The 115,088-nt window shown below is 63.6% G+C and carries 101 protein-coding genes, 3 tRNA genes, 3 rRNA genes and 1 pseudogene; 80 read left to right on the forward strand and 28 right to left on the reverse strand.

Going from position 1 to position 115,088, the window contains the following annotated elements; all coding sequences use genetic code 11:
* The first annotated feature begins 267 nt into the window (after positions 1-267).
* The 9 genes from BN3789_RS05340 to tsaD all read left to right on the forward strand — a co-directional run bounded on the left by BN3789_RS05340 (position 268) and on the right by tsaD (position 12,650).
* Positions 268-1,775 (forward strand): 16S ribosomal RNA (locus BN3789_RS05340).
* Between the two features lie 373 nt (positions 1,776-2,148).
* Positions 2,149-5,125 (forward strand): 23S ribosomal RNA (locus tag BN3789_RS05345).
* Positions 5,126-5,223: 98 nt separating this feature from the next.
* Positions 5,224-5,339, forward strand: a 5S ribosomal RNA gene (gene rrf / locus BN3789_RS05350).
* Together the 16S, 23S and 5S rRNA genes form the textbook arrangement of a ribosomal RNA operon.
* 346 nt (positions 5,340-5,685) lie before the next feature.
* Positions 5,686-6,207 carry a holo-ACP synthase gene (acpS, locus tag BN3789_RS05355; protein WP_066831398.1) on the forward strand — a complete coding sequence of 174 codons (522 nt, stop codon included), beginning with the start codon at positions 5,686-5,688 and terminating at the stop codon, positions 6,205-6,207.
* A 17-nt stretch (positions 6,208-6,224) separates the two neighbouring features.
* Entirely contained in the window at positions 6,225-7,841 is a 1,617-nt protein-coding gene (locus BN3789_RS05360) for an NAD(P)H-hydrate dehydratase (protein WP_079989112.1), read from the forward strand.
* Positions 7,842-7,844: 3 nt separating this feature from the next.
* Complete coding sequence (alr, locus tag BN3789_RS05365) at positions 7,845-8,996, forward strand: alanine racemase (RefSeq protein ID WP_066831406.1); 1,152 nt, start codon at positions 7,845-7,847, stop codon at positions 8,994-8,996.
* 9 nt (positions 8,997-9,005) lie between these two features.
* The gene (locus BN3789_RS05370) at positions 9,006-9,665 is read left to right on the forward strand and encodes a uracil-DNA glycosylase (protein WP_066831409.1); all 660 of its coding nucleotides are present in this window, start codon (positions 9,006-9,008) and stop codon (positions 9,663-9,665) included.
* A gap of 1 nt (position 9,666) precedes the next feature.
* Complete coding sequence (tsaE, locus tag BN3789_RS05375) at positions 9,667-10,203, forward strand: tRNA (adenosine(37)-N6)-threonylcarbamoyltransferase complex ATPase subunit type 1 TsaE (protein ID WP_066831412.1); 537 nt, start codon at positions 9,667-9,669, stop codon at positions 10,201-10,203.
* The gene (gene tsaD / locus BN3789_RS05380; protein ID WP_066831414.1) at positions 10,203-12,650 is read left to right on the forward strand and encodes a tRNA (adenosine(37)-N6)-threonylcarbamoyltransferase complex transferase subunit TsaD; all 2,448 of its coding nucleotides are present in this window, start codon (positions 10,203-10,205) and stop codon (positions 12,648-12,650) included. The genes tsaE and tsaD overlap by 1 nt, the downstream gene beginning before the upstream one ends.
* Before the next feature lie 73 nt (positions 12,651-12,723).
* On the opposite strand, the gene BN3789_RS05385 is transcribed toward tsaD, so the two are convergent.
* The 8 genes and pseudogenes from BN3789_RS05385 to BN3789_RS05415 form a co-directional block, all read right to left on the reverse strand.
* Entirely contained in the window at positions 12,724-13,386 is a 663-nt protein-coding gene (locus BN3789_RS05385) for an HAD family hydrolase (protein WP_066831416.1), read from the reverse strand.
* 13 nt (positions 13,387-13,399) lie between these two features.
* Positions 13,400-14,437 carry a hydrogenase expression/formation protein HypE gene (gene hypE / locus BN3789_RS05390; RefSeq protein ID WP_229254214.1) on the reverse strand — a complete coding sequence of 346 codons (1,038 nt, stop codon included), beginning with the start codon at positions 14,435-14,437 and terminating at the stop codon, positions 13,400-13,402.
* A 19-nt stretch (positions 14,438-14,456) separates the two neighbouring features.
* Complete coding sequence (gene hypD / locus BN3789_RS05395; RefSeq protein ID WP_229254216.1) at positions 14,457-15,575, reverse strand: hydrogenase formation protein HypD; 1,119 nt, start codon at positions 15,573-15,575, stop codon at positions 14,457-14,459.
* Positions 15,572-15,829, reverse strand: coding sequence for a HypC/HybG/HupF family hydrogenase formation chaperone (locus BN3789_RS05400; RefSeq protein ID WP_066831419.1), 258 nt, complete (start codon positions 15,827-15,829; stop codon positions 15,572-15,574). Before BN3789_RS05400 ends, hypD begins: the two co-directional genes overlap by 4 nt.
* Positions 15,830-16,043: 214 nt before the next feature.
* Positions 16,044-17,225, reverse strand: a complete 1,182-nt coding sequence (locus BN3789_RS13195) for a Kae1-like domain-containing protein (protein WP_229254217.1) — start codon at positions 17,223-17,225, stop codon at positions 16,044-16,046.
* Positions 17,226-17,377: 152 nt separating this feature from the next.
* A pseudogene (locus BN3789_RS13200) lies at positions 17,378-18,547 on the reverse strand (Sua5/YciO/YrdC/YwlC family protein); the annotation flags it as partial.
* On the reverse strand, positions 18,544-18,993 hold the full coding sequence (gene nikR, locus BN3789_RS05410; RefSeq protein WP_079989113.1) for a nickel-responsive transcriptional regulator NikR: 450 nt from the start codon (positions 18,991-18,993) through the stop codon (positions 18,544-18,546). The pseudogene BN3789_RS13200 and the gene nikR, both read right to left, overlap by 4 nt.
* A gap of 2 nt (positions 18,994-18,995) precedes the next feature.
* Positions 18,996-19,244: a hypothetical protein gene (locus BN3789_RS05415; RefSeq protein ID WP_066831421.1), complete on the reverse strand. Its 249-nt coding sequence runs from the start codon at positions 19,242-19,244 to the stop codon at positions 18,996-18,998.
* A 422-nt stretch (positions 19,245-19,666) separates the two neighbouring features.
* Here BN3789_RS05415 and BN3789_RS05420 point away from each other — a divergent pair, with 422 nt between their 5' ends.
* The 4 genes from BN3789_RS05420 to BN3789_RS05435 all read left to right on the forward strand — a co-directional run bounded on the left by BN3789_RS05420 (position 19,667) and on the right by BN3789_RS05435 (position 24,158).
* Positions 19,667-20,170, forward strand: coding sequence for a PTS sugar transporter subunit IIA (locus tag BN3789_RS05420; RefSeq protein ID WP_066831423.1), 504 nt, complete (start codon positions 19,667-19,669; stop codon positions 20,168-20,170).
* A 24-nt stretch (positions 20,171-20,194) separates the two neighbouring features.
* Positions 20,195-21,064: a BglG family transcription antiterminator LicT gene (gene licT / locus BN3789_RS05425; RefSeq protein ID WP_066831426.1), complete on the forward strand. Its 870-nt coding sequence runs from the start codon at positions 20,195-20,197 to the stop codon at positions 21,062-21,064.
* On the forward strand, positions 21,065-22,666 hold the full coding sequence (locus BN3789_RS05430) for a PTS transporter subunit EIIC (RefSeq protein WP_066831429.1): 1,602 nt from the start codon (positions 21,065-21,067) through the stop codon (positions 22,664-22,666).
* Positions 22,667-22,772: 106 nt separating this feature from the next.
* Positions 22,773-24,158 carry a 6-phospho-alpha-glucosidase gene (locus tag BN3789_RS05435; RefSeq protein ID WP_066831432.1) on the forward strand — a complete coding sequence of 462 codons (1,386 nt, stop codon included), beginning with the start codon at positions 22,773-22,775 and terminating at the stop codon, positions 24,156-24,158.
* Positions 24,159-24,367: 209 nt separating this feature from the next.
* Here the strand turns inward: BN3789_RS05435 and trxA are convergent, their stop codons facing one another.
* Entirely contained in the window at positions 24,368-24,688 is a 321-nt protein-coding gene (gene trxA, locus BN3789_RS05440; RefSeq protein ID WP_066831435.1) for a thioredoxin, read from the reverse strand.
* 171 nt (positions 24,689-24,859) lie between these two features.
* Here trxA and BN3789_RS05445 point away from each other — a divergent pair, with 171 nt between their 5' ends.
* The 5 genes from BN3789_RS05445 to BN3789_RS05465 all read left to right on the forward strand — a co-directional run bounded on the left by BN3789_RS05445 (position 24,860) and on the right by BN3789_RS05465 (position 29,594).
* Positions 24,860-25,420 (forward strand): hypothetical protein, encoded by a 561-nt coding sequence (locus BN3789_RS05445; RefSeq protein WP_066831438.1) that lies wholly within the window; start codon positions 24,860-24,862, stop codon positions 25,418-25,420.
* A 385-nt stretch (positions 25,421-25,805) separates the two neighbouring features.
* Positions 25,806-26,738, forward strand: a complete 933-nt coding sequence (nadA, locus tag BN3789_RS05450) for a quinolinate synthase NadA (RefSeq protein ID WP_187119120.1) — start codon at positions 25,806-25,808, stop codon at positions 26,736-26,738.
* A gap of 2 nt (positions 26,739-26,740) precedes the next feature.
* Positions 26,741-28,144 (forward strand): L-aspartate oxidase, encoded by a 1,404-nt coding sequence (locus BN3789_RS05455; RefSeq protein WP_229254218.1) that lies wholly within the window; start codon positions 26,741-26,743, stop codon positions 28,142-28,144.
* A gap of 12 nt (positions 28,145-28,156) precedes the next feature.
* Entirely contained in the window at positions 28,157-29,011 is an 855-nt protein-coding gene (gene nadC / locus BN3789_RS05460; protein WP_066831441.1) for a carboxylating nicotinate-nucleotide diphosphorylase, read from the forward strand.
* Positions 29,012-29,048: 37 nt separating this feature from the next.
* On the forward strand, positions 29,049-29,594 hold the full coding sequence (locus tag BN3789_RS05465; protein ID WP_066831443.1) for a transcription repressor NadR: 546 nt from the start codon (positions 29,049-29,051) through the stop codon (positions 29,592-29,594).
* Positions 29,595-29,727: 133 nt separating this feature from the next.
* Here BN3789_RS05465 and BN3789_RS05470 read toward each other — a convergent pair whose 3' ends face one another.
* The 4 genes from BN3789_RS05470 to BN3789_RS05485 form a co-directional block, all read right to left on the reverse strand.
* Positions 29,728-31,059, reverse strand: a complete 1,332-nt coding sequence (locus BN3789_RS05470) for an SLC13 family permease (RefSeq protein ID WP_066831445.1) — start codon at positions 31,057-31,059, stop codon at positions 29,728-29,730.
* Between the two features lie 76 nt (positions 31,060-31,135).
* Entirely contained in the window at positions 31,136-32,044 is a 909-nt protein-coding gene (locus BN3789_RS05475; RefSeq protein WP_066831448.1) for an MBL fold metallo-hydrolase, read from the reverse strand.
* A gap of 265 nt (positions 32,045-32,309) precedes the next feature.
* Positions 32,310-33,242 carry a LysR family transcriptional regulator gene (locus BN3789_RS05480; RefSeq protein WP_147569572.1) on the reverse strand — a complete coding sequence of 311 codons (933 nt, stop codon included), beginning with the start codon at positions 33,240-33,242 and terminating at the stop codon, positions 32,310-32,312.
* 112 nt (positions 33,243-33,354) lie between these two features.
* On the reverse strand, positions 33,355-33,537 hold the full coding sequence (locus BN3789_RS05485; RefSeq protein WP_066831455.1) for a DUF362 domain-containing protein: 183 nt from the start codon (positions 33,535-33,537) through the stop codon (positions 33,355-33,357).
* A 753-nt stretch (positions 33,538-34,290) separates the two neighbouring features.
* Between BN3789_RS05485 and dnaK the strand changes: the two genes are divergently transcribed.
* The 4 genes from dnaK (at position 34,291) to BN3789_RS05505 (ending at position 38,555) form a co-directional block, all read left to right on the forward strand.
* The gene (dnaK, locus tag BN3789_RS05490) at positions 34,291-36,189 is read left to right on the forward strand and encodes a molecular chaperone DnaK (RefSeq protein ID WP_066831458.1); all 1,899 of its coding nucleotides are present in this window, start codon (positions 34,291-34,293) and stop codon (positions 36,187-36,189) included.
* 2 nt (positions 36,190-36,191) lie between these two features.
* On the forward strand, positions 36,192-37,019 hold the full coding sequence (locus tag BN3789_RS05495; protein WP_079989114.1) for a nucleotide exchange factor GrpE: 828 nt from the start codon (positions 36,192-36,194) through the stop codon (positions 37,017-37,019).
* A 103-nt stretch (positions 37,020-37,122) separates the two neighbouring features.
* Complete coding sequence (locus tag BN3789_RS05500) at positions 37,123-38,079, forward strand: DnaJ C-terminal domain-containing protein (protein ID WP_066831461.1); 957 nt, start codon at positions 37,123-37,125, stop codon at positions 38,077-38,079.
* 62 nt (positions 38,080-38,141) lie between these two features.
* Positions 38,142-38,555: a heat shock protein transcriptional repressor HspR gene (locus BN3789_RS05505; RefSeq protein ID WP_066831464.1), complete on the forward strand. Its 414-nt coding sequence runs from the start codon at positions 38,142-38,144 to the stop codon at positions 38,553-38,555.
* Between the two features lie 82 nt (positions 38,556-38,637).
* On the opposite strand, the gene BN3789_RS05510 is transcribed toward BN3789_RS05505, so the two are convergent.
* Positions 38,638-39,510, reverse strand: a complete 873-nt coding sequence (locus tag BN3789_RS05510; protein WP_066831467.1) for a LysR family transcriptional regulator — start codon at positions 39,508-39,510, stop codon at positions 38,638-38,640.
* Between the two features lie 70 nt (positions 39,511-39,580).
* On the reverse strand, positions 39,581-40,216 hold the full coding sequence (locus BN3789_RS05515; protein WP_066831471.1) for a TetR/AcrR family transcriptional regulator: 636 nt from the start codon (positions 40,214-40,216) through the stop codon (positions 39,581-39,583).
* Between the two features lie 179 nt (positions 40,217-40,395).
* Between BN3789_RS05515 and BN3789_RS05520 the strand changes: the two genes are divergently transcribed.
* The 10 genes from BN3789_RS05520 (at position 40,396) to BN3789_RS13015 (ending at position 49,656) form a co-directional block, all read left to right on the forward strand.
* The gene (locus BN3789_RS05520) at positions 40,396-41,571 is read left to right on the forward strand and encodes an iron-containing alcohol dehydrogenase (protein ID WP_066831472.1); all 1,176 of its coding nucleotides are present in this window, start codon (positions 40,396-40,398) and stop codon (positions 41,569-41,571) included.
* Positions 41,572-41,677: 106 nt separating this feature from the next.
* The gene (locus BN3789_RS05525) at positions 41,678-42,142 is read left to right on the forward strand and encodes a flavodoxin (protein ID WP_066831474.1); all 465 of its coding nucleotides are present in this window, start codon (positions 41,678-41,680) and stop codon (positions 42,140-42,142) included.
* A 52-nt stretch (positions 42,143-42,194) separates the two neighbouring features.
* Positions 42,195-42,875 (forward strand): flavodoxin, encoded by a 681-nt coding sequence (locus tag BN3789_RS05530; protein ID WP_202615090.1) that lies wholly within the window; start codon positions 42,195-42,197, stop codon positions 42,873-42,875.
* Between the two features lie 108 nt (positions 42,876-42,983).
* Positions 42,984-43,316: a putative quinol monooxygenase gene (locus BN3789_RS05535; RefSeq protein ID WP_066831482.1), complete on the forward strand. Its 333-nt coding sequence runs from the start codon at positions 42,984-42,986 to the stop codon at positions 43,314-43,316.
* Positions 43,317-43,410: 94 nt separating this feature from the next.
* Positions 43,411-43,947, forward strand: coding sequence for a flavodoxin family protein (locus BN3789_RS05540; RefSeq protein ID WP_066831485.1), 537 nt, complete (start codon positions 43,411-43,413; stop codon positions 43,945-43,947).
* A gap of 192 nt (positions 43,948-44,139) precedes the next feature.
* Positions 44,140-44,847: a carboxymuconolactone decarboxylase family protein gene (locus BN3789_RS05545; RefSeq protein WP_079989138.1), complete on the forward strand. Its 708-nt coding sequence runs from the start codon at positions 44,140-44,142 to the stop codon at positions 44,845-44,847.
* Positions 44,848-44,893: 46 nt separating this feature from the next.
* Positions 44,894-45,910 (forward strand): aldo/keto reductase, encoded by a 1,017-nt coding sequence (locus tag BN3789_RS05550; RefSeq protein WP_066831488.1) that lies wholly within the window; start codon positions 44,894-44,896, stop codon positions 45,908-45,910.
* A gap of 78 nt (positions 45,911-45,988) precedes the next feature.
* On the forward strand, positions 45,989-46,405 hold the full coding sequence (locus tag BN3789_RS05555) for a cupin domain-containing protein (protein WP_066831491.1): 417 nt from the start codon (positions 45,989-45,991) through the stop codon (positions 46,403-46,405).
* Positions 46,406-46,505: 100 nt separating this feature from the next.
* Positions 46,506-46,790, forward strand: coding sequence for a cysteine-rich small domain-containing protein (locus BN3789_RS05560; protein WP_229254219.1), 285 nt, complete (start codon positions 46,506-46,508; stop codon positions 46,788-46,790).
* Between the two features lie 193 nt (positions 46,791-46,983).
* Positions 46,984-49,656: an Ig-like domain-containing protein gene (locus tag BN3789_RS13015; RefSeq protein WP_066831494.1), complete on the forward strand. Its 2,673-nt coding sequence runs from the start codon at positions 46,984-46,986 to the stop codon at positions 49,654-49,656.
* A 281-nt stretch (positions 49,657-49,937) separates the two neighbouring features.
* Here BN3789_RS13015 and BN3789_RS05570 read toward each other — a convergent pair whose 3' ends face one another.
* Entirely contained in the window at positions 49,938-51,008 is a 1,071-nt protein-coding gene (locus tag BN3789_RS05570) for a M42 family metallopeptidase (protein ID WP_066831497.1), read from the reverse strand.
* A gap of 194 nt (positions 51,009-51,202) precedes the next feature.
* On the opposite strand from BN3789_RS05570, the gene BN3789_RS05575 reads away from it, so the two are divergent.
* The 4 genes from BN3789_RS05575 to BN3789_RS05590 all read left to right on the forward strand — a co-directional run bounded on the left by BN3789_RS05575 (position 51,203) and on the right by BN3789_RS05590 (position 53,819).
* Positions 51,203-51,478, forward strand: coding sequence for a hypothetical protein (locus BN3789_RS05575; protein WP_066831792.1), 276 nt, complete (start codon positions 51,203-51,205; stop codon positions 51,476-51,478).
* A complete protein-coding gene (locus tag BN3789_RS05580; RefSeq protein WP_066831502.1) occupies positions 51,462-52,145 on the forward strand; it encodes an amino acid ABC transporter permease in 684 nt (227 codons plus the stop codon). Before BN3789_RS05575 ends, BN3789_RS05580 begins: the two co-directional genes overlap by 17 nt.
* 3 nt (positions 52,146-52,148) lie before the next feature.
* A complete protein-coding gene (locus BN3789_RS05585) occupies positions 52,149-52,901 on the forward strand; it encodes an amino acid ABC transporter ATP-binding protein (protein ID WP_066831503.1) in 753 nt (250 codons plus the stop codon).
* A gap of 87 nt (positions 52,902-52,988) precedes the next feature.
* Entirely contained in the window at positions 52,989-53,819 is an 831-nt protein-coding gene (locus BN3789_RS05590) for a transporter substrate-binding domain-containing protein (protein WP_066831504.1), read from the forward strand.
* Between the two features lie 49 nt (positions 53,820-53,868).
* Here the strand turns inward: BN3789_RS05590 and BN3789_RS05595 are convergent, their stop codons facing one another.
* Both BN3789_RS05595 and BN3789_RS05600 read right to left on the reverse strand, forming a co-directional pair.
* A complete protein-coding gene (locus BN3789_RS05595) occupies positions 53,869-54,762 on the reverse strand; it encodes an anti-sigma-I factor RsgI family protein (RefSeq protein WP_066831505.1) in 894 nt (297 codons plus the stop codon).
* Positions 54,759-55,247 carry an RNA polymerase sigma factor gene (locus tag BN3789_RS05600; protein WP_066831507.1) on the reverse strand — a complete coding sequence of 163 codons (489 nt, stop codon included), beginning with the start codon at positions 55,245-55,247 and terminating at the stop codon, positions 54,759-54,761. The genes BN3789_RS05595 and BN3789_RS05600 overlap by 4 nt, the downstream gene beginning before the upstream one ends.
* A 932-nt stretch (positions 55,248-56,179) precedes the next feature.
* Between BN3789_RS05600 and BN3789_RS12905 the strand changes: the two genes are divergently transcribed.
* The 3 genes from BN3789_RS12905 to clpB all read left to right on the forward strand — a co-directional run bounded on the left by BN3789_RS12905 (position 56,180) and on the right by clpB (position 60,070).
* On the forward strand, positions 56,180-56,740 hold the full coding sequence (locus BN3789_RS12905; protein WP_202615092.1) for a cyclophilin-like fold protein: 561 nt from the start codon (positions 56,180-56,182) through the stop codon (positions 56,738-56,740).
* 57 nt (positions 56,741-56,797) lie between these two features.
* Positions 56,798-56,980 (forward strand): hypothetical protein, encoded by a 183-nt coding sequence (locus tag BN3789_RS05610; protein WP_066831508.1) that lies wholly within the window; start codon positions 56,798-56,800, stop codon positions 56,978-56,980.
* A 465-nt stretch (positions 56,981-57,445) separates the two neighbouring features.
* The gene (gene clpB / locus BN3789_RS05615) at positions 57,446-60,070 is read left to right on the forward strand and encodes an ATP-dependent chaperone ClpB (RefSeq protein WP_066831515.1); all 2,625 of its coding nucleotides are present in this window, start codon (positions 57,446-57,448) and stop codon (positions 60,068-60,070) included.
* A 161-nt stretch (positions 60,071-60,231) separates the two neighbouring features.
* On the opposite strand, the gene BN3789_RS05620 is transcribed toward clpB, so the two are convergent.
* Positions 60,232-60,987, reverse strand: a complete 756-nt coding sequence (locus tag BN3789_RS05620) for a MurR/RpiR family transcriptional regulator (protein WP_066831518.1) — start codon at positions 60,985-60,987, stop codon at positions 60,232-60,234.
* A 313-nt stretch (positions 60,988-61,300) separates the two neighbouring features.
* On the opposite strand from BN3789_RS05620, the gene BN3789_RS05625 reads away from it, so the two are divergent.
* The 3 genes from BN3789_RS05625 to BN3789_RS13020 all read left to right on the forward strand — a co-directional run bounded on the left by BN3789_RS05625 (position 61,301) and on the right by BN3789_RS13020 (position 64,619).
* Positions 61,301-62,626 carry a 6-phospho-alpha-glucosidase gene (locus BN3789_RS05625; RefSeq protein ID WP_066831520.1) on the forward strand — a complete coding sequence of 442 codons (1,326 nt, stop codon included), beginning with the start codon at positions 61,301-61,303 and terminating at the stop codon, positions 62,624-62,626.
* Between the two features lie 138 nt (positions 62,627-62,764).
* Positions 62,765-64,330 (forward strand): PTS transporter subunit EIIC, encoded by a 1,566-nt coding sequence (locus tag BN3789_RS05630; RefSeq protein WP_066831521.1) that lies wholly within the window; start codon positions 62,765-62,767, stop codon positions 64,328-64,330.
* A gap of 100 nt (positions 64,331-64,430) precedes the next feature.
* The gene (locus BN3789_RS13020) at positions 64,431-64,619 is read left to right on the forward strand and encodes a hypothetical protein (protein ID WP_147569575.1); all 189 of its coding nucleotides are present in this window, start codon (positions 64,431-64,433) and stop codon (positions 64,617-64,619) included.
* Between the two features lie 77 nt (positions 64,620-64,696).
* Here the strand turns inward: BN3789_RS13020 and BN3789_RS05635 are convergent, their stop codons facing one another.
* Positions 64,697-65,122, reverse strand: coding sequence for a hypothetical protein (locus tag BN3789_RS05635; RefSeq protein ID WP_066831523.1), 426 nt, complete (start codon positions 65,120-65,122; stop codon positions 64,697-64,699).
* Positions 65,123-65,678: 556 nt separating this feature from the next.
* Here BN3789_RS05635 and BN3789_RS05640 point away from each other — a divergent pair.
* From BN3789_RS05640 to BN3789_RS05665, 7 genes are all read left to right on the forward strand, one after another.
* A complete protein-coding gene (locus tag BN3789_RS05640; RefSeq protein ID WP_066831526.1) occupies positions 65,679-66,083 on the forward strand; it encodes a hypothetical protein in 405 nt (134 codons plus the stop codon).
* Between the two features lie 70 nt (positions 66,084-66,153).
* A tRNA-Arg gene (locus tag BN3789_RS05645) sits at positions 66,154-66,229 on the forward strand.
* 286 nt (positions 66,230-66,515) lie between these two features.
* A complete protein-coding gene (locus tag BN3789_RS05650) occupies positions 66,516-67,904 on the forward strand; it encodes an exonuclease domain-containing protein (protein ID WP_079989118.1) in 1,389 nt (462 codons plus the stop codon).
* Between the two features lie 8 nt (positions 67,905-67,912).
* Positions 67,913-68,563 carry a BspA family leucine-rich repeat surface protein gene (locus BN3789_RS12340; protein WP_079989119.1) on the forward strand — a complete coding sequence of 217 codons (651 nt, stop codon included), beginning with the start codon at positions 67,913-67,915 and terminating at the stop codon, positions 68,561-68,563.
* Between the two features lie 493 nt (positions 68,564-69,056).
* Entirely contained in the window at positions 69,057-70,004 is a 948-nt protein-coding gene (locus BN3789_RS05655; protein ID WP_066831532.1) for an exonuclease domain-containing protein, read from the forward strand.
* A 140-nt stretch (positions 70,005-70,144) separates the two neighbouring features.
* Positions 70,145-71,812: an ATP-dependent nuclease gene (locus BN3789_RS05660; RefSeq protein WP_066831535.1), complete on the forward strand. Its 1,668-nt coding sequence runs from the start codon at positions 70,145-70,147 to the stop codon at positions 71,810-71,812.
* On the forward strand, positions 71,809-72,852 hold the full coding sequence (locus tag BN3789_RS05665; protein WP_066831538.1) for a UvrD-helicase domain-containing protein: 1,044 nt from the start codon (positions 71,809-71,811) through the stop codon (positions 72,850-72,852). Before BN3789_RS05660 ends, BN3789_RS05665 begins: the two co-directional genes overlap by 4 nt.
* Before the next feature lie 546 nt (positions 72,853-73,398).
* On the opposite strand, the gene BN3789_RS05670 is transcribed toward BN3789_RS05665, so the two are convergent.
* The 5 genes from BN3789_RS05670 to BN3789_RS05685 form a co-directional block, all read right to left on the reverse strand.
* Positions 73,399-75,765, reverse strand: a complete 2,367-nt coding sequence (locus tag BN3789_RS05670; protein ID WP_161938975.1) for an S-layer homology domain-containing protein — start codon at positions 75,763-75,765, stop codon at positions 73,399-73,401.
* Between the two features lie 274 nt (positions 75,766-76,039).
* Positions 76,040-79,057, reverse strand: coding sequence for an MBG domain-containing protein (locus BN3789_RS05675; RefSeq protein WP_066831546.1), 3,018 nt, complete (start codon positions 79,055-79,057; stop codon positions 76,040-76,042).
* A 244-nt stretch (positions 79,058-79,301) separates the two neighbouring features.
* Complete coding sequence (locus BN3789_RS12660) at positions 79,302-79,625, reverse strand: hypothetical protein (protein WP_147569576.1); 324 nt, start codon at positions 79,623-79,625, stop codon at positions 79,302-79,304.
* 370 nt (positions 79,626-79,995) lie between these two features.
* Complete coding sequence (locus BN3789_RS05680; protein WP_066831548.1) at positions 79,996-81,054, reverse strand: FAD:protein FMN transferase; 1,059 nt, start codon at positions 81,052-81,054, stop codon at positions 79,996-79,998.
* Complete coding sequence (locus BN3789_RS05685) at positions 81,047-81,586, reverse strand: Gx transporter family protein (protein ID WP_079989122.1); 540 nt, start codon at positions 81,584-81,586, stop codon at positions 81,047-81,049. The genes BN3789_RS05680 and BN3789_RS05685 overlap by 8 nt, the downstream gene beginning before the upstream one ends.
* A gap of 83 nt (positions 81,587-81,669) precedes the next feature.
* Here BN3789_RS05685 and BN3789_RS05690 point away from each other — a divergent pair, with 83 nt between their 5' ends.
* From BN3789_RS05690 to BN3789_RS05750, 13 genes are all read left to right on the forward strand, one after another.
* Positions 81,670-82,686, forward strand: coding sequence for a LacI family DNA-binding transcriptional regulator (locus tag BN3789_RS05690; protein WP_066831551.1), 1,017 nt, complete (start codon positions 81,670-81,672; stop codon positions 82,684-82,686).
* 532 nt (positions 82,687-83,218) lie between these two features.
* The gene (locus BN3789_RS05695) at positions 83,219-85,726 is read left to right on the forward strand and encodes a phosphoketolase family protein (RefSeq protein ID WP_066831558.1); all 2,508 of its coding nucleotides are present in this window, start codon (positions 83,219-83,221) and stop codon (positions 85,724-85,726) included.
* Between the two features lie 190 nt (positions 85,727-85,916).
* A complete protein-coding gene (gene hisG, locus BN3789_RS05700) occupies positions 85,917-87,611 on the forward strand; it encodes an ATP phosphoribosyltransferase (RefSeq protein WP_066831560.1) in 1,695 nt (564 codons plus the stop codon).
* Positions 87,612-88,017: 406 nt separating this feature from the next.
* On the forward strand, positions 88,018-89,421 hold the full coding sequence (hisD, locus tag BN3789_RS05705) for a histidinol dehydrogenase (RefSeq protein WP_066831562.1): 1,404 nt from the start codon (positions 88,018-88,020) through the stop codon (positions 89,419-89,421).
* A 79-nt stretch (positions 89,422-89,500) separates the two neighbouring features.
* Positions 89,501-90,592 carry a histidinol-phosphate transaminase gene (hisC, locus tag BN3789_RS05710; RefSeq protein WP_066831565.1) on the forward strand — a complete coding sequence of 364 codons (1,092 nt, stop codon included), beginning with the start codon at positions 89,501-89,503 and terminating at the stop codon, positions 90,590-90,592.
* A gap of 5 nt (positions 90,593-90,597) precedes the next feature.
* Positions 90,598-91,185, forward strand: a complete 588-nt coding sequence (hisB, locus tag BN3789_RS05715) for an imidazoleglycerol-phosphate dehydratase HisB (RefSeq protein ID WP_066831568.1) — start codon at positions 90,598-90,600, stop codon at positions 91,183-91,185.
* A 54-nt stretch (positions 91,186-91,239) separates the two neighbouring features.
* A complete protein-coding gene (locus tag BN3789_RS05720) occupies positions 91,240-91,977 on the forward strand; it encodes an imidazole glycerol phosphate synthase subunit HisH (protein WP_066831571.1) in 738 nt (245 codons plus the stop codon).
* A complete protein-coding gene (locus tag BN3789_RS05725) occupies positions 91,974-92,720 on the forward strand; it encodes a 1-(5-phosphoribosyl)-5-[(5-phosphoribosylamino)methylideneamino]imidazole-4-carboxamide isomerase (RefSeq protein ID WP_066831572.1) in 747 nt (248 codons plus the stop codon). Before BN3789_RS05720 ends, BN3789_RS05725 begins: the two co-directional genes overlap by 4 nt.
* Positions 92,714-93,496, forward strand: coding sequence for an imidazole glycerol phosphate synthase subunit HisF (gene hisF, locus BN3789_RS05730; RefSeq protein ID WP_066831574.1), 783 nt, complete (start codon positions 92,714-92,716; stop codon positions 93,494-93,496). The genes BN3789_RS05725 and hisF overlap by 7 nt, the downstream gene beginning before the upstream one ends.
* A gap of 45 nt (positions 93,497-93,541) precedes the next feature.
* Complete coding sequence (hisI, locus tag BN3789_RS05735; protein WP_066831580.1) at positions 93,542-93,868, forward strand: phosphoribosyl-AMP cyclohydrolase; 327 nt, start codon at positions 93,542-93,544, stop codon at positions 93,866-93,868.
* 12 nt (positions 93,869-93,880) lie between these two features.
* Positions 93,881-94,198, forward strand: coding sequence for a phosphoribosyl-ATP diphosphatase (hisE, locus tag BN3789_RS05740; protein WP_066831582.1), 318 nt, complete (start codon positions 93,881-93,883; stop codon positions 94,196-94,198).
* Between the two features lie 183 nt (positions 94,199-94,381).
* Positions 94,382-94,816 carry a response regulator transcription factor gene (locus tag BN3789_RS05745; protein ID WP_161938976.1) on the forward strand — a complete coding sequence of 145 codons (435 nt, stop codon included), beginning with the start codon at positions 94,382-94,384 and terminating at the stop codon, positions 94,814-94,816.
* Between the two features lie 60 nt (positions 94,817-94,876).
* The gene (locus tag BN3789_RS05750) at positions 94,877-95,239 is read left to right on the forward strand and encodes an arsenate reductase family protein (RefSeq protein ID WP_066831586.1); all 363 of its coding nucleotides are present in this window, start codon (positions 94,877-94,879) and stop codon (positions 95,237-95,239) included.
* A 435-nt stretch (positions 95,240-95,674) separates the two neighbouring features.
* Here BN3789_RS05750 and BN3789_RS05755 read toward each other — a convergent pair whose 3' ends face one another.
* Entirely contained in the window at positions 95,675-96,070 is a 396-nt protein-coding gene (locus tag BN3789_RS05755) for a hypothetical protein (RefSeq protein ID WP_066831588.1), read from the reverse strand.
* Positions 96,071-96,286: 216 nt separating this feature from the next.
* On the opposite strand from BN3789_RS05755, the gene larB reads away from it, so the two are divergent.
* The 10 genes from larB to BN3789_RS05805 all read left to right on the forward strand — a co-directional run bounded on the left by larB (position 96,287) and on the right by BN3789_RS05805 (position 105,114).
* Positions 96,287-97,054, forward strand: a complete 768-nt coding sequence (gene larB, locus BN3789_RS05760; RefSeq protein ID WP_066831590.1) for a nickel pincer cofactor biosynthesis protein LarB — start codon at positions 96,287-96,289, stop codon at positions 97,052-97,054.
* 36 nt (positions 97,055-97,090) lie between these two features.
* On the forward strand, positions 97,091-98,497 hold the full coding sequence (larC, locus tag BN3789_RS05765; protein WP_066831593.1) for a nickel pincer cofactor biosynthesis protein LarC: 1,407 nt from the start codon (positions 97,091-97,093) through the stop codon (positions 98,495-98,497).
* A 446-nt stretch (positions 98,498-98,943) separates the two neighbouring features.
* Positions 98,944-99,318, forward strand: a complete 375-nt coding sequence (locus tag BN3789_RS05770; RefSeq protein ID WP_066831595.1) for a hypothetical protein — start codon at positions 98,944-98,946, stop codon at positions 99,316-99,318.
* Between the two features lie 314 nt (positions 99,319-99,632).
* A complete protein-coding gene (locus BN3789_RS05775; protein WP_066831607.1) occupies positions 99,633-100,010 on the forward strand; it encodes a hypothetical protein in 378 nt (125 codons plus the stop codon).
* 33 nt (positions 100,011-100,043) lie between these two features.
* Positions 100,044-100,598, forward strand: coding sequence for a phosphodiesterase (gene yfcE, locus BN3789_RS05780; RefSeq protein WP_066831608.1), 555 nt, complete (start codon positions 100,044-100,046; stop codon positions 100,596-100,598).
* A 30-nt stretch (positions 100,599-100,628) separates the two neighbouring features.
* A complete protein-coding gene (mazG, locus tag BN3789_RS05785; RefSeq protein ID WP_066831797.1) occupies positions 100,629-101,513 on the forward strand; it encodes a nucleoside triphosphate pyrophosphohydrolase in 885 nt (294 codons plus the stop codon).
* A gap of 120 nt (positions 101,514-101,633) precedes the next feature.
* Positions 101,634-102,929, forward strand: a complete 1,296-nt coding sequence (gene eno / locus BN3789_RS05790; RefSeq protein WP_066831609.1) for a phosphopyruvate hydratase — start codon at positions 101,634-101,636, stop codon at positions 102,927-102,929.
* A gap of 220 nt (positions 102,930-103,149) precedes the next feature.
* Positions 103,150-104,037: an FtsB/FtsL family cell division protein gene (locus BN3789_RS13205; RefSeq protein ID WP_187119121.1), complete on the forward strand. Its 888-nt coding sequence runs from the start codon at positions 103,150-103,152 to the stop codon at positions 104,035-104,037.
* Positions 104,038-104,046: 9 nt separating this feature from the next.
* Positions 104,047-105,012, forward strand: a complete 966-nt coding sequence (locus BN3789_RS05800) for a Ppx/GppA phosphatase family protein (protein WP_066831618.1) — start codon at positions 104,047-104,049, stop codon at positions 105,010-105,012.
* Positions 105,013-105,029: 17 nt separating this feature from the next.
* Positions 105,030-105,114, forward strand: a tRNA-Leu gene (locus BN3789_RS05805).
* 278 nt (positions 105,115-105,392) lie between these two features.
* Here the strand turns inward: BN3789_RS05805 and BN3789_RS05810 are convergent.
* Complete coding sequence (locus BN3789_RS05810) at positions 105,393-106,037, reverse strand: tetratricopeptide repeat protein (RefSeq protein WP_066831621.1); 645 nt, start codon at positions 106,035-106,037, stop codon at positions 105,393-105,395.
* A 165-nt stretch (positions 106,038-106,202) separates the two neighbouring features.
* Here BN3789_RS05810 and BN3789_RS05815 point away from each other — a divergent pair, with 165 nt between their 5' ends.
* From BN3789_RS05815 to BN3789_RS05850, 8 genes are all read left to right on the forward strand, one after another.
* Positions 106,203-106,487, forward strand: a complete 285-nt coding sequence (locus tag BN3789_RS05815) for a PTS sugar transporter subunit IIB (protein ID WP_066831623.1) — start codon at positions 106,203-106,205, stop codon at positions 106,485-106,487.
* A 36-nt stretch (positions 106,488-106,523) separates the two neighbouring features.
* Complete coding sequence (locus BN3789_RS05820) at positions 106,524-106,901, forward strand: VOC family protein (RefSeq protein ID WP_066831625.1); 378 nt, start codon at positions 106,524-106,526, stop codon at positions 106,899-106,901.
* 76 nt (positions 106,902-106,977) lie between these two features.
* Positions 106,978-107,064 (forward strand) — tRNA-Leu (locus tag BN3789_RS05825).
* A 463-nt stretch (positions 107,065-107,527) separates the two neighbouring features.
* Positions 107,528-108,688 (forward strand): Mbeg1-like protein, encoded by a 1,161-nt coding sequence (locus BN3789_RS05830; protein ID WP_066831638.1) that lies wholly within the window; start codon positions 107,528-107,530, stop codon positions 108,686-108,688.
* 128 nt (positions 108,689-108,816) lie between these two features.
* Positions 108,817-109,515, forward strand: a complete 699-nt coding sequence (locus BN3789_RS05835) for a biosynthetic peptidoglycan transglycosylase (protein ID WP_066831639.1) — start codon at positions 108,817-108,819, stop codon at positions 109,513-109,515.
* A 160-nt stretch (positions 109,516-109,675) separates the two neighbouring features.
* Positions 109,676-110,653: a CorA family divalent cation transporter gene (locus BN3789_RS05840; RefSeq protein WP_066831640.1), complete on the forward strand. Its 978-nt coding sequence runs from the start codon at positions 109,676-109,678 to the stop codon at positions 110,651-110,653.
* 174 nt (positions 110,654-110,827) lie between these two features.
* The gene (locus BN3789_RS05845) at positions 110,828-112,252 is read left to right on the forward strand and encodes a MurT ligase domain-containing protein (RefSeq protein ID WP_147569578.1); all 1,425 of its coding nucleotides are present in this window, start codon (positions 110,828-110,830) and stop codon (positions 112,250-112,252) included.
* Complete coding sequence (locus BN3789_RS05850) at positions 112,242-113,012, forward strand: glutamine amidotransferase (protein WP_229254224.1); 771 nt, start codon at positions 112,242-112,244, stop codon at positions 113,010-113,012. The genes BN3789_RS05845 and BN3789_RS05850 overlap by 11 nt, the downstream gene beginning before the upstream one ends.
* An 81-nt stretch (positions 113,013-113,093) precedes the next feature.
* Here the strand turns inward: BN3789_RS05850 and BN3789_RS13210 are convergent, their stop codons facing one another.
* Positions 113,094-114,248 (reverse strand): C39 family peptidase, encoded by a 1,155-nt coding sequence (locus tag BN3789_RS13210; protein WP_229254226.1) that lies wholly within the window; start codon positions 114,246-114,248, stop codon positions 113,094-113,096.
* Positions 114,249-115,088 lie beyond the last annotated feature (840 nt).

The raw sequence follows: 115,088 nt of genomic DNA on the forward strand, positions 1-115,088 counted from the left end.
TAACTCCTTGCCGCGCGGCGGGGCCGCGCAGGCGGGCACCTTGAGAACCGGATACTGCGAGGAACTTTAGGGAAGACGAGCACCGATCCCGGTGCGATCGTGTACCAGAAGAACCAAGTGACGAGTGAGGTCTGGCTTGACGCCAGGCCCCGCGAAGTTCCTTTTAACTCCAGAAGATGCGAACGCATACGAGATGGATCCGATCGGCGTCATGCCGGCCGGACGGGCACCCCGGCCTCACGGCCCGCTCCGAGCGGGCCTTTGAATTGGACGGAGAGTTCGATCCTGGCTCAGGATGAACGCTGGCGGCGCGCCTAACACATGCAAGTCGAACGGCACCCTTCTCCGGAAGGAAGCGAGTGGCGAACGGCTGAGTAACACGTGGAGAACCCGCCCCCCTCCCGGGGATAGCCGCCGGAAACGGCGGGTAACACCCGATGACCCCGCGCCAGGGCATCCCGGCGCGGGCAAAACTCCGGTGGAGGGGGATGGCTCCGCGGCCCATCAGGTAGACGGCGGGGTGACGGCCCACCGTGCCGACAACGGGTAGCCGGGTTGAGAGACCGACCGGCCAGATTGGGACTGAGACACGGCCCAGACTCCTACGGGAGGCAGCAGTGGGGAATCTTGCGCAATGGGGGCAACCCTGACGCAGCGACGCCGCGTGCGGGACGGAGGCCTTCGGGTCGTAAACCGCTTTCAGCAGGGACGAGACGAGACTGTACCTGCAGAAGAAGCCCCGGCTAACTACGTGCCAGCAGCCGCGGTAATACGTAGGGGGCGAGCGTTATCCGGATTCATTGGGCGTAAAGCGCGCGTAGGCGGCCGCGCAGGCGGGGGGTCAAATCCCGGGGCTCAACCCCGGGCCGCCCCCCGAACCGCGCGGCTTGGGTCCGGTAGGGGAGGGCGGAACACCCGGTGTAGCGGTGGAATGCGCAGATATCGGGTGGAACACCGGTGGCGAAGGCGGCCCTCTGGGCCGAGACCGACGCTGAGGCGCGAAAGCTGGGGGAGCGAACAGGATTAGATACCCTGGTAGTCCCAGCCGTAAACGATGGACGCTAGGTGTGGGGGGACGATCCCCCCGTGCCGCAGCCAACGCATTAAGCGTCCCGCCTGGGGAGTACGGCCGCAAGGCTAAAACTCAAAGGAATTGACGGGGGCCCGCACAAGCAGCGGAGCATGTGGCTTAATTCGAAGCAACGCGAAGAACCTTACCAGGGCTTGACATGTCGGTGAAGCGGGGGAGACCCCGTGGCCGGAAGGAGCCGACACAGGTGGTGCATGGCTGTCGTCAGCTCGTGTCGTGAGATGTTGGGTTAAGTCCCGCAACGAGCGCAACCCCCGCCGCATGTTGCCATCGGGTAGTGCCGGGCACCCATGCGGGACCGCCGGCGTCAAGCCGGAGGAGGGCGGGGACGACGTCAAGTCATCATGCCCCTTATGCCCTGGGCTGCACACGTGCTACAATGGCCGGTACAGCGGGATGCGACCGCGCGAGCGGGAGCGGATCCCTGAAAGCCGGCCCCAGTTCGGATTGGGGGCTGCAACCCGCCCCCATGAAGTCGGAGTTGCTAGTAATCGCGGATCAGCATGCCGCGGTGAATGCGTTCCCGGGCCTTGTACACACCGCCCGTCACACCACCCGAGTCGTCTGCACCCGAAGCCGCCGGCCCAACCCGCAAGGGGGGGAGGCGTCGAAGGTGTGGAGGGTGAGGGGGGTGAAGTCGTAACAAGGTAGCCGTACGGGAACGTGCGGCTGGATCACCTCCTTTCTAGGGAGAGACAGCTTCCATGGGAAGAGACGAAGTGAATATCTCACAATTGCTACGGCCAGGTGTGCCCGCTCGGCCTTCCCCGGTTTCCCCGCAGCGTCCGGTCCCCGGGGTCGCCCCGCGTACCTTGAGAGCCGCATAGCGAGCCCGGACGCCGACACGGCGTCCGGCGAGAGCGAAATACGATTCGATAGCGATATTGACAGAGTGAAGAACGGATATCGATTCTGCGACATGTACACGGATTGATCGAAACGATCCTTATATATGGGTAGTAGCAATGAGCATCTGGTCGCCGGGGCGGATACCGCCCCGGCCGGTATGTTCGCGCCGCCCCGGGGGACGCCCCCGGGGCGCGGATATCAGACGGCAACGAGAAGATATCACGGGCGCGCGGCGGATGCCTTGGCACAGGAAGCCGATGAAGGACGCGGCAAGCTGCGATAATCCGCGGTTAGGGGCACACACCCTTCGACCCGCGGGTCTCCGAATGGGCGAACCCGCCGGAAGGAGTTCCGGCATCCCGGGGGCGAATCCATAGCCCCCGGGAGGACAACCCGGGGAACTGAAACATCTAAGTACCCGGAGGAGGAGAAATCAACTGCGAGATCCCCCGAGTAGCGGCGAGCGGAAGGGGGCCATGGCCAAACCGGCGGGCGCATGCGCGCGGCAGCGTTCGCGCCGCCGGGGTTGTAGGGCCAGCAGACGCGCCAGGGGCTGCCGCCCCCGGCGCGCACCGATCCAGGGGAGCCGAACGGCATGGGACGGCCGGCGGCACAGGGTTACAGCCCCGTAGGCGTACCCTCGGGTCGGGCGCGGACGCGGCGCCTGAGTAGGGCCGGGCACGTGAAACCCGGTCCGAACCTGGGTGGACCACCATCCAAGCCTGAACACTCTCCTGTGACCGATAGCGCACGAGTACCGCGAGGGAAAGGTGAAAAGCACCCCGGGAGGGGAGTGAAACAGTACCTGAAACCGCGCGCCCACGAGCAGTCGGAGCCCCCTCGCGGGGTGACGGCGTGCCTTTTGTAGAATGAGCCAGCGAGTCGCTGGCACGCGGCGAGGTTAAGCTGGGAAGCGAGCCGTAGCGAAAGCGAGTCCGAACAGGGCGTTCCAGTCGCGTGCCGCGGACGCGAAGCCGGGTGAGCTATCCCTGGGCAGGCTGAAGCGGGGGTAAGACCCCGTGGAGGGCCGAACGGCAGTACGTTGAAAAGTGCCCCGATGACCTGGGGATAGGGGTGAAAGGCCTATCAAACCCGGAGATATCTCGTTCCCCCCGAAATAGCTTTAGGGCTAGCGTCGGGAGTTCGCCTGCGGAGGTAGAGCACCGGATCGATGAGGGGGCTTCGCCGCCTACCGACTCGAACCGAACTCCGAATGCCGCAGGCCCAGATCCCGGCAGTCAGAGCATGTGGGCTAAGCTGTGTGCTCGAGAGGGAAACAGCCCAGACCGCCCGCCAAGGTCCCCAAATCCGCGCCGAGTGGCAAAGGATGTGCGCTCGCGCAGACAACCAGGAGGTTGGCTTAGAAGCAGCCACCCCTTCAAAGAGTGCGTAACAGCTCACTGGTCGAGTGGGCGCGCGCCGACAATACACGGGGCTAAGCGCGGTACCGAAGCGGCGGGATGAACCTAAGTTCATCGGTAGGGGGGCGTCGCGCGCGGGGCGAAGCGGCCGGGGAACCGGGCCGTGGACCGCGCGCGAGCGAGAATGCTGGCATGAGTAGCGAGAGACGAGAGAGTAACTCGTCCGCCGTAAACCCGAGGTTTCCTGGGCGAGGCTAATCCCCCCAGGGTCAGTCGGGGGCTAAGGCGAGGCCGGCAGGCGTAGCCGAAGCGCAGCAGGCAGACATTCCTGCACCGGAGGGGAACCGTCACGACCGACGGGGCGACGGATCGGGGTGGCTCGGCGGGGTTCTGGACGCCCCCGTGATGGAGCGCGGCCCGCGGGACAGGGAAATCCGTCCCGCGCGAGGGCGAGGCTCCGGACGAAGCGACTCAAGCGAAGCGAGTGAGCCCGAGGTCCCCAGAAAAACCCCTAGGCAGGGGCCCCTCCGCCCGTACCGCAAACCGACACAGGTGGGTGGGTAGAACATACCGAGGCGATCGGGTCAACCATGGTCAAGGAACTCGGCACAATGGCCCCGTAACCTAGGGAGAAGGGGTGCCGGCGCGTACGTGAAGGGGCTTCGCCCCCGGAGCGGAGGCCGGCCGCAGTGAAGAGGCCCAAGCGACTGTTTACCAAAAACACAGGACTCTGCAGAAGCCGCAAGGCGACGTATAGGGTCTGACGCCTGCCCGGTGCCGGAAGGTCACGCGGAGCCGTTAGCGCAAGCGAGGCGGCGAAGCCAAGCCCCGGTAAACGGCGGCCGTAACTATAACGGTCCTAAGGTAGCGAAATTCCTTGTCGGGTAAGTTCCGACCTGCACGAAAGGCGCAACGACTTGGGCGCTGTCTCGACCATGGACCCGGTGAAATTGCACTGGTCGTGAAGATGCGACCTACCCGCGGAAGGACGGAAAGACCCCGTGAACCTTCACTGCAGCTTGGCATTGGCCGCTGGACGCGCGCGTAGAGGATAGGCGGGAGGCTGAGATGCCGGGGCGCCAGCCCCGGCGGAGCCGACCTTGGAATACCGCCCCCGCGCGCCCGGCGTCCTAACCCGGGGCCGTGACCCGGCCCGGGGACCGTGCCAGGTGGGTAGTTTGACTGGGGCGGTCGCCTCCTAAAGGGTAACGGAGGCGCGCGAAGGTCCGCTCGGGACGGTCGGCAACCGTCCTTTTGAGTGCAAGAGCGCAAGCGGGCTTGACTGCGAGACCCACGAGTCGAGCAGGTGCGAAAGCAGGCTCTAGTGATCCGGCGGCCCCGAGTGGGTGGGCCGTCGCTCAACGGATAAAAGGTACTCCGGGGATAACAGGCTGATCTTGCCCAAGAGTCCACATCGACGGCAAGGTTTGGCACCTCGATGTCGGCTCATCGCATCCTGGGGCTGGAGCAGGTCCCAAGGGTACGGCTGTTCGCCGTTTAAAGCGGTACGCGAGCTGGGTTCAGAACGTCGTGAGACAGTTCGGTCCCTATCCTCCGTGGGCGCAGGAGAATCGAGGGAGGCTGCCCCTAGTACGAGAGGACCGGGGTGGACGGACCTCCGGTGAACCGGTTGTCGACCGACGGCATGGCCGGGTAGCCGCGTCCGGCGCGGATAACCGCTGAAGGCATCTAAGCGGGAAGCCGTTCCCGAGATCAGTTCTCCTTTCGGTAAGGGCCCAGGTAGACCACCTGGTTGATAGGCCCCAGGTGCAAGCGCGGCGACGCGCTCAGCCGAGGGGTACTAATCGCCCGAGCTCTTCTCAACACATCACTCCGACCGCATCGGACCGCGGACGCTCCCGAGACTCGCTGTGCGGCCCTCAGGGGCACGCGGGCGCCCCCGGGGCGGAGCGCCGCCCACCGGTCAGCGGTCCTGGCGGCCGGGGCACGCCCGGTCCCATTCCGAACCCGGAAGCTAAGCCGGCCAGCGCCGATGGTACTGCGGGGGAAGCCCGTGGGAGAGCAGGGCGCCGCTGACCGGTGGACGGCGCTTCGTCGCAGGGGAGGGCCCCGCGGGATGTTCCCGCGGGGCCCTCCCCTTTTTTCATGCCGCGATTCCGCGGGGGGCTCCGCCTGCTGCGGAGGCCCTCCCGTCGCGGATTCTTGCATAGCCGCTGATGCCGCCCGCCGGGCGATCTGGCGCGGTTCCGCCGGCTTCGGCGGCCTGGAGGACGAGGGCGCGCGGTATGCATAGCGGGAGAAATCGCGTTTCGGGGCTTCCGCCTGCTGAGGCTGTCGTGGTTCCTGCGTGCTTCTACGTCGTATCTCTCAGTTGCTAGTACAATACCTATGCATGTGCATTTGTAGATGATTTAGGTGGTGTATATGGCAGAGGCGGGAATCGGTGTCGACATCGTCGAGATCAGCCGCATGGAGCAGATTCTCGAGAGGACGCCTTCATTTGCCCAGCGCCTGTTTACTGATGAGGAGCGGGCGTATTGCGATGCTTCTGCACGTCCTGCGTCGCATTATGCTTGCAGGTTCGCTGCTCGGGAAGCTGTCCTTAAAGCGCTCGGTACCGGTTTTGGTCAAGGTGTCGGCCGATCTGATGTTTCCGTATCTCGTGATAAGAACGGCAAGCCCCTTGCTGTCCTGAGCGGCCGCGCTGCAGAGATCGCCCAGCATCAAGGTATTGTTGAGGTCGCCTTGTCCTTATCGTTCACCACCGATTTGGCCATTGCGAACGCCCTTGCCATTACCGCCGATGTTCGCCCTAAGCCAAAAGATGTTAAAGAAGATGATCGGACGAAGATCGCAAAATCCTTTCGTGAGGCTCGTGCGGTCCTCGACGAGCTTGATAGCGCATCTATCATTGAGCTGTCCGCCTCGGACGGCGAAACGGCCTAACTGAAACGGGAGCTTATATGAAGCCTATTCTGAGTACCGAAGAAGTAGTCAAGCTCGAGAACATTATCGAGCGTGAAGGCACGTCCAAAGCTGAGCTTATGGAGCATGCGGGCGAGTTCGTAGCTTCGACAGCTCTTTCGTATCATCCGAAGGAGGTTGTTGTTCTTGTCGGCTTTGGCAACAACGGCGGTGACGGTTGGGTTGCGGCCGACATCCTGCAGCAGCATGATGTCCATGTCGTCGTCGTGTCTCCCGTTGAGCCCAATGAGGTTCCGTCTGCTTTGGCGCGCCATGTCGCCCGTCGTACCGCGGGGCGTGATGTCGAGATCGTCGTCGGTCCCTCGCGCGATGAGCTTGCAGCTCTTCTGGTGAAAGCCGATCTTGCCATCGATGCGATTTTGGGAACCGGCTTCCATGGAGAGGTTCGTCCGCCGTTTTCCATCTGGATCCCGACGCTGAACGACAGTTCTCCTCGCGTGATTTCCGTCGACGTCCCCTCCGGTTTGGATTCTGACAGCGGCGTTGCCGCCGATCACTGCGTGCGGGCTGATAAGACGGCCACCATGATCGCCCCCAAGATAGGCCTCTATAGCGCCGACGGCCCCCAGTTTGTCGGAGAGCTCGTGTGCGGCGAGCTTTACGATCGGTTGGATGAGGTTATCGACGATGTCGATCATGCGGCTGAAATCGTTGAGCCTGCGGACCTGGTGGATTACATCGAGCCTCTGCCTGCCAACGTCAACAAGTATTCCCGCGGATCGGTGCTCGTGGTCGCGGGGTCCGCTCGGTATCCCGGTGCCGCCATGATGGCCGCGAAGTCCGCAGCGCGTGCGGGCGCCGGCTATGTTGCTGTCGCTGCGCCCGATGCGTGTGCGAATCTGATTCGCATGGCGCTTCCCTCGATTCCGGTCATCGCCATTCCGTCCGATTCACGCGGATCGTTCGGTGCCGCTGCGCGCCAAGTGGTGTGCGAGATCGCAAAGAAATATGATTGCGTGCTCTGCGGGCCCGGGATGACGACGGCATCCGGCTGCATGCAGGTTGTCTCCGGCCTGCTTGAACTCGACGTGCCGCTTATCTTGGACGCCGATGCTCTCAACTGCCTTGCGCGTCTTTCGATTGACGGTATCGACAAGACTCCCGAGCTCTATCGTCGCGAGGCCCCGCTCATCTTGACGCCTCATCACCGTGAGCTGTCTCGCCTGGTGGGTGACGTTCCGGTTGACGACCTGGGTACTGCCATCGATGCCGCCCAGCGCATCGAGTGGGCGGTCGGATCGGATAATCTGGTCGTGGTCGCGAAGGGCGCGACGACGGCTATCGTGGGCGTAGAAAAGGTGCTCATTCCCATCTCGGGACCCGCCTCTCTTGCGACGGCCGGGTCGGGGGATGTGCTCGCCGGTATTATGGCGGGGACCGTTGCGACCGCCCATGGCGACGTTGATCGCTGGGAGCTGCTGTGCGCCTACGCGGTCGCCGTTCATTCCTATACGGGGTTTGCCGCAGCCGCCGAATATGGCGAGAAGAGCGTTATCGCCACGGATCTGATCGACCTGATCGGCGAGGCGCTTCAGCTTGTGGAAAACGAGGCCTGCAAGGATTTGGGAATTCTGACCGATGGGGAGGCTGAGTAGGCCATGGTGCTTCGCAAGGAGCCTCTGACGCGATGGGCGTGGGTCGAAATCGACCAGGGCGCGCTTCGTCGCAATACGCGTGCGTTTAAAAACCTCTTGGGGCCGCGACAGCGCCTGTGCTGCGTCGTGAAGGCGGATGCGTACGGTCATGGGGCTGTTGCCTGCGCAAAGGTCATGCACGCCACAGGGACCGACATGTTCGCCGTGGCGACGGTGAACGAGGGGGTCGAGCTTCGCCAGGGCGGGATCGCCGAGCCGATTTTGGTGCTGAGCGAGCCCCCGATGGCGGCGATCGACACGCTGCTCGAGCACAATCTCATGCCCTCCATCTACACATCGGAGTTCGCCCTCGCCTACGGAGAGCGCGCGGTGAGCTGCGGCACGATCGGCAAATACCACATGGCGATCGAGACGGGCATGAATCGCATCGGCGTGCACTATGCCGATGTCCTCGAGTTCCGGCGCGAGATCGATTTCCATCGCGGCATCCATTGCGACGGCGTGTTCACGCATTTTGCGACTGCCGACGAGTCGAACGGCTGGGACTATAAGCTGCAGTGCAAGCGTTTCGACGAGGCGGTCGCCGCCATGAAGGATGCGGGATATGAGTGCGGTATCGTCCACTGCGACAACACCGTGGCGTCGATCCTCGACGGCTCGACGCATTACGATATGATTCGCGCGGGCATCGGTCTGTACGGATTGCAGCCCAGTGAGGTCACGCGTCCCGTGTTCCCGCTCGACCCCGTCATGAGCGTCAAGGCGCGCGTGACGCGAACTGCGCACCCGGCAATGGGAGAGGGTGTCGGGTACGGCTTCACCTACCGCGTTCCCCGCGCGCGCGTGCAGATCTGCACCTTGCCGCTCGGCTATGCGGACGGTCTGTCCCGCACGCTCTCGAATCGCATGGACGTGCTGTATCGCGGCATGCGCATCCCCCAGGTGGGAAACATCTGCATGGATCAGATGATGGTCGCGATTACCCAGACTTCCCGCCAGCAGATTCCCGAGGCCCAGATGGGTGATATCATGACCGTCGTCGGGCGCGACGGGGACGCCGAGATCACGATGGACGAGATGGCGCAGCTGCGCGGCACCATCAACTACGAGGTTGCGTGCGGGTTCGGCATGCGGCTCGAGAAGATCTACTGCTAAGGAGCACCCATGGGCGTGATGCATATTCCAGGGCATGAGCACCAGAAGCCACGCGAGGTCTCCCTCGAGGAGATCAGCTCTGTGCTGGGGGATTGCCGCCTGTGCCCGCTGTACGAGACGCGCACGAACATCGTGTTCGGTGTGGGCAACCCCCATGCGCGTGTGATGTTCGTGGGCGAGGCCCCCGGGCGCAATGAAGACCTGCAGGGAGAGCCGTTTGTGGGCAGGGCCGGAGAGAACCTGAACGGGATCCTCTCGCTCGCAGGGCTCAAGCGGGAGGATATCTACATCGCGAACGTGCTGAAGTGCCGTCCTCCGGGAAACCGCGATCCTCGGCCCGATGAGGTGCTCGCCTGCTCGCCGTTTTTGCGGGAGCAGATTCGCAGCATCTGGCCGGATATCATCGTGACGCTGGGGAACCCTGCGACGCATTTTGTGCTCAAAACCGAAATCGGCATCACGAAGCTGCGCGGGAGGTTCCATCAGATGGGGCATTTCGTGGTCATGCCGACCTTCCATCCGGCGGCGGCGCTGCGCAACCCCGCGTGGCAGAAGTTGATCGAAGAGGATTTTCGCATGCTGGGAGACTATCTCGAGCGTCATCCCGCCGATGCTCCCGTTGCGCCCGCGTCGGAGCACTCCGACGCGCTGCCGAAGGTCGTGGAGTAGCATGGCGCTCAGCCGAATCGGAGCCGGCCGCTTTGTGAGCGAATCGGTCGAAGACACCATGGAATTCGGGCGGCTCATGGCAGGAGAGGTGCGCGATGGCGACGTGTTAGTGCTCACCGGGGGCCTGGGCGTGGGAAAGACCCATCTGACCAAGGGACTCTCTGCCGGGCTGGGGGACACCCATCCGGTGACCAGCCCCACCTTTGCGCTCATGGCGGTGCACGATGGCGGGCGGATCCCCTTGTTCCATTTTGATCTGTATCGTCTGGAGCATGCGTATGAACTCGAGGATACGGGCGTGTACGACGTGCTGGGATACGAGGGCGTATGCGTGCTGGAGTGGGGGGAGCAGTTCCAGGACGAGCTGACCGACGAGTTCCTCTCCGTGGTGATCCAGCGCGATCCGGAAGACGAGACGAGACGCTTGGTGTCGCTTGAGCCGCACGGCGTTCGAGCGCAGGAGCTTGCGCGTGATATCGATCTGGCGGCGGCCCGCATCGCGGGCGCGCCTGACGCGACGGGAAATGGATGCAATTGATGTCAGATGCAGATGAGATGCGATCGTTGATCTTGGCGTGCGATACGTCGACCGATATGCTGGCGTGCGCGCTGGCGTGGTGGCCGGCGCACGGCGTGTCGCCTGCGGCCGCCGCGGGCGTTGAGGTTCTCGCCCGAGCCGACCATCTGTGCCGTCGCCATGCGAACGTGGAACTGGTCGATACCGTTGCCGCGGTGCTCGAGAAGGCCGGAAAAGCCATGGACGACGTCGACGCGGTGCTGGTCGGGCGCGGTCCCGGCTCGTTCACGGGCGTGCGTATCGGGATCTCCACGGCAAAGGGCCTTGCGCGCGGTGCCAATGTCGATCTGTTCGGCGTCTCGACGCTCGACGCAACCGCATGGACGGCATGGCGAGCGGGCGTTCGTGGTCTCGTGGGCGTTGCCGCCGATGCCATGCGCGGCGAGGTGTACCCCGCGCTCTACCGTCTTGACGAGAGGGGCGCGGTGCGGCTCTATGAGCGCGAGCGCGTCGTAAAGGCCTCGGTCGCCATCGAAGAGTGGTCCTCCCGTCCCGATGCGCACGAGATTCAGCTGACCGGCGACGGCTTGGTGCGCTACGGCAACCGGTTTGAAGAGGCGGGCCTGATGGCGCGCGTGCTGTCGCGCGATCTGTGGTGGCCGACGGGTGAAGGGCTGCTGCTTGCCGCCCGCGCGCTTATCGACAAGGCGGGCGGATCCGAGGCGGCGCTTGGTTCCGGAGACCCCGCGCTCGTGCTTCCCATCTACACGCGTCTGTCGGATGCGGAGGAAAACGAGCGCAGGCGCCTTGGCCTGGCGGAAAGCGCTCATATGGATACGACCGGCGTTGCCGACGAGCTTGCCGGCAGGCATCTGCAGCTGAGGCCCATGGGCGCCGCCGATGCGGAAGCGGCCTCGGAGCTCGAGGCGGCTTGTTTCGAGGGCGCGGGGCATGCTCCGTGGACGCCGACGATGTTTTTGGACGAGCTGGGAGACGGGGTCGCGGCGCCGCGCTCCTGGTGGGTGGCCCATGATGATGGCAAGCTCATCGGCATCGCGGGGGGTATGGTCGTTGACAAGGACGTTCAGGTACTAGACGTCGCGGTCGACGCGGGCTATCGTCGTCAGGGCATCGCGCGCAAGCTGCTCGCGCACGTAAGCTATGACGCGCAGATGCTCGGCTGCGAAAGCGCGTCTCTCGAGGTCGAAGCGGATAACGCCGCCGCCGTCGCGCTCTATGAGGAGCTTGGGTTCTCTCAGGTGGGGATCAGGCGCGGCTACTACGGCCCCGGTATCGATGCCTGCGTCATGAGCGCCTCGCTCCCGTTGGCCTTGCCGGTTGATGCGGCGTCTCCCGAGCCGACCTCCGCCGTCCATCGCGCCTGGCCGCTTTCCGAGCCCCGCCGTACGGATGCCGAGCTTGCTGAGCTCGATCGTCGAAAGCCCGTGCTCGCTATCGAGAGCTCGTGCGACGAGACGGCCGTCGCCATCATCGACGCAGACGGTACCCTGCTGGCGAATCAGGTTTCCACCCAGATCGATTTTCACGCTCGCTTTGGCGGCGTGGTGCCCGAAATCGCCTCCCGCAAGCATGTCGAGGTCATTGTCGGCGTCGTCGATGCCGCGCTCGAGGAGGCGGCGGAGGCGCTCGGTCTCGAGGGTGGGGCGCTGTCGCCCAAGGAGCTCGCTGCGGTGGGCGTGACGCAGGGCCCGGGTCTTGTCGGCGCGCTGGTGGTCGGCGTGGCGTTCGCCAAGGGCTTCGCCTATGCGGCGGGAAAGCCACTCATCTGCGTGAACCATCTTGAGGGGCATCTGTATGCCAACCTGCTGACAACCCCCGACCTCAAGCCCCCGTTCATCTTCACGCTGGTGTCCGGCGGTCACACGATGCTCGTGCACGTGCGCGCGTGGGGCGATTACGAGGTGCTGGGGGAGACGCTTGACGATGCGGTGGGCGAGGCGTTCGACAAGGTCGCGAAGGCGCTCGGGCTCGGGTATCCCGGAGGGCCGATCATCTCGCGCCTTGCGGAGGACGGCAACCCCAAGGCCATAGACTTCCCGCGCGCCCTGAATCGCAAGGGAGATTACCGCTTCTCGCTCTCAGGGCTCAAGACCGCGGTCATGCTCTATATCGAGCAAGAGAACAAAGCGGGCAGGCCTATCCATCTGCCCGACCTCGCAGCCTCGTTCGAGGCAGCGGTTTTCGACGTCCAGTACAAGAAGGCGCGCAACGCATTGCGCGAGACGGGGGCAAAGGAGTACTGCATCGGCGGTGGCGTTGCAGCCAATCCCCACTTGCGCGACATGATGGTCAGGAAGCTGAGCCGCCAGGGGATCAGGGTGACCGTGCCTCCGCAAAACGCGTGCACCGATAATGCCGCCATGATCGCCGTCGTTGCGCGAGAGAAGTTCTTGAAAGGTGAGTTCTCGGACTTCTCGATCGATGCGGATCCCAACATGACGCTTTAGGGAAGCGCCGATCGGTCCGCGTTCGTCTTCTCGAAAAGGGGGAACGGAGAATCGATGGCGCGAGCGGGGACGGCTATCGGCCGAGCGCGATGTCTACGAGCTGCTGCTGCGTGTCGACGATGAAGTCGGCCCCTGCCGCCTCGAGTTCCGTGCGGCCGCGGAATCCCCAGGTGACACCCGCTACGGCGAGGCCCGCGTTGTGACCGGTCTCCACATCTACGTTGGAGTCGCCTACGTAGAGCGTCCGCTCCGGTGCGGCATCGAGCTGCTCGAGAACATGAAGCGTGATGGGCGCTGCCGGCTTGGGATCGAACTGCGCCGTATGGCCCTGGACGACGGCGAATCGACCGGTTCCGAAATAGCGCTGGATCAGCGGGCGGGCGGCGGCATGGTCCTTATTGGTGAGGACGGCGAGCGTCAGCCCCGCCGAGCGCAGCGCATCGAGCATCTCGATCGTTCCCGGGTAGGGGGCCGTGTGGTCCTCCTTGTGGAGGTCGTAGCAGGTCCGGAACTCTGAGAGCACGCGCTCGAACAGAGCCCCGTCCCCTGCGAATTCAGCGGGCATGAAGCGTTCGACTAGCTTCTGCATGCCGTTTCCCACCTTGTAGCGATAGGCGTCGATGGGAAAGGTCGGCCAGCCGTGTGCCGCGCAAACGCGGTTCGCGCTGCGCGCGAGATCCTCGAGGGTGTCGAGAACAGTGCCGTCGAGGTCGAAGATGACATGGGTGAAGGGCATATGGGCGGTGCTCCTAGCAAATTCGGGGAAGCTGCTCGCCGACGAGCATGTCGAGGACGCGCGTCGACCCCCAGGGGGTTCGCACGCGGACATACGGCTCGGTGCCGCAGGCGAGCTCGCAGACGGTTCCGATGATCGCGGCGTGCTTTCCGTAGCGAGATGAGCGCATGGCTGCAAGCGCCGCCTCGGCTTCGTCGGCCGGCACGATGGCGACCATCTTGCCCTCGTTGGCGACTTGAAGAACGTCGTAACCGAGCATCTCGCAGGCGCCGCGAACCTCGGGGCGCACGGGGACGGCCTGCTCCTCCACCTCGAGGACGGTGCGGCTGGCGGCAGCGAACTCGTTTAAGGTGCTGGCGATACCGCCGCGGGTCGGATCGCGGAAGCAGCGGACATGCGGCGCGGCGTCCATGACGGCCGCGATGAGATGGTTGAGGGGTGCGGCGTCGCTCACGATGTCGGTAGAGAAGGCGAGGCCTTCGCGCTGGCCCATGACGGCGATGCCGTGATCCCCCAGCGTGCCGGAGAGCACGATGACGTCGCCGGGCGCGCAGTTCGCTCCCGAGAGGTCGACGCCGGCGGGGACCTCCCCGACGCCCGCGGTGTTGATGTAGATGCCGTCGACGCCGCCGCGCTCGACCACCTTCGTATCGCCGGTGATGATGCGCACGCCGGCCTCGCGTGCCGTGTCGGCCATCGACGTCACGATGCGTCGGAGCGCATCGAGCGGATAGCCCTCCTCGAGAATGAACCCGCACGAAAGGTAGCGAACGTGCGCTCCCGATGTGGCGACATCGTTGACCGTGCCGCACACCGCCAGCCTGCCGATGTCGCCGCCGGGAAAGAACTGGGGCGTCACGACGAAGCTGTCGGTCGAGAGCGCGATGCGGCCCGTGGCGGGAAGCTCGGCGACGCCCGCGTCGTTTCCGACTACGAGTTCGGGAGAACCGAACGCCTCGAAGAAGATGTCGTCGATGAGGTGCTTCATCATCTGGCCGCCTGAGCCGTGGCCAAGGAGCACCGTTTGCTCGTCCATTGATCTCATATCCATCAGCTCTCCGGGTGACTCGCTAGCGGTCTTTAAAGCGGAAGGAGGCGGCGCAGCTTCCCTCGCTGGAGACCATGCATGGTCCGATGGGGTGTTCAGGGGTGCAACCGCGATCGAACAGCGGGCACTCGCCAGGCGCGATGCGACCGCGGAGCACATCGCCGCAGCGGCATCCGCGCGGCTCGACGGTCGGCTCGACCTCGATATCGAACCGCCTGGACGCATCGAAGGCCGCATAGGCCTCGCGCAGCCTGAGCCCTGAGGCGGGAAGCTCGCCGAGCCCGCGCCAGAGGGCGTCGCACGGCTCGAAGACCTCGGCGCACAGGCGCTGCGCGACCGTGTTGCCCTCGCGGTGCGCGCCGCGAGGGTAGGCGTTTTTGATATCGGGGGCGCCGGAGATGACCATGCGCGCAAGCATCTCGATGCCGGCGAGAATATCGACGGGCTCGAAGCCCGTGATGACGCCGGGGGTGGAGAACTCGTCGACGAGGAATCGATAGGGCGCCGCCCCCGTGATGGTCGAGACGTGTCCGGGGAGCAAGAAGCCGTCGATGCGCGTCTGCGGGTCGTCTTCGATGGCGCGGAGCGCCGCGGGCGTCGCCTTGTTCGCACAGAACAAGGAGAAGTTCGAAAGACCGCGCTCGGCGGCCTCGAGAACGCAGGCTGCCATGGCGGGCGTGGTCGTTTCGAATCCGACGCTGATGAACACGACCTCGCGCGCAGGGTTCTGCGCGGCGATATCGAGGGCGTCGAGCGGCGAGTAGACGACGCGGATATCACGGCCGGCCGCCTTTTCGGCAATAAGCGAGGTGCTCGATCCGGGGACGCGCATCATGTCTCCGAACGTGGCGATGATGACGCCGTCGAGGCGGGCGAGCGCGATGGCCCGGTCGATATCGCGGTTCGCCGTGACGCACACGGGGCATCCTGGGCCGGAGAGCAGGTGCAGGCCTTCGGGCATAACGGAGCGGAACCCGTATCGGCCGATGCTGACGGTATGGGTCCCGCATACCTCCATGAGATAGATGACGCGGTCTGCGACCAGGGCGTTGATGCGCGCGATGAGCTCGCGAGCAAGGTCAGGGTCGCGAAACGCCGCGAAATCCGCGGTGCGCGGCATCCGGTTCGGGGAGGCGCTCATGCGGTGGCCCCGTCGGGGGCGGGGAGCTCCTCGGCCACGAGCTCGTCCATCTCCCGGATGAGCTCGATGGTCTCGCGCGCCTCTTCGGGATCGATGATCTGGATGCCGAATCCTGCGTGGACGAGCACGAAATCGCCGACGCGGGCCTCGGGGACCAGCCGCAAGGAGATGTTGCGCGTCGCCCCGAGCATATCGACTTCTGCGGTCGAGGCGTCAATGATGCGGGTGATGGCGCCCGGTACTGCTAGGCACATGGCATGCTTCTCTTTCTGCGGCCGCATCCTTCGGATGCGGCCGCGACGCGTTGATCGAGAAAATGGTACCGCTCCGCTGTCATGGGGGCAATGTCGCTAAGGAAGCGCCGGTCAATTGCCTTCGCGCCGGCCCGCTGCCGCGCGCGAAGCGAAGGCGCCAGGTGATACCGGCGGTGTTGCAGCCGAGGTTCGCGCATTTCGCCCGCGTGCCGGGCTATCGGCGTGCGAGGTGCGCCCGCGCCACCGCCGCCTGGCCGTAGGCGATGCATCCGTCGTTGACGGGGACGGTGGTGGGGATGAGCACGCGCATCCCTGCGTTCTCAAGAAGCGCGGCCGTGCGCGTGAGCAGCAGGCGATTCATGAACACGCCGCCCGAGAGCGCTACGGTCCGAATGCCGGTGCGCAGCGAGACGAGGCGCGCGGCATCGGCGGCCGCCTGCGCGACCGCCTCGTGAAGGGCGAGCGCGAGAGTATCGGGATCGATGCCGGCGGCGATGCCGTCGAGCAGGCCGAGCACGGTGGGCTCCATGTCGAGTACAAGGGGACCGTCGCATTCGGATCGAGGGGCGCGCACTCCGTCGGCCTTTTGCGGGCGGGCCTGGGCGTCTTGGCCGCGCTCGGCGGCGTGGTGTATCGCATAGGGGAGCCCATGGATCGCGCATGAGGTCACGGCGCCTTCGTCGCGCTCGAGCGCGCGCGTCGCGGCGGCCTCGAGCTCGATGGCGGGCTCGCCTTCATAGGTTGCGTGTCCGCAGATGCCGAGTATCGCGGCGCAGGCATCGAGGAATCTGCCCATGCTGCTGGTGAGGGAGCTGTTGATGCCGCGCTCGACCATGGTCGCGGTGATGGAGCGCTCCTGCTCTGAGAGCATCTCGATCAAGGGGGCGGCGCCTGCGTGGCCGAGCAGGCCGTCGCGGGCGAGCAGGGAGAATGCGCAGCGCCGGGCATCGCGAATGCTGGCGACTCCGCCGGGGAGGCGCCAAGGGCGCAGGTGCGCCGCGCGCGTGAAGCCGCGAAGGTCGGCAACGAGGATCTCCCCGCCCCACACGGTCCCGTCGTCCCCGGCGCCCGTGCCGTCGAACGCGATGCCGATGACCGGCTCGTCGGCATCGTGGATGCCGCGTGCCGCGGATTCGGCGATGACCGAGGCGATATGCGCATGATGATGCTGCACCTCGACGAGGGGGATGTCGTGCGCTCGGGCGTGCCGGCGCGCCCATTGGCTCGACAGGTATGACGGGTGCGCATCGCAGGCGAGCGCAGCGGGGGTCACGCCGAACAGGGATTCCAGGCGCCCGAGGGCATCGCGCCACGCTTCGAAGGTGGAGCCCCGCTCGATATCGCCGATATGCTGGGACAGGAAGCACGCGGCGCTCCCGTCCGGATCGTTGCGCACCAGCGCGAGGGTCGCCTTTTGCTCGGAGCCGCAGGCGAGCAGGTCGGCTCGATGCGCGGCAGCGGAAGGGGCCGGGGCGCATATCCGCGCGCCCGGCGCACGGGAAGGACGAGGCCGCCTGCGCAGCGCACGACGGAGTCGTCGTAGCGCGAGAGGATGGCCCTGTCGTTTCCCAGCAGGGCGTCTGCGATGGGGCCGAGGCGCCTCCAGGCGTCGTCATCATCGGTCTCGATCGGTTCGCCGCTGATGTTTCCGCTGGTCATGACAAGGGCGCGGATTCCGCGTCGGGCGCATGCCGCCATGATGAGATGCTGCAGCGGCGTGTACGGCAGCATGACGCCGATCTCGGGGAGGTCGCGGGCGACGTCGTAGGCCAGATCGATGCCGCCTTCGCGGCCAGCGCGCGCGAGCAGGACGATAGGACGAACGCTTCCTGCGAGAAGCTCGCGCTCCTGGGCGTCGACGGAGCAGAGGGACTGCGCATCGCGAACGGTGCGCACCATGATGGCGAACGGCTTGCCGCTGCGCCGCTTGCGGCGGCGAAGCTCGCGCACCGCGCCAGCATCCTCCGCGCTGCAGGCCAGATGGAAGCCCCCGAGCCCCTTGATGGCAACGATGCCCCCGTTTTCCAGCAGCTCGGCGCACCGCTCGATGATCGCATCGCTTTCCTCGCGCGTCGTCCCGAGCGCAGGCGCGCCCGCCGCGCCGCGCCCGTGCTCGCGCCACGTGATATGGGGTCCGCAGGCAAAGCAGGCGTCCGGTTGGGCGTGGAACCGGCGGTCGGCGGGGTCGGCATACTCGGCGGCGCATTCCGGGCACATGGGGAAGGCGTCCATCGAGGTCGCCGCCCGGTCATAGGGCAGCGAACGGATGATGGTGAAGCGAGGGCCGCAGTTGGTGCAGTTGATGAAGGGGTAGTGATAGCGTCGGTCGGCGGGGTCGAAGAGTTCCCGCAGGCAGTCGTCGCACGTCGCGATATCAGGCGATACGAGCGTGGTCCGTGCGCCGTCCGCGTCGGATGCGAGGATGGTGAAGCGCGGATCGCCCGGCTCGGGCTCATCGGGGCATTCCATGTCGCGCACGGAGACCGCGTCGATGCGCGCGGCGGCGGGAGCGTGCCCGCGGAGGCCCTCGAGGAAGGCCTCGATATCCGGGGCGCTGCCGACGGCATCGATGTGCACCCCGTCAGGCGCGTTGAGCACCCATCCCGCGATGCGGTGCGCGCGGGCTTCGCGATAGACGAAAGGGCGCATGCCCACGCCTTGCACGATGCCCGTGACGTGGACGGCCACATGGCGGCGGTGCTCGGCGGGGCCGCTCATGCGTTCAGGTCCAGGCTCGCCCCGGTGGCTGCGCACGTAAGCTCCCCGTGATGGACGCCGCGCAGGCCGAGGAGCTTGTCGGCGAGCTCGTAGACGCGCGCGCCCTTGCCCCGAAGCGCAAGGATCTCCAGGCAGTTGTGATGGTCGAGGTGCACGTGCATCGTGGAGACGATCTCGTCGGTGTAGTCGTGCTGGACCTCGTCGAGGCGGCGCGTCAGGTCTCCGGTGTGGTGGTCGTAGATCATGGTGAGCGAGCCGATGACCTGCTCGTCCGGCGTGCGCAGGTTTTCGCGCACGAGCGCCGCGCGCATGAGGTCCCGGATGGCTTCCGATCGGTTGCGGGCATCGCCGCGCCGTGCGATCAAGGCGTCGAACCCGGCAAGCATCTCCTCCGGAACCGCGACGGAGAACCGGACGAGTTCGCCGGCGTTCTCAGGGCAGCCCACGGCTACACCAGCCTGACGGTTCCGACGGAGTTGTGATCCGCCTCGATGGCGTCCTCGTAGCCCTCGAGGGCCGCGCGGGCCTGATCGAGGGAGCCCATAGCGGCCTCGAGCATGGCTCCGATGCGCTCCATGTCGTAGTTCTCGGTGGCGTGCAGCAAATCGTGGCTCCAGCCCCGCGCCATCGCGATCGTGTCGTCGATCTGTTTGACGCTCATGGCGAGCTGTCCCATGTTCATGCCGGTATCGTGCATCGCGTGCCTCCTTCGTGCGTGAGGGAACGCCTCCGTGTGTTTTGCGCCTGACGCCCGCGTGGGCAGCCAGTGCTTCCAAGTGTAGCGCACAAGGTTCTCGGGCGGCGCGCGCTCGCACGGGCGCAGTGCTGCGGTCTTCCCGGTCGGGTGAGGGATCTTGCGGCCCTCTGCTCGCTCCGTCGCCATGCGATGGGGCAGGGCGAATCCGCTCATCGCCAAAATGCAACCGTTCGCCGCCGAAATCAATCGGGATGCGTGATATCTTTCTATAGTCAATTGCTGTCGCAAGAAATGCGGAAGGTTACTGCGCTCGAGTAGGCCTAACCAAAATCTTGAGGACCCGCCACAGGGCGGGATGTCTTCGGCTTTTGGTTAGGCCTATTTTTTGTCGATAGTCGACATGTTCGAACAGGAGCGCATCTATGGGCATCTTCTCCAATCTCTTCTCAAAGCAGCAAGAGCACGCTGCGGCTTCCCGCCCCGAGGTCACCTGCCCCGTTGCGGGAACGGTCGTCAAGCTCGAGTCGGTGAGCGACCCGGTGTTCGCGAGCAAGACCATGGGGGACGGCATCGCCATCGAACCGAGCGAGGGCGTGCTCGTCGCGCCGGTCACCGGAACCGTCCAGGCTCTGTTCCCCACGGGCCATGCGGTTGCCGTGCAGGGCGATAACGGCATCTCCGTTCTGCTGCATATCGGAATCGATACCGTCGACATGAAGGGCGACGGCTTCACGGCCCATATCTCCCAGGGCGACCGCGTTTCCGCCGGTCAGAAGCTCGTGACGTTCGATTTGAACAAGATCGCCGAGGCGGGCCATCCCGCCACCACGATGGTGCTCGTCGCCGAGTCCACCTGCGACGGCACCCTGCACACATGCGATGAGGGCGCGGTTGCCCTGGGCGACGCTGTCATCTGGTTTGCGTAAGACAACGGCGACGAGGAACTACCGATGCTCATCAAGCGCGTATACAACAACAACGTCGTTTTGGTTACCGATGATTCCGGCGCCGAATGCGTTGCCGTTGGGCGTGGCCTGGCGTTTTCAAAGCGCGCGGGCGACGAGGTCGACCAGAGCATGGTGGAAAAGGTCTATACGCTCGATAGCGAGGAGAACCGCACGCGCTTCGAGAACCTCATCAAGAGCATCCCGGTCGAATACCTCACCGTCGCCGACGAGATCGTCTCGATGGTTCAGCGCGAATCGGACCTTCATGTGGGCAACAACCTGCTGATCGCGCTCGCCGACCACATCTCGCTGTCGCTCGAGCGCGAGCGCGCGGGCGTACCCTGCGAGAACCCGCTGCTTATGGAAATCAAGCAGTTCTACAAGCGCGAGTTCGCGCTCGCCCGTCGCGCCGCGGGCATTATCCACGAGCGCATGGGCATCTGGATCTCGGAGGGGGAGACCGGCTTCATCGCGCTGCACATCGTGAACGCCACGATGGGCCAGCGCGCCGACGTCCTGGTGCTGTCCATCCGCATGATCCAGGACATCTTGGACATCGTTTCCAGGGACTTTTCGATCACCTATGACGAGGAGTCCATCCAATACGAGCGGTTCCTCCGCCATCTGCAGTTTTTCGCCCAGCGCGTTTTGGGCGAGGACTCGAAGCAGTCGGAGGACACGTTTCTGTTCAATTTGGGTAAGGACCAGTACCCCGCCGCGCTCGCGTGCGCCGAGAAGATCGGGGCCTATGTTGCGGGCACCTACGGTCGCAGCGTGACTGACGCGGAGAAGGGCTACCTGGTTTACCACATCATGAATCTCGTACACGCGACGGCCTCAGGCCCGAGCACAGGGGAAAGGAGTACTGAGTAAATGTTGGGAAAGATTAAGGGCTCGCTGGAGGTGTTCTCGAAGTCCATCGTCCAGCCGCTGATGTACCTGTCTGTTGCTGGCACCGTGCTGATCTTGGGCATCGTGCTCACCAACCAGACCGTCACTGCGATGGTTCCGTTCCTGCAGCTGCCGTTTTTCGCCGTGACCGGCCAGATCATCTACAACAGCTTGATGTTCATCGTCAACAACCTGGCTGTCATCTTCTGCGCGGGCATCGCGGGCGCTATGGCGAAGAAGGACAAGGGGCATGCGACGCTGATCGGCCTTATGTCGTTCTTCCTGTTCCTGAACGCCAACAACATCATGCTGAACGCCATGGGCATGCTTGCCGAGCCCAATGAGATGCTCGGCCTGACCGGCACCGGCCAAAGCGAGGTCCTGGGCATCCAGGTGCTCGACACCGGCGTGTTCGGTGGCATCATCATCGGCTGCATCGCGGGCGTCGTGTTCAACCGCTTCGGCTCCAAGCAGTTCCCGCTGGCGCTCTCCATGTTCTCCGGCGTGCGCTTCCCGTTCTTGATCATGATCTGCATCTCGCTGGTGCTGGGCGTTGCCTTCTGCTTCATCTGGCCGCCGGTGCAGGGGGCGATCTCGGCGATCGCCAGCCTGATCCTGCAGAGCGGCAACATCGGCCTGTTCATCTACGGCATGCTCAACAAGCTGCTCGTGCCGCTGGGCCTGCATCACCTCGTCTACACGCCGTTCCAGTTCTCTGACGTGGGCGGTACCCTGACCGTTGCCGGCCAGACCATCGCCGGTGCGTACCCGATCCGTGTTGCCGAGATGGCCATGACCGGCCAGCCCTTCTCCGACAGCACCTACTTCAACAGCTACACGTTCAACAACCTGTGGCCGTATCTGGGCATCGGCGCCGCCTTCATCGTCACGTCCTATAAGGCCAACCGCAAGAAGACCGAGTCCATCATCATCCCGCTGATGATCACCGCCGTGCTCACCTGCATCACCGAGCCGATCGACTTCCTGTTCGTGTTCGCCGCGCCGATCCTGTTCGTGATCCATTCGCTGCTGTCCGGCCTGTTCCTCATGCTGCTGAAGGTCCTGTCCATCCCCGCTGCCACGTCGGGCGGCATCATCAACATCATGGTGTCCAACCTCGTGCTCGGCGTCGACAAGACCAACTGGCCCATGATGATCGTTCTGGGCGTGGTCAACGCCGCACTCTACTTCGCGCTGTTCACGCTGCTCATCAAGAAGCTGCATCTGCACACGCCGGGTCGCGAGGGCGACGAGGACGCCGTTGCCGTCGAGGCCGCCTCTGCCGATTCCGGCACCGCCGCCGTCGCGGCTCCCGCCGCCGGCTCCGCCGCGGCTGCCTCCGGCGACGACGCCATCCTCGATCTCATCGCCGGCCTGGGCGGCAAGGACAACATCATGTCCGTGGAGAACTGCTTCACCCGCCTGCGCGTCAACGTTGCCGACGAGTCCAAGGTCAACGAGGATCTCATCAACCATATGAAGAACAGCGGTATCGTTCGCAAGGGTAACGATATCCAGGTGATCTTCGGCATGGAGGTCGCAAGCGTGCGCGGCAAGGTCGAGGAGGCCCTCGCCAACATGTAGGCGCCCCCATCTGGGATGCAATCGCCCAAGCGGGACCGGCCGCCTTCCGGTCGGCCCCGCCTGAAAACGTAGGTATTCAGCACATCGTTGAAAGGAAGCAGCGAACATGATTATCACTTTGGCGGGCGGCGGTTCCACGTTCACCCCGGGCATCGTCAAGTCGATCGCCCTGCGCAAAGACGAGCTCGAGGTCGACGAGATCCGTCTGTACGACATCAACGAGGAGCGCCAGCGCAAGGTCGGCGTGCTCGTGGACTGGATCCTGCACGAGGACCTCAAGCTGGACATCAAGCTGACGGTCACCACGGACAAGGCCGAGGCGTTCGCCGATGCCGACTTCGTCTTCGCGCAGATGCGCGTGGGCGGCTACGCGATGCGCGAGCAGGACGAGAAGATCCCGCTGCGCCATGGCTGCGTCGGCCAGGAGACCTGTGGCTGCGGCGGTCTCGCATACGGCATGCGCACCATCTTCCCCATGGTGGAGCTCATCGATGACGTGGAGAAGTACGCGAAGCCGACCTATTGGATCCTGAACTACTCCAACCCGGCCGCCATCGTTTCCGAGGCCTGCCGCGTGCTTCGCCCGAAGGCGCGCATCATCAACATCTGCGACATGCCCATCGCGATCATCGACGTGGTCGCCGCGGCGCTCGAGTGCAGCAAGAAGGACATCGTCTACGACTACTTCGGATTGAACCACTTCGGCTGGTTCACCTCCATCGAGGTGAACGGTGAGGAGGCGCTGCCGCGTCTGCGCGAGTACATCAAGGAGCACGAGATCCTGCTGCCCGCGGCGTTCTTGGCCGACAAGCAGTCGCTCATGAAGGCCGCCAAGTCCGGCGACGAGGGCGACGAGAACCCCGAGCAGAACCGCCACACCAAGGGCAGCTGGTACTACGTGTGGAAGGGCGTCTACGAGATCATGGAGCTCTTCCCCGAGTACCTGCCCAACACCTATCTCAACTACTACCTCCAGCAGAAGGAGTTCGTCGAGCACTCCAATCCCGAGCGCACCCGCGCCAACGAGGTCGAGGAGACGCGCGAGAAGAACCTCTTCGACGGCATCGACCGCTACGAGAAGACCGGCGAGATCGATGAGAGCGTGTTCTATGCGGGCAGCCATGGCGATTGGATTGCCGATCTGGCCATCGCTCTGAAGAACGATACCAAGGCGCGCTTCCTGGTCATCACCGAGAACCGCGGCGCGCTTCCGAACATGCCCTATGACGCCATGGTCGAGGTGCCCGCCTACATCGGAAAGAAGGGCCCCGAGGTCATCTGCCAGGATCCGATTCCCCTGTTCCAGCAGGGACTCATGATGCAGCAGCTCAACTCCGAGAAGCTGCTGGTGCAAGGCGCCATCGAGGGCTCCTACGAGAAGGTTCTCCAGGCGTTCACCCTGAACAAGACGGTGCCGTCCATGACGGTGGCCAAGGAGATCTTGGACGACATGATCGAGGCCAACAAGGGATACTGGCCCGAGCTTCACTAAGTCGAGCGAAAAGCTTCCGTGCGCGGGGCGCGGCCGCTGTCTGCGGCTGCGCCCCTTTTCTAGGGGATCGCCGATCAATTGCTCCCGTGTTGCCCGCTTGCGGTCGACAGGGTCGAAAAAGGCGGCGGCTCGCGCGATATGCGCGAGCCGCCGCCTGGTGAGGGAAGGACGCTGTCAGGAAAGGGAAGGAAGGAAAGAAAGAAACGATCTTACAGCGCCTTCTCGATTTCTGCCGCGAGCCTGGCCTTGGGCATGGCGCCGACCGTGCGCATGGCCTCGTTGCCAGACTTGAGCATGACAAGGGTTGGAATGGACATGACGCCGTACTTCATGGCGATGTCCTGGTTCTCGTCGACGTTGCACTTGGCGACGACGAGCTTGTCGGACAGCTCGTCTGCGAGCTCGTCGACGATGGGGGAGAGCGTGCGGCAGGGACCGCACCACGGTGCCCAGAAGTCGATCAGGACGGGCATGTCGGACGTGAGCAGATCGTTAAAATTCTGGGGAGTGACCTCGTGAATCTTTGCCATGGTTCCTCCTATGCGATAACGCATCTAGGTGCGGAAATGTTCGATACGCTCTGGGTTATACCCAGTTGTCGGCATGCGATGCACACGGCGGCATGGATTTGTTCTGCATGCCCGCGCACCGCTGTCTTCGGCGCGCGGTATGATGCTGGATACTCGGCAGAAGGAGGCCCCATGCGCATATCCACAACAGAGCGGAAAAACGCTTTCGTCCAGGCGACCAAGCAGGAGCTCGAGGCGCTTCAGGGGCGGGGCGTGCGCATGACGGGCAACGCATTCTCTCCCATCGTGCTGGTGAAAGGCGAGCTGAACGACGCGGAGCGTGCGGGCGGGGAGCTGCTTGCGGGCGCTGACGGGGCCGCTTTGCGCTCTGCGCTGGGTGCCATCGGATATGCTCCGGAAGATTTTTGCGGGCTGTCTTGCACGGCTTCTTCGCCCGAGGGCGATCCGTTGGCAACAGAGGTGTTCCGCGAGGCGTTGGAGGCCCTCGACCCCGAGGCCGTGCTCTTGCTGGACGACGCGGCGGCGGACGCGATGCGCGAGGCATATGCCGACGCGCTGGTGGTCATCGAGGACTTCGACACGGCGATGCTCAAGCCCGGCCTTGTCGCCCATGTGCTGGGCCGCAGGGTGCTCGCGCTCGATGGGTTCGAGGCCGCCCTGTCCGACAAACGGGAGAAGCAGCGCATGTGGGCGTATATCAAACAGCTTCCTCCCGCGGGGGCTCCGTATTAACCTGCGCGTTGGCCCGCCGCTGATGCGGAGGCCCTCGTTGTTTGGGGACGTATTCGTTTCAACCCGCACCACCGTTGCTGCCAGGCTCGACACTAATTCATGAACGTAGAGGGGCAGATTTCGCGTTTCCGCAGGTAAGGAAAGAATAACCCCCGTATTTATTCATGAATGAGCGCAGGGCAACGACGACCCGGCAGGGGCCCGTGCAGAAGCGCGCGCCGAAGGGGTGTCCCCGATTTGCAAAAGTGCACGCGAAAGGTACGTCCCCGATTTGCATTCGGTGGTGATGGTGCGGTTTTTCTGAGTCTTTACAGCTGTCTTGTCAGCTGTAAAGACTCGTGTCATACTCGCAGGCCAGACATAGTCGAAGTCGAGGGGAGTCGATATGTTTGGCCCGCAGGCCGCCGAGATGGCGGCGCGCGTTGAGCGTCTCAAACAGGAACGGGACGCGGTGCTGCTCGCGCATTACTACGTCGCACCCGAGGTGCAGGCGGTCGCAGATTACGTGGGGGATTCGTTTGCCCTGGCCAAGCTTGCCGTCAGCCTGCCGAACCGTGTGCTGGTGGTCGCGGGCGTCGAGTTCATGGGCGAAAGCATGAAGCTGCTCAATCCCGAAAAGACCGTCTTGATGCCTGACCCTGGGGCCGATTGCCCCATGGCCCATATGATCGATAAGCAGACGGTTGACGCCGCCCGAGCGGAATACGGAGACGACCTCGCCGTCGTCTGCTACGTGAACTCGACCGCGGAGGCCAAGAGCTTAAGCGACGTGTGCGTCACGTCGTCCAACGCGGTGTCCGTGGTGCGCGCGATGCCGCAGCACCACATCCTGTTCGTTCCCGATCGGAACCTGGGGCGCTACGTGGCCCAGCAGGTCCCGGAGAAGCACGTCATACTCAATGACGGCTGCTGCCCGTTTCACGCGGCCATTACGGCGCAAGAGGTCGAGCGGCTCAAGCGCGAGCATCCTGAGGCGCCCGTGCTCGCCCACCCTGAATGCACCGAGCGCGTGCTCGCATTGGCGGATTGCATCGGATCGACAGCGGAGATCATCGAGTACGCGGCGACCCACGATGCGCTGGAGTACATCGTGGTCACGATGAAGGGGGTCGCGTCGGAGCTCGAGCGTCGGTGCGGCGCCTCGAGGCGCTTCCTGTTCGTGCAGGACTCCGAGTGCCCCGAGATGGCGAAGATCTCACTGGCGAAGGTCGCCTCGTGCCTGCAGGATATGACGGGCGAGGTGCGCATGGCGGACGGCGATGCATCGGAGCGCGCCAAGGCGTCTCTCGAGCGCATGCTCGCCTATGCGGGGAGGTAGCCATGGTCGATGAAGAGGCAGGTGCGGCGTACGCATCGGATATGAGCTGCGACGTCGTGATCGTCGGCTGCGGTGTCGCCGGGCTCTACACGGCGCTTTCGCTGCCGAGCTCCATGGATATCGTCATGCTGTCCAAAGGCGCGATCGAGGAGTGCGATTCCATGCTCGCCCAGGGAGGCATCTGTGTGCTTCCCGATCCGGCCGATTACGATGCGTATGTTGAGGACACGCTTCGGGCGGGGCACTACGAGAACCGGCGCGAGAGCGTATCCCTCATGATTCGCGACAGCCGCGACGTCATCAACGACCTTGTGGCCTGCGGCGTGGAGTTCGAGCGCGACGAGACGGGCGAGCTCGCGTTCACGCGCGAGGGCGCGCACAGCCGCCCGCGCATCTGCTACCACGCCGACATCACGGGCAAGGAGATCACGACCAAGCTGCTCGCTCGGGTGCGCGCGCTGCCCAACGTGCGGATCCTCGAGCATACGGCCATGGTTGACCTGATCGACGCTGAGGCGGTCCCGGGCGAGAAGGCCGGGTGCGCGGGCGTCGTCGCCTGCCATGTTGACGAGCGGGATTCGACGGCGCGGGCGACGGACCTCGCGTCGGGGCGCGCGGGCGATGCCGGTCCGCGCTTTGCCATCGCGTCGCGGGCATGCGTGCTCGCGTGCGGCGGCATCGGCGGGCTCTACGAGCGCTCGACCAACTACCCCCAGCTCACGGGCGATGCGTGCGACATCGCGGCGGCGCATGGTGCCGAGCTGGAGCACATGGATTACGTCCAGATTCACCCGACCAGCCTCTACGTGGGGAACGGGGTGCGCGAGCGGGCGTTTTTGATCTCCGAGTCCTGTCGCGGCGAGGGCGCCATCTTGCTGAACGCCGCCGGCGAGCGCTTCTGCGATGAGCTGCAGCCGCGCGACGTGGTGTCCGAGGCCATCTACCGGCAGATGGAGGAAGACGGAGCGCCGTTCGTCCGCCTGTCGTTCGAGCGCGTGGCCCCAGAGGTCATCAGGACCCACTTCTCGCACATCTACGAGCATTGTCTCGAGCGGGGGTACGATATCTGCCGCGAGCCGATACCCGTCGTGCCGGCGCAGCACTACTTCATGGGCGGCATCCATGTGGATCGCGATTCCGCGACCTGCGTGCCGGGGCTCTACGCGGTGGGCGAGACGAGCTGCACGGGCGTGCACGGCAAGAACCGCCTGGCGAGCAACAGCCTGCTCGAGGCGCTCGTGTTCGCGCGCCGCGCCGCGTATCACATGGTGCACGGGAGCAGCCTGCAGCCGCGCGAGATCGGCGAGCCGCCTCTTGACGGGCGGCACCGGAGCTGCGGGATCGACGGGGCCTCGATCGATGAGATATGCACGATGCGCGCGGGCGCACCCGCGACCGCGCGATGAAAGGAGACGGCCATGAACCCTATCACCATGCGCCTGCACGCCGACGAGCTGATCATGCAGGCGTTGCGCGAGGACATCACGTTCGAGGACGTGAGCACGGCGTCCGTGTGCCCGGAGGCGCGCCCCGCCGAGGTCCAGCTGATCGCCAAGGCAGACGGCGTCATCGCGGGACTCGACGTGTTCGAGCGGACCTTCACCCTGCTCGATGAGGACGTGCGGGTCGAACGGTACGTGAAAGACGGCGACGAGGTGGCGCGCGGCCAGCTGCTCGCCCACGTGCGAGGGGACGCACGCGTGCTGCTGTCGGGCGAGCGGGTCGCGCTGAACTATCTTCAGCGCATGAGCGGCATCGCCACCTACACGCGCCGGATGGTCCGAGCGCTGGAGGGGACGTCGACCAAGCTGGTGGACACGCGCAAGACCACGCCGGGCCTGCGCATCTTCGAGAAGGAGGCTGTCGCGATCGGCGGCGGGCGCAACCACCGCTACAACCTCTCGACCGCCGTCATGCTGAAAGACAACCATATCGACGCGGCGGGCGGCATCGCGCAGGCGGTCGCCGCGGCGCGGCGTCACGCCTCGTTTACCTGCACGGTCGAGGTGGAATGCGAAAACCTCGCCATGGTGCGCGAGGCGCTCGAGGCGGGTGCGGATATCATCATGCTCGACAACATGGCGCATGAGGCCATGGCCGAGGCGATTCGCCTGATAGGCGGTCGGGCGCGCACCGAGGCGTCCGGCAATGTCGATGCGGACAACATCCGCGCTCTGGCCGACCTCGGCGTGGACTACATCTCGTCGGGCGCGCTTACGCACTCGGCCCCGATTCTCGACCTCTCGCTCAAGCACCTGCGCCTGTTGGATTAAAGTCAGATATGTTGGGTCAGCAAGAGGAAGGGTGTGCATGAACGGATCTGAGCGGCGACATGCGATCGTGAGCGAGCTGCGGTCGGCGTCCGGGCCGGTGTCGGGCCGTGCGCTGGCGGAGGCTGTCGGCGTGAGCCGCCAGGTCGTGGTGCAAGACATCGCCCTTCTGCGCGCCGACGGGCACGATATCGTCGCCACGAGCCGCGGGTATGTGCTGCGCGACGCGACCGCGCCGGCGGTGCCCACCCGCCTCATCAAGGTCCACCACACCCTAGAGCAGCTGGGCGACGAGCTCAACACCATCGTCGATTGGGGCGGCACGGTCCTGAACGTCATGGTGAACCACCGCGTCTACGGGGCGATCACCGCCGATCTGGACGTGCGCAACCGCCGCGACGTCGAGCGCTACCTCGAGGGCATCCGCTCGGGCAAGAGCTTCCCGCTCATGACCGTGACGAGCGGCTACCACTTCCACCGCATCGCGGCCGACAGCGAGGAGGCGCTCGACGAGATAGAGGCCGCGCTCGCCGCCAAGGGCTATCTGGCCGAGGTCTTTCCCTACGAAAAAGACGTGGTCGAGTAGGGCCTTTTGGCTACGAATCCGAACAATCTGCCGCTTTCTCCGTAATCGAAAAAGGCCCAATCCGGAGCGCGGATTGGGCCTGCAAAGGAGGGAGAGCAAATGTTGCTGGATGGTTGCTGGGTAACACCGAATCTTAGAAGATCGGGTACAGGATGGACAGCCAGACGACCAGAACGAGGATGAACAGGATGGTCGGGAACCAGCCCATCTTGAACATGGTCTTGAGGTCGTAGCCGCCGGCGCCCATGCAGTAGGCAACAGAAGCCGTTGCGGTCGGCATGATGAACGCGATTTGCGTAGAAGCCTGGACGCAGATGAGGCTGCCAACGGGATCGGCACCAAGGCTCATGCAGATCTGAATTGCGATGGGGTAGAAGATGAAGTTCGTCGTGCGGTTGTTGAGGAAGTTGGTGCAGATGTAGGGGCCGACCGAAAGCATCAGGTAGTACAGCGGCGTGATCGGGAAGTTGTTGACGACAGAGGCGACAGCGTTGCCGATCATATCGCCAGCACCGGTCTTCGCCAGGGCGCTTGCCATAACGAGGCCGCCGACGAACATGAGCCAGACCCACAGGGGGATGGCCTTGGAGGCCTCTTTGGGCTTGAGGACGCCGGTGAAGATCATGAGCAGGGCACCCGCCAGGGTGATGTTCCAGTTCTCCAGGACAAACGGCAGCTCAAACACGTTAATCACAAGCAGGCCGATGGTGACGCCGAAGAAGATGACCAGCGCTGCGGTCTCGTGGAAGCTGGAGAGCGGAGCCTTCTCGAGCGCCTTCTTGGCGCGCTCGCTGCCGCCACCCTCCATATCGTCGATGCCGACGATAGAGACGACCGGGCGGTCGGGGGTGAACTTGGTGGCGATGAAGCAGCAGTAGATGAACGAGACGATCAGGACGGGCAGACGGCCGATCATAGGATCGAAGATCTCAGCGGTCGGGGCAGCGCCCAAGGCCTCGAGCTGAGCATTGTACTGAGCGTACATGGTCGCGCAGCCGCCGATGGGCAAAGATGCCATGTTGGCGATCGTCAAAACGGCGAAGGGGAACATGACCTTCGAGGGGCTGTAGCCCATATCCTCAACCGTTGCTGCCAGCATGGGCGACAGGATGCAGAAGACCGCCAGGGCGCTGGGGATGAACATATCGAGGATGACGCCGATGGCACCATATCCGAGCATGACCTTTGCCAGGCTGCCGTTTGAGACCCGGTGGACCAATTCAGCGATGCGGCGCACGAACTGCGTCTTGTTGAATCCTGCCGACACGACAAACATCGTGCATGTCAGAAGGCCCGTCGTGTTACCGAAGCTCTGAATGATGGCCTCTTCGTCGACGCAGCCGGTCACGAAGTACAGCAGGATGCCGAGCACCGTGGTGGTGGCGATTGACTTGTAGGGATTCCAGATGAACAACACCATAAGCAAGATGGTGATGGCAAAGCAGATCATGACCTGCATGTCCATATGGTCTCCTCCTTCCGTTACATGAACCTACGTTGAGATGGATTTCTTTGCAGCCGATTACCTCCCCTCGTTCAATCTATGCTGCTGAAATGCTGTTGCAGATGCTGTACCACTGGTACGGCTTGGGGTTGAACGCCACGCCGGGGTAGCCGTCCGCCTTCAGCACCCCGTTCACGCGCCCGAAGTACTCGTTTAAGTCCTCGCCCTTGGCGCGCGCGTTGTTGTGGTGCAGCGGCATCATGAGCTGGGCGCCCATGGCCTCCATCTGGCGGGCGTACTCCTCGGGGGTGTACGAGCGGATGCGGTGGCGAAGCATCAGGTTCGGGGCCTTGTCGCGCACGTGGCGCACGTGGTCGGGGTAGTCGCGCCCCGCCGAGAAGTCGATGCGGTAGTTCTGCGGGGTCTCGATCAGGAAGTTGAAGCAGAACATGTTTCCGAGACCGCTGCAGCTATTGGGGCCGGGAATGCCAAAGACCTCGCTGCCGGCATATGCGGAATCGCGGTCGCTGGGGCGAAGGAAACGGCCCTCGCGGAAGGCGCGGTTGTCGTGCGCGCCCGGGTAGACCGTGAGCGTGAAGTCGTCCAGGTAGTAGGTGTTGCCCGGGTACAGCGGCATGATGGCCCCATACGGGATGTCCTCCACACGGGCGAGTTCCTCGGCCGCACCCGCGGGCACCAGCACCCGCCCGTAGAACTTGTTCCAGAGGTCGCCGGCGATATTCATGTGGTCGCCGTGCACATGGCTGATCAAGATGTAGTCGGCGCCCGTGAAGTCATCGACGGAAAAACCCGTCTGGGCGTATACCTTCAGCGAATTTTCCTGGCGTTTATCGAGCGTCTCAAGACCCTTGAGGTTGTCGCCCTCCCAGTAGAAGGGGTCGGTGACGATCGTCTTGCCGTTGGGCAGCACCATCTCGTAGCACTGGACTGAGATCCAGCGGATGCGCAGCGCCTCGGACTGAACGGATTCGACATAGTCGCTCATACTGTGTCCTCCTGAATAGTGTGAAATGTGCCGGTGGCTTCACTCTATCGAAGGGCCATTGATGAGACAAACGACTTTTATTATTCATTTCAGGAAAAAAATTCAACAAAAATTGAAGCTCTCAGATGAACGGTCGGTTTGCGTGGATAAACGGTCGACCTGCGCAAATTTGTCTGGGGGAGCAAGAGGAACAAATTCGTTTTCTGTCAGTCCGCCAGAGGGGCATGGGCTATCGAATCGGTTGTCGCGGGAACGTGCTGGGCGGCTACGCGTCGTGGCCGAAGAGGGATTGAATCGTTTCCTGGAGATACAGCAGCGACGGATCCGCCTGGTTGCCCTTGACGGTCACCATGCAGATTTGCTTTTCCGGCTCCGAGAGGCCGGGGAGGCACAGGTACCTGTATCCCGCATGGGTGAATGGCGGTTCGGCGACGATGGCGTTGCCCAATGCGTGCGTCACGGCGTTCAGGGCGCCTCGAACATCCCTGACGTACATGCGGTTGTTCGGCCATTTTCCCAGCTCGGTAAAGAATCGCTGCGCCGCCGCACCCGATTGCGTGCGGGTGATAATGTGGATGAAAGGCTTCTCGAGCCACCCATCCCCCTCGAGGACCGGATAGGGATACCCCTCGCGCGGCACAGCTTGAAGAATGAGGGGCGACTTGTCGGGCACCGCAAGCACGAGGCGGCAGGTGCGCAGCATCGTGTAGTCGAGCCCCGGCCGTTCGCGCGGACCATAGGCGAGGCAGACATCGATCCTGTTGTTCTCGAGATCTGTCAAAAGGCTGGCCGACCCGCCTTCGCGCACGGAGATGGAGCGCACATGCGGAAGCGCAAAATACCGCGGGAGAAGCTCGTCGAACACAAAGTCCGCGAAGCCCATGCCAAAGCCCAGGCGTATGGAATCGGCCTCGCTGTTTTTCATTTGCAGGATTCTGTTTTCGAGCTCCTCGTCGACGCGCATGATCTGTTTGGCATGGTCGACGTACACCTGGCCGATGGGCGTGAGGACCAGGCGCCTGCCCCGGCGGTAGAACAGCGGAGTTCCCAGCTCGTCCTCGATGCGGTGCAAAGATTTGCTCAGGGCGCTTTGCGTGATGCAGAGTCGGTCGGCCGCGGTGGTCAAGCTGCCTTGGTCGGCTATCTCTGCAATGTAGGAATAGTCTTTGATATTCATGCTCGCGCCCTTGGATTGCACCGAATGCTTTTTCGCTACCAAGTATGTAGTCTAGCGGAAACGAAAAAAGCCCGGCTCCTCGCGGAACCGGGCTTTTTGCTGCTCTGATGCGATCAGACGAGCGCGGGAGCAGTTACTCCTCGATCTCGGTGATGGCGCCGGCGGGGCAGGCCTCCTGGCAAGCGCCGCAGGCAACGCAGGAATCCTCGTCGGTCACGGTAGCAACGTCGTTGAGCTCGAGAACGCCCTGGGGGCAGGAGTCAACGCAAACGCCGCAGGCGATGCACTCGTCAGCATCAATGATAGGCTTAGCCATGGTCGTATCCTCTCTGTGCGATACACAACGTGCACCCGGCGACACAGGCGAATGCGCGCCGAGTTTTGCTGCGCTTAACATACCACGTGGGGGCATCATTGCAACCCTTGAGCGAGTGATTTACATACCGTTCGCCGAGTCAACTTCGGTTGACTGAAGAAAGCGCCGATCGATTGCTTTCGCACCTTACGGTCCGTGCCGGGCACCTGCGCGCTCAGGCTGCATCGGCGCAGCCCAACGGCGCCGTCCTCCCTCCATTGCGGTTGAGGGGTCCCCGGGTGCCGCCCTCCCGGGGAAAGTGGCTAGAAATTTCGATTCTGCTGTAGACCAGCTCGGATAAGGACGTCCGCCTTGACCGTAATGTCGGTATCGACCGCCTACGATACCGTCGCCATGGTCTCAGGCGCCTCGAATACGGCCTCGACAGGGGGATGCGCGGCGTCGACAGCGGGTTTCGGGCCCGATTGAGCGGTGCCGCTACAGCAAAATAGAAATTTCTAGCCACATTCGTCCGGAAGAGGGGCGCGGCCGGGGCAGCACGAGGGCGGAGACTGCGGGCGCCCGGCGCGGTTTTGCGTCCGTGAAGGGCGAGGAGCGCCCCTTCTCCAGCTTTTTTAGAAAATCTTATATGGAATGACTTAGATTTTGTATAAGTGGGCCTATAAGGGGATATAGTATGGTCGAACGAAAAAACGCGTGGCGTCGGGAGGCCCCGAGCCACCCGGCACGTAACAGAAAGAAGAGGGATATATCATGAGCAAGATTCTTGGTATCGACCTTGGTACTACCAACTCCGCCATGGCGGTTTTCGAGGGCGGCGACCCCACCATCATCGTGAACGCCGAGGGCGACCGCACCACCCCGTCCGTCGTGGGCTTCCGCGCCGACGGCGACCGCGTCGTGGGCAAGGCCGCTAAGAACCAGGCGGTCACCAACCCGAAGAACACCGTGTTCTCCATCAAGCGCTTCATGGGCCGCAAGTACTCCGAGGTCGGCTCTGAGATCAAGACCGTCCCGTACGAGGTCAAGGAGGGCCAGGGCGGCCGCGCCGTCGCCCACATCGACGGCGAGGACTACACGCCCGAGCAGGTCAGCGCCATGATCCTCCAGAAGATGAAGACCGACGCGGAGAAGTACCTGGGCGAGACCGTCACCGACGCCGTCATCACCGTCCCGGCCTACTTCAACGACTCCCAGCGCCAGGCCACCAAGGACGCGGGCAGGATCGCCGGCCTGAACGTCAAGCGCATCGTGAACGAGCCGACCGCGGCCGCGCTCGCCTACGGTCTCGACAAGCAGGGCACCGACCAGCGCATCCTCGTCTTCGACCTGGGCGGCGGCACGTTCGACGTCTCCATCCTGGACCTCGCCGACGGCGTGTTCGAGGTCCTGTCCACGTCCGGTGACAACCACCTGGGCGGCGACGACTGGGATCAGCGCGTCATCGACTGGCTGGCCGATAAGTTCCAGTCCGACAACGGCATCGACCTGCGTCAGGACCCCATGGCCCTGCAGCGCCTGAAGGAGGCCGCAGAGAACGCCAAGAAGGAGCTCTCCGCCGCCCAGCAGGCCACCATCAACTTGCCGTTCATCACCGCTGACGCCACCGGCCCCAAGCACCTCGACTACACGCTGACCCGCGCCGAGTTCGAGCGCATCACGCACGACCTGCTCGAGCGCTGCAAGCAGCCCGTCACCAACGCGCTGCGTGACGCCAACCTCAAGCTCTCCGACCTGACCGAGGTCATCCTCGTCGGCGGCTCCACCCGTATGCCCGCCGTTCAGGACCTCGTCAAGAACATGACCGGCAAGCAGCCCAACATGTCCGTGAACCCCGACGAGGTCGTCGCCTGCGGCGCCGCCGTCCAGGGCGCGATCCTGTCCGGTGACGGCCCGTCCGACATCCTGCTGCTGGACGTGACCCCGCTTTCGCTCGGCGTCGAGACCATGGGCGGCATCATGACTAAGATGATCGACCGCAACACCACGATCCCGACCTCCAAGACCGAGATCTACTCCACCGCCGCCGACAACCAGACGAGTGTCGAGATCAACGTCCTGCAGGGCGAGCGTGAGCTGGCTCGCGACAACAAGAGCCTGGGCAAGTTCCAGCTGACCGGCATCCCCGCGGCTCGTCGCGGCGTGCCTCAGATCGAGGTCACCTTCGACATCGACGCCAACGGCATCGTGAAGGTCTCCGCCAAGGACAAGGGCACCGGCAAGGAGCAGCAGATCACCATTTCCGGCTCCACGGCGCTGTCCGACGAGGAAGTCGACCGCATGGTGAAGGACGCCGAGGCCCATGCCGAGGAGGACAAGAAGCAGAAGGAGGAGGTCGAGGTCCGCAACCAGACCGACTCGCTCGCGTACTCCACCGAGCAGACCCTCTCCGACCTGGGCGACAAGGTCAACGCCGACCTCAAGTCCAAGGCGGAGAACGCCATCGCCGAGGCGAAGAAGGCGCTCGAGGGCTCCGATGTGGACGCCATCAAGACCGCTGGCGACAACCTGCAGTCCGTCGCCTACGAGCTCGCGCAGATCGTCTACGCCGACGCCCAGCAGGCGACCGAGGGCGGCAACACCGGCTCCGCTGCCGGCGCTGACGACGATGTCGTCGATGCCGACTACGAGGTTGTCGACGAGGACAAGTAATCATGTCCGCCCGCAATGACCACACGGAGGCGGCCGCCGCTGCCGCCTCCGCGGATGCTGAGGAGAAGGACGTGAAGATTCCCGTAGAGGCAGCCGACGAGGCAACGGAGGCTGTCGAGACCGAGACCGCTGAGAACGAGCAGCCAGTCGAGCAGGAGGAGGTGCCCGCCATGACTGAAGAGGAGATGGTGGAGGCCGCAATCCGGGCAGGCGAAGAGGCCGCCAACGACGACTTCAAGGTGAAGTACGAGCAGGTGTCCGCCGAGCTCGCCGAGGTTCGCGCCGAGCTCGATGCCGCGGGCGAGGCGAAGGAGGCCGCTGAGGCGAAGGCCGCCGACGCCGTCGACCGCGCCACGCGCCTGCAGGCGGATTGGGAGAACTACCGCCGCCGCACGGCCGCCGAGCGCCTGGCCGAGCAGGCCCGCGCGACCGAGAAGCTCGTGACCGCCCTGCTGCCGGTCGTCGACGACATCGAGCGAGCGATCGCCCATGCGCGCTCCCAGGAGCTTGCCGACGACTTCAAGCAGTTCGTGGACGGCGTCGACGCGGTGCACAGCAAGCTGATGGGCGTGTTCGAGCACGAAGGGGTCGAGACGATCGATCCCAAGGGCGAACCGTTCAACCCGCTTGAGCACCAGGCGGTCGGACGCGTCGAGGACGCCGGCCAGTACGACGAGACGGTCAACGACGTGTATCAGAAGGGCTACCGCATGGGGGACCGCATCCTGCGTTCCGCCATGGTCACGGTGACCTATGGTGGCGCCAAGAGGCCTGCCGAGGAGGCGGAGCAAGCGCCAGAGGGCGAAGCCTCTGAGGGGACCGAGGAGTAAGACTCAAGGGCTCCGGGGCGCCAAGCTCCGGGGCCCTTATTCATGAGAGGGACGTGTGCGCCGCGCATCGTGCGGTGCGCAGGCAGAAAGGAGGGGGCGTACCATGCCGCAGGGCAAGAATTTCTATGATGTGTTGGGGGTCCAGAAGAACGCCTCCGACCAAGAGATCAAAAAGGCGTTCCGCAAGCTCGCGCAGAAGTACCATCCCGACGCGGGCGGCGACGAGGCGAAGTTCAAGGAGATCTCCGAGGCGTATGAGACGCTCTCGGATCCCAAGAAGCGCAAAGAGTATGACCAGATGCTGATGTTCGGCGGCATTCCGGGCGCCGGTGGAGGCGGTTACGCCTACTCCGGCGGTGCCGGCGCCGGCGGTTGGAGCGATATCTTCAGCAGCATCTTCAACGGAGACGGGGCGTTCGGTTCGGACTGGGCGTCGAACTTCGGCGGGATGGGTGGCGCCGGCTCGCGCGCCGCGAACCGGCCGCGCAAGGGCAGCGACCTGTCGCTTTCGGTCGATGTGTCGGCAGAGGATGCGTTCCGCGGCGTCACGCACAAGGTGACGTATCGAATCCCCTCGACCGGTGAGCAGCAGACCATCACGGTCAGCGTCCCCGCCGGAGCGGTCGATGGTGGCAAGCTGCGCTATAAGCGGCGCGGCGAGTACGGCGTCAACGGCGGCGAGCGCGGCGACCTGGTGGTCACCACCAATGTCGCCGAGCACCCGCTGTTCAAGCGCAAGGGAGCCGATGTCACCATGGAGCTGCCGATCTCGGTCTACGAGGCCGCGCTCGGTTGCGCCGTGGACGTGCCGACGCCCGGCGGTGCCACCGTGCGCCTCAAGGTGCCGGCGGGCACGCAAAGCGGCAAGACGTTCCGCTTCAAGGACATGGGCGCACCCGATGTGAAGCATCGCGGCCGCACGGGTGCTCTGCTGGTCAAGGTCGCCGTTCAGGTGCCGACGAGCCTGTCGGGAGACGAGAAGTCCGCGCTCGAGAAGCTGCGCGACGCCGACCGGCGCGATTATCGCGCGGACGTGAACCGCTACCGCGCTAAGATGTAGGTGATTATCCGGCACCGGAAGGGCCGCGCGCCCTTCCGGTGCATGAGGGTCTGGGGATTGATATGGCTGATGATGCACGCAATAAACCGCTCTATATGATTTCGGTTGCCGCAGAGCTCACGGGCATGCATCCCCAGACCCTGCGCGTATACGAGTCCAAGGGACTGGTGAATCCGCAGCGCTCGGGCGGCAACACGCGCCTGTATTCGCGCGCGGACATCGAGCGCCTGGAGCTCATCAACCAGCTGACCGACGAGGGCATCAACCTTGCCGGCGTGGTGCGCATCCTCGACATGAAGGAGCGCGCGGAGGAGCGCGAGCGCGAGATGGAGAAGCTTCGCGCCCGCGTGCGCGAGCTCGAGGAAGAGGTCCACGAGTTCAAGATGCAGAAGAAGATCACCGCGCTCGCCCCGCGGGACGGGTCGGCCGATCCGCATCAGGTTCTTCGCGGCTTGCTCGGGGGCGGCGACCTGTAGGTGCGTTGCCTGAAATTCTAGGGACAGTCCCTGAAATTTCACCATCGGAATGAAATTTCAGGGACTGTCCCTAGAATTTCAGTTATCCCCAGAGCTTGCGGATCTTGGTGAGGAAGGCCTCGGCTGCCGGCGAGAACTCCTGGTAGCGCTTCCATGCGATGGTGACTTCGGCATGAATGGCCGGTTCGAGCGGCCTGAACGCAAGGCCGCTGTCGAGAGAGGTGTCGACGATGCCCTCGAGGCTCACGACGTAGCCCACGCCGCGCCTTGCCAGCAGGGCGGCGTTGAAAAGCAGGTTGTAGGTCGCCACGATATCCAGTTCGGCAAAATCATGCTTGAACCAGCTGCGCATCTCGCGGCTCGCCTGCCGTGAGAATATGAGCGGCCGGTCGATGAGGTCCTCTGCGCGTATCGCGCGCTTTTGCGCCAGCGGGTCATCGGCGCGCATGAAAACGCCCCAGGTGTCTTGCGCGGGAAGCTCGATGACCTCGTAGCGCGACAGGTCGGTGTGCCCGATGAAGACGCCGAAGTCGAGCCGGCCGGTGTCCAGCCGCTCGCTGACATCCTCGGCGTTGCCGCTGTAGAGGGAAAAACGCAAAAGCGGATAGGTCTCCTGCAGTTCCGCGACCGCGTCGGCGACAAGCCCCATGGCCTGCGTCTCGCCGCCGCCGATGCGCACCTCGCCGGCAAGCGTGTCGGCCGATATGAGGAACTCGGCCTCCGTGCGCCCGACCAGATCGACGATCTCCTCAGCGCGACGGCGCAGCCGCATGCCGGCCTCGGTGAGCTCGATACGGCGGCTGCCGCGTTCGAACAGCTTGCAGCCGAGCTCGTGCTCGAGCTCCTGCATCTGGCGCGATAGCGACGGCTGCGAGATGTGCAGCACGGTCGCGGCGCCCGAAATAGTGCCTTCGCGGGCGATCATCAAGAAATACTGGAGCGGGCGAAGTTCCATGGGGCCCTTTCGTTCGTTGCGGTCCTGCCGGCATCGGGGCACATCGGCCGAGCTGGTGCGAAGGTGCGCGCTACCGCGCCGCGAGGCACATGGCGATGAAGTCGCGCATGGTGCGCTGGAAGTCGACCTCATGGCGCTCGATGCCCAGTTCGGCAAGGGCCGCCGCCATGAGGGGGCTTCGGAAGCAGACGCTCACGTATCCGACGCCGTGGAAGTAGACGGTGGTGATGAGGTCCTCCATGCGCGCGCGGTCGAGCTCGAGGATGCTGGCAAGCCGGTCGGCGAATGCGCTCATGTCGGCATAGTAGCCGCGCTTGAACGCGACGAGCCGCTCGAGGCTCACGTTGATCTCGATGATGCCCGCCAGGATCTCGCCGAGGCGGAAATAGTCCTGGTGGGCGCTGGCGATGCCCGCCCATATCTCGGCCACGATGTCGGCGCCAAAGCCGCACCCTTCCGGAAGCGCGGCGAGCAGCGCTTGAAAGTACGCGTGACATTCGTCGGCGTCGAGCGCGAGGAAGATCTCCTCTTTGGTGCTCGCATACTTATAGATGTTGGCTCGCGACCAGTCGAGCTCCTCGGCAATGGTGGTCAGCGTGATTTCGTGATAGGGGCACTGCGCGAACTGGCGCTTCGCCGCCGCCTTGATTTCCGCAAATCGCTGCGCCTTCTGTTCGTCGCTTCTCGCGCGCACAAATGATCCCATGGTCGTCTCCTGTAACACGTTTGATCAGAACTATACCATACGCAACAAGATGACTCCTTCACTCCTATGGAAATAACGTGACGTTGTGTCATTACGAAAATAAGAAACACAGCGTTAGTTATAGTTGAGCCAATCAACAACAGCGTGTTGCTTTGGTTTCATCGACGGAAGGATTCGCCATGCTTGGTAATTTTACGTTCCACAACCCCGTCAAGCTCATCTTCGGCACGGACGCCATGAACATGCTCACCGACGAGCTGCGCGCCTACGGCCCGGTGGTCCAGCTCGTCTACGGCGGCGGCTCCATCAAGAAGAACGGAATCTACGACCAGGTTGTCAAAGCGCTTGAGGCTGCGGGCAAGACGGTGGTGGAGGATGCCGGCGTCATGCCCAACCCTACGGTCGAGAAGCTGAACGAGGGCATCAAGATCGCGCGCGACAACCATGTCGACTTCATCCTCGCGGTGGGCGGCGGTTCGTGCATCGACTATGCCAAGGGTGTCGCGGTGTCGGTGAATCTGCCCGAAGACGTCGACCCATGGCAGAAGTACTGGGTCGACTTCGAGGAGCCGACCTGTGATGTCGTGCCCGTCGGCTCGGTGCTCACCATGGTCGGCACCGGCTCCGAGATGAACTGCGGGTCGGTTATCACCAACCATGAGACCAAGATGAAGGTCGGGCATGTCTTCGCCAATCCCGACGTGTTCCCCAAGTTCGCCGTGCTGAACCCGGAGTTCACGTACACCCTGCCGGCCTATCAGATGGTCGCGGGCATCTTCGACATCATGAACCACATCACCGAGCAGTATTTCTCGGGCACCGACGACAGCACGAGCGACTACCTGTCTGAAGGCCTCATGCGCTCGCTCATCCACGCGAGCCGCGTTGCCGTGAAGAACCCGCATGACTACGAGGCGCGCTCGAACATCATGTGGTGCGCCACGTGGGCGCTCAACACGCTCGTCGCGTGCGGTAAGACCACGGACTGGGAGGTCCACATGCTCGGCCAGGCGGTGGGCGCGCACACCGACGCCACGCACGGCATGACCCTTGCCGCCGTCGCGCTGCCGTACTACCGCCTGATTATGCCCTATGGGGTGGCCAAGTTCGCGCGCTTCGCGACGAACGTGTGGGGTGTGTCGCCCGAGGGCAAAAGCGACGAGGAGCTCGCCGCGGCCGGCCTGGATGCCATGGAGGCGTGGATGCGCGAGATCGGCTGCGTGATGAGCATCTCCGAGCTCGGCGCCACCGAGGACATGATCGAGGGCCTTGCGGACAGCACGCTGGTCATGCAGGGCGGCTACCACGTCCTCACGCGCGATGAGATCGTCCGCATCTTCCGCGAGAGCCTGTAGGTCTATCGAATGTGATGACATCGTGGCCCGTATGCGGGCCACGCTCGGTAACGGCAGGGAAGCCCGGCGGCACGGGCGGCCTATGCGATGGAGGGGAGAGAAGATCATGGCGAAGACACTGGTGGCATATTTCTCGGCGAGCGGGGTGACGGAGTGCGTGGCACGCAAGGTCGCGGAGGCGACGGGCGCCGACCTGTACCAAATCGAACCCGCGGAGCCCTATACGGCGGCCGATTTGGACTGGCGCGACAAGGGCAGTCGCAGCTCGGTGGAGATGAACGATCCTGCGAGCCGGCCCGCGATTGCGAGAGGTGTTGCGGATATGGCCTCCTACGACACGGTGTTCGTGGGCTTCCCCGTCTGGTGGTATGTGGAGCCGCGCATCGTCGACACCTTCTTGGATGCGTACGATTTTGCGGGTAAGACGATGATCCCCTTCGCCACCTCGGGCGGCAGCGGCATCCCCGGTGCCGAGAAGAGCCTTGCCGAGCGCTGCCCTTCGGCTACGTGGAAGCCCGGCCGTCTGCTCAACGGCGGCGATATCGCCGCTTGGGCCGCAGCGCAGGTGTAGGCAGGTCTCTTGACAGTCGGTTCGTCCGTTTTTCGAGAGAATGGAGATGGCCTTGTTCGATGTTGATTCGCCGGTCGAGCGCCGGGCGCTGCTGAGGCGCGCCGGTGCAGTTGCCGCCCTGCTTCCGCTGGGCGGCCTGCTGTCCGCGTGCGGCGAGGTGGAGGCGGGCGCCAATGGCGACGAGCCGTCCGGTAGCGGTTCCGCCGCATCAGACGGCGCTTCGTCTGGCGTCGACCAGGCGTCAGCCGGGTCTGCCGGCTCTGTGTTGGTGGCGTATTTCTCGGCAACGGGCAACACCGCCGGCATAGCGAGCGCCGTTGTCGAGCATCTGGGTGCAGACACCTTCGAGATCAGTCCTGCTCAGCCTTATGCAGATGTCGATCTCAATTACAACGACGATGGAAGTCGCGTGAGCCAGGAGCGCGCCTCGGATGCACGCCCTGAGCTTTCCCAAGATATCCCCGATGGTTTTGCCGATTACGATATTGTGTTTTTGGGTTACCCCATCTGGTGGGGTGAGGCCGCGTGGCCGCTGCGCACCTTCGTGGAGGCTAACGATTTTTCAGGCAAGGTCGTGGTTCCGTTTTGCACCTCGGCGAGCTCGGGAATCGGTGGCAGTGGCGAGGCGTTGGCCGAGTTGGCCGGTGCGGGCGATTGGCGCGAGGGGTCGCGCTTCTCGGGCTCTGCTCCCACTGTCGATGTGGCCGACTGGGTCGACGGCCTAGGCCTGTAGGCGGCTCCGGACTTGCTTTACATGCGTCTTCGCTGCGGGGCGTTTTTCCCAGCAGCGTGGGCCGACAGACGTCAAGAAGGTGCGTGGCACGACGGATAGGAGGACAACATGGCAATCACGGTGAACCTGTATTACACGGGCAAGGACGGGGCGGCACGCGCGTTCGCCCAGGAGATGGAGGAGTCCGGCACCGCCGACGCGATTCGCGCGGAGGAGGGCAACGTCCGCTATCGCTATTTTCAGCCGTTGGACGACCCCGAGACCGTCCTGCTCATCGATGCATGGCGTGACCAGGACGCGCTCGACGCGCATCATGCCTCGCCGATGATGGCGAAGATCGCCGAGCTGCGCGACAAGTACGACCTGCATATGGTGGCCGAGCGCTACGTCACCGATGAGGACGGGCTGCCCGATCGCGACGCCGCCTTCATCCGTCAGTAGGGCCCGCTCGCCCGTCGCGATGTCCGCGGGCCGCGCCATCTGCCCCCATGGCGGATGGCCCGGCCGGTATTTCTATGTTCAAGGAGGTAGGTGCATGAATATCGTCGTGCTTCAGGGAAGTCCGAACCGGAACGGTTCGACGGCGCTTGTTGCCGAGGAGTTTTCGCGCGGTGCGCGCGAAGCGGGGCATACGGTGGAGCGCATCGACGTGGCGCACGAGGACGTGCGGCCCTGCGCGGGCTGTGTTGCGTGCGGCTACGGTGCCCGCCCATGCGTCCAGCGCGACGCCATGGCGTCCATCTTGGACAAGATCCTCGGTGCAGATATGGTCGTGTTTGCTACGCCGTTGTACTACTACGGCATGACAGCGCAGCTCAAAGCGGTTATCGATCGGTTCTGCTCCGAGAATTCCGCAATCACCGGCAAGCATCTCAAGGCGGCTTTGCTGACCGTTGCGTGGAACGCGGACGGCTGGACCTTCGAGGCGCTTGAAGCGCACTATCGGACCATCGTGCGCTACCTCGATATGGAAGATCGCGGCATGGTGCTCGGCGCCGGTTGCGGCACGCCGTCCATGACGCGCGCGACGAAGTACCCGCTTGAGGCGTACTCGCTCGGCCTGTCTCTGTAGCCGGCCTCTTGCCGTTTGTGCCGACGGCTGCTGATGGGATGCCGTTTTTCCGTTCGGCCTCTCGCGACGCCAGTTCAGAGCGCCTGTTTGAAGCGCTGGCATATTGACTTGGAGTCGACTCCAAGGAGTACGGTTCTTGTGTACAAGATGGGGCGGATGCGGTTCGCCCTGCAGAAGGAGAGAGAGGAAAGCATGGCTATCACTGATGGATTCAAGGCGACAGACCCTGAATACGCGGGGATCGTCGAGGCGTTTTTGGCCGAGGCGGCAGGCGACGAGACCCAGTCCCTCCCGGCTCGCACGCGCTATCTGGCAATCGTGGCGGCGCTTCTGGGCTGTCAGGGCATCGATGCGTTCGGCGCCGTAGTGCCCGAGGCGCTTCGTGCCGGCGTGACCCCGGTCGAGCTCAAGGAGGTCGTGTACCAGGCGACCGACTATCTGGGATTCGGCCGCGTCATGCCGTTTGTGGGCGCGATGAACGAGGCGCTCGATGCCGCCGGCGTCGCGCTGCCGCTCGAGGGGCAGGCGACCGTGACGCCCGAGACGCGCCTGGCCGCCGGCAACGACGTGCAGATCGAGGCTTTCGGCGAGGGCATGCGCGAGACATGGGCCAACGGCCCCGCCGAGCGCGCGACGGTCAACCGCTGGCTCGCGGCGAACTGCTTCGGCGACTACTACACCCGTCACGGCCTCACGCTTGCCGAGCGCGAGATGGTCACCTTCTGCTATCTGGTGGCCCAGGGCGGCTGCGACCCCCAGGCGACCGCGCATGCCGCCGGCAACTTCAACGTGGGCAACGACCGCGCGTTCATGTACGCCGTGGTTCACCAGATCCTGCCGTTCATCGGCTATCCCCGCAGTCTGAACGCGCTTGCCTGCATCGACGCGGCGGCGAAGTAGCGTCCGTTTGGCGGAAGTGCGTTCGGTTTTGGAAGGAGCGATTCGCATGCGCTATGCGACGTTGGGGCACTCGGGCATCAAGGTGTCCCGTATCTGTCTGGGCGGTATGAGCTTCGGCGAGCCGTCCGCGGATTTCCATCAATGGACGATCGGCCCGGAAGAGACGCGTGCGGTCATCGGTCGCGCTCTCGATGCGGGCATCAACTTCATCGACACCGCCAACTGCTACGCCCGCGGCACGAGTGAGGAGTTCATCGGTCGTGCCCTGCGCGACCTGGGCGTTGCGCGCGATCGGGTCGTGCTTGCGAGCAAGGTCTACTTCAACGAGGGACGTCTGTCGCCCGCGGCGATCGAGCGCGAGATCGACGGCACGCTCTCTCGGCTGGGGACCGACTACCTCGACCTCTACATCATCCATCGCTTCGATTACGACACGCCGGTCGAGGAGACCATGGAGGCGCTCGATGCGCTCGTTCGCGCCGGCAAAGTGCGCGCACTGGGCGCGAGCGAGATGTACGCCTACCAGCTGCATACCATGCAGGAGGTGGCGCTGAAAAACGGCTGGACGCCGTTTACCAGCATGCAGTGCCACTATAACCTGCTGTATCGTGAGGACGAGCGCGAGATGGTCCCCGTCTGCCGCCAGTTCGACATGGCGCTCACGCCTTACAGCCCGTTGGCTTCGGGGCACCTGTGCCGCTCCACCTGGGATTCCGATTCCGTGCGCAGCGCCACCGATGCCACCATGCGCAACAAGTACGATGCCGCGCGCGACAACGACATGCGTATCGTTGAGCGTGTCGCCGAGGTGGCGGCACGTCACGAGGTGCCCATGGCGCATATCGCCCTTGCCTGGCACTGGGCGCGCGGCGTGGAGGCGCCCATCGTGGGTTGCTCGCGCCCCGAGCGGGTGGACGACGCCGTGGCGGCGCTCGATGTGGAGCTCATGGCCGACGAGGTCGCGTATATGGAAGAGCCCTATGCCGCCCACGAGCTTGTGGGGCCGCTGGGTCGCCCGGGCGAAAAACCGCTCGCGGGCACGACGGACCCAGCCCGCAAGTAGAGGCGGCGGCAACGTTGGTAAGCGTCGGGCCGCCTTGCTGGATGCGGGCTGCCCGCATCATCGATTAAGGAGGAGCATATGGCAACCGCAGATTTCACCCCCATGTTCGGCATGGGCAACCCCAACGACGCGTTCGCGCAGTATTTCATCGGCAACTCGTATCTCAATCCGCTGACGAATGCGGCTGAGTGCGGAGTCGGCCTGGCGAATGTGACCTTCGAGCCGGGGTGCCGCAACAACTGGCATATCCATCATGCCGACAAGGGCGGCGGCCAGATTCTCATCTGCACCGACGGCCGCGGCTGGTATCAGGAATGGGGCTCCGAGCCTCAGGAGCTTACCCCGGGTACCGTCGTCGTCATTCCTGCCGGCGTGAAGCATTGGCACGGCGCGGCGCGCGACTCGTGGTTCTCCCATATCGCCTTCGAGGCGCCGGGCGAGAACTGCAGCAACGAGTGGCTCGAGCCGGTCGACGACGCGTCCTACCCCGCGTAGGGGAGATGACCCGGGGCCGGTACGTTTTGGGATGGAAACGTACCGGCCCTGCTGCGAGCATTGTCTGCTACGATGGGCGCGTCCGATCAGGAGGTGTGCCGTGGACCATTCCGAAACTGAGCACTACAAGTTCTTCAACCATGCGTCGTGCGAGTTCTACCCGTGCCACGACATGCCTGCGGAGCAGCTCAACTGCCTGTTCTGCTATTGCCCGCTGTACTGCTTGGGAGATACCTGCGGCGGCAATTTCCGCTACGTGGGCGAGCACGGAGACATCAAGGACTGCTCGGCCTGCACCGTGCCCCATCGCGTGGAGAACTTCGATTACATCATGCGCCAGTACCAGCGCGTGAAGGATATCGCCGCCCGCCGCGAAGGCGCGTGATCGGCGTTTCACAAGGGGGTGGTTCCCTCTTATTCCACCTGCTTTCCAGACGTGTTCCTATCGCCGGCAAAAATCGCGCGCTCAGCGATTTGCCGGCGTTTTTCTTTGCCATGTTGCTATGGGCGGCAATAAGAACCATGAGCCTGCCGACCGCAGAATATGGAGCCACAACGCACGGGAGGAGGGTCGAACCATGAAGAGGATGACCACTTCAAAGCCCCTTGTCATGTTGCTGACCGTTGCGTTGATTGCGGTGTTCATGATCCCCTGTCCGGTGCGCGCGGATGAGTCCGCGGCCGACGGGGTCGCTTCCCCGGGGCAAACGGAATCCGTGCTGCAGCCTGAGCACGTCGTCGATGAGGCGGACGTGATGGAGGGCAGCGGGCCTGCCGACGCGGCAGGAGCATCCGATATCGTTGGCGACGAGGAGGTCGTCGAGGCGGGTCTGGCGTCTGATCAGGTCGTGCAGGCGCAAGAGACGCAGCCCGCTGCGCAGACTTCCCCGACCGCGATAACGGTGCGGCCCGTATCTCCCGACAGCCTGACGTCGGTGGGGGATGCGGTGTACTGCCTGCCGGCAGACGGTGCCGGCGCAACCGTCGATTTGCCCGCAGTGTCGGTTGAGCCCGAAGGGGCCTCGGACGCCGTGACGTGGACATCGTCCGATGAGACGGTAGCCTCGGTCTCCAATGGCCTTGTTTTGCATGCTCCGGGCATGGCGGTGCTGACCGCGACCTCGGAGCTGGACGGGACGGTGAGTGCGCATGCGCGCATCTACGTCGTGGACGGTTCCCCGACGACCGTCGATGTCGACGGCTCGGGATGGCTGGTCGAGTCGTTTGACGGCCTCGATCTCGCGGCAGAGGTGCAGGCGCTCGACCAGGCCCTCACCGAGGCGCTCGGCGAGGGCGAGACGATCCAATTCGTCGGCACCCTCAGCTACAGCGTTCCGACCGATGAGGGGGCCGCTAGCTCTGGCCCCGCCGGCGCGGACCTGTATTTTCCCGTGCCCGATGGAGCGACGGGCGATGCGATGACCATCATGTTCTATCCCGATGGCGGGACGGGCATCGAGGTTGCGGCGCCCCTGTCGTTCGACGAGGCGGGCCTTCTGCTCGGCGCACACGTCGAGATTGCCTTCGACGGGGACGGGTTCACGTTGAACGGGGTGCCCGCCGCGACGGTGTGCGGGCAGTACGAAGTTATCGGAAGCGTCGACGCCAAGGTTCTGCTCGCGGAGGAGCTGGATGCCGCCCGCGCCGAGCTTGCCGAGCTGGCTGTACTCGACGACGCGGAGCTGGGCGAGGCGGCCGATGGGACGCGCTACGTGACGCGCGATCAGTTCGACCAGATATCGAATCTGCTCGACGCCATCGAGGCGCAGCTGAAGATCCGTGCGAGCGAAGAAGACGTCGAGGTGTTTCGTCAGCAGGTCAGAGAGCTCCGTCACGATGTGGCCGAGATGCCGATGACCGTCCAGGTCGACCGCGGGGCGCTGGAAGAGGAGCTCGCGGCGGCCGACGCCGTGCGTGCCGAGGTGACGGTTTCCGAGCACGGGCGCGACGTGCTTCACGGCGGCACATGGGCAGCGTCTGCCGATGCGGCCGCATTTGACGCGGCGATCGCGGATGCGCGCGCCGTATATGGTGCCGGGGACGCGACGAGCGATGAGATCGCGGCGGCGCGCGACGCGCTGGCCGAGGCGCAGCGTGTGTTCGAGGCCGCCTGCAGCGTGGCGGAGGTGTCTCTCGAGGCGCTCGAGAGCGAGCTCGATGCCGCCGCCAAGGTGGATGACGGCGTCGTGACCGTGGCACAGGCGCTCGATGCGGCGCCCGGCGCGCGCTGGGTGACGCAGGAGGCGGCGAATTCGCTGGCTGCAGCCGTGGACGCGGCGAAAGCCGTTGCGGCCAAGGAGCTTTCCGCGCTGACGCAGGATGCAGTCGACGCGGCGACCTCCAAGCTCATGAGGGCGAATGCGGGCTATCGGGAGTCCATCGCGACAAAGCCCGCGATCGAGGACATCAAGATTGAGCGCGCGGAGGCGAATGTCGGGCGCGACATTGTCCACATGCTCCCGGGCAGCCCCCTTGCGCTCAAGCCGGTGTTCACTCCCGCCGAGTCTGCAGTGGCGGTGACGTGGTCCTCCTCCAACACCTCCGTCGCGACGGTTGACGCTGACGGCAAGGTCACGGCGGTGGGTGACGGCGCGGCGACCATCACCGCGACAACGCGCGCGTTCGATGGCGTGGAGAGCAAGACGGCCGTGTTCACGGTCGTTCCGATCGGCTGCGGGGCCCGGTGGACCTACGAGAACACGGCCGCGGGCATCGTCGTCGAGGGCGTTCCCTCCGGAGTCGACGTGACGGCAGATGTCGTGACGGGGTCCCAGGGGTTCCCGGTCGGAAAGCTTGGTCGCGATGATCGCGCTGTCGCCGGCGTGTTCGTAACGCTCGCAACGGGGTCCGAGCACACCGTGGTCGGCATCCCGATCGAGGGCATGAGCGCCCGTATCCCTCTTGGGACCGATGCGTATGACGGCAAGAAAGTCGAAGCGACGCTGTACGGAGATGACGGTTACACCTACACGTATACGGCGACGGCAAGCGGCGGAACGATCTATCTGACGATTCCCGCCGGAGGCTACGTGGAGACCATCGCGCGTGCCGCCCTGCTGGCGGAAACGCCCGATAAGCAGGGCGATCCCGCCAAGCCCTCCGATGAGGCGAAGCCGTCTGACGATGACGTGCGCGAGCGCCTCGCCCAGACGGGTGACGAATCGGTGGCGGCGATAGCCGCTCTCGGCGGCGCCGGTGCTCTGGCAGCGGTGTCCGGTATCGTCTTGATTCGAAGGAGGAAGATCTCGTAAGCGGCTCAAGGACCAGTGAGGCTGTACGTTTCGGTCATCAGCGAGATCACGGGACTACCCGCTAACGGTGCCCAGTAACTGTACCCAGAACTGAGAGAGAGGGCCTTCCAAGGGGCCCTCTCTCTCAGTTCTGGGTACAGTTACTGGGCCCTATGAGCGGGTGGCCTGGTAGAGGCGGTGGCCGAGCCTTGCTCGAGGGGCCTCGCTTCACGATGCGCTGCGATCGCCGCCTCGCCCTGCGGGACTTGGATGCCTTTATGTAGCGTTTCCCTTGGCGGATCTTAGTAGGAGATGGCGCTCGGCGAGAAGTCCTCTGCGACGGCTATCGCGATGTCCGCCGCCGCGCGGATGTCTTGCGGCGCGCAGATGGAGGCGCCTGCGTGGATGTAGCGGCAGGGGACGCCGGCGACCACGCAGGGGATATCGAGCTGATGGATGACGCCTCCGTTGGTTCCGCCGCCGGTGCGCACGGAGGTCTGCGCGGGCAGGCCGCGGGACTGGGCGACTCTGAGCACATATCGCTGAAAACGCGGATGCGTGATCATGCAGCGATCGAAGTAGCGGAACATCGGTCCTTTTCGCAACGCGGTCTGGATCTCGTCGGCGGGCGTGAACGTGTCGTCTGCCGGGCATCCTTCAAACACGAACGCGGCAGCGGGCTCGATTGCGCGCACGGCGGCGCCGATGCCCCGCTCGCCCATCTCTTCCTGCGCCGAGATGCAGCCGATGACGTTGACCGGCAGGTCGTCGCGCTGCGCGAGCTCTCGCAGCGCGAGCAGCAGGGCGCACACGCCCGCGCGGCAATCGAAGGCCTTGCCAATCGCGATGTCGCGCTGCTCGTCATATGAAAACGTCGTTGCCGCCACGAACGGCTCGCCGATGCGCACGCCGAAACGCTCCAAGGCGTCTTGCTTCGAGGTCGCGCCGACGTCGAGCGTAAGCGGCGCCTTGCCGTCGGCGCGCTCGGTGGCGGTCCAGAAGTGCGGCGGCTTGACGCCGACGACGCCGCGGATCCAGGCGCCGGCGCCCGTGCGCACGAAGACGTCCTGGCCGGCGAGCGTCCCGGGGGCGATATGGCCCAGCTCGACGAAATTCATCGTGCCGCCTGCATGGATCGCTTGCACCATGCCGCCGACTTCGTCTCCATGGGCGTCGAACAGCAGCGTCGGCTTGTCCGCATCGACGGTATGCGGCGTGATGATGACGTCAAGCAGGCTGTTGACCTCGACGTTCGCCCAGTCGGCGCAGAACGCGCGCACGATATCGACCACCTCGTCCTCAAAGCCCGAGGGGGCTTTGGCGTTCGAGAGGCGGGCGAGCAGGTCGATCAGTTCGGCATCGTCGGCATGCATGGGCAGGTCCTTTCCACGGGGCTATCGCTTACTCGAGCAATGAGCATAGAGGACGCTGAGGGCTGAAGTTCTGTCAACGAGGCAAGTCCCCACGATTTTATCTATGCAAATAACCTATAGCTAGCTATACCTTATAGGTCTTTTACATAGCTGACAGCGCGTCATACCATGATGGCTACCAGAAAGGAGTGACCATGGGTGAATTGAGCGAAGATCTTGAGCGGTGCCTGTGCGATTGCGATTGCGATGCCGAGCGGACTGCCAAGGCAAAATGCTCGTGCGAGGAGGGGCGCGTGCGCGAGACGAAGCGCGTACTGCTCGGAGAGCGCCAGCGCCTGCTCGACGAGATGCATGCCTCTCAGAAGGGCATCGATGCCATCGACCATATGCTGCATCGCGTGAGCTGCGAATGCGCGCCTCGCCGGCCCTGGGGCAAGGCTGCAGAAGGGGAGGATGGTTCCCGTGAGTGATCGCGTGGCGGAAATCCTTTTAGATTCATTCTCCAGGATCCTGATTCCAGGTTTGACCGCGACGATCCCGTTGGCGCTCATCTCGTTTGCCATCGCCCTGGTGATCGCCATGGCCGTGGCGCTCGTGCAGTACGCGAAGGTTCCCGTGCTCACGCAGATCGCGCGCTTCTACATCTGGATCATCCGCGGCACGCCGCTGCTCGTGCAGCTCTACGTCGTGTTTTACGGCCTACCCGATTTCGGAATCGTGCTCGATCCGTTTCCGGCGGCCATCATCGTGTTCTCCATCAACACGGGCGCCTATTCGGCCGAGACCATTCGCGGCGCGCTCGAAGCGGTGCCGTCCGGCCAGCTTGAAGCGGGCTATTGCGTGGGCATGAGCTACATGCAGATCATGCGTCGCATCCTGCTGCCGCAGGCGATGCGCTCGGCGTTCCCGCCGCTTTCCAACGAGCTCATCGCGCTCGTGAAGGACACGTCGCTCGCTGCGAACATCACGGTGCTCGAGATGCTCATGGCCACGCAGCAGATCGTGTCGCGCACCTACGAGGCGCTTCCTCTGTACTTGGAGGTCGCAGCCATCTACCTGCTGTTCTCCACGGTTCTCACGTGGCTGCAGGGCATTGGCGAGAAGAAGCTCGCGTCGTTCGGCATGGAGAGGGGATAGGCCATGGCTCAAGAGATGCTGACACTCGAGGGTGTGCGCAAATCCTTCGGAGATGTCGAGGTGCTGCACGGCATCGACCTGACGGTGCATCGCGGCGAGGTCGTCGCCATCCTGGGGCCATCTGGCTCCGGCAAGACGACGCTCTTGCGCTGCGCGAATTTCCTCGAGCGTGCGGATGCGGGCACGCTTGCGCTGGGTGGCGAGAGCTTCGATTTGGCGCATGCGACCAAGCGCGAGGTCGCTGCCGTGCGCAAGAAGACCGCATTCGTGTTCCAGAGCTACAACCTCTTTCGCAACCGCACCGTTTTGGGCAATGTGACCGAGGGCCTTATCGTTGCCCGCAAGATGCCGCGGGCTCAGGCAGAAAAGATCGCGCGGGACTGTCTCGAGCGCGTCGGCATGGGAGACCGCGCCGACGCCTACCCGGTCCAGCTCTCCGGCGGTCAGCAGCAGCGCGTCGCCATCGCGCGCGCCATGGCGACCGATCCGGAGATCATCTACTTCGATGAGCCCACCAGCGCGCTCGACCCCGAGCTGACCATCGAGGTGCTCGGGTCCATGCGCCGGCTCGCCGAGGACGGCATGACCATGCTCGTGGTCACCCACGAGATGGGGTTCGCCCGCAACGTCGCGGACCGCGTCGTCTTCATGGAGGGCGGTTCGGTGGTGGCGACGGCGCCGTCGGCCGAGTTTTTCGAGCATCCGGATAACGACCGCGTGCGCGCGTTTCTGCGCACGGTGGGCGGCGAGGGCTGAGGGGCGACGCTCGCGGCTGCGATGGTCGCGTCGGCCCTTTTGGCTCATTGCAGGGTGTCAAAACTGAATGGAAAGGAATCGATAGCAATGTTGGAAAACAAGGTTTCCCGTCGAAGCTTCCTGTCGATGGTCGCCGGCGTCTCGATGCTCGGCCTTGCGGGTTGCAGCGGCGGCGATGGCGCTTCCGGCTCCACCGGGTCCGAAGGCGGCGACCTGCTCGAGCAGATCACGGAGCGCGGAGAGATGACGTTCGCCACCGAGGGCACGTGGAGCCCCTGGACGTTCCATGACGAGGACGGCGACCTGACCGGCTTCGATATCGAGGTGGCACGCGCCATCGCTGCCGAGCTCGGCGTCGAGGCGAGCTTTGCCGAGGGCGAGTGGGACGGCCTGCTTGCAGGCCTGGATTCCGGTCGCTACGACACGATGGCCAACGGCGTCTCGGTCACCGAGGAGCGCGAGGAGAAATACGATTTCACCGACCCGTATGCCTACAACACCATCGTGGTCATCACGCGGAGAGACTCGGACATCGCGTCCATGGAGGACCTGGCGGGCAAGACGACAGCCAACACGCTCGGTTCGAGCTATGCGATCCTTGCCGAAGCCAACGGCGCGACCAACACGGGCGTGGACGACTTCAACCAGACCATCGAGCTGCTCGAGGCGGGTCGCATCGACGCGACGCTGAACGACGAGGTCGTCTTTTACGACTACATGGCCCAGCACCCCGATGCGGACCTGAAGATTGCGGCGGAAAACGACGAGCCCACGCACGTTGCGTTCCCGCTGCGTCGCGAGGAGGCGACAGCGAGCCTGCTCGCGGCCATGAACGAGGCAATCGCCACCCTGCGCGAGAACGGCACGCTGTCGGAGCTCTCCCAGGAGTTTTTCGGCATCGATATCACCGAGGCGTAAGGGATCGATGGCGCGATCCTTTCGCCTCGCTCGCTTCCTCGCGCCGCCGTCATCTTCCGCGGCGGTGCTCCCCGTGATGGCCGGCGCCGCTCTCGGCGGTGTAGGCGCTTTGCGACTCTTCCGAATCGCCGTGCCGATGGCCCTCGTCTGAGCATCCGCCTGCGGCGGAGGAGATATCGACGTCTTCCGCATCGGCGCAATCGAGCAGCTCGCGCATGGTCATGGTGCTCGCCTCGTCCACTGAGATGTTGACGCCGCTGTCGACGAGTTCCTGCCAGACGCGGTATTTGCCTATGCCCATGCCGGCGAGCTCGGCCTCATGGTGCTCCTCTTCGCTCGCGTGCGCGCAGCTCACCTGCCCGGTTCCGGCTGAGTCGAGGCAGCGCGTGCCGACCGACTCGAGTGTGGCCGCCTGCGCCTCGTCGTCGCAGGTCACGGTCATCTGCACCGTGGCCCCGTCGGCGATATAGGCCTGGAGCTCGTCTTCCAGCGAATCCATCGCGTCTTGATACGGCATGCCCTCGACCTGGGCCGCCGCGAGCAGCTGCTCGCCGTCATCGTTGTAGGCACGCGTGCTCGCCACGCGATCGAAGCGGTTGATGCCGAGCTCGATTGAGGGATTCACGTCGATGGCTACGTAGGCGTAGGGCTGCGAGGCCCATGCCACGCCGCCGATGCCGAGCGTTGCGAGCACCAGGCAGGCAGCGAGCGCGGCGACGAGGGGGACATGGCGGCGCCGGGCGCGCGCGTGGGCCCCGGCGGCTCCTGCCACGATATGAAGAGAAGGGGCCTCCGTCGCGCTTCCGCTGCCTGTGCCGTCGGCGTCATCCGCCTGGTGCGCGCGTTCGGCCTCAATGCGCGCGAGCGTTCTCTCGGCGAGTCCTGTGGGCATATGCGCGCCGTCGAAGGCCCCTCGAACGCGCCGTTCAAGCTTGTCGGTCATGATAGGGCCTCCCTCAGCCGCTTCTTCCCGCGTGAGATCCATGAGTACACGGTGCCCACCGGCATGCCGGTCATCTGGGAGATCTCGCGCGCGGTATAGCCTTCGTACAGGGCCAGGTACAGCTGCGTTTTGGGCGGATCCCCCAAGGAGTCGAGTGCCCCGAGCACTTCGGCAAGCTCGAGGGCCGCGCGGTCGTCTGCGGCCCCCAGCTCCCCCTCGCGTCCCTGCTCGGCCATCTCGTCGACCGATTCGTTGTTGTTCCGCGCCGCCTTGAGGACGTCTTTGCAGGTGTTGATAGCGACGCGAAGCAGCCATGCCTTGGCGTGGCCGTCATCGTTGAACGGGGCGTCGTGCAGGGCGTATTTGAGAAATGTGTCCTGAAACGCGTCCTCGGCGTCCGCGGGGCGCAGATAGAGCAGACAGGCGCGCCAGACGGCATCGCCGTAGGCGCGGACTGCCTGCTCTATATCGGACGATGCCCGCATGCGCGCACGCTCGCTTTCTAGCAATGGACATGCGCGCGGTGCTGTCCGGTGCATCCGTTTTTGTGCAGATGATGCCCTGTGCGCGCACGTCCCCCGCCCCTATTGTTGCAGAGATCACGCTGGTTGCGGCATGCCGAATTCGCGCAGTTGTCGCATATGCCGTCGCTGTCGGCATCGATGTAGGAGGGGCACGAAGTCTGCACGCCCGATCCTGCCGCAAGGCTGCTCGTCAGACTTGTTCCCGAAGTCGCGTCCGCGGTGCTCGCCGCGTGCGCGGGCATGGCGGCGATAAGCCCAGTGCCGAGTATCGCTGCTGCCGCGATTGCCACGATGGCGCCTGTTACGGAGGTATGTTTGCCCGAAGCGCTCATGATGATCCTTTCTCTAGGTTCTCTAGGCCGCCTGCATCCGCAGTCGGCTTTCTTCCCGTCATCATGAACACGACTGGGGCCGCGGGATCCTTGCAGCGATAGCGATCTTTTTTAATTGCCATGATGGGTTGTTCGGGGACGGGTTCGTTTCAACCCATGCTCGATGTCACGACGGTTTCTGCGGAAAGCTCTAACGAAATATGCATGCCAATCCGAGCAGAACGAGAAAACACGAGGTGGAAAGCCATGCTGTATTGGCCGTTATGCAAAACGTCCGAGCTGTTCCCGCAGAATCCGTCGCGTCGGTTTTTGCGGGAAGGCGCGTAGCGGCCTAGGCGCCTGCGGCGTGTCGCCGCCGCGGCCCATCGGCCCCTCCTGGGCGCCCCTCTCGGCAGGGCGGGTTGCCCCCGCGTCGTCTGCTCGCAATGAATACGGAATGGTGCGCGAGGCATATCCCCAGGAAAGCTATACGGTTCCAGCATATAAGAATATGACATATAGGTATTTGAAATACCTGCAGAAGGCTTGCAGAATACTGGGGGGAGAGAGGAGGTTGCGTCTATGCATCGGACATCAACATGGGGCTCCATGAGGATCCATGTCGCCTTGGCGGCCGCGTTCGCATTCGCCGCTCTTTCCCTGAGCGGCTGCGGATCCGTGCAGAAGCGCGCGACGGGGTCTGCGTCTGAAGCGCCGCTGCCGGCATCGCGGCATGCGGCGTCTGCAGCCGGCGATAACGAGCGGACGGGCGCAGTGAGTGAGGAAGGGGATCAGGCGGTGCAGAGCATCACGCTTACCATCAACGGGACGGCGTATACGGCGACGTTGGAAGACACCGAGGCGGCGCGTGCGCTCGCGGAGCGGCTGCCGCTGTCGCTTTCGATGTCGGAGCTGAACGGCAACGAGAAGTACTGCTACCTCGATGAGGACCTGCCCACGAGTTCTTCTCGTCCGGGCACCATCCAAGTGGGCGATATCATGCTGTTCGGCAGCGACTGCCTCGTCCTGTTCTACGAGACGTTCTCGAGCAGCTACAGCTATACACGGATCGGTCGCATCGACGACCCGTCAGGCTTGGCGCAGGTGGTCGGCAGCGGTTCCGTCACCGTGGCGTGGGAGTAGGGGCGGCATTCGAGACACAGCTCGAGACGCTGGCCAAAGGAGTCTCCGGGTACGACGGTGGGCACGAGCGTATGCGGCGCCCTGCCCTGCCTGGCTCTCGGCGTGCTGTTCACCGTCTTCCGCCTGCGTTGCGCTCATGCGGGCGAGTGCATCGGCTGCGGTCATTGCGACAGCCGCTGCCCGTTCGGGGTGGCCCAGTCCGAGCGCATGGGAATCATCGCGGATCACTTCGGCCTGTAGCTTATTACCCTTCGAAGGGGGCTGGCCGGTTTAGTGCACATCCGGCATGTCGTGCCGGGCGCGCGATCGCCGCGCATCGTGAAACGAGGTCCTGCGGAAAGTTCGACCACCGCCTCTACCAGGTTACCCACTAAACGGGCCCCGTAACTGTACCCCGAACTGCGGGAGAGGGCCCCTTGAGAGGCCCTCTCCCGCAGTTCGGGGTACAGTTACGGGGCCCGTTTAGTGGGTAGTCCCGTTGTTCTACCGATGGCCAGGAGTGCATCGGGACATGCATCAGCGTTTCCTTAACGGAGGCTCATGCGAAATGCTTTTGTCTCTGTCCATTGGTAGTTGCGCACTAAGAAAATCTTATGTATGTAGACTTAGATTTCTGTATAGAGCGTCGCAAAAGCGGTAACAATACCTCTCGAACAGATGAATGCCGCCCCGCAGGGCGGCAACACCCCAAGAGAGGTGAGGCATATGAGAATCGACAAGCTTGCCGTGACGTCGCGCGAGGCGCTGCAGACGGCCATGGGCATCGCGAGCGATGCGCAGGCGGGGGCCGTGGAGCCCATCCACCTGCTCGCCGCGCTGCTCACGGGTGGTGAGCGCAACATCTCGGTCATCATCGAGCGCATCGGGGCCGATCCCGCACAGCTCTCCCGCGCCGCGCAGGAGGCCATCGACCGGCAGCCGAAGGTCTCGGGCGACGGTGCCGAGATGGGGCTTTCGCGCGACCTGGTGCGCACGCTCGAGCGCGCCGAGAAGCGCGCCACCAAGATGCAGGACAACTTCGTGGTGACCGAGCACCTGCTGATGGCGCTCGCCGAGGACAAAGGCGAGGCCGGGCGCGTGCTCAAGGGCGGCGGCGTGACGCCCGAGCGCATCGAGGAGGTCTATCAGGAGCTCCGAGGTGACGACCGCGTCAAGACCGCTGAGGACAAGACGCAGTTCGAGGCGCTGGAGCAGTACGGCCGCAACATCTGCGACCTTGCGCGCGCCGGAAAGCTCGATCCGGTGATCGGCCGAACCGACGAGATCCGCCGCACCATCCAGGTGCTTTCCCGCCGCACCAAGAACAACCCCGTGCTGATCGGCGAGCCCGGCGTGGGCAAGACCGCCATCGTTGAGGGCATCGCCCAGCGCATCGTGGCGGGCGACGTCCCCAGCACGCTGCGCGACCGCGATCTCATCGAGCTCGACATGAGTGCGCTGGTGGCCGGCGCCAAGTACCGCGGCGAGTTCGAGGACCGCTTGAAGGCCGTGCTGAAGGAGGTCGAGAAGGCGCAGGGCAAGGTCATCCTGTTCATCGATGAGCTGCACACCATCGTGGGCGCCGGCGCGACCGAGGGCTCCATGGATGCAGGTAACATCCTGAAGCCCGCGCTCGCCCGTGGAGACCTGCACGCCATCGGCGCCACCACGCTCGACGAGTACCGCAAGTACATCGAGAAGGACGCGGCCCTCGCCCGTCGTTTCCAGACGGTCATGGTGGGCGAGCCGAGCGTGGAGGACACCATCTCCATCCTGCGCGGCCTGAAGGAGAAGTACGAGATCTTCCACGGCGTGCACATCACCGACGGCGCGCTCGTGGCGGCCGCCGACCTCTCCGATCGCTATATCGCCGACCGCTTCCTGCCCGACAAGGCCATCGACCTGGTGGATGAGGCGGCGAGCCGTCTGCGCATGGAGCTCGATTCCATGCCGGTCGAGATCGACCAGACGCAGCGCAAGCTCACGCAGATGCAGATCGAGGAGCAGGCGCTCATGAAGGAGACCGACGACGCCTCCAAGGAGCGTCTGGAGGCCCTGCGCCAGGAGATCGCCGAGGTGCAGGAGAAGCTGAACGTCCAGAAGGCGGGTTGGCTCAACCAGAAGAACGCCATCGACCGCGTGCAGGATCTCAAGGGCCAGCTCGACCAGGCCAAGAGCGAGGAGGAGCGCGCCACGCGCGACGGCGATCTCGCCCGCGCATCGGAGCTGCGCTTCTCGATCATTCCGAACCTGGAACAGCAGGTCAAAGACGGCGAGGCCGAGATCGAGGCGCAGAAGACCGAAGGAGGCCTGCAGGAGCAGGTCACCTCGGACGAGATCGCCGAGGTCGTGTCCGCGTGGACGGGCGTGCCGGTGTCCAAGATGATGCAGGGCGAGATGGAGAAGCTCCGCGATCTCGAGGGCGAGCTGCACAAGCGTGTCATCGGGCAGGACGAGGCCGTCACCGCCGTCGCCTCGGCCGTGCGCCGCAGCCGTGCCGGCCTGGCGGACCCCGACAAGCCCATCGGCAGCTTCTTCTTCCTCGGTCCCACCGGCGTCGGCAAGACCGAGCTCGCCAAAGCGCTGGCGACCTGCCTGTTCGACGACGAGCGCGCGCTCGTGCGCATCGACATGTCCGAGTACATGGAGAAGTTTTCGGTCCAGCGCCTGATCGGCGCGCCTCCCGGATACGTCGGCTACGACGAGGGCGGCCAGCTCACCGAGGCCGTGCGCAGGCGTCCCTACAGCGTCATCCTGCTCGACGAGATGGAGAAGGCGCACCCGGATGTGTTCAACATCCTGCTGCAGGTGCTCGACGACGGTCGTCTGACCGACGGCCAGGGCCGCGTGGTGAGCTTCAAGAACACGATCATCATCATGACGTCGAACGTGGGCTCCAACGCCATCGCGGAGCTCTCCGGCAAGGACGACGAAGCCATGAAGCGCGAGGTCGACGAAGCCATGCGCGCCACGTTCAGGCCCGAGTTCCTGAACCGTATCGACGACATCGTCGTGTTCCATCCGCTCGGCATGGCGCAGATCGACAAGATCGTCGACATCCAGCTCGCCGATGTCCGCGCGCGTCTGGCCAAGGAGCGCATGTCGCTCGACATCACGCCGAGCGCCAAGCAGATGCTCGCCGTGGGCGGTCTCGACCCGGTCTTCGGCGCTCGCCCGCTGAAGCGCCTCATCCAGACCGAGGTCGTGGATACCATCGCCGAGGCCATCATCGACGGCCGCGTGCGTGAGGGCGACCAGATCACGGTCGACGTCGATACCGACGGCACGTTCTTCGTGGTGCCGGACGCCACCGGCCCCGCTGCGACCTACGAGGTCCCTGACGAGGAGTAGCGCCTGCGTGGCGACGTGTACGGGCGGGGCGCCCCGGGATGCTTCCGGGGCGCCCCGCCCTGATTATTGGGCCGGCTTGCGCGCTGCGGGCGGCTGCTGGCGCCGCGGGGACACAGGCTCCGCGCCGAGCGGCCCGGCGCGGAGCCGCCCGATCGTGCCGCTCAGTCCCCCTGGGCCTGCTGGACGCGCTCGAAGAAGCGCTCGAAGACCAGCTCGAACACGTAGTGGAACATCAGGCGGCTGTCGAGGTCCATGTCGCCGTAGCGGATCTGCTTCTCCACGGTGAACAGGGGGATGTCCGCGAGCTTTGACAGCGAGTTCTTGGAGAGCCCCGTCATGGTCACGATCGTGCTGCCGCGGCTCTTGGCGATGGAGGTCGCCTCGACGGACACCTCGGTCTCGCCGCTGATGGACACGCTGAACACGAGGTCGTTCTGCCCGAGCTGCTCGGCATAGTGGCGCATGACGTGCCGCTCGCTCAACGTGTCGGTGTTCTTGCCCATGACGCGGAGCTTCTCCTCCATCTCCAGGCAGGGGAACTTCGAGAGGCCCGAGCAGAAGAAGACGATGTGCTCGGCGCGCTCTATGGCGCGGGCGACCTCCTCGACGGTCCGGTCGTGCACGAGGTCCTTGGTCTGGATGATCTGCAGGTCGAGCGGGATGGTCTCGATGGCATAGCGGTTGCGCTCGAGCGAGAGCAGGTAGGAGTGCTTGAGGTCGGTGAAGCCCGTGAAGCCGAGCTTGTGGGCGAGGCGCACGATGGTGTTGGGCGCCACGAAGAAGTGGGCCGCGATGCCCTTCGACGTCGCCTGCGAGAGGTCTCCCCGAAGGGAGATGATGTAGCGGAGGATCTGGGATTCCAAGTCGTTGAGATGCTTCTCGCCCGACTTGACGTGTTCGTAAAACGAGTCCTGCACGGCAGCGACACCTCCCCGTCAGCTTTTCAAACATCGTAATATCCCATGGCTCGAGGCTTTTCCGGAGTCAATCGTCCGCAAACGGTCGCATCTCGTTCGCCAGCGGTACCTCGGCCCGCGTGTCGCGCGACACGGGTTCGTGTCGTGCGCTATCCCGTGTGTCGCGCAGCCGTTTCCCCTGCTCAGGGTCATGGTGCGCTCGTGCGCGTAGCACAATATGGGCAACGGGAGGGACGCGGGCACGGTGGCCGCGGAACCGCATCGCGCTCCCCCGCGCAGCGTCAGTTGACTCTAGTTTCGGGGAGTGGTTCTCATGAAAGACAAGCTCAACATCGTTCTCATCGGCGGGGGCTCCACGTGGTGCCCGGGCATCCTGAAGGCGCTCACCAAGCATCTCGATATCTTCCCGCTGAACCGTGTGTGCCTGTACGACATCGACGCCGAGCGCCAGGAGCCCATCGGCGAGTTCGGCAAGGTCCTGTTCGCCGAGGAGGCGCCCAGCGTCGAGTTCATCTACACCACCGACAAGGACGTCGCCTACACCGACATCGACTTCGCCCTGTGCCAGATCCGCACCGGTGGCTACGAGATGCGCAGCAAGGACGAGAAGATCCCTCTGTCCATGGGCATCATCGGCCAGGAGACGGTCGGCCCCGGCGGCATGGCCTACGGCATGCGCTCCATGCGCGACATGGTCGAGATCGTGAACGATGTGCGCGAGCGCAGCCCGGAGGCGTGGATCATCAACTACACCAACCCGGCGGCGATCGTGGCTTACGGCCTGGACCGCATCTTCCCGGACGAGAAGCGCGTGCTCAACATCTGCGACCAGCCGGTCAACCTGCTTCGCTCTTACGGCCGCCTGCTCGGCCGCGACATGACCAACGTCGAGCCCGTGTACTTCGGCCTCAACCACTTCGGCTGGTTCACGCACCTCTATGACGAGGAGGGCAACGACCTCGTGCCGCTCGTCAAGGAGTACACCGAGAAGAACGGATTCCTTCCCGTCGACGCCGAGCAGCGCGACCAGTCGTGGCTCGACACCTACGCCATGGTCAAGGACATGCTCGAGGACTTCCCCGAGTACCTGCCCAACACCTACCTGCAGTACTACCTGTATCCGGAGTACAAGCTGGCACATCTCGATCCCAACTACACCCGCTCCGACGAGGTCATGAACGGCCGCGAGAAGCGCGTGTTCACCGAGTGCCGCCGCGTGGCCGAGGCCGGAACCGCCAAGGGCTCCTCGGTCGTGCAGAACGACGCGCACGGCGACATGATCGTCGAGGTGTCCTCCGCCATCTACCGCAACACCCGCAAGACGTTCATCGTCATGGTCCGCAACGACGGCATCATCGAGGGCATGCCCGACGATGCTATGGTCGAGGTCGCCGCGAGCGTGGGCAAGAACGGTCCCGACCCGTATGCCGTGGGCAAGATCGGGACGTTCTACCGCGGCCTCATGGAGAACCAGTACGCATACGAGCGCCTCACCGTCGAGGCCTGGATGGAGGGGTCCTACGAGAAGGCGCTGCAGGCGCTGACCCTCAACCGCCTGGTGGGTGACGCCAAGAAGGCCCGCAAGGTGCTCGATGCGCTCATCGAGGCCAACAAGGGCTACTGGCCCGAGCTCCGCTAGCGAACCGACGTCGGGCGGCGCGTCGCGGGCGGATGGCAGGGGATCGTCCGCGGCGCGCCCGCTCGGCGCTGCGCTGTAACTGTCCGCGGGGCGCGGGGCATCCCGCCCGTCGCGTCCCGATGTCAGAGGGGACTGAACATGAACAAAGATGAATTGCTGGCGAAGTTCCAGCGTTTGGGCAAGGTCCTGATGACGCCCGTTTTGATCTTGCCTATCGCGGGCATCCTGCAGGGCTTCGGCAACGCCTTCACGAGTCCCATGCTGCTCGAGTACGCGCCATGGTTGGGGACCCCGGCGATCGCCATCTTCTTCTCGATCCTGAAGGCGGCCGCGGGCGTCGTGATGAGCAACATCCCGCTTATCTTCGCCGTGTGTTTGGCCTATGGGTTCGCCAAGGGGGAGAAGGCCACGGCGGCGCTGTGCGGCATGATCGGCTACATGACGCTCAACGCCGTGATGGGCACGTTCCTGACGGCGATCGGCACCATCGACCCGGAGAACCTGGCTACCGGCCAGAGCACCATCCTGGGCACGATTACGCTCGATACCGGCGTGATCGGCGGCCTTCTGGTCGGTGCGCTCGTCGCCTACCTGCATAATCGCTTCTACAAGATCGAGCTGCCGGCCGCGCTGTCCATCTTCAACGGCGTGAAGTTCATCCCGGCGGTCACGATCGTGGGATGCAGCGTGCTCGCGCTGGTGCTCTCGCTCGTGTTTCCGCTCGTCCAGACGGCTCTGGGGGCGCTTTCCGACTTCATCCGCGCCACCGGCGTGTTCGGGTCGTTCGTATACGGCGCCGGCGAGCGCCTGCTGCTTCCCTTCGGCCTGCATCACTTCGTGTACCTGCCGTTCTTCTTCACCTCGCTCGGCGGTACCGAGGTCATCGACGGCGAGACCATCTCCGGCGCCGTGAACATCTACAGTGCCATCCTGGGCTCAGCTACCACCCCGTTCGATATCAACGTGAGCCGCTTCGTCATGAACGGCAAGGTCATCTTCGCCATGTTCGGCCTGCCCGGTGCCGCGCTCGCCTTCTACAAGACGGCGCTGCCCGAGAACAAGAAGAAGACCGGTGCGCTCATGATCGCGCTCGTCATCCCGTGCGTGCTGTCCGGCATCACCGAGCCGCTCGAGTACTCGTTCCTGTTCATCGCGCCGGTGCTGTATCTGGTCCACGCCATCATGGCCGGCCTTGCGTACGCGTTCACGTTCCTGCTGAACTTCAACGTCGCCGGCTCCGCGACGTTCGGGGGCCCGCTGCTGTCGCTGATCTTCAACGGCATCCTGGGGGCGAGCAAGGGATCCGGCTGGATGTCCATCCTCATCCTCGGCCCGATCTGGTTCGCGACGTACTTCTTCGTCTTCAAGACGCTGATCAAGCGCATGAACCTCAAGACCCCGGGACGCGAGCTTCCCGAAGAGGGCTCCGAGGACGCCAAGGCCGAGAAGGCACCCGTGAGCGAGCTCATCCCGCTCATCATCGAGGCCGTCGGCGGTGCCGATAACATCAAGAGCGCCGAGGCCTGCTTCACCCGTCTGCGCCTGCAGCTGAACGACTGCAGCAAGGTGGCCGACGACAAGGTGTTCACCGAGGAGCTCGAGGCGCGCGGTATCGTGCATGTCGCCGGAGGCGTGCAGATCGTGTACGGTATGATGGCCGCGAACTACGCCACGCAGATGCGCGAGGCGCTCGGCATGGAGTAGCCGAGAGGCGGCAGGGGGGATCCTGCGGCCAGACACCGGAGATGGGGGCGACGCGGCCTACGGGCGCGCCGCCCCTTCTCTGTGCGACAATGGGGCGAATGTGGATACGCTGGGCGAAGGAGGCACCATGCCCGACGACGAGAAGCGCCCCCAGGCGCGGCGGGAGAAGGGTCCCGAGCCGCGCGACCCGTTCATCCGGGCGGAGAACGAGGACGACGACGGCTACGATCCCTATTCGGACCGTCGACCGGAACCCGAGCCGCTGTTCGAGCGCGATCCGTGGGGTTAGCCGGAAACGGATGGCCGACAATGGAAAAGCCGGGGCGAACCCCGGCTTTTCCCATGCGGCGTATCGAAGGCGCGACGCTAGCGGTCGAGCTCCTTGCGGACCATCGTGTCGAGGATGGCGGCGATCAAGCCAAACAGGATGACCAGCGCGTCGAGCACGGGGATCGTCTGCCCGAGGCCGCTGACCACGCACGTGACGATGCCGACGAGGACCGTCAGGACGGCGAGCAGGCGATGGCTTCCAAGGGCGCTCGGGCGGTTCGCGCCGTGGATGCCCATGAAGGCGGTGATGAAGCTCAGGGCCGCGCACAGCAGGTACAGGATGCCGTCGATGCTCACCACGAGCACGCCGAGCACGCCGGCGTCCGCTTCGGCGTAGTTCGCGCCGGTAAAGCAGGTGATGCCCAGGGTGAGCGCCGCGAGGGCGACGACGACCTGCAGCAGGCTTGCGATCTTGAGGTATTTGCGGTTGGGTGAGAGGCGCGATCCCGAGGACCCGTTCATCCGTGCGGAGAACGAGGACGATGACGGCTACGATCCCTACTCGGATCGTACGCCGGACCCGAAGCCGCTGTTCGAGCGGGATCCGTGGGACTAGAGATGTTGGATGCCGCCCCGCGTTGCTCGTCGCACGCGGGGCGGTACTTTTTTGGGGTGCGGGGCGCTGTATCCGCCTGCGTGCGAAATCGCATCCTGATAAAAGGTTTTACCAAGGTAGGAAGGCACCTCGTTCTGAATTTGGTATCAACTCGCGGGCAAGAAGGGCCGCTTTAGGGCGGATTGGAGGCGCCTCCTGGGGCCTCCGGAAACGGCTGCATAAAGAAACCGCAGGTCACAGCCTTGTCAGATATGGCCGTTTTCCATTCGTATTTCTCGGATTGATACCAAATTCATTTTCAAGAAATAATAACCTCCTTTTCCCTGCGGATTTGCGGTGCGGTTTTCCCACCGTGCGCATACGGGACCCCGGAATCTGCCCGTCGCGCGGTGTAGGGCTTAGCCCCGTTTGCGTCTGCGCCCTGATACAATCTGGGGCGATGCGACAACGGAAAGGGGAACCATGTCATCTCTGTGCAAGACCGTCAAGATCATCTCGCTTATCATGCTGGCGATGGGCGTCGTCGGCATTGTCTACGGCGTGTACCAGTGGATGACCGCACCTGTCATCGAGGGCTTCGAGCAGGGCCAGGTCTACGTGCGCGCGAGCGCGGTGCTCGTGGTAGTCTGCAGCATTCTGTTCCTCGTGGGAGGTGTGAGCGGTGCGCTCGGCGCCAACAATCCCGGTAAGCTGAAGCCCTACACCGTGCTGTGCGCAATTCTGGCCATCGCGAACGGCATCGCCGCCGCCCTGTTCCTCATCGCGGGGGCGTTCATGCCGGTCTTCTTCGTGTTCGCGATCCTCGCGCTGGTAGGAGCCGTGTTCGCTGTTCGCGCTCGAAAGGACGCGTCGAACCGACTGCTCTAGCCGTGCTGCATCGATGAAGGTTGCCCGTCTCGCGCGGGCGTGCTTCCGTTCTGCTAGAATCGTACTACTTGCCTCCGTAGCTCAGGGGATAGAGCACCGCTCTCCTAAAGCGGGTGTCGCCCGTTCGAATCGGGCCGGGGGCACCAGAATTATCGCAGGTCAGAAGTCATATTGGCTTCTGACCTGTTTGTTTTTTCTGCCGGCTGGGTAAGAAGAGCGAAGGGTTATTCGATCGGTTTATCAAGACGGGGTCTTTGTATCGGTCGCCGACATGGGCGGAGCGCTTGTTTGCGATTATGCGTAAGGTCAAAAGACGCAAACCGTTAAGCAGTTGTATCTGCGCCTCCATCATTCCAAGTACAATGGTGCAGAGGGTTTATTATTTATTTACGAGAGTTTTTGTTTTCTCGCGGGCGTGTTGTTGGAAACATCATGGGACTGGTGGTCAATATGAGGTACTCGCCTTTTGGTTCTGACGATTTGTGTTCATGGGCAAGTGCGGCGAAGCGCGGGGGTTCAATTCCGGAAAGTCCGGTTCCAGGTGAGCCGAGGGTTTATAACGTTGATGCTTGGCTTGACGCTGATGATCAGGCTCCGGTGAAGGTGACGGGTGTTTGGATGTCGGAATTGCCAGAGGCCCTCAGAAAGTCGCTTCTCAAAGAACTCGGACTGCCTGTTAAGAAAGGCATTGTCTATAAAGAAGCAGACGGGAACCCCTTGAGAGTCATAGATGTCAAGATAGCGGATGTTTGGGATGGTTGGTGCAACGTCGCTGTTCGACTTGAAGATGGGACGGTGCCTCCCGTAAGGATACATTCGATGTACTTCGCTGAGATGAATTCCGGAGCAGTGAGTACCGAAGCGCATTTGCCCGTTCAGGAAAAGCCAAGAATGAAGAGAAGCGGGAGGACGAAAAGGGGAAAAGAGATCAAGGGCATGCCTCTAGATTATTTTGTCTTTGACCTTGAATCGACCGATAGAAGCTATAAGTCCTCCGAGATATGCGAGATTGCCGCTTTAAAGGTTGTTGACGGGGAGATTGTCGATACGTTCGTAACCCCAGTTTATATCGATGGCGATATTTCCGAGTCGGCTGCCCGCAAGAACCATATTTCAAAGGATATGCTTCAGGATGCGCCTCACATGAGATCCGCGCTGAAAGCATTCATTGATTTCATTGGCAACGATGCAGTGCTTGTCGGGCATAACATCAAGACGTTTGACCTCCCCTTTATAAAGCGGGTTTCTGAACTTTGTGGCATGGAGTTTAGTTACAGGGAAGCCATCGATACGCTTGCTCTCGCAAAGAGAGCCTGGCAAGATCTGCCAAGTTACAAAATGGATGATCTTCGTATGCGGCTTGACTTGGATCAAGACGGAGCTCATCGTGCCCTCAAGGACTGCAGAGATGAATACGAGCTCTATATGAGGATACGAAAGGAAGCGGAAGAGGGTAGGGTTTCTATCGAAACGCCTAAAGTGGGCTCATCACGTCCGGGCACAAAATGGTCGGGGCGATGGGGGCGCAAGAAAGCGAGAGAGTTTACTACGGACAGAACTGAGTTCGATGAGAACCATCCCCTCTTTGGAAAGAGCGTTGTCCTCAGTGGGGACATTGAGGGCATTGAGTACAACGATTGCCTTCAGGCTGTTTGCGATCTCGGTGGTCATCCTCAAGACGGCGTGACGAAGAAAACCGATTACCTGGTTGTTGGGGAAAACCCTGGTAAGGGCAAAATCGCAAAGGCTGTTGAATATAAAAGCAAGGGGCAGGATATCGAGATAATCGATGCTGCTGCATTTATTGCGATGATCGGCTAGGGAGGTAGATGGTCATGAGCGTTGCAAATGGCTGGATTATCGTTTGCCCCGCGGATAGCGAGGATGATGTGGACGCTATCGGGGACAGCACTCTATATATCGAATATAGTGAGCACAGGATTAAAAACGATGGTACGGAAAACCTTCCAAAGAGGCCTAGCGACGGTACGGTGAGAGGGACGTTGGCGTCAGGATGGTTTGGCAGTTCGGATATTCATTCTTTTGGGGCGCAGCCTTGGTATCCGTATCGTAATAGAATCGGTGCAGTCAGAATTCTCGATGTATGGTTACCGGACAACGGGAAGTATCTGTTTGACGGTCTCAATAACTGTCGTGAGTTTGACTTGCTGAAGCTGGACACTGCTCAATGCGATAGCTTTGAAGGAATGTTCCGTGGGTGCTCCTCTGTTACACAGCTTTTCGATCTGGATCGTTTGAATACGGAGAGGGTTACCAACACTTCATACATGTTCCTTAACTGCCTTTCGCTCCGCGCAGTAAGCATTGCTGGTTGGGATGTTTCTGCAATCACTGAAACGGATCATATGCTGGCCGGATGCTCGACGTATGTTCTTGCAAGCAAAGGTCAAAGCTCACTTCTTGATCGCGTAGCCCCCGGTACATCAGAAAGCGGAATCTGGCGAAGGGCTATTCAGTAAGGGCGGCCCGCGCATCAATGCGCTCATGATTCCGTTAAGAGAGGGGGCGGGGTTGTTTGATTGTTCTATCCAAAGAAGCGTGGGCGCGACGGCAGGGGTTGCGAAATGGCAAATAGGCTGGTATGAGGTAAGGCAAAAGTGAGTACGGTCTGAATCGGGGCTGATTATCCCAGACGAAGGGGCCTGTTGTCTGACTTGACGAGCGTTGTATTCTCGAATGTCCGTAACATCTCCGGGCGAGTACAACGGTGCGCGGCAAACGGTAGGGGCGCTTCGGATGGATCATCTTCCACCGTCAGTTGTGCGACGGGTGAAGAGCGACATTGTCAACGTCCGGTCCCACGGCGTTGATTCGGCGATTGAAGCGGACCGAGCTTTATTGGCTGGCATCGTGGAGAAAAATGTGCACAAGCGTGGGAAGTTTGACAACGTTGGGTCGTTGCCAGCTTCTGCAAGCGGTGAGCGGACTTATTGAATGGAGACATAGAACACCATGGCAAGCAGCAATCGGCCCGGAAAAGGAAAGAGCCTCATCGCATTCCCCTGCGAGTACGTCGCCGTCGATCTCGAGACGACGGGTACGAGCCCGATGTGGGACAAGATAATCGAGATCGGTGCCGCGCGCGTCCGCGACGGCGAGGTCATGGAGACCTACCAGGAGCTGGTGAACCCCGGCTTCAAGATTGACCCGTATGTCGTGAAGCTTACCGGGATTACGGACGAGATGGTTGGGGATGCCCCCGCGATCGACGAGGTAATGCCCCGGTTCTCCCGGTTCCTCGGGGGCGCCGTCATGGTGGGGCACAACATCGCCTCGTTCGACGCGAACTTCCTCTACGACGCGGGAGAGCGCATCGGGGCGCCCGTCACCAACGACTTCGTGGACACCATGCGGCTGGCGCGCAAGCTTCACAAGGACTGGGTGCATCATCGGCTGAAGGATCTTCGCGATGCGTTCGGGATCGCCGACGACGGCGCGCACCGCGCGCTCGCCGACGCGCTGGCCACCTCGCGTGCGCTCGAGCACATGCGGCGGGAGGCGGTTGAAGCCTACGGCTCCATCGATGAGTTCTGCCACGCGGCCCGCTCCCGCACCGGCTCGAGCTCGGGGCATGCCGAGGGCTACGCCGACATCGTACCCACGGTCGAGGACTTCGACGATGCGCACCCCTTCTACGGTAAGGAAGTCGTAGTCACCGGCAGCCTGGGCGACGGGTGGACGAAGCGGGACGCCGCGCAGGCGGTCGTGAACTGCGGCGGCACATTCGCCAGGGGCCTCAAGATGGCCACCGATTTCCTCGTGGTCGCGGACTACAGCAGGTGCAGGACCATCAGGGGCGACATGTCGAGCAAGCACAGGAAGGCCCTCGAGTACAAGGCGCGAGGCGTCGACATAGAGATCATCGATACCGACACCTTCTTCGAGATGCTCGGGGAATAGTCTCAATTCGAAACCTTTGCGTTGGGAATGACGAAAGGTTATATGCCTATGGGTGCATAAGAGTCGGATATCGTGGATGCTGTCGGCGTTCGAAGAATAAACACGGATGGGCTGATCGGTAGATAGGTGAAAGGTGCAGAATGGGTGCGGATGGCGGAATCTACCTTAGAAAGATTCGTATCAAAGGGTTCAAGCGCTTTCGGGATGTGCTGACCGTCGACTTCAACGCGGGTGGCAATGTTTTGGTTGGGGATAACGGTGCCGGGAAGAGCACCATCTTGGAGGCAATCAACCTTGCTCTCTCGGGCAGGTTCAGAAATGAGCCGATCGGACGGGCCATTAGCCCCTACCTGTTCAATACCGAGGACGTCGCCCAGTTCATAAAAGCGAGCGGAACATCTGAATGCGATCTTCCGGTCATCAGCATCGAGGTTTTCCTTGGCAATGCTGACTCAGGCGGGCTTGTCAATTTCGTTGGCGCGGTCAACTCTGACCGTTCCCGTCAAGCGGGATTTACCTTCCGCATTGGGCCCTCTCGCGAATATGCTGACGATCTGATAGGGCGGGTGCGCGCCGAATCGTTCGACAGCCTCCCGATTGAGTATTACACAGCAACTTGGGAAACCTTTTCCCGTGCGTTGGTTTCGCCGGTGAAGCTGCCCATCAGATCGGCTTTCATCAATCCCGGCGGAGAATGGGGTTCTGTCGCTGTGGATGAGAGGGCTGTCAAGAGCATCATTGATTGTCTGGATCCCGAGATTTGCCGGAGCATTGCGGGCGATGTCCGGTCAAGTCGGGATAATCTAGCGAGCGCCGATGGTCTCGCACGAGCAAACGGGAGCATCGGCGGGATAGAAATCCTTGGCGGAAGAACGGCGAAGCTCTCCGCAAAACAGTGCTCGAGGGAGTCGTGGATTAGGGACCTGACGGTCCAGGCCGGCGATGTCCCATTTGCACATATGGGGTCCGGCTCTCAAGGCGTCCTTCAAACGCGCGTAGCGCTCGAACGCCATCCTTTTTCTAAGAGGGCAACTGTCATATTGTACGAGGAGCCTGAGAACCATCTCTCGCATGCCCACCTTCGGGAACTCATGGATATTGTTCTTCAGGCGACCGGCAGCCAGACTGTCTTTTCAACCCACTCGAGTTTTGTTGCGAACAAGCTCGATCTGGGCAATCTCCTTCTTGTCCCTGCCGAAGGAGGGGGCGGTTGCATGAGGTTCTCCGACTTGAGCAAATCGACCAGGGAATATTTCGAGAAACTCGCCGGCTTCGATACCCTGAGAGTCGTTTTGGCCGATCGCTCCATTCTGGTCGAGGGACCCTCCGATGAGCTCATAGTCCAGAAACTGTACATGGATTATCACAATGGCAAGATGCCTTTAGATGACGGGATCGACGTCATCAGCGTAAAGGGATTGAGTTTCAAGCGGTTTCTTGACCTTGCCAAGCTCGCTGGAAAAAGGGTTGCGGTTGTTACCGACAACGACGGGCATCCTGAAAAGGTTGCTGAAAAGTATAAAGACTACAGCCAGGGCGACGGCATCAAGATCTGCACGCCTTCGACGACGAGAACCGGGGACGAAGGCGATGGCGTAAAAAGTTGGAACACGCTGGAACCTGAGTTGTCTCGCGAGAACGGATGGGAGCGGTTGGCGAGCATTTTAGGATATGCCTGCTCAAGTGAAGCCGAGCTTGTCAAACATATGGAGGCTGAGAAAACCGAGTGTGCGCTGGGGCTGTTCAAGTCGGATTCTTCTATAACCTGCCCTGAGTACATCCGGGAAGCGATGGGCTGGGTTGCATGATGGAGGGCCTTCCAGACAAGGTCGCGATAATAGCTGGTGCCGGCACGGGAAAGAGCGCTCTACTCAGAACGCTTGCGCTCGCTGAATCGAAGAGGCGGGTGCTCTATCTGACCTTCACGGAGAGCAACGCCTATGAATTTGCAGAGGGTGTTTGCGGGGAAGTCGGGGCAATTCCAAATAACGTGACTGTCATGACGTGGTACTCGTTCCTGCTCGTTCATGGTGTGCGCCCCTTTCCGTTGAAGACGATTCCGGAAAGGATAGATTCTTGCGTTCTGCCGGGAGGCAAAGTCAGACAGAGACGGGGCGTCCACAAAGGCGATCACGATTACTATTGCCCACGGCGCGGTGAGGCGTATGCTGCGCGGCTCTCTGAATTAATGCTTGCTTGCGATGGGCAATGGGGCGGTGAGGTTTTCGGGAGAATCAAGGATGCGTATCCCGTCATCCTCGTGGATGAAGCGCAGGACTTCGCGGGAGCAGACTACGATGTTATCGCGAAGCTTGTACAATCGGCAGAAAAGGCGCTTGTCGTCGGAGATCCGCGGCAGGCGACCTACAGGACGAATCGGGAATCCCTGCACAGGAACTTCAGCAACATCTTCGAATTCATTGAAGCGAAAAAGCTGTGCAAGGTTGATCGAGATAGCCTGTCCGTCTCTTATAGATGCCCCGAAGAGATTATCGCTCTTGCAAACTCTCTTTATGTTGGGCGCTACCCCGAGGTGACCTCTGCCCGGCCCCGAACTGACTCCCATCGAGTCTTTAAGCTAAAGAAGAGCAAGGTACTCGAATATGCAGCAACGAAAGAGTGCATGGCGTTAACGTGGAATGGCGGTACGGTCGTTCCGGATGGGCTGCCGCGGATCAACATGGGCGAGGCGAAGGGAATGAATATTCCGAACGTCATCATCTATCCAACCGGCGACATGAAGCAGTGGCTCCAAGGCGATAGAGTTGATTGGGCGCAGGAAACCCTTGCAAAGTTTTATGTGGCGATTACGCGCGCCTCGGAGACCGTTGCCTTTGTGATTGACTAGGCGTCACAGTAGACCTCAGTGAAGAACCGATTCTTGAAATTAAGCGAGAAGGCGGTTATCTGCTGGGGAATAGTTGTCAGCATCTAGACCGTCTTCAGACTTCTGAGAAAACGCCTTTATTTGGGTTGGAAATCTACCTCACATAGTTTTGAGCTGCACGCATCTGCACCAGACGGTAGCCGGCATTCAAGTCAGCGACAAGGCGAACAAGAAGCTTGATGGAAGCAAGAAATCGTAACGCCCAAGTCAGATTACCCAAAAAAACTGGTAAAAGGTCAGCATTCGCCTGAAATCCTCACGGCTTCATAGCCTGGTGGCCCCTGCGCTGCGCAGCGTCAAGCTGTCTGAGCATTACTCTTTTGTCGGATGGGGACACTTCCGAGGATGCAAATCCACCGACCGCCTTCATCCATATACTTCCGAGAGAAGGTCCTTGCTAGGACTTTCGGCCGGCTCTGTCACGTTCCGCGGGCGCACAATTTGGGCCCCGGGAGCGGTTAACGGAACTGCTCCCAGGGCCCGATGGCTTGATCTATTCGACCGCAGCTACTTTCCGAGCACGCCGGCATCGATGGCGCTCACGGTCATGGCGGCCATCTCCGCCCTGACGAGGCCGCGGGTGGCCTGCAGCTCGCGCGAGCCGTCCGCCATCTCCACGCCGTTCATGATCCCGGCCTCGACGGCCCATGCGACCGCGGGGCGCGCCCAGTCGGACACGGCGCTTCCGTCGGCGAACCGGTCGAGGGCGGACGCGTCGGCCGCGTCCAGGTCCGCTCCCGCCGCGTTGGCGATGACGGCGCAGAACTCCTCACGCGTGAGGGTCCGGCCGATCCCGAACAGGTCGCTTCCGGCGTAACCGCCCATGACGTCTTCGGCAACCGCCCAGTTGACCGCGTCGGTGTACCAGTCGTTCAGGACGTCCCTGTGCGGGGCGGGCGGCGCGGCTAGGTCCCCCTCGCCCAGGTAGTTGAACATGACCGCCGCTGCCTGCTCGCGGGTGAGCCAGTCGAGCGGACCGAACAGGCCGCTCCCCGAGTAGCCGTTCATGACGCCGAGCTGCGCGGCCCTCGTGACGGCATCGTGGTACCAGGCCCCCTCGGGGACGTCCGGGAAGGACGACGAGGGCTCGTTGGGGTCGGAAGGATTGTCAGGCTCATCGGGATCAGTGGGGTCGGAGGGGTCAGAGGGGTCCGTCGGGCCGCTCGGGTCCCCGCCCCGCTCCACGATCTCGAACTCGACCCTGATGCTGCCGGAGTAGGCGCCCTTGCCGGTGATGGTGACCGACGCGGTGCCCGGCGCGTCGTTGTCCTCGTAGGAGAGCTCGTAGTCGGTCCCCTCGGCGAGGACCTTCCCGTCGAGCTCGACGGTGGGCCTGGGCGTCGCGGGCGAACCGGTCCAGGTCTGGTCGGGGATCTCGGAGACCGTGGCACCTGCGATGGAGACGGTGTCGACGGGTTCGACGGCTATCCCGAAGCAGCGGCGATAAGTTCCCATGTAATATCCGTCGCTACCAGGATCTTTCTCCATATCCGTGAACTTATCGCTAAACGTGAAGGCTCCCGCTTCATCTACTCTATATGTCCTAATTTCCTTGACGGATCCGATATAGTCATCGGTTATATAGACCGATGCAGTTCGGTTCGCGTATTGTTTACCGAGATCGATCTTATAGTCGATACTCCCAGAACTCGCATCTCCGAAGACCGCGGCATTCAGGGTGAACCCACCCATAAGCCCGTCTACCTTGTTGCCTATGAAAGCTGGTGATGATTCGCTGAAGTAATCGACAGCCAGATTGAAGTCAGAATCGGCTAGGGAGATTTCAGCGCCCTCTGTTGTCCGAATGATTGAGTCGTAGCCGCAGAAATCGACAGTCGCACCGCTCTGGAATCGTTCGACGGGCTCAATATTGATTGCAATGACCCCGTCGCATCTACCTTCCAACTCGGCATTGTTCGTTAGCGTTCTGAGCTCGAATGCATTTACGGTTCCATCTTCCGTGTATTGGACAATGTCGCCGTAGGGGATGGTGAACGTGCCGTCTTGATCGACGATGAGCTTGTGAACCGCGTTGCTCCAGTTTAAATTATCCGATTCGAGTGTGCTCCCTCCAATGTACGCGGTCGCCCTCATTCCGGCATACTTTTTATCGACCTGGAACTTGAATCCGGTGACAGCTGGGTTTTCAAATTCGTCCTCAAGCGCTTCTCGGAATGAGAAAAGGTATGACCCAAGGTGGAGGCCCCCATTCGTGGGCGTAGTGTAATTTCCGGGGTATTCTATGTAGTCTCCATCTTGGATGGGGACTGGTTTGATTGATGCGGTTCCGTCGTGCGTCTGATTGCTGCCCGCCACGATATCCACTTGGGCTTTGTCATCCGAGATTGAGGCAAGGCTATAGGTGTGGTTTTGTTTGAAGCCATCGTAGAGGCTTTTCAGTGTAAGTGGGGAAATGCCGTTGACCAGGCTATTGCTCGGCATATTGTTTAAATCCCACATGTCGACGACTACCGTTAGCAGCAGGGAGCCATGTACCGATTGACTGATTTCGATGGTTGAGACTTCTGAGTTGGAATCAGGACTGGGCACGGAGCGCATCAGAGTGGTCTGCATCCCATCGGAATTCTCAATGTAGATGGTGACCGATCTGCCTTCAAGATATCTGGGGATGTCAATCGAATAGCTAAAGTCCTCCTTATCGCCAGAGATCTTTAGCTTGTAAAGCACGCGGTCGTTCACTTCCGGTTTATATTGGGAGGCGAGCTCGTCGACTGCCTCTACCGTCACCCCATTGCTTTGCGAGACGAGGGAGGTTTGCGACGCCTGCGGTTCATCTTCTACTGCCATGGCAATTGTTGGTGATGCCAAACAGGCTGTTAGGGTCGCTGCTATTACAATTGGCGTTGCTTTCAAACAGATCACTCCTCGTCGCCGTGGGTATTCATAATTCCGGACGATACGATTCGAAAAGACATCTTGCGCCTTTATCGATTCTGCTCGCCCGCGTTGCTCCGTTTTCCTCTCATAGCAGTATATTTGACGCCCCATGTCATCTGGATGTTCCTTGATGGCTTTTCGGCGGTTGGCTTTCCGCACGCTTTTTTGAGCTAGCGAAGAGTCATATAAAAATGCCCCGGCGGCATGATTTTCCGCCGGGGCACCTTATGCCTCCCGCAACTTCCCCCGGTTATCCGAGGTGCAGCACGTCGCGATGCAGGACGCTGAACATTTTGGCCGCGGCGCAGCGCCAGGCATCTCCGTTCGGGTTGACGTAGGCGACGCCGTTGTCAACCTCTCCGCTGATGATGCCCTGGTCGACCGCCCAAGCGACCGAGGTCCGAGCCCAGTTGGCGACCTCGCTGGCTCCGTTGATGGTGTCGAGTGCCTGACCGTTGGAGGCCACGGTGATCCCGCCGATCTCCTTGGCATAGTTCGCGAGCATGGCGCACAGCTCTTCGCGCGTGACGGGCTTCTCGGGATCGAAGGTGTTGTTGCCGTATCCGTTGATGACCGCGTGCGCGCGTGCCCAACGGATGGCGCATCCGTAGTACTGGCTGTAGTCCACGTCGCTGAAGGACTCGGAGTTTGCGTTCGGCGAGCCGGCCATGTTCCACAGGACGCACGCTACCTGGCCGCGCGTGATGGAAACATACGGGCCGAAGGTTCCGTCGTCGTAGCCGTGCATCAGCCCGTGCTCGAGAACGTAGCCGAGCACTTCCTCGGTGGCGTACCAGTCCGTCGGGTCGACATCGGGGAAGCCGCCCGTGACGGGCGTGCTGGGGGTATCGGGATCTTCCGGCTGCTCAGGTTCGTCTGCGCCGTTTTTGGAAACGGTGAGCGTGCCGTTCACAACGGTCACGTCGTAATCGGGATTGACTCCGAGCTTCACTTCGATGGGATAGGTTCCCTCTGTGCCGCTCCAGACGCACGACAGACTGTAGTCGATTTTCTTTCCCGCAACCTCTCCGGTGACTTTGGCGGTCAGCGGTGGGCGCTGCTCGCCCGGCTTCATGGTCTTGTTATCCACCGTGATGGTCGCCTTTGCCTTGGCGACGGTGATGGCGATCTGCTTGGTCACCTTCGCATGAGTGTCGCTTTCCTGCGCCGTGATGGTGATGGTGGCGTTGCCCGCCCCCTTGATGCTCACGGTGCCGTTGCTCGAGACGGTGACGACGTCCGTGTTGCTTGAACTATAGCTCAGCTTCTGCCCGCTGGATATCGAGGCGCCGAGCGAGAAGTCGGCGTTGCCAAACGTCTTGGCAAACGAATTGCTGCCGGCAATGGATGCCGTCTTCTTGGCCGTGACGGTGAGCGTGCCGTTGACGGCGATCACGTCATAGTTGGGGTTGGAGCCGAGGTTCACCTTGATGGTGTAGGTCCCCGTAGCGGCGGTGTTGGCGTCGCAAGACAGGGTGTATTTTACCGGATAGCTCGAAAGCTGGCCGGCGACCGTGGCGGTGAGCTCGGGCATCTTGTCGCCCACGCCCATGGTTTTGTCTTGTGCGGTGACTGTCGCCTTGGCCTTGTTGATGGTGATCGAAATGATCTTGCTTGAGCTGGCGACGGAATCGGTCGCCTGCGTCTTCGCCGTAATCGTTGCAGTTCCCGCCCCATGCACGGTGACATAGCCCATGCTCGAAACGGTGACAACAGACGGGTTGCTGGACGTGTATGTAAGGGGCGAGCCGTTGGTTGCCTTGGCGTCAAGCCTGAAGTCGCCGTCGCCGAAGGTTTTGGTATAGGAGTCTGATCCGTTGATAGCAGGACCGGTGCCGGCGGTGACGGTGAGCGTGCCGTTTATAGCGGTCACATCATAGTTGGGATTGCGGCCAAGCTTTACGACGATGGGGTACGTGCCGACTTTGCTGTTCGGGTTGCAGGACAGCGAGTAGTTGATTCGGTCGGAGCTGACCTCGCCGGTGACACTGGCCGTGAGCGTCGGCTTTTTTTCGCCGGAACGCATGGTCAGGTCGTTCGCTCTGACCGTCGCCTTGGCCTTTTTGACCGTGACGGTGATGGTCTTCGTGGCTTCGGGATACCGATCGTTGGCCTGCGCTGTCACGGTGATGGTTGCCGTGCCGGCGCCGCAGACGCTGGCCTCATCACCGTATAGGCCGATGACGGACGTATCGCTTGTATAGTAGCGCAGGGTCTGGCCGCTGGAGATCGACTGGTTGAGGCTGAAGTCCGCGTCACCGAACGTCTTGCTAAAGAAGTCGGGTCCGGTAATGGTTGCGGGGGTCGCCGAGCCTCCGCCCTCCAGACTGAAGAAGTTCACCTGGTACTCAATGGGGGAAGAAGTGGCTCCCGTGATGCGCACGGTGAAGCTGTCGCCCGAATTGTAAGAAATACCGTTGGGTCTGAAGATGATGGCGCCGACCATTCCGTACCAACCGTTGTCGACGTGGAAGTAGCCATCTTTTGACGTGCTGCTAAAGTTCCACACCTTGCCGTCGCGCTGGCGGGTGAGGGTGACGGTCGTGCTGCTTTCCGATACCTCACTGCCTACGTTTAGGCTCCACGGATCGTCGCTTTGGAAGAGCTCGACCGGCATGTTCTGCGCGGGCCAAGCGACGTTCGTGCAGCTTGAGGAGCCAGTTCTGTCGAAGGCGTACATGGCGGTGTAGCTGCCCACATAGCCAAAGCCCACCTGACCCATGGGTGGATTGAGCACCCAGCGACGGTGGCCAACACGGTCGATGTTACTCGCGTCTTCATCGCGCAGGTAGCCGTTGACGATTGAGCTAGCGGGATTGGCGTAGCCTGATCCGAGATTTGAGCTGCTCGCTCCCGTATGCCCGAGGTCATAGAGGTCATTGGGTAGGCCAGCTGGCTGGGATGGATCGTGCGACAGCTTGTTGTTCAGCCTGCTAACGAGCGATGCTGCCTGCGCCCACTCGTTGTAGTCGCTGTTCAGCGTGACGTTGCTCGGGACGCCCGCGATGTAGCGCACAAAGTTGAGGACCTTGAGCGCGTCGTTGAGCGTTTCGTTCGAAAGGCTTCCGGCAGCATATGGCGGGGTTTTGACATTTGGCTGCGCGGAATAGCTGACGGATTTGCTCGTGAGCTCGTCGAGGTCGATGTTATTTCGCTCGGCATAGTCCAAGATGTCCTCCTGGCTTACCGGGGCCACGTTGCATCCGTCGGCAAAGGCGGCATGAGGGCTCAGAGCAAGCACGAGCGCGAGGCTTGCCATGAGTGCCATCACCACCCGCCACCATCGCCGCGACGCGTGCTGGGACAGCCCGGAGGGCCGCCAAACATTCGTATACATAAGTACCTCCCGACCCTTTGCGAGGGGACAACCCCTCTCTACTTGAGACCTTATATGCTGGTGGCGGATGTTTTTGGGTGCGACAAAAGTCTATCGGCGAGGGGCCATTTTGATTGGCGAGCGGCGGCGCGTGGCAGGCAAAAGTGCACGCAGAAGGTACGTCCCCAACGTGCACCTACAGCCGCAGTGCCATGCCGCTGCGCTTGGCCACGAACCACCTTCCCCGTTCCCACCAGATCACTTTGGGCGTACGGCGGATGCAGACGGTCCACTTGACGCAGAGGTTGCCGAATTCTGCTCTGCCAAAGCTCCGAACGCTGTAGACGCTTTCGATGTTCCACCATCTGCCGTCGGGCCAATGCAGGCGCACGGGGTGCGCATCATGATCACCGGGCCCTGGTGACCCTGCTGCCATGTCCACGCGGATGTAGATGCGCTCCCGTTCTGCGGGAATGCCGCACCTTCCGGCAAGCGATGCACGATGCGGGAATCCAGCCACGGTAACCTCCTCAATCGATCATGTGTTCGAATCGAGTGGCATCATAAGCAGTCGCGTGGACATGGCTTTGCACTCAGTGGAGGCTCGCGGGCCGGAAATTGCTGAAAAGTCAGCCTTGTATGCGAATCGTTTCCGGGTCCCGGCAAAACTGCACCTCCCGGTTGCTCGCTACCTGCTCAAACGTCGTCCCGCGAGGTGGGTGTTCCCGGGGGTCGCGATTCAACCCGTCTACAAGGCCGATTTTTCAGCAATTTCCGGCCCGCGAGCCTCCACTGGATCCAGATTCAAGGTCGAGACGTGCCCATGCGGTCCGCCTCCGCCAGCCCGTCGCGCGGAAGCCCATGAAGCGCGCTTTACGTAATCCAGAAGATCAGCTGGTAAACGAAGTGACAGCGTCCCATCGGCTGCTTTCGACGGCGGTTCCGTCGTGCAGGATGAAATACGCGGCGACGTCGTCGCGCTCGTCGGCGATCTGGCGCCCGCGATTGCTGCCAGCAACGAAGAGCGTGGTCGAAAGCGTGTCGGCCAAGGTGGAGGATGGGCAGGCGACCGTGACGCTGTCGACGTCGGTGGAGACGGGCATGCCCGTATTCGGGTCCAGGATGTGCCAGTAGGTCACGCCGTCCTGCTCGAAGGTGCGCTCGTATAGCCCGCTGGTCACCAGGGAGGTCGGTTCGGCAAGCGAGGCGGTGCCGACGACGGTGCTGCCGCCGGGATCGTTGGGGTCGCGCACGCCGACGAGCCAGGGCTCTCCGTCGGGCTTGGTGCCGAACAGCGCGATGTTGCCGCCCAAGGAGATCATGGCGGCGGTAGCCGAGGTCTCGGCTTCCAGCAGCTCGACGAGCCGGTCGGCAACATAGCCCTTGGCGATGCCCCCCAGATCGAGCTGCGCCTGCGGGTCGTCGAGCTGCACGGTGCAGGCGTCCTCGTCCACGTGGACGCCGCGCCAGCCCACATGGGGGAGGGCGGCGGAGATCGCCTCGTCGGAAGGGCGCACGCCCTCGTCGAAGTCCCACAGGGTCGATACAGCGCCGATGGTGATGTCGAACAGCCCGTCGAACTCCGCGCAGTAAGCCAGGGCCTGGGAGACCAGGTCCGCAGTCGCGGGGTCCACCTCCACGGCGGCGCCTTTGGCGGCGTTGATGCGCGCGATGTCCGAATCGCTGCTGTAGAGGTTGAACAGCTTGTCGTAGCGGGCGCACGCCTGCGTCAGCTTTGAAAGCGCCGCATCGTCGCCGTAAACAGAGAACGTGCAGTACGTATCGAATGCGAACGTGCCGCCGCTCGCGGGCTCCTCTCCAGGGCCTACCGCGACCGACCCGCCGCTTTCGGAGCATCCGGGCAGCAGGCGGGTCAGGCTTCCGGCGAGCGCGATGCCCGCGCCTGCGAGCAGCGCGCGGCGAGAGGGGAATGACGACGGACTACTCACGGAAGCCCGCCTTCGGGAGGGCGGCGAGCACGCCGCGCAGGATGAGCCCGATCGCCAGTCCGCACGCAACGCCCGCGATGGCGAGCACAGGGGCGTTCACGAGCGCGACCTGGGGAGACAGAAGCGCCGCCACGACCAGCAGCTGGCCCGCGTTGTGCGCCACGCCGCCCAAAACCGACACGCCCACCTCGGAAAACAGATCGAGGCGCACAGCGGCGGCCATGATGGCCCATGAGAGCAGGCCTCCGCCCAAGCTGAACGCGAGCATCTGCGGTGTCGAGAAGAGCAGCATGGAGCAAAACACCTTGGCGAGCATGATGAACAGGGCGGGGCGGGCGCCCATGCGCTCGAGTGCGAACAGGACCACGGCGTTGCCCAGCCCCAGCTTGATGCCGGGAACGCTCACCGGCAGGGGCACCAGGACCTCCAGGTAGCCCGCGCACAGGGCAAGGGCGGTGAGCAGGCCGTACCATGCCGCCCTGCGCCCCGGGCTCGATAGGGTGTTTCGTTTTGTCGCATTCCGTCGTATCATGCTGGCTATTATAGAGAACGCGCCGTGGTATACGCACCATTGCATAAACGCACCAAGGTCATGAGGCAAAAGGAGAAGAGGCTGTGGCCAAGAAGGTGACGCTCAAGCAGATCGCGCACGAGGTGGGCCTGTCGCCCGCCTCCGTCTCGCTTGTCCTCAACAACCGACCGTGTCGCATCTCCGAGGAGAATCGCCGCCGCATCAAAGAGGTGGCGGCGCGCGAGCACTATATTCCCAACCAGATCGCGCGGAGCCTGGTCACGCGCCAATCAAAGACCCTCGGCCTCATCGTCCCCAACATCGAAAGCCGGTTCTTCTCCTCGCTCGCCAAGAATCTGGAGCAGCGGTGCCGTGCCGAAGGGTACGCATTGTTCATCACCAATTCGGACGGGATTCCCGAGAACGACGTCGAGTTGCTCAACCTGCTGGTCACGCGCGGTGTCGATGGCCTGTTTCTCGTAGTCTCCGATGAGGTGTCCGACAATGCGACGCTGCTTGAGGAGCTGAACAACCTGCCGGTTCCGTGCGTGATGGTCGACCGCGTGGTGAACGAGTTCACCTGCGACAAGGTCATGTTCGACCACGAGCTGGGCGGCTACATGGCGACGCGCTACCTGCTGCAGATGGGGCATCGTCGGATTGCCTGCGTGGTGAACGCCTCCAAGACCCTGACCGGTCGCAAGCGTCTGCTGGGCTATCTGCGCGCGCTGCGCGAGTCGGGCCTCGAGACGGACCTGTCGCTCGTGGTGGAGAGCGAGTACTACATCTCCAGCGCATACGAAGCGTGCACCGAGGTGCTCGACAGCGATGCGACCGCCGTGTTCGCGAGCTCGGACAACATCGCGCTCGGCCTGCTGAAGCGCATGCATGAGAAGGGGAAGCGCATCCCGCGCGACTACTCGATGGTGAGCTACGACAACAGCGCCGCCGATGCGCTGTTCGAGCCCGCGCTGACCTCGATCGAGCAGAACGTCGGCAAGCTGTCGATGCATGCGGTGGGCCTGATGATGCGCCGTCTGGCGAACCCCGCCGTCGATCCGGTCGAGCGCGTGCTCAAGCCCCAGCTGGTCATCAAGGAAAGCGTGGCCTCTGCGAAGTAGGGTATCTGCCCCCACCCTTCGTCTCGGCTGCGCGAACGGTATGTTTTGGCCGGTGAGCGGCATGAGATATGAAGGAATGGAGAAGGGCTGCGACGTATGCGGCGCGCCTTTTGCTCGTGCTGCGCATATTGTTCGAACACTTCATGGAATGGGTCGGTCCACTGCCATGGCGCAAAGCACCGTTTTTGCAGGTACGGGCGATAATAGGCGATAGGTCCGAGAGGGGCTGTTCGAAGACAGTCCGTTTTGGCTGTCCCAAGGCGATGCTTACCGCACCTTGATATAAACTTTTCCGAAAGATAAAACGATTTGTCATAATGGTAAAACGTTTTAGCAACTATACTGGCCTTGGATGTGCTGGACGGGTGCAACCCGGTAGATTCCAGAGGCTCCATCCAACTTCTGGGATTTGCACACTGCGCGGAACCCCTGCCTGCGCTGAGCGCTTACTGCGGCTCGCATCCGTCCGCATCCGAGGTTTGATACCTAATCGGCGGGCATCCCGCCCGGCGTGATAAAAAAAGGAGGAGCAATGTCCCAACCCGTGATCGGAACTCCGTGGAAGAAGCTCAACGCCCCGGTGAGCGCTGAGACCCTCGAGGGTGTTGAGAAGTATTGGCGCTGCGCCAACTACCTCTCGGTCGGTCAGATCTACCTCCGTTCCAACCCCCTTATGAAGAAGGACTGGGTGGACGAGAAGACCGGTGAGACCCGTGATTTCGGTCGTCCCGACGTCAAGCACCGTCTCGTCGGCCACTGGGGCACCACTCCGGGCGTGAACTTCCTGTTCGGCCACGTGAACCGCCTGATCGCCGATCACCAGCAGAACGCCATCTTCCTGATGGGCCCTGGTCACGGCGGCCCTGCGGGCACCGCTCAGTCCCTGCTCGACGGCACCTATCGCGAGATTCGTCCCGACATCACCGATGACGAGGCCGGCCTGCAGAAGTTCTTCCGCCAGTTCTCCTACCCCGGCGGCATCCCCAGCCACTTCGCCCCCGAGACCCCCGGTTCCATCCACGAGGGCGGCGAGCTCGGCTACACCCTGTCCCACGCCTACGGCGCCGTGATGGACAATCCGAGCCTGCTGGCCGTGGCCGTCGTGGGCGACGGCGAGGCCGAGACCGCGGCGCTCGCCACCTCCTGGCAGTCCAACAAGCTCGTGAACCCCAAGACCGACGGCATCGTGCTGCCGATCCTGCACCTCAACGGCTACAAGATCGCCAACCCCACCATCCTCGCCCGCATCTCCGATGAGGAGCTCACCAAGTTCTTCGAGGGCATGGGCTACAAGCCGCACTTCTTCATGGCCGGCTTCGACAACGAGCCGCACATGTCGATTCACGCTCGCTTCGCCACCCTCCTCGAGGAGGTCTTCAACGAGATCTGCGACATCAAGACCAAGGCCGAGACCGGCGTCGAGACCCGCCCGGTCTACCCGATGATCATCTTCCGCACGCCCAAGGGCTGGACGTGCCCCAAGCACATCGACGGCAAGAAGACCGAGGACTCCTGGCGTGCCCACCAGGTGCCGCTGGCGAGCGCCAAGGACACCCACGAGCACTTCCGCGTCCTGCGCGCCTGGCTGCGCTCCTACATGCCCGAGGAGCTCTTCACGCCGGAGGGCCAGGTTCGCCCCGAGGTGACGGCCTTCATGCCCAAGGGCGACCTGCGCATCGGTGCCAATCCCAACGCCAACGGCGGCAAGGTCCGTCAGCCGCTCACCCTGCCCGACATCCATGCCCATGAGGTGCCGGTCGCCGAGAAGGGCCACGGCTGGGGCTCCACCGAGGCCGCGCGCGTCTTCGGCGCCTACACCGCCGACGTGCTCGCCGCTAACGACGACTTCCGCATCTTCGGCCCCGACGAGACCGCTTCGAACCGCCTGCAGGACGCCTACAAGGTGACCAAGAAGCAGTGGGAGGCCGGCTATCACGCCGACGCCGACAACGACGACCTGCTGGCCACCTCCGGCAAGGTGATCGAGCAGCTCTCCGAGCACCAGTGCGAGGGCTTCCTCGAGGCCTACCTGCTCACCGGCCGTCACGGCGTGTGGAGCACCTACGAGAGCTTCGTGCACGTGGTCGACTCCATGGTCAACCAGCACTGCAAGTGGCTCGAGGCCACCGTCCGCGAGATCCCGTGGCGCGAGCCCATCGCCGGCCTGAACATCCTGCTGTCCAGCCACGTGTGGCGTCAGGACCACAACGGCTTCTCCCACCAGGACCCCGGCTTCATCGACCTGCTGCTCAACAAGGCCAACGACACCCACGTCGTGAACGCCTACTATCCGTGCGACGCCAACATGGCCCTTGCCGTCGCCGAGCGTTGCTACCAGTCCACCAACTGCGTGAACGCCATCTTCTGCGGCAAGCAGCCCGCGCCGACCTTCGTGACGGTCGACGAGGCCAAGGCCGAGCTCGAAGAGGGCCTTGCCGTGTGGGATTGGGCCTGCACCGCCGATAGCCTCGAGGACGCCGACCTCGTGATCGCCTCGTGCGGCGACGTCCCCACCATGGAGGCCCTGGCCGCTACCGACCTGCTGCGCAAGCTCGGCGTCAAGGTGTGGTTCGTGAACGTCGTCGACCTGCTCAAGATCCAGAGCGTCGCCGACAACGACCAGGCCATCTCCGACGAGCGCTTCGTCGAGTTCTTCGGTGACGAGAACAAGCCCGTGCTCTTCTGCTTCCACGCTTACGAGGGCACCATCCACCGCATCCTGTGGGATCGTCCGGGCGTCAAGAGCTTCCGCGTGCACGGCTACGAGGAGAAGGGCTCCACGACCACCCCGTACGACATGCTGCGCCTCAACAACATGGATCGCTGGGAGCTTGCGTCCGACGCGCTGCGCCTGGTCGACGCCGACAAGTACGCCGATCAGATCCAGACGTGGGAGGACTTCCGCGAGGAGGCGTTCCGCTTCGCCGTGGACGAGGGCTACGATCACCCCGACTTCACCAACTGGGTCTGGCCTGACGCCGCCGCCGCGACCGACGGTGAGCTTTCCGCGACCCAGATGACCGCCGGCGACAACGAGTAGCGCCCGGAACATCCGGTTCAGCCAACCGTAGCGAGGGGGCACGGCCACGAGGCCGTGCCCCTTTTTCTGTCGCTCCTTCGGGCGCCGCTTCGGCAAGAACTATCAGGACTTGGTTAACAATTGCGTGTTTGCTGCCGCAAGCACTCTAGTATGCTAAAGTATCTGGCCAGCAAGAAGAGAGGAGCGGCGCATGACGGCAACGCCATGGGGATTCAGGGACATTCTGCCCGAGGAGGCGCAGGCGCGCGAGGATATCGCGCTGACGGTAAAGAACTGCCTCAAGGCGCATCGCTACCTTCCGGTCGAGACGCCGCTTTTGGAGGACAAAAGCGCGCTGGAGCAGGGCGGGCACCTGGCGGATACGCCCTTCAAGCTTTTCGACGACGACGGTCGCTTCCTGGTCGTCCGTCCCGACAACACGCTTTCCATCGTGAGGCTCGTGTCCTCGCGCATGAGCGCCGGCGATCTGCCGCTGCGCCTGCGCTACGAGGCCCCGGTCGTGCGCGCCGCCTCGCGCAACAGCGGTACCTCGCGCCAGTTCACGCAGCTCGGCTACGAGCTGATCGGCGCCGGCGGCGCGGCGGGGGATGCCGAGATCGTCTCGATCGCGGTCGAGGTCGTGCGCGAGCTCGGCCTACCCGGCTGGCGGCTCGTCTGCGGCAGCGTCCTGCCCATCAAGGCCCTGCTTTCCTGCTGCGCCGACGCGGACCTCGCCCGTCGCGTGCTCGAATTCGTGCACGCCAACAACCTCGTTGACCTCGATGCGTGCGTGCGCGCAAGCGGCGAGGACGAGGCCTTCAAGCGCGCCGTGTGCGCCCTGCCGCGCCTGAGCGGCGGCATCGAGGTGCTCGACGAGGTCGACGCGCTGCTGGAGGACGCCGGGGTGGGCGATTCCGCCACCGACGAGCTGCGTGCGCTCTATGGGGCGGTCTCCGCGATGGGGGAGGACGTCCGCGCGCGCCTGACGTTCGATTTCTCCATCTTGAACTCGTTTGACTACTACACGGGCCTGCTGTTCAAGGTCTACGCCGCCGGCATGCCGGACTCCGTCGGCTCGGGCGGTCGCTACGATACCGTGCTCGACGGCGCGATCGACGGCGTGCAGCGCGTCCCCGCCGCCGGCTTTGCGTTCTCGCTCGAGCGGCTCGAGGCCGTCCGTCCCGACGAGAAGGCCGTGTGCGCGGGCGGGGACGGGGCGATCCCGCGCGATGTGGCGGCGCCCTTGCGCATCGCCGTCCCAAAGGGCTCGCTCAACGCCGATACGCTGCGCGTGCTCGAGGCTGCGGGGCTTGACGTGTCCGCCCTGCGCGATCCCGGCCGACACCTGATCTTCAGGGCGAGCGATACGCGCGAAGACGACGACTCCATCGGCGAGGTGGAATACATCATCGTACGACCGACCGACGCCCCGGCGTTCGTTGCCTGCGGGGGAGCCGACTGCGGTATCTGCGGGCGCGACTCCTTGATCGAGGCCGACCTCAACCTGCTTCAGCTTATCGACCTGCAATTCGGCGCATGCCGGTTCATCGAGGCCGAGCCCGCATGGCGGGCGGGGGAGGCGGAGCGCGCCTATGCGCGCCGCGGCAGCCTGCGCGTTGCGACGAAGTACCCGCGCATCGCGAGCGCCTGGTACGAGGAGCGCGGCGTGAACGCGGACATCATCTCGCTTCACGGCAACATCGAGCTCGGACCCATCGTGGGCCTGTCCGACCGCATCGTGGACATCACGGCGACCGGCACGACGCTGCGCGAAAACGACCTCGTCATCACCGGCGAGATCATGGAGTGCACGGCGCGGTTCTTCGTGAACCCCGGCCGCGCGAGGCTGGACGGGCGCGTGAGGAGGCTCGCGGAGCGCCTGGCCGCCGTCGTGGCGCAGGGTTGAGGCCCCTGAGCGGAGCTTGCCGAATTTGGTATCAACAATCGGGGTATGCCCGGGCAAAACGGGCGCTTCGCAGCGTTCTGCGATGAGGTGGCTGAGCAAAACCGCTGGTAGATAGCTTGTCACATGTGTCCGTTTCGCGCTCGACCTGCGTGATGTGCGCCGCGTTGATACCAAATTGGTTTTCTATAAATAACAACCCCCTCATATCTGGGGAAATGCGGTGTCGTTTCGCCGCGGAGCGGATACCTCCCTTTCCGAAGGCGCCGTATTTCCCTCGTGTTTCCAGAGGTGGTGTGAAAAACTTTATCGTGCTAAAGTAGCAATGCCCGGCAGGGATCCATGTCTGCTGCCGTGCGCCCCTATCCGCCAAGACGGACTGCCCGATCTCGTGAGGAGACGATTTGATATGAAGACCATCACGCTGGCCGCAGGCGAGCTCCTCGACGCCTCGATGCTGACGCGCGAGGGCGTGCTGCCGGCCGACATCACGCAGGCGGCCCAGCGCATCATCGATGCGGTGCGCTCCGAGGGAGACGCCGCCGTTCGGCGCTATTGCAGCGAGTTCGATGGCGTGGACCTCGCCTCGTTCCGCCTGCCGCAAGAGCAGATCGACGCCGCGCTCGAGGGACTCGACCCCGCCTTTCTGGCGGCCCTCGAGAAGGCCGCCGCTCAGATTCGCGATTTCCACGAGCGCGAGGCGCAGCAGTCCTGGTTCACGACACGTCCCGACGGCACCATGCTGGGTGTGAAGGTGACGCCGCTGGCAGCTGCCGGCATCTACGTGCCCGGCGGCCGCGCCCAGTACCCTTCGACTGTGCTCATGAACGCGATTCCCGCCAAAGTCGCCGGCGTCGAGCGGGTGATCATGGTCACGCCGCCGCAGCGCGATGCCGTTGAGGCAGGGACCTGCCCTATCTCTCCCTACACGCTGGCCGCGGCCAAAGTCGGCGGGGTCGATGAGATCTACACGGTCGGCGGCGCGCAGGCCGTCGCCGCGCTCGCCTACGGCACCGAGTCCATCCCGCGGGTGGGGAAGATCACCGGCCCCGGCAACGCGTATGTGGCGGCAGCCAAGCGCCTGGTGTCCGGAGACGTCGGCATCGACATGGTCGCCGGCCCCTCCGAGGTCTGCGTGCTGGCGGATGCGACCGCCCATCCCGCCGTGGTCGCCGCCGACCTGATGGCGCAGGCCGAGCACGACCCGCTGGCGGCCTGCTACCTCGTGACCTGCGATACCGCCTTTGCTGCCGAGGTCGAGCGGGCGATCGGGGTCCTGGTTGCCCAGAGCCCGCGCGCGGACATCACGCGCGCCTCGCTCGACAACGAGGGCACGATCATCATCGCCGCCGATATGGATGCGGCCGTCGAGGCGGTGAACACCATCGCGCCCGAGCATCTCGAGCTCCACTGCGCCGACGCGCTGGGGCTGCTGGGGGCCATCCGCAACGCGGGCGCCATCTTCGTGGGTGCGTGGAGCACCGAGCCGCTCGGCGATTACGTGGCGGGACCCAACCACACGCTGCCCACGGGCGGCACCGCGGCGTTCTCCAACCCGCTTTCGGTGGACGACTTCGTCAAGAAGTCCTCGATCATCTGCTACACGCCCGCGGGCCTGCTCAAGGATGCGCCGGCAACCCAGCGCCTTGCGCACGCCGAGGGGCTCTGGGCCCATGCGCTCTCCACGGCGCTGCGCCGCCGCGTGCTGGAGCGCGGCGAGGGCGCGGTGGCGACGGACGCCCTGGCGGCCGTCGACCTGACCGCCGTTGCCTGGCCCGACGATCCCGCCGAAACGGTGGCCGCGGGCGCGTAGGCGCCCTCTCGAAGCAACCGCTTCGCATCCGACTGAATCTACCGGGCAGGCTGCCCGGCATGTACGAAAGAGGAGTCCCATGGCAGAGCTCTCCGAGCGCATGCGCGCGCTGGTCCAGCCCCATCTTGCCGGCATCGAGCCCTACGATCCGAACTTCACGCCCACGCGCATCAACCTGTCGGCCAACGAGAACACCTATCCGCTGCCCGACGGCGTGCGCGCCGCAATCGATGGCGCCCTGGCGGCAACGCCGCTCAACCGTTACCCGGATCCCATGTCCGGGGCGCTGCGCGACGAGCTCGCCGCGTGGCACGGCGTTGCCCGCGAGAACGTCTGCGTGGGCAACGGCGGCGACGAGCTGCTCTACAACTTCCTGCTCGCCTTCGGGGGCCAGGGGCGCACGCTGCTGGTCTGCCCGCCGTGCTTTTCCGAGTACGAGTTCTTCGCCTCGCTCACCCAGACATCGGTGAGGACCGTACGGCGCGACCGCAAGACGCTGCGCGTCGACGAGAAGGCGACGCTGGCGGCGGCGCAGACGGCCGACCTGGTCATCGTCACCTCGCCCAACAACCCGACCGGCGACGCGCTGCCCGTGAGCTTCGTGGCGCAGCTGTGCCGCGCGTGCCCCGGCATGGTGATGCTGGACGAGGCCTACATCGAGTTCGCCGATGCGGGCTATGACGCGTGCGGGCTGCTTGCGTCGTGCCCCAACCTGGTGATCCTCCACACGCTTTCCAAGGCGTTCGGCGAGGCAGGCATCCGCTGCGGGTACGTGATCGCGGCCGCCGATGCGATCGAGGTGTTCGCAGCGGTGCGCCAGATCTATTCGGTCAACGTGCTCACGCAGGCGGCGGCGCTCGCCGCCGCGCAGATGCGCAACGCGTTCGTGCCGGTCGTGGAAAAGATCCGCTCCGAGCGCGAGCGCATGCTCGCCGCGTTGGAGTCCGACGAGCGCGTTCAGGCCTGGCCGAGCCAGGGGAACTTCCTGCTCGTGCGCATCGACGAGGCGAGCGCGATTCGCCGCCGCCTGCGCGATGAGCACTCCATCCTCGTGCGCGACTTCAGCGCCGTGCCCGGGCTGGAGGGGTGCCTGCGCATCACCGTGGGCACGCCCGAGGAAAACGACGAGGTGCTTGCGGCGCTGGGGGCGCTGCTCGACGAGGAGGCATGAGGGATATGACGCGAACGGCGCGAGTGACCCGCACGACGGGCGAAACCGACATCACGATCGAGCTGGATCTGGACGGATCGGGCACCTGTGACATCTCGACGGGCGTTCCGTTTTTCGACCACATGCTGAACGCCTTCGGGCGCCACGGCCTGTTCGATCTGACGGTCCACGCGACCGGCGACATCGAGGTCGATGCGCATCACACCGTGGAGGACACGGGCATCGTGCTCGGGCAGGCGTTCGCCTGCGCGCTGGGCGACAAGGCGGGCATCACGCGCTTCGCCGACTGCGCCATCCCCATGGACGAGACGCTCGTCATGGCCGCGGTGGATATCTCGGGGCGCGGCCAGGCGTATTGCGACCTGCCGCTGCCGACCGAGCGCGTCGGCTCGTTCGACACCGAGCTCGCCGTCGAGTTCTTCTACGCGTTCGCCCGCGATGCGCGCCTGACCCTGCATGTGCGCGAGCTCGCCGGCGCGAACAGCCACCATATCATCGAGGCTGCGTTCAAAGCGGTCGGGCGCGCCATGCGGCATGCCTGCGAACGCGATCCGCGCGTGACGGGCGTGCCGTCCACCAAGGGCTCCCTCTGATGGCGCGTTTGGGGACGGGGCCATTTCTGTTCATGCATGGAGAAAGGTGCGGCTATGGCCGATAAGCCGAGCATCGTCATCGTCGACTACCACAAAGGCAACCTGTCCAGCGTGGCCCGCGGGCTTGCGCGCGCGGGCGCCGAGGCCGTCGTATCCGACGACCCCGAGCGCATTCGCGCGGCCGACGGCATCGTGCTGCCGGGGGTGGGGTCCTTTTACGACGCGATCGCCTTCATGCATGAATCGGGCCAGGACCAGGCGGTCATCGATGCGCTGACAGAAGGGGAGGGAACTCCGTTTCTGGGTATCTGCCTGGGGCTCCAGCTGCTTTTTGAGCGCGGCGACGAAGGCGTGCCGGCAGACGCGACGGCTGGCTCCGCGCCCGCCGACGCCCCCGGGGCCGTATTCGAGGCCGAGGGGAAGCGCTGGGTCCGCGGCCTCGGCCTGCTCAAGGGGTCGTGCACCATCCTGCCGGCGGACCGCCTGAAGATACCGCACGTGGGATGGGACCAGGTGCACCTTACGCCGGCGGGTCTCTCGTGTCCGCTGCTCAAGGGGTTCGACGAGGGCGCGAACCTCTACTTCACGCATTCCTACGCACTCGACGAGGACGTGGACGCACGCGTTGTCGCCGCCCGCACGTTCTACGCGCGCGCGTTCGGCTCGGTCGTGTGGAACGGCAACATCTACGGATGCCAGTTCCACCCCGAGAAGTCCTCGGCTCACGGGCATCAGATTCTCGAGAATTTCGTGCGCATCGTGGAGGCGCACATGAAGGAGGCGCGCGCATGATCGTCTTTCCCGCTATCGACCTCGTTGCCGGCAAGGTCGTGCGCCTGGAGCGCGGCGACCGCGCGCATATGAAGGTGTATTCCGACGATCCGGTCGCCCAGGCGCACGAGTTTTTGGAGCAGGGGGCCACGTGGGTGCACGTGGTCGACCTCTCGGCAGCGCTCGAGGAGGACGATGACGCCCGCGCGGCCAATTCCGCTGCCATCGAGGCGATCTGTCGAATCGACGGCCTGTCTGTCGACGTGGGCGGCGGCGTGCGGTCGCTTGCCCGCATCGACGAGCTGGCGGCTTATGGGGCCCGGCGCATCGCGCTCGGCACGGTGCTCGTGACCGAACCCGGGTTTGCCGAGATCGCGGCGCGCGGGTTCGGCGACCTACTCGCAGCGGATGTTGCCGCCCGCGACGGCCAGGTCAAGATAAACGGCTGGCGCGAGGGCATCTCCCGCAGCGTCGAGGACGTGGTGGGGGAGCTGTCGGGCCTCGGCTTCAAGCACCTGGTGTTCACGGATATCGCGCGCGACGGCATGCAGACCGGCATCGACGTGGAGGCCTACCGCCGCGTCGCCGGATGCGCGGGCTTTCCCGTGGTGGCGTCGGGCGGCATCTCCACGCTGGACGACATTCGCGCGTGCGCAGCCGCGGATGCGAGCATCATCGAGGGCTGCATCATCGGACGCGCCCTGTACGAAAAGAACTTCACGTTGGCCGAGGCGCTCGCCGCGGCGAAGGAGGCGACATGCTGACCAAGCGGATCATCCCATGCCTGGACGTGAAGGACGGGCGTGTGGTCAAGGGCGTGAACTTCGTGTCGCTGCGCGATGCGGGAGACCCCATCGAGCTCGCGGCCGCCTATGATCGCGAGGGCGCCGACGAGGTGGTGTTCCTCGACATCACGGCGACGAGCGACGATCGCGCGACGACGATCGACATGGCGGCGCACGCCGCCTGCGAGCTGTCGATTCCCTATACGGTGGGCGGCGGGTTCCGCGATCTTGCCGGCATGCGCCAGATGGTCGCTGCAGGAGCGGACAAGGTGTCGATCAACTCGGCCGCCGTGCGCCGGCCCGAGCTCATCACCGAGGCCGCCGCGGCGTTCGGCAGCCAGGCGGTCATCGTCGCCATCGACGCCAAGCGCGTCGGCGTGCCCGGGGCGCCGGGCGCCGACAAGTGGGAAGTCTATCTTGCCGGCGGGCGCACGCCGACGGGCATCGATGCGGTCGCCTGGGCGCAGGAGGCTGCGCGACGCGGCGCGGGCGAGATCCTGCTGACGAGCATGGACCGCGACGGAACCAAGGAGGGTTTCGATCTGGCGCTGACCCGCGCGGTTGCCCGCGCGGTCCCCATCCCCGTCATCGCGAGCGGCGGCGTGGGCACGCTCGAGCACTTTGCCGAGGGGGTTATCGAGGGCGAGGCCGACGCCGTGCTGGCGGCGAGCGTGTTCCACTTCGGCACCTACAGCATTCGGCAGGTCAAGGAGTACATGGCATCGCAGGGCATCCCCGTCCGCCTCGATTTTTAGTGATCGGTCGGTGCTTTTTCGCAGGTCTCGTCAGAAAGGGCGGCAATGGATATCAGCGAGCTGAAGTTCGATGCGCAGGGGCTCATCCCGTGCGTGGTGCAGCAGTACGATACGGGCGAGGTGCTCATGGTGGCGTGGATGAACGCCGAGTCGGTGGAGCTGACGCTTCAGACGGGCACGACGTGGTTTTGGAGCCGCAGCCGTCAAGAGCTGTGGAACAAGGGAGCGACGAGCGGCAACATGCAGCAGCTGCATGAGCTCAAAGTCGACTGCGATGCGGACACCCTGCTCGCGCTGGTCGATTCGCCGGGCCCCGCGTGCCACACCGGCAACCGAAGCTGTTTTTTCCGCACCTTGGACGACGCACGTTAGAAAGGCTGGACTATGGGAGTTCGTACCGAGCATGTACAGGACGGCAACATCGGCGAGACGCTGACGGGCCTCGCTGCGGTTATCCACGAGCGCCGTGGCGCGACGCCGGATACGTCCTATACGGCCAAGCTGCTGCAGGGCGAGGCCGACAGCTTGCTCAAGAAGCTTGCCGAGGAGGCGAGCGAGGTCATCATGGCGTGCAAGGATAACGATCACGACCACATCCGCTACGAGGCGGGAGATCTCATCTACCATCTGCTCGTCACGCTCGAGCGCTACGGCGTCACGCTCGACGAGCTCGCCGGGGAGCTCGACGCGCGCCACCGCTGAGGCCAAAGGGCGCTCCGGCGCGTGTAGACATTTTTGCACGACACGATCGACCTGCGGAATCGTTGCCAAAAATCAACAGGGTGCATGACAGACGCAGGCGTGTCGAGCGGGAATAATTCGTCTTGAAGGCGGACTGTCTACAAGGTGAGGAGGCCGACGATGTTGCCCAAAGGATTCGAGTGGGTGGTCATAATCGTCTTAGCGCTGATCAACTACGTGCTGCCCATCGTGTTGATCGCCGTGCTCGTCGTGTTCTTGGTGCGCAGGTTCAGCAAGCGCGACGCGGCGCGGGCGAACGTGGTTCCGGAAGCGCCGGCAGCCCCTGCCGCACCTGTCGTACCAGTCTCCAACCAGGCGCAGGCCGATGCGGCGCCGGCCTCCAGCGACGAGGAGCGCATCCGCATCGACCGCTTGCTCGCCGAGCACAATCTCACCGATCGGGAGCGCGACATCCTGATCGGCGTCTACCGTGGCAAGACCCAGGCACAGCTCGCCGACGAGATGTACCTATCGAGATCGACGGTCGGTACGTATTGCACGCGCGCGTACGAGAAGCTCGGCGTCGCCACGAAAGAGGACGCGCTCGAGCTGTTGAGGAGGACGGCATCGGAAGAGTAGGGCGGATGCTCGTGCTACAATCGCCGCAACGACCCACGCGATCTGAGAGGTGGTTGCCGTATGCCGGTGCTGTTCGTGGAATATCCTAAGTGCTCGACCTGCAAGAAAGCCAAGAAGTGGCTGGATGACCACGCGATCGAGTACGTCGATCGCCATATCGTCGAGGACAATCCGACAGCAGACGAGCTCGCCGGCTGGCGCGAGCGCTCCGGCTTGCCCGTCCGCCGTTTCTTCAACACGAGCGGCATGCGCTACCGCGAGCTCGGCGTCAAGGCCAAGTTGGATGCGGGGATGAGCGACGAGGACGCCTTCGCCCTGCTTGCGACCGACGGCATGCTGGTCAAGCGTCCCATCGTGGTCACGGACGATGCCGTGCTCGTCGGCTTTCGCGAGGCGGAGTGGGAGCAGACGCTGCTGCCATAGGTGCTTCTGACGACACGTTGCGTCCGCGGGCGGTCTTTTGGGAAGACCGCCCGCGGGCGTTTTTGCCTACAGGCGTCGGGTCGCGCTTAGGGAACCGCTGATTTGCATGCCCAGGCGCTCCGCGCCGTTCCGGCCGCTCCCTCTCCTGAGAAAAAGTGGCTAGATATTTCTATTATGCTGTTGCGGTGTCGCACGATCGGGCTCAAAACCCGCCGTCGGCACCGCTCCTCCCCCTGCATGGCCCCTATTCGAGGTGTTTGAGGCCATGGCATCCGCATCATAGGCGGCCGATACGGACATTACGGTCAGAGCGGACGCCTTCATCCGGGCCGGCCTACAGCAAAATAGAAATTTCTAGCCACTTTCGTCCAGGAGAGGGCGTGGCACCCGGGGCCTTCGGTGCAATGGGCCCCGGTGCCGTCGATCAGCGTTTCACTAGAGCAAGCCCAGGCTCATGAGCTGGTAAATGTAGAGGACCATGAGCGCTGTGTTGGCGACGACGCAGATGAAGCCGAGGATCTTTCCGACGAGCGCAAGTTTGGGATAGGACGCCTCGCGGCGGGTTGCCGCGCGTCCCAGCAGGATGGCGGCGACGCCAACGATGACGCTGAGCAGCCAGCTTACGAAAAGCGCCAAAACCACGCCGATCACGCCGGCTGCAGCGGACGCGATTGACAGCGCGGGGCTCGTGGTGGTCGTGGGCGCGTTCGCGGCGTTGTCCGAGAAGTCGCCGCCCATGAGGGAGCCCTCTCCGGTGCTGCTCATAGGGCGCTGGGGCTTGGTGCCGTTTGTGTCGGCGGAACGGTTAGACGTTGGGGTCGAATGGGGCATGGGCCCTCCCTTCGCTTGAAGTGCTGCCGTGCCGAGATGCGTTCGGTGTGCTGAAGGGCAAGGATAGCAGTTTGTCCTTAAGGACATGCGTACCCCCTGTGAATTCGGTTGCTCATACTGTGACTTGGAGCACGCTCCATGTGGTAGCGTCTTGAGGGACATCCGTCGCTCGCGTGCCGAGCGACGGGGATCATTCGCAATGAAAGGTGGACCGGTATGGACGCAGCCGAATTGACGGCGCTCGCCCGCGCGGTCGCTGCGGGCGACATGACGCCCGAGCAGCTGGTGGAGCGCGCGCGGCTCGACACGGTGACGGATCTGGGATACGCGCAGATCGATACCGAGCGCGGCGTGCGGACCGGGGTATCCGAGGTCATCTACGGAGCGGGGAAGACGGCCGAGCAGATTGCGGGAATCGTCGACGCGATGCGCGCGGCGGGCCAGCAACGCGTGCTGATCACGCGCCTTGATGAGGAGAAGGCCGCGAGGCTCTCTGAACTCAGCTGCCCATATACCTATCATCGCGATGCGCGAGCGGGCGTGGTGGGAGATCTGCCCGAGCCGGACGGCAACGGCACGATCCTGGTCGTAACCGCGGGGACGTCCGATGTCGGCGTCGCGCAGGAGGCCGCGCTGACGGCGCGCTTTTTGGGAAACGAGGTCGAGTGCGTAAACGATGCCGGCGTGGCCGGCATCCATCGCCTGCTATCGCATGGCGAGCAGATCGCCCGGGCTCAGGTGATTATCGCCATCGCCGGCATGGAGGGCGCGCTCCCCAGCGTCGTGGGCGGTCTTGCCGCGTGTCCGGTTATCGCCGTTCCCACGAGCGTGGGCTACGGCGCGAACCTCGGCGGCCTCACCACGCTGCTCGCCATGGTCAACAGCTGCGCGAGCGGAGTGTCCGTCGTGAACATCGACAACGGCTTCGGCGCTGCGTACCAGGCGTCGCTCATCAACCATCTACCCGGTCCGGCAAACGATTGATCTATGCGGGCGCACGCCTGCTTGCGAGGGGGAACCATGGGCAAAACGCTCTATCTTGATTGCACGAACGGCATCAGCGGCGACATGCTCGTCGCGGCGCTGCTCGACGCGGGCGCCAACGAGGCGCGCCTGCGCGACACGCTGGCAACGCTGCCGGTCTCCGGCTTCGACATCCGCGTGAGCCGCGTGAAGAAGGCCGGCATCGACTGCTGCGACTTCGACGTGGTGCTCGACGCGGCGCATGAAAACCACGACCACGATATGGCGTACCTGCACGGGGAGGCGTACGCTGCTCACGAGCACGAGCACGAGCACGAGCACGAGCACGAGCACGAGCACGAGCACGAGCACGAGCACGAGCACGAGCACGAGCACGAGCACGAGCACGAGCACGAGCACGAGCACGAGCACGAGCACGAGCACGGCTGCGGCCACCATCATGATCACGACCACGGTCACCACCACCACGAGCACCGTGGGCCGGCGGACATCGACCGCATCATCGACGCCGCCCAGCTCGCCCCGCGCGCTCGGGACCTCGCCCATCGCATGGTCGACGTGCTCGCGCACGCCGAGGCCAAGGCGCATGCGGTCCCGCTCGATCAGGTGCATTTCCATGAGGTGGGGGCGGTCGACTCCATCGTCGACATCGTTTCCATCGCGGTGTGCATCGACGACCTCGATGTCGATCGGGTCATCGTGCCCGAGCTCGTCGACGGCCACGGGACCATCCGCTGCCAGCACGGCATCATTCCCGTTCCCGTTCCCGCGACGCTGAATGTGGCGACGGAGCATGATCTGCCGCTTTCCATCTGCGAGGTGGAGGGCGAGCTGGTCACGCCGACCGGCGCCGCCGCCGTTGCGGCGTTGCGCGCCGAGCGCTGCCTACCCGAGCGGTTCCATGTCAAGCGCGTGGGCCTTGGAGCCGGCAAGCGCACGTATTCGCGGCCGAGCCTGCTGCGCGCCATGATCATCGAGCCGTCGTCCGACGCCCTGCATGATCGCATCGTCAAGCTCGAGTGCGACATCGACGACAGCACGTCCGAGGTGCTCGCCTATGCCGCCGATCAGCTGCGGTCCGCCGGCGCACGCGAGGTCCACTGGATCCCGGTCTTTACCAAGAAGGGGCGCCCCGCCTATCAGCTGCAGGTTATCGCGGCACCTGAAGATGTCGAGCGAATGGAGCGGATCATCTTCCGAGAGACCTCGACGATCGGCGTCCGTCGCAGCGCATGGGATCGAACGGTGCTGCCCCGCACGTTGCAGACGGTTGACACGCCGTGGGGCCCGGCGCGCCTCAAGCACGTTGCGCTTCCCGACGGAAGCGACCGGGTCGCCCCCGAGTACGAGGACTGCGCCCGCATCGCTCGCGAGCACGATGTGCCGCTGCAGCAGGTGATGGACACCGTGCGCGCTGCTCGCCCCGCCAAAGAGATGGGCTGATCGATTCCGTTTTGAACAGGGCTGGCCCGCTATCTGTGTCAAGAAGGGCTCTCGCTCCGTCGCTGCTCGCGATCGCGCGGGAGCCTTTCGCTATGTTTTCGGCTGCGTGGTCAATTTGCCCATCGAACCGGGATTTTCGGCGGTCCGAGGCGGCGTATCACCTGGCAGATGGCGGGATTTGCGGGCCTTGTCGGCCTAGGGGACGCATCTGGCCGCACACGGCACCCAAGTTCGCAATATTTCACGTTATCGTACAAGCGCATTGCCGTGCCGCTCGCGTCCTCGAGCCCCGGTTCGATGGCCAAATTGACCACGATGGCGAAATCATACCGTTCCGGCGTCGAAAACCATTGCTGCGGGGCGGGTCGAGGCCTTCTGCGCGCCACGTGCCGACGGTACAATGCATCCTGGGTGCGCACGGGGCGGCCCGCGCAAGGGAGGTAGCGATGTCAATCAAGCAGAAGGCGCTCAAGGTTCTCAGTTTTCTGGCGATTGTCGGCGCCGTAGACCTGAGCATCACGGTGCGCGTGCTGTTCACGTCGGCGGAGATCACCTTCGAGCCGCTTCATCTGCTGTCCATCGTGCTCTCGGTCGCGTTCTCGCTCGCCATGGGCATCATGGGCGTTATCGTGTCCAATAAGCCTGCGAAGGTGTCCAAGCTGTTCATCATCACGCTGCTTGCCCTTTGGGCGAACTTCTGCGACGTGTTCCTGTTCGTGCTCAACGGCGACCTGGTCCCTTCTCCGATCATCAACTTCGTCATCGTGATCGCGTTCGCCTACATGGCTCATCAGGTCAAGCGTGAGTCAGGGAACCACTGACCAATTCATTCCGCGCCGGTCGGCCCCGTGCCGGGCGCCTGCGCGCTCAGGCTGCGTCGGCGCAGGTACACTGCGCCTCCCTCGCCTTCGCCCGCATCCGCCTCGCCACGGGACCGACCGCCGCGAAAGCAATTGATCAGTGCTTCCCTGGGAACCGCTGGCCAATTCATTCCGCATCGGTCGGCCCCGTGCCGTGCACGCTGCCATCCAGGTTGCGCCGACCGTTTCCGATTCCGCCCGCATTGCGCGTTCGCGCTGGGTATAAACCCTCTCGACAGTGCAACGCGGTGTGCGACGTGCGGGAAGGAGCGCGTATGTCATCGAATCAAAAGATGCTCAAGATCATGAGCTTCATCGCGGTGATTGCTGCCATCGCGATGGCAGCTTGGACGGGGATGTCGCTTATGTTCGCCAACACGTCACCCGGCCTGCTGCTTGCCATCTGCTCGCTCGTGGCGGCGCTGTTCGATCTGCTGCTCGGCGGGATGGGCATCGGGGTGGCGAACAAGCCCGTCCGAGGGCTGGGCGTCTACTACATCGGATTCACCTGGCTCGCGGTCGTGCTGAACGTGGTGGCGGTGGTCATCTACGTGTTCATCGGCGGCTTCGTCGTGCCGTCGATCGTGAACGCGGTGATCATGATCGCGTATCTTTACTACTCGCGCGCCGTGCGCTTCGAGGCGCTGCGGTAGCCTGTTGACGCATCGTTTCCAGAAAGGATATCCATGAAGTTTCTTATCGCTTCCGACATCCACGGCTCGGCATATTGGGCCGAGCGCCTCATGAAGGCGATCGAGGCAGAGGCGCCCGACCGCATCATCTTGCTGGGGGATCTGCTCTACCACGGCCCGCGCAACGACCTGCCGCGCGATTACGCCCCCAAGCGCGTGATCCCCCTGCTGAACGACCTTGCCGCGACGGGCAAGGTCATCGCCGTACGCGGCAACTGCGAGGCGGAGGTCGACCAGATGGTCCTCGAGTTCCCCTGCATGGCCGACAGCACGATCGTGTTCGACACGGACGGTCGTCAGCTGTTCTGCACGCATGGCCACGTGTTCGGCGCGGGCTTCCACAACAGCGTCGACAACCTCCCGCCGCTGCCTGACGGCTCGGCTATCCTGTACGGCCACACGCATGTGAAGGTGAACGAGGAGGTGCCGGGCCACCCGGGCATCTGGGCGTTCAACCCCGGCAGCGTCTCCATCCCCAAGGACGGGACCCACAGCTACGGCATCTATGAGGACGGCGCGTTCCGCCACGTCGTGCTCGAGGAGGAGTAGGACATGCTCGATCGATTCGGTGGCGGCAGGATGCGCAAGCCGGAGGATGCGGCACCTGCCTCGGCTCCGGTTCAGCCCGAGGCGGCGCCGCGCGACCCGTCGACGCTGTGCGACGCGCGCGACGCGTTCCAGGCGCTGGTGGAGACCATCTGGCGCCTTCGCCAGCCCGACGGCTGCCCATGGGACCGCAAGCAGACCCATGCGAGCATCGCCAAGAACATGATCGAGGAGGCCTACGAGGCCGTCGACTGCATCGAGAGCGAAGACGTGGCCCATCTGCGCGAAGAGCTCGGCGACGTGCTCATGCAGGTCGTGCTCCATGCGCAGATCGCGGCCGATGCCGGCGAGTTCACCATGGCCGACGTGGCGCGCGACATCGACGCCAAGCTCATCCGCCGCCATCCCCATGTGTTCGGAGATCACGAGACGGCGAGCAGCGCCGACGAGGTGCTCGATATCTGGGACTCCGTGAAGCTCAAGGAAAAAGAGGCGCGCGACGCCGACGCCGAGGCGGCAGACGAGCGCCCGGCGGGGCTGCTCGACGGCGTTCCCTCCTCGCTGCCTGCTCTCATGCAGGCGCAGAAGGTGTCGCGCAAGGCGGCCGCCGTGGGCTTCGACTGGGACACCACCGCCGAGGTGTGGGAGAAGGTGGTCGAGGAGGGCAAGGAGTTCGACCGCGAGAAGCCCGGCACCCCTGAGCGCGAGATGGAGTTCGGCGACATCCTGTTCGCCCTCGTGAACGTGGCGCGCAAAGAGGGCATCGACGCCGAGAGCGCGCTGCGCGCCAGCACGGCCAAGTTCCGCCGCCGCTGGGAGGCCATGGAGCATGTCGCCTACGAGCGGGGCGTGCAGCTCGAAGGGCTCTCGACCGCAGAGCTCAACGATCTGTGGGACGACGTCAAGCATGCGATGTAGAGGCCGTGTTTCGGAAATTCACATGATTCCGGGCAGGAAAAACGGGCATACTGTATAAAGTTTGCTTTGGATAACCTTTTCCGGGCAAGAGATGTTTGGCTCACAGCGAAAGGACGCAACATGAGCGAAATTCTGGATGTCTACGGTCGCGAAGTGCTCGATTCCCGCGGTAATCCCACCGTTGAGGTCGAGGTGGTGCTCGAGGACGGATCGTTTGGCCGCGCCATGGTGCCCTCCGGCGCCTCGACGGGCGCCTTCGAGGCCGTCGAGCTGCGCGACGGCGATAAGGACCGCTACATGGGCAAGGGTGTCACCAAGGCCGTCGACCATGTGAACAAGGAGCTCGCCGACGCGGCGATCGGCATGGACGCGTTCGATCAGCGCGCCCTCGACGCCGCGCTGATCGAGGCGGACGGCACCTCCAACAAGGGCAATCTCGGCGCGAACGCCATCCTCGGCGTCTCGCTGGCGGTTGCTCGCGCGGCGGCGCAGTCCACAGGTCTCGAGCTCTACCAGTACCTGGGCGGCGTGAACGGGCACCTGCTGCCGACTCCCATGATGAACATCCTGAACGGCGGCGTGCATGCCGACAACAACGTCGACTTCCAGGAATTCATGATCATGCCGGTCGGCGCCCCCACGTTTACCGAGGGCCTGCGTTGGTGCGCCGAGGTGTACCACACGCTCAAGAGCGTCCTCAAGGAGTCCGGCCACAGCACCGGCGTGGGCGACGAGGGCGGTTTCGCCCCCGATCTGGCCAACAACGAGGAGCCCCTGCAGTACATCGTCAAGGCCATCGAGGCCGCCGGGTACAAGCCGGGCGATGACTTCATGATCGCGATGGATCCCGCCACGACCGAGTGCTATGACGCCGAGCGCGGCGTGTACGTCCTGGCGGGCGAGGGCCGCGAGCTCACGACCGACGAGATGATCGACTACTGGGCCCAGCTCGTGGAGAAGTACCCCATCATCTCCATCGAGGACGGCCTCGCAGAGGAGGACTGGGACGGCTGGGTCAAGCTCACGCAGCGCATCGGCGACAAGGTCCAGCTGGTGGGCGACGACCTGTTCGTCACCAACACCGAGCGCCTCAAGAAGGGCATCGAGATGGGCGCCGCCAACGCCATCCTGGTCAAGGTGAACCAGATCGGCTCGCTGACCGAGTCTCTCGAGGCGATCGAGATGGCCAAGAAGGCAGGCTATGCGTGCATCGTGTCCCATCGTTCCGGTGAGACCGAGGACTCCACCATCGCCGATCTGGCCGTGGCGACCAACGCCGGTCAGATCAAGACGGGCGCTCCGTGCCGTTCCGACCGTATTGCCAAGTACAACCAGCTCATCCGCATCGAGGACGAGCTGTATACGAGCGCGCAGTACGCCGGCAGGGACGCGTTCTACAACATCAAGAAGCGTTAGGAAGACGCTTGAGGGCGGCATAGCCGCGTGCGCGTCGCGCGATGAACGGGGCGGCGCCGGGCAGGGGAGCCCGGCGCCGCCCCTTGCGTTCTGTTTGCGCCGTCCTTTCCGGGTGGATTCTGCGAGCGGTTGAAAGCCCAATCCCTGCACAACTGAAACGGGGGCGCGTGGTATAACTAGAGCACTCGCGCACACGCACTTCAACCACACAAGGCGCTCTATGAACGATTACCGCAACAATCCTGTGTCTCTTGCGTCGACCCGTCAGCGGGCCGTGTCGCCCGATCGAGCCGTCTTTGCGGGTCCCTCCCCGCGCGGCAGGGTGGCGCTTGCCGGCTCGTCATCTGGCCCGCGCATGTCGCAGGGGGCCGAAGAAGGAGCCCGTCGCGTCTACACGCATCGCATGCAGCAGGCCGACCGGCCGCGCTCCGGATCATCGGGACGAGGTGTCCCGGGTGGCCAGGGGGCGGATAGGCGCCGTTCGCAGGCTGTAGGCGAGCGCGGGGAGAGCGGATCTTCCAAGCGGTCCACGAACTTCATGAAGTACGCTGCGGACAGCAGGGTGGTTCAGGCCGTCCACACGGTGACGTCCGGCTCGCTCAGGCCCATCTTCATCGCCGTGGTCGCCGTGGCCGTGGCGGTCGGCCTGTACTTCCCCATTCGCGATTACTACACGGCATGGCGCACGGGCGAGATATTGAGCCAGCAGGTCGCGCTGCGCGACTCGTACAACGAGGGGCTGCAGGAAAACGTCGACCGCTATCTGTCCCAAGAAGGTATCGAGGAGGCTGCCCGCTCCGAGCTGGGCATGGTGCTGCCCGGCGAGACGCGCATCGAGCTGACCGGCACCGACGGCAGCACGGATCAGGACGGCGACTCGTCCGATGCCGATGCCGATGCCGCGACCGGCGACGGCGCTGATCAGGATTCCTCGGACGGAGAGTCGACAGGCGATGCGTCCCAGGATGTGCCCTCCACGTCCGCCGAGGCGGAGAAGGCGGAGGCCGCTGTTGCCGAGCAGGCGCCGTGGTACATCGAGATGCTCGATACGATATTCTTCTATGAGGGCGTCGAGGGGCAGACGGTCACCTCGGCAGGCGGAGAATAGGGGGCTTCCATGCGCGTTGCGGCAGTTGATCTCGGTACCGTTTCCTCTCGATTGCTGCTGGCGCATGTTGAGGACGGCCGTATCGTCGAATCGACGAAGCTTACGCAGATCACGGATTTGGGGCAGGGGGTCGACGCGACCGGGTGCCTGAGCGATGCTGCCATGCAGCGCGTGATCGATGCGTGCTCCGGGTTCGTGCGCGAGATCGGCGCGTTTGCGCCCGATGCCGTCTGCACGACGCTGACGAGCGCCGCGCGCGATGCGCAAAACGGCGACGTCCTCATCAAGGGCCTTCGCGGTCTGGGCCTGCATCCTCAGGTGATTCCCGGGGAGATCGAGGCGCGCCTGACGTTTTACGGCGTGGCGCATGATTTTCCCGAGCGCCGAATCGCGGTTGCCGACTCCGGCGGCGGTTCCACCGAGCTCGCCGTGGGAAGCTATGTGCCGGGACGTCCGCTTGAACTCGAGCGGGTGCAATCGCTCAATATCGGATGCCGTCGCATCACCGATCGGTTCTTGGCGGGCAATCCTCCTGCGTCCTCCCAGCTCGAAGAAGCGAGCGCATGGGCGGCCCAGCAGTTCTCCTCGTATTGGGACGAGGTCGGCGAGCGCCCCGACTGCCTTGTTGCCGTCGGCGGAACGGTGACGACGCTCGTGGCGATGGCGCATGAGCTCGCGGTGTACGATTCGGCGTTCGTGCATCTCCATGAGCTGACGACGGCGGACGTCGATGCATGCATCGACCTGATGCGCGTGCGTACGGTTGAAGAGATTGCCCAGCTGCCGGGCATCCAACCCAAGCGCGCCCCGGTGATGCTGGGCGGCGCTCTCATCATCCGCGAGGTGCTGCGAGCGGGAGGCTATCGATCGTTGACGGTTAGCGAGAACAGCCTGCTGGTGGGTATGGCGACGACGGTGGCAGAGGTTTTGTCGGGCGAAGTTCCAGCAATCGGCTGGACGCCTGAGCTGTCGTGATACACTCTTCCCTTACGGGGGGCGTGGCGGAATTGGCATACGCAGGAGACTTAAAATCTTCGGCCGAAAGGATCGTGGGTTCGAGTCCCACCGCCCCTACCAGCATGAACAGGGCCCCGTCGATGGGGCCCTTTTGGTTTCGTGCCCGGTGCGGGGACTCGAACCGGGAGGTCGCGAGACTGAGGAAACGCGCGAGCGTTTCCCAGCGAGCGCGCGAGGGCGGCGCAGCCGCCCGGAGCCGCGGACGCCGCAGGCGGACGCGAGTCCCACCGCCCCTATCGGCACAAATAGGTTTTCTGCATGAAAACAAAAAAGGCTGCGGCGAGAACATGGGGCCGCCGCAGCCTCGATAGGGCTTATGAACCACGTATGGTGATAGGTTACTTCGCTTCGGTATCTCCGCCCATGGCCTCGCGCATGGCACGCGTGGAGCGGTTGAGGTACTCGTTGCGCTTCGCCATGTCGCCGCGGTTCTGGTATTGCAGCGCGAGCAGGTACTCCAGGCGGCCGCGCGCCGGGCCGGACATCTTGTCCAGGGCGCGTTCCATCTGGTCGATGTAGTTGCTCTTCTTGAGAATGGCGATGTCGTACATCATGCGGCAATCCTCTTTGGCGCTGCTGTACTTGGCGTCTTCGAGCTGATCGATCTCGTCGAGCATGGCCTTTGCCTTCTTGGCCTTGTTGAGGCTGATGTAGATGTTGAACGCCTTGACGACGAGGTCGGCGCGCTGCTCGGAGCTGGTCTTGCGCGACAGCAGATCGTCGAGGACGGTGTTCGCCGCCTTGTAGTCACCCTTCATCATGTACGCGTTGAGCTTGAAGTAGGTGCGGTTGTAGTCCGGATAGACCAGGCGGGTCATCGGCGAATCGATGCGCTTGAAGAACTCGTCGAACTTGCCCTGCTCGATCAGCCCCTCGAGCTTGGCGAACAGGGTGCGCTTGTTGATGGAGATGAACAGCGTGATGACGGCCAAAACGACGAACATCACGATGGTGACAATCGTAAAGATCTGCAACGGGTCCATAGGGTCCTCCAGAGATTGCGCGCCGGCCGTGCGGGCCCGTCGCGGTGAAGTGCAGAGGGTATTATCCCGCAAACCGATGCACGGTGTACAGTGGGAGAAGTTCTCCAGGTGCCGCCCGTCTTGTTGCGTACCATGGGCTTTGAACGTGAGCGATAGGGAGGGCGCATGAAGAAAATCGTCGTAGCGTGCGGTACGGGAATCGTGACATCGGCCATCGTCGCGGGATATATCGGTGACCTGCTGGACGCCCATGGGTACGCAGGCCACTACGAAATCGTGCGCTGTTCCATGGCAGAGGCCCCCGATCAGTGCGAAAACGCGGACGTTTTGGTTGCAACGACCATTGCCCCCAAGGGTATAACCTGTGACTATATCAGTGGCGTTCCCGTGCTGACCGGCAAGGGCCGCGCCGACACCGAGAAACAGATTCTGGACCTCATGGGCGCGTAGCGCCTTTGGCGTGCGGAGCGAGGAGAGGAGCAAACCATGGCAGAGGTAAACGAGAACCCGGTAGAGCTGTTTGACATGTACGTCGCCCACGTGGGCATCAACGCGACGGACCCCGATGACGCGAAGGCCATCTCCAGCGAGTTCGGCAGGCTCATGGGCTTCACGGAGTACGACACCCCCGTGTCCCTGTTCGCCGATACGCTGGTCGAGGTCATGAAGCAGAACGGTCGCGGCACCAAGGGACACATCGGTTTCCATGTGAACGATATGCCGGCGGCCGAGAAGTGGTTTTCCGATCGCGGGTTCGAGCTGAATGAGGATTCGCGTGCGCTCAACCCGGACGGCTCGACGCGCCTGGTGTACTTCAAGCAGGAAATCGGCGGTTTTGCCATTCATCTGACGTCCGATAAGTAGGGCCGTTCGCGCGGGACAAGAGATTTCGAAAAAATCTCTTGCACTCGTCGTGAGTTTTGCTAAGATAAAACGGCACGCGGGCGTGGCGGAATTGGCAGACGCGTATGGTTCAGGTCCATATGGGGGCAACCCCATGAAGGTTCAAGTCCTTTCGCCCGCACCATTGAATGTTAAGGGTTCCAGAAATGGAACCCTTTTTTCGTTCGGGCACCTTGCAGGGACTTGAACCTGGGAAGGCGCGGAGCGGAGCCAACGGCGCGAGCCGTTGGCCGCGGAGCGCGCAAGGCGCCGAAGGCGCCGCAGCGATTGCGTCGCGCACGCGACGCGCAAGTCCTTTCGCCCGCACCATTGAATGTTAAGGGTTCCAGAAATGGAACCCTTTTTTCGTTCGGGCCCCTGCGATGGGTTGTTTGGGGACGGGTTCGTTTCAACCCATGGATTCGGGCAAGGCGCAGGACCTCAGGGTGAACGGTCGTGTCGTTTCGGCCGCAATGGGTTGAAACGAACCCGTCCCCAAACAACCCATCGGACAGGCCTCTCTCGGCACGCGAAAGCAATGGATCGGTGGTTCCCCAGCTTCTCGATTGGGGTACAAGGCGGGTAGTGCGAGTCTGTGGGGGAGAGGTATGCCTACACTGTTCGACTATCTGGAAACGGAGCAAGCGACCTTCGACGAAAAGCCGTTCGGACCGCTCGATTCTGCAGTGCTTTCCCAGCTGAGCATGGTCGATTTCGGTGACGTCGTGGCTCCTCCACCGACTCCCTCGAGCGGTGTCCTTCGCCGTTTGACGTCCGTGCTGCTGCCCGCCGCATCGCCGGTGCGGCTCGGCGATGCGGCCCATGTGGCGGATCGCGATGATAAGGTCACGGGCCTTGTCCCCGAAGACATCAGGCGCTGTCTTGTTGTCGGGGGTACCAGCCGCCGCTTCGGCGGTCTTGAGCTGCGCTATTACCGCAGCGTGTTCGATGAGTCCTCCCATACGCAGTTTGCCGCGTGCACGTTCGTGTGGCGCGATGCGTTTGCGTACGTCGGCTTTCGGGGGACCGATGTCTCGTTTACCGGGTGGCGCGAGAACCTCGACATGGCGTATCGGCCCCAGGTCGCCGCGCAGAACCTCGCGAGGGCGTACCTGGAGGAGGTGGCGCCCTACCTTCCGCGTCGCCTGCATATCGGCGGCCACTCAAAAGGAGGCAATCTTGCGCTGTATGCGGCGCTGACCTGCTCGGATGCAACGAGGGGTCGCATCGAGCACGTGTGGAGCCACGATGCGCCGGGGTTCAAGCGCGGCCTGTTTTCGGAGGAGGATTTCGCACCGCTCGACGGGCGCATCCATCGGACGGTTCCGCAGGATTCCATTGTCGGGATGCTGCTGGACTGCCCCGTGGAGCCGCATGTGGTATCCAGCACCGCGGTCGGTATCGACCAGCACAACGTCTTCTCTTGGGAAATCGCCGGAGACGACTTCGCCTACCGCGACTCGCTGAGTGATGTTTCCCGCGCCGTGCGCGACATCTCTGCGGAATGGCTTGCACATGTCGGCGAGGCGCGCATGGAGCGCATCGCCGACGCGGTCTGGGCGGCTGTCGAGGCAAGCGGCGCCAAAGACATGCGCGACGTGCTGGCGGGAGGCGCGCAGTGGTTCCGCCAGCTGGTCGAGGCGTCGCGCCGTCTCGATCAGGAATCGAGCGGCATCATCCGCGAGGCGCTCGGAGACCTTCTCAACGTCGCCATGAGGTACGTGGGGCGCGACGCGCTCTCTTCGATTGCGTGGATGATGTGGGAGTAGCTGCGCTTCACGCACGGCCATGAGCGGCGCACGCGCGGCGCAACATTGCAAAACTGTTAGCGAACTTCAAGAGCATCTTCATGGGCCGCGGGCTCTTTTTGGGGACAATACCGGCAAGGAGGTGCTCTATGAAGATGCTGGCGCGTATCGTGAAGCGGCTGCTTGTCGTCGTGGTGATCGCGGCGGTCGCCTTGTGCGCGTTCGTGACGTGGCGCGGATACGGGATGTATCGCGATGCCCTGGCGGAGCGGAGCATCGAGCAGGCGGTCGAGCGGCTGCGCGCCCAAGATGGGTACACCGGCATCGATGAGCTGCCCCAGCGCTACCTCGACGCCGTGGTCGCCGTCGAGGATCACCGGTTTTACGACCACGGCGGCATCGATGTGATCGCTATCGGGCGTGCCGTCGTCAACGATATCCGCACCATGAGTCTCGCAGAGGGCGGGAGCACCATCACGCAGCAGGTCGCTAAGAATCTGTTCTTCACGCAGGAGAAGCGCTTCGAGCGCAAGGTGGCGGAGGTGTTCATGGCGTTCGACCTCGAGGCGATGTTCGACAAGCGCGAGATCCTGGAGCTCTACGTGAACTCCTCCTATTTTGGCGACGGGTACACCGGAATCGGGCAGGCATCATGGGGCTATCTGGGGCATGCGCCCGCAGAGATGACCGATGAGGAGTGCGCCCTTATGGCGGGGCTGCCGAACGCTCCGAGCTGGTTTGCGGCTGATCCCGAGGCCGCGCAGGCCCGTCAGCGCATCGTGGTGCAGCAGATGGAGAAATACGGGTACGACCCCGGTACCGCCGCGGCGCTGCTGAGCGCGGGGTGACAGGTCGGGTTACCTGCAGCGGCTCGTTTGTTCTCTTGTTCGGTCGGCGCGACCCGGAATGGGGGGCGTCGCGTTGAAGGCTCGCCCGCGCTCTCGTACCGCCCTCGTGGGTACAACAGCGTTGATAGGGCGCGGCGCATCATGTAGGGAGGCGAGCGGTATGCGGGTCTGGCATATCGAGGATGGGCGCTTGGTCGAAGGAAGCGCATCCGATGGCACGGGGAGCCGTGGGCGCATAGAGGCGCTCGACGAGCGAGAGCTCGATATGGAGGGTGCCGGCCATGTCCTGCGCGAGGCGGTCGCGCAGATGCCTCACGCCTATGTGCCGTTTATCGAGTTTGCTCCCGGCATGGCGGCAGGCGTGATCGCGCTGCCGGCAGGCGCCTCGAACGGTGCGCCTCCGGTGAACGTGGGCGTCGTTCTCGAGCCGACCCGCCTGCGCCTGATCGGGCAGATGGAGGCCTGCAGCGAGGCCCTGACGTTTCTCGTGCGGGAACGCGTGCCGATGGCGGGGGCCGCGGGCGCGCTGTGCGGCGTCATGCGCTACGCCGTGCGCGATCATCCCGTGCTCCTGTCCGCGGTTCGCCGGGATTTCGAGGTGCTGGAAGAACGGCTGCTCGAGGGGCATCGCCGTGTCGATCGCGGCAAGATGATGGCGGATGCACGCCGCCTCATGGGGTTCGACGCACTGTACCAGGGAATGTCCGATATCGCGTCCGAGCTGTCCGAGGGCTCAGACGAGCTGGTCGCGCAAGGCGATCGGCTGCGGTTTCATTCGCTCGCGCGAATGCTCGATCGTCTGTCCACGCGGCTTGAGTCGCTTCAGGATTACAGCCTGCAGCTCAACGGCCTCTATCAGGAGGAGATCGACATACGCCAGAACAGCGTGATGCAATGGCTGACCGTTATCGCCACGATCTTCATGCCGCTGACGTTCATCACGGGCTGGTACGGCATGAACTTTCCGACGATGGCCATGCTGCAGGAGCCGTGGGGCTATCCACTGGTGGTCGCCGTGTGCCTGGTGATCGCCGTGGCGGAGATCGTGTGCTTCCATCGGCGCGGGTGGCTCCACTTCGGCGGGCGCCGTCGCCCGCATCCGTCTCGCCATGGCTCCGCCCGTCGCAAAACCAAGTGATCAACGGTTCCCGGAAACGCGCGCATGGCGCTCCCGGACGGGCGATGGGCCGCTCGCCGCCCCGTCGGCTTGTGATGAGGGCTTGCTGTGCTGGTGGAGGGTATTTGGCGACCTCGTGCGTGCCGTATAATGTCCTGTCGCAATGCCATAACTGATGGGGAAGGGATGCCAACAGTGAGCACTGCTGTTCAGGGCCGTCGTGGGCCCCGATTCTACCTTGCCATGGCGGCCTCGAAAGCTGCCGCCTCCGGCCTCAAGCTCCTGCATCGCAATGCGGGCCAGTTGCCGGGCGTGATCGCCGAGAAGCTCGATCCGGCGTTCATCACGCATATCGATAAGCCCGAGCGCATCGTGTTCGTGTCGGGCACGAACGGCAAAACCACCACGAACAACCTGCTCAACGATCTGTTGAGGGATAACGGCGTCGACCTGGTCGACAACCGCGCCGGCGGAAACATCTTGACCGGCGTCGAGAGCACGCTGGTCAAAAACGCGGGGCTTTCGGGCCGCCAGCGCGTGCAGACCGCCGTCATGGAGCTCGACGAGCTGTCGTTCCGTCGCGTGCTGCCGCATGTGACGCCGCAGTTTTTGCTCGTCACGAACTTGTACCGCGACTCGTTCTCGCGCAACGCCAACCCCGATTTCATCTTCTCGGTGATGAGCGAGCACATTCCGGCGAGCACACGCCTCATCCTGAACGCGGACGACCTGATCAGCTGCCGCCTGGCGCCGCAGAACCGCAACCGCGTCTACTTCTCGATGGGCCCGCTGGCCGAGGACACGCCGGAGCCGCAGGGCATCGCCTGCGACCTCACAGCGTGCCCGGAGTGCGGCGGCAAGCTGGAGTACGACTACTGCCACCTGCGCCACCTCGGTCATGCCCGCTGCGCATCCTGCGGATTCACCAATCCCGACCCGACGTACGAGGTCGTTGCGGTCGATCGCGCGGCGCACACGTTCACCGTGTGCGAGCACGCGGCGCCTGGTGAGCCGACCTACACCTACAGGTTCGGCGTGTATTCGCTCACCAACCTGTACAACCTGTTCGCGGCGACGGTCGTGGCGCGCGAGATGGGCATCTCGCCCGACGCCATCGCGGCCTCGCTCGAGCGCGGCATCAACGTGACCGCCGCGCGCTATGCGGAGCGGGAGGTCGGCGGCAAGCGCCTGGTCGCCCTGGCGTCCAAGGGCGAGAACAGTACGGCGACCTCGGTGGCGCTCGACACCATTCGGCGCGAGCCCGGCGACAAGATCGTCGTGCTCATGCTCGCCGACGCGCATAAAGCCGAAAGCCCCGTCACGACCGAGTACATCGGTTGGTACTACCAGGCCGATTTCGAGTATCTCACCGATCCGACGTTCAAGCAGATCGTCGTGCAGGGCGTGACCAACGAGGACCTGCTGCTCCGTCTGCGCCTTGCGGGCATCGACGAGGAGCGCCTCGTCATGGTCAAGACGCCGGAAGAGGCGGCGGACGCTATCGACCTGACGCTTTCCGATACGGTGTTCTGGGCGTACGACATCTTCAACGGCGACGATGTCGAGCGGAGCCGCGAGCGGCTCATCAAGCGAATCGAGGAGGGCTCCGATGTCCGATAGCATGCAGAAGAACCGCGGCGGCGCTCCGGTGATCGAGGTGCTGTTCCCCGAGTACGGCAATCAGGCGGGTGATAACGGCAACGTCATGTATCTGCGCGCCTGCCTGCCGAACGCCACGTTCATCGAGACGTCGCACGGCGCCGAGCCCTACTTCGCCACCGCTCGCCCCGACCTGATCATCATGTGCGGCATGACCGAGCGCCAGCAAAAGACGGTGATCGAGCGCCTGCGCCCCTATCGCGACCGTCTGGCCGAGCTGGTCGACGACGGCGTGCACATGCTGTTCACGGGCAACGCGCCCGAGGTGCTCTCCCGCGTGATCCGCGATGTCGACGGCGATTCGATCGAGGGCCTCGGGCTGCTCGACGTGGAGGTCGTGCGCAACATGGCCTCGCGCTACCTGTGCGTTCAGGTGGGCGAGTTCGTGCCGGAGCCGGGTGCCGCCCCTCTGGAGGTCGTTGGCTTCAAGATCCAGTTCACGCAGATGAAGGGCGACAACAGCTCGACGTTCTTCATCAAAGACAGCGCGGGCTGGGGCTTGGACGAGAAGAGCGTGCTCGAGGGCTTCCGCGTGAACAATCTCATCGCGACCTGGATCATCGGCCCGTTGCTGCCGCTCAATCCGCCGTTTACCGCCTGGCTGCTTTCGCAGGTGTGCGGCACGGACGACGTGACGCTTGCCTTTGAGGAGGAGGCGCGCGCGGCCTACGAAAAGCGCCTGAAGGAGCTCAAGGCCCCTGGTATGCATCTCGCGTATTAGGAAGGAGGGGCGCCGCCGGGCAACGCTGTCCGCGCAGGCGCCCCTGTGCTGGGCGCCTGGCATAAAGGCAATTGCTGGGCGCTAATAGCTCGAATAGCTCCAGGCGACGTCGGTCTGGTTGATGATGCGGACGATGTCCCACTTGCGCGCGCTGCGCTCGGGGCTGTTGGGGTCGTACACCTCGACCATGGCTCGCTCGTCGATGCTTTTCAGCACGATGTAGTGGCCGACGTCGGTGAAGTCGCCCGGATCGACCACGCAGATGACGGGATGCCCGTTTTGCAGGGAGCTCTCGATATTGGCGCGCGTGGGGTTGATCATCTCGCCGTAGAACCCGAACGCCGCCGCCCCTTCGGTCATAAACGACCATTCGGTCGCTCCGGTGGGCGCGTAGTTGTTGTAGTCGGCCCACTGCGCCATAGTGCCGGGGTCCATGTCGGTGCTGCCCGTGAAATAGACATAGATCATGGTGAGCGCGGTCGGACCGCAGGCGTTTTTGGCTACGGTGCCCCCGCCGTAGGGGAGGGTGGCCCACTGCGCATCAGTCTGGTAGAGATGGGGCATCTCGCCTTGGCGCCATGCGGAGACCGGCGTCGAGACGGGGAACTCGGTCGGGGTGAGTTCGGGCAAATCGAACATCAGCGATTCCGTTTCCGGGGCGATGCCTGCCTGCGGCTTGGAAATGAAGCTGCTGACGAGGAACAGGACGAGGCCGATGACGGCGCCGCGCAGCAGGATCGAGTGCACGCGGATGGGGGCGGCCTCGACGCGACCGTAACCGGAACGCCCGCGCCTGCCGGCGCTGCCGATGCCGGCAGGTCTGCCGCCGCGCTGCGATGCGGAAAGCGGCTGGCCGATGACCGAGGAGGTGCGGGCCGCTCTGCCTCGTGTGCTCGGAGCCCGTCCAAGGCCGTATGAGGCGCCCCGCGAATGAATCGAGTTCGACGTGGGGGCGGCCGATCCCGACCTGAACGTGTTGTGCAGATGCTGGTCTCCGCGGCCGCCTCGCGAGGACGGGCGACGGGTGCGCGCCCGCGTCGCCGGCGGGTGCATGCGGTCGGAGATCGCGGCGATGACGGAGGAGGCGAGCGTCACGATGAACGGCTCTTTGCGAGCCGGGGCGCCTGAGCGCCGTGAGGGTGCGCGCTTTTCCGGCTGGGGTGAGCGGGGCTGCGGCGCCTGTCGGGAGGATGCGAGCCGGACGGAACCGCGACGTTGCGAACGATAGTCGTCCATGCTATCCCTCCTTGCGTCCTGTATATGAGTAAAGGTGCAGCTTTTCCTATAGTACCGCGCGGTCCTGTTGAGAGATATCGCGCATCCGCTGTATCGACCGCTGGCTCAGGCGAATGGCGCACGCCGTCCGCCCTTATTGAGTCGGATGCAAGCCGCGCGACGCTGCCAAGAGCCCGCCTTGGGCGCAATCGCAGCGGCCGGTGTCCGCCCAACTACCGCGTCTACCAGGCTACCCGCCAAAGGGGCCCAGTAACTGTACCCCTTTGGCGGGTAATCCCGTGGTTTCCCGATGGCTCGGAGCATATCGAGACATGCACCAGCGTTTCCAGGGAGCGCCCAGCGTGTGAGGAGCGTCGGGCGCGACACCACGTGACGGGCAGATTTCGGTCCCGTATGCGCGCGGTGGGCAAATCGCACCGTAAAAGTGCAGGATTGAGGGGGTCAATGTTTCATGAACATGAATTTGGTATCAAGTCGGGAAGTACGAATGGTAAACGGTCATATCTGACAAGCTTGCGACCTGCGGTTTCCTTGGTCAGCTGATTCCGGCGACCCCGGGAGGGGCCTCCGATCCGCCCCCAAGCGGCCCTTCTTGCCTAAGATTTGATACCAAATTCAGAACAAGGCACCCGCGCACCTTGGTGAAACCTTTTACCAAGGTGCGATTTTGCACACGGGTGGATGCAGCGGCTTCCTTACGCGCCCGGAAGCCCTGGACCACGTAAAGCACCTGCTGCGCGGCGCCGCCTTCGACCGCTCGTCGGCGATACGCATCCGCTCGTTTTCGCGTCGCTCCCTCAATCGGATTGAACGCGGGACCGCCTCGATTCGCCCGTAAGG

Origin of the sequence: Collinsella ihumii (genome assembly GCF_900046475.1) — a bacterium.
GTDB lineage: Bacteria > Actinomycetota > Coriobacteriia > Coriobacteriales > Coriobacteriaceae > Collinsella > Collinsella ihumii.

Coding starts and splice junctions, on each gene's coding strand:
- BN3789_RS05515 (WP_066831471.1), bottom strand. CDS start 40,216: ATGGGATCATTTGTGCGCGCGAGAAGCGACGAACAGAAGGCGCAGCGA.
- hypD (WP_229254216.1), bottom strand. CDS start 15,575: ATGAGCGCCTCCCCGAACCGGATGCCGCGCACCGCGGATTTCGCGGCG.
- BN3789_RS05835 (WP_066831639.1), top strand. CDS start 108,817: ATGAAGATGCTGGCGCGTATCGTGAAGCGGCTGCTTGTCGTCGTGGTG.
- BN3789_RS05510 (WP_066831467.1), bottom strand. CDS start 39,510: ATGGAACTTCGCCCGCTCCAGTATTTCTTGATGATCGCCCGCGAAGGC.
- trxA (WP_066831435.1), bottom strand. CDS start 24,688: ATGGCAAAGATTCACGAGGTCACTCCCCAGAATTTTAACGATCTGCTC.
- BN3789_RS05800 (WP_066831618.1), top strand. CDS start 104,047: ATGCGCGTTGCGGCAGTTGATCTCGGTACCGTTTCCTCTCGATTGCTG.
- BN3789_RS05455 (WP_229254218.1), top strand. CDS start 26,741: ATGGTCGATGAAGAGGCAGGTGCGGCGTACGCATCGGATATGAGCTGC.
- BN3789_RS05775 (WP_066831607.1), top strand. CDS start 99,633: ATGTCATCGAATCAAAAGATGCTCAAGATCATGAGCTTCATCGCGGTG.
- BN3789_RS05360 (WP_079989112.1), top strand. CDS start 6,225: ATGAAGCCTATTCTGAGTACCGAAGAAGTAGTCAAGCTCGAGAACATT.
- BN3789_RS05550 (WP_066831488.1), top strand. CDS start 44,894: ATGCGCTATGCGACGTTGGGGCACTCGGGCATCAAGGTGTCCCGTATC.
- hisD (WP_066831562.1), top strand. CDS start 88,018: ATGAAGACCATCACGCTGGCCGCAGGCGAGCTCCTCGACGCCTCGATG.
- BN3789_RS13205 (WP_187119121.1), top strand. CDS start 103,150: ATGAACGATTACCGCAACAATCCTGTGTCTCTTGCGTCGACCCGTCAG.
- nadC (WP_066831441.1), top strand. CDS start 28,157: ATGAACCCTATCACCATGCGCCTGCACGCCGACGAGCTGATCATGCAG.
- hypE (WP_229254214.1), bottom strand. CDS start 14,437: ATGGATATGAGATCAATGGACGAGCAAACGGTGCTCCTTGGCCACGGC.
- BN3789_RS05815 (WP_066831623.1), top strand. CDS start 106,203: ATGAAGAAAATCGTCGTAGCGTGCGGTACGGGAATCGTGACATCGGCC.
- BN3789_RS05850 (WP_229254224.1), top strand. CDS start 112,242: ATGTCCGATAGCATGCAGAAGAACCGCGGCGGCGCTCCGGTGATCGAG.
- BN3789_RS05640 (WP_066831526.1), top strand. CDS start 65,679: ATGTCATCTCTGTGCAAGACCGTCAAGATCATCTCGCTTATCATGCTG.
- BN3789_RS05590 (WP_066831504.1), top strand. CDS start 52,989: ATGTTGGAAAACAAGGTTTCCCGTCGAAGCTTCCTGTCGATGGTCGCC.
- licT (WP_066831426.1), top strand. CDS start 20,195: ATGCTCATCAAGCGCGTATACAACAACAACGTCGTTTTGGTTACCGAT.
- BN3789_RS05725 (WP_066831572.1), top strand. CDS start 91,974: ATGATCGTCTTTCCCGCTATCGACCTCGTTGCCGGCAAGGTCGTGCGC.
- BN3789_RS05500 (WP_066831461.1), top strand. CDS start 37,123: ATGCCGCAGGGCAAGAATTTCTATGATGTGTTGGGGGTCCAGAAGAAC.
- BN3789_RS12340 (WP_079989119.1), top strand. CDS start 67,913: ATGGTCATGAGCGTTGCAAATGGCTGGATTATCGTTTGCCCCGCGGAT.
- BN3789_RS05400 (WP_066831419.1), bottom strand. CDS start 15,829: ATGTGCCTAGCAGTACCGGGCGCCATCACCCGCATCATTGACGCCTCG.
- BN3789_RS05625 (WP_066831520.1), top strand. CDS start 61,301: ATGAAAGACAAGCTCAACATCGTTCTCATCGGCGGGGGCTCCACGTGG.
- BN3789_RS05505 (WP_066831464.1), top strand. CDS start 38,142: ATGGCTGATGATGCACGCAATAAACCGCTCTATATGATTTCGGTTGCC.
- BN3789_RS05810 (WP_066831621.1), bottom strand. CDS start 106,037: ATGGACCCGTTGCAGATCTTTACGATTGTCACCATCGTGATGTTCGTC.
- BN3789_RS05415 (WP_066831421.1), bottom strand. CDS start 19,244: ATGCACGATACCGGCATGAACATGGGACAGCTCGCCATGAGCGTCAAA.
- BN3789_RS05755 (WP_066831588.1), bottom strand. CDS start 96,070: ATGCCCCATTCGACCCCAACGTCTAACCGTTCCGCCGACACAAACGGC.
- BN3789_RS05595 (WP_066831505.1), bottom strand. CDS start 54,762: ATGACCGACAAGCTTGAACGGCGCGTTCGAGGGGCCTTCGACGGCGCG.
- eno (WP_066831609.1), top strand. CDS start 101,634: ATGAGCGAAATTCTGGATGTCTACGGTCGCGAAGTGCTCGATTCCCGC.
- BN3789_RS05830 (WP_066831638.1), top strand. CDS start 107,528: ATGCCTACACTGTTCGACTATCTGGAAACGGAGCAAGCGACCTTCGAC.
- larB (WP_066831590.1), top strand. CDS start 96,287: ATGGACGCAGCCGAATTGACGGCGCTCGCCCGCGCGGTCGCTGCGGGC.
- BN3789_RS13210 (WP_229254226.1), bottom strand. CDS start 114,248: ATGGACGACTATCGTTCGCAACGTCGCGGTTCCGTCCGGCTCGCATCC.
- mazG (WP_066831797.1), top strand. CDS start 100,629: ATGCGCAAGCCGGAGGATGCGGCACCTGCCTCGGCTCCGGTTCAGCCC.
- BN3789_RS05475 (WP_066831448.1), bottom strand. CDS start 32,044: ATGAGCGACTATGTCGAATCCGTTCAGTCCGAGGCGCTGCGCATCCGC.
- hisG (WP_066831560.1), top strand. CDS start 85,917: ATGACGGCAACGCCATGGGGATTCAGGGACATTCTGCCCGAGGAGGCG.
- BN3789_RS05540 (WP_066831485.1), top strand. CDS start 43,411: ATGAATATCGTCGTGCTTCAGGGAAGTCCGAACCGGAACGGTTCGACG.
- BN3789_RS05585 (WP_066831503.1), top strand. CDS start 52,149: ATGGCTCAAGAGATGCTGACACTCGAGGGTGTGCGCAAATCCTTCGGA.
- acpS (WP_066831398.1), top strand. CDS start 5,686: ATGGCAGAGGCGGGAATCGGTGTCGACATCGTCGAGATCAGCCGCATG.
- BN3789_RS05630 (WP_066831521.1), top strand. CDS start 62,765: ATGAACAAAGATGAATTGCTGGCGAAGTTCCAGCGTTTGGGCAAGGTC.
- dnaK (WP_066831458.1), top strand. CDS start 34,291: ATGAGCAAGATTCTTGGTATCGACCTTGGTACTACCAACTCCGCCATG.
- BN3789_RS05520 (WP_066831472.1), top strand. CDS start 40,396: ATGCTTGGTAATTTTACGTTCCACAACCCCGTCAAGCTCATCTTCGGC.
- BN3789_RS05370 (WP_066831409.1), top strand. CDS start 9,006: ATGGGCGTGATGCATATTCCAGGGCATGAGCACCAGAAGCCACGCGAG.
- BN3789_RS05820 (WP_066831625.1), top strand. CDS start 106,524: ATGGCAGAGGTAAACGAGAACCCGGTAGAGCTGTTTGACATGTACGTC.
- BN3789_RS05675 (WP_066831546.1), bottom strand. CDS start 79,057: ATGGCACTCATGGCAAGCCTCGCGCTCGTGCTTGCTCTGAGCCCTCAT.
- alr (WP_066831406.1), top strand. CDS start 7,845: ATGGTGCTTCGCAAGGAGCCTCTGACGCGATGGGCGTGGGTCGAAATC.
- BN3789_RS05750 (WP_066831586.1), top strand. CDS start 94,877: ATGCCGGTGCTGTTCGTGGAATATCCTAAGTGCTCGACCTGCAAGAAA.
- BN3789_RS05525 (WP_066831474.1), top strand. CDS start 41,678: ATGGCGAAGACACTGGTGGCATATTTCTCGGCGAGCGGGGTGACGGAG.
- BN3789_RS05720 (WP_066831571.1), top strand. CDS start 91,240: ATGGCCGATAAGCCGAGCATCGTCATCGTCGACTACCACAAAGGCAAC.
- nadA (WP_187119120.1), top strand. CDS start 25,806: ATGTTTGGCCCGCAGGCCGCCGAGATGGCGGCGCGCGTTGAGCGTCTC.
- BN3789_RS05695 (WP_066831558.1), top strand. CDS start 83,219: ATGTCCCAACCCGTGATCGGAACTCCGTGGAAGAAGCTCAACGCCCCG.
- BN3789_RS05600 (WP_066831507.1), bottom strand. CDS start 55,247: ATGCGGGCATCGTCCGATATAGAGCAGGCAGTCCGCGCCTACGGCGAT.
- BN3789_RS05580 (WP_066831502.1), top strand. CDS start 51,462: ATGGTTCCCGTGAGTGATCGCGTGGCGGAAATCCTTTTAGATTCATTC.
- BN3789_RS05430 (WP_066831429.1), top strand. CDS start 21,065: ATGTTGGGAAAGATTAAGGGCTCGCTGGAGGTGTTCTCGAAGTCCATC.
- BN3789_RS05660 (WP_066831535.1), top strand. CDS start 70,145: ATGGGTGCGGATGGCGGAATCTACCTTAGAAAGATTCGTATCAAAGGG.
- BN3789_RS05445 (WP_066831438.1), top strand. CDS start 24,860: ATGCGCATATCCACAACAGAGCGGAAAAACGCTTTCGTCCAGGCGACC.
- BN3789_RS05420 (WP_066831423.1), top strand. CDS start 19,667: ATGGGCATCTTCTCCAATCTCTTCTCAAAGCAGCAAGAGCACGCTGCG.
- BN3789_RS05495 (WP_079989114.1), top strand. CDS start 36,192: ATGTCCGCCCGCAATGACCACACGGAGGCGGCCGCCGCTGCCGCCTCC.
- clpB (WP_066831515.1), top strand. CDS start 57,446: ATGAGAATCGACAAGCTTGCCGTGACGTCGCGCGAGGCGCTGCAGACG.
- BN3789_RS05635 (WP_066831523.1), bottom strand. CDS start 65,122: ATGAACGGGTCCTCGGGATCGCGCCTCTCACCCAACCGCAAATACCTC.
- hisE (WP_066831582.1), top strand. CDS start 93,881: ATGGGAGTTCGTACCGAGCATGTACAGGACGGCAACATCGGCGAGACG.
- BN3789_RS05575 (WP_066831792.1), top strand. CDS start 51,203: ATGGGTGAATTGAGCGAAGATCTTGAGCGGTGCCTGTGCGATTGCGAT.
- yfcE (WP_066831608.1), top strand. CDS start 100,044: ATGAAGTTTCTTATCGCTTCCGACATCCACGGCTCGGCATATTGGGCC.
- BN3789_RS05650 (WP_079989118.1), top strand. CDS start 66,516: ATGGGACTGGTGGTCAATATGAGGTACTCGCCTTTTGGTTCTGACGAT.
- BN3789_RS13015 (WP_066831494.1), top strand. CDS start 46,984: ATGAAGAGGATGACCACTTCAAAGCCCCTTGTCATGTTGCTGACCGTT.
- BN3789_RS05545 (WP_079989138.1), top strand. CDS start 44,140: ATGGCTATCACTGATGGATTCAAGGCGACAGACCCTGAATACGCGGGG.
- hisI (WP_066831580.1), top strand. CDS start 93,542: ATGGATATCAGCGAGCTGAAGTTCGATGCGCAGGGGCTCATCCCGTGC.
- BN3789_RS12905 (WP_202615092.1), top strand. CDS start 56,180: ATGCATCGGACATCAACATGGGGCTCCATGAGGATCCATGTCGCCTTG.
- BN3789_RS05465 (WP_066831443.1), top strand. CDS start 29,049: ATGAACGGATCTGAGCGGCGACATGCGATCGTGAGCGAGCTGCGGTCG.
- BN3789_RS05665 (WP_066831538.1), top strand. CDS start 71,809: ATGATGGAGGGCCTTCCAGACAAGGTCGCGATAATAGCTGGTGCCGGC.
- BN3789_RS05535 (WP_066831482.1), top strand. CDS start 42,984: ATGGCAATCACGGTGAACCTGTATTACACGGGCAAGGACGGGGCGGCA.
- tsaE (WP_066831412.1), top strand. CDS start 9,667: ATGGCGCTCAGCCGAATCGGAGCCGGCCGCTTTGTGAGCGAATCGGTC.
- BN3789_RS05385 (WP_066831416.1), bottom strand. CDS start 13,386: ATGCCCTTCACCCATGTCATCTTCGACCTCGACGGCACTGTTCTCGAC.
- BN3789_RS05435 (WP_066831432.1), top strand. CDS start 22,773: ATGATTATCACTTTGGCGGGCGGCGGTTCCACGTTCACCCCGGGCATC.
- BN3789_RS05840 (WP_066831640.1), top strand. CDS start 109,676: ATGCGGGTCTGGCATATCGAGGATGGGCGCTTGGTCGAAGGAAGCGCA.
- larC (WP_066831593.1), top strand. CDS start 97,091: ATGGGCAAAACGCTCTATCTTGATTGCACGAACGGCATCAGCGGCGAC.
- hisF (WP_066831574.1), top strand. CDS start 92,714: ATGCTGACCAAGCGGATCATCCCATGCCTGGACGTGAAGGACGGGCGT.
- tsaD (WP_066831414.1), top strand. CDS start 10,203: ATGTCAGATGCAGATGAGATGCGATCGTTGATCTTGGCGTGCGATACG.
- hisC (WP_066831565.1), top strand. CDS start 89,501: ATGGCAGAGCTCTCCGAGCGCATGCGCGCGCTGGTCCAGCCCCATCTT.
- BN3789_RS05685 (WP_079989122.1), bottom strand. CDS start 81,586: ATGATACGACGGAATGCGACAAAACGAAACACCCTATCGAGCCCGGGG.
- BN3789_RS05555 (WP_066831491.1), top strand. CDS start 45,989: ATGGCAACCGCAGATTTCACCCCCATGTTCGGCATGGGCAACCCCAAC.
- BN3789_RS05770 (WP_066831595.1), top strand. CDS start 98,944: ATGTCAATCAAGCAGAAGGCGCTCAAGGTTCTCAGTTTTCTGGCGATT.
- hisB (WP_066831568.1), top strand. CDS start 90,598: ATGACGCGAACGGCGCGAGTGACCCGCACGACGGGCGAAACCGACATC.
- BN3789_RS05470 (WP_066831445.1), bottom strand. CDS start 31,059: ATGGACATGCAGGTCATGATCTGCTTTGCCATCACCATCTTGCTTATG.
- BN3789_RS05570 (WP_066831497.1), bottom strand. CDS start 51,008: ATGCATGCCGACGATGCCGAACTGATCGACCTGCTCGCCCGCCTCTCG.
- BN3789_RS05485 (WP_066831455.1), bottom strand. CDS start 33,537: ATGGCTAAGCCTATCATTGATGCTGACGAGTGCATCGCCTGCGGCGTT.
- BN3789_RS05655 (WP_066831532.1), top strand. CDS start 69,057: ATGGCAAGCAGCAATCGGCCCGGAAAAGGAAAGAGCCTCATCGCATTC.